This is a genomic window from Brucella tritici, assembly GCF_902825325.1.
GTDB lineage: Bacteria > Pseudomonadota > Alphaproteobacteria > Rhizobiales > Rhizobiaceae > Brucella.
In genome coordinates this window covers 1-113,705 of sequence record NZ_CADEAR010000003.1, presented here as the reverse complement: position 1 = coordinate 113,705, position 113,705 = coordinate 1, and the positions used below count along the sequence as shown (strand labels likewise).

Genomic DNA, 113,705 nt, shown 5'->3' with positions numbered 1-113,705 from the left:
TTCAAGGTCAACCAGAAGCGCGGCATTCGCTGGAATACCGCCAAAGCCTTTTTGCGGCCCGTGCTCGACCGCAACAATCTGACGGTCGAAACCGGCGCGCATGTGCGCCGCATCGAGATCGAGGAACTGCGCGCCACCGGCGTCACTTTCGACCAGAACGGCACCACCCGCACGGTAAAGGCAAAGCGCGAGGTCATTCTGGCTGCCGGTGCAGTCGGCTCGCCGCAAATCCTAGAACTGTCAGGCATCGGGCGCGGCGACGTGCTGCAGCAGGCGGGCATCCCTGTGAAGCTGGAGCGCAAGCAGCTCGGCGAAAACCTTCAGGATCACCTGCAATTGCGCTGCGCATACAAGGTCACCGGCATTCCGACCCTCAACGAAAAAGCCAACAAGCTTGTCGGCAAAGCGATGATCGGGCTGGAATATCTGCTGCGGCAATCCGGTCCCATGTCGATGGCGCCAAGCCAGCTCGGCGTTTTCACTCGTTCGGACCCGTCCTTTGAGACCGCCAATCTGCAATATCACGTGCAGCCGCTGAGCCTGGAAAAGTTCGGCGAAAACGTCCACCCGTTCCCTGCCTTCACGGCAAGCGTATGCAATCTGCGCCCCGACAGCCGCGGCTCGATCCATATCAAGTCGCCAGATCATCGCACCCAACCGGCAATCAGGCCGAATTATCTCGCCGCCGAGAGCGACCGTCGCGTTGCCGCCGACGCCATCCGCATCACGCGCCATATCGTGGCGCAGGCACCGTTGCAAAAGTTCAGCCCCGAGGAGTTCAAGCCGGGTCCCGCTTACGAAACGCAAGAGCAGTTGGAAAAGGCGGCTGGCGATATCGGCACGACGATTTTCCATCCGGTCGGCACCTGCCGCATGGGGCAGGACGCAGAAGCAATCGTCGATCCCCGCCTGCGCTTCAACGGCATTGCGGGCTTGCGCGTCGCCGATGCCTCGGTCATGCCGACCATCACTTCCGGCAACACCAACTCACCGACTCTCATGATCGCCGAGAAGGCCGCACAGATGATTATTGCTGACAACCGATAAGCAAGCGAGATGGGCGGAAATGGCAATCCGCTCACCGTCTCGTGAACGCAATTTCGGCATCATGGCTTCGGCAAATTCTGAAATAATTTTCCTTGTTTATTGCCCGACAAAAGGGAATTATCGGCAACAAGGTGGGCAGGGGGAGAAAGATCATCTCAAAAGATCGCTTTCCGGGACCGGCTCTCCAAAGTCTTTAAACAAGGAAAACAAAATGTCGTCAGTCCTTTCCCGCTACACGCTGACCCGTCGCGCCGGTCTGAAAGCCCTTCTCTTCACCGCAGCCGCACTGACTGTCGGCTTCGCGTCGGCGCCGAGCCACGCAGAAGACAAGACCATCAAGGTCGGCATCATGGGCGGCGAAGACGAAGACGTCTGGAAAGTCGTTGCCGAAGAAGGCAAGAAGCACGGCCTCAACATCGAGCGCGTGACCTTCAACGATTACAACCAGCCGAACGAAGCTCTGGAACGCAAGGAAATCGACGCCAACGCCTTCCAGCACAAGCCTTATCTGGACGAGCAGATCAAGCAGCACGGCTACAAGATCAGCGTCGCCGGCTACACCGCCGTCTGGCCGATCGGCATCTATTCGCGCAAGCACAAGAGCCTTGACGAGCTGAAGGAAGGCGCCGTCGTCGGCGTGCCGAACGATCCGTCGAACGAAGGCCGCGCGCTTCGCGTTCTGGAAGAAAAGGGCCTCATCAAGCTGAAGCCGGATGCGGGCATTCTGGCCACCCCGATCGACATTGTCGAAAATCCGAAGAAGCTTGAGATCAAGGAACTCGACGCCGGTGTTGTCGGCCGTTCCATCGATGACCTCGATGCAGCAATCGTGAACAACGACTGGGCAGCAAAGGCAGGCCTCAACAAGGAAGAGGCAATCGGCTGGGAATCGAAGGAAAACAACCCCTACAACAACTTCATCGCGGTCCGCACCGAAGATGAAAACGCTGAATGGGTGAAGAATCTCGTGGCCTCGTTCCAGAACGACGCCGTGAAGGCCGAAATCGACCGTGCCTACAAGGGCACCGGCATCCCGGCCTGGAAATAATTGCTTTTGATGCTTGAAAGACCGCGCCGGAACCGTTTCCGGCGCGGCTTTTATTGACGTACCGACAAAAATTGCCCTAAAGCATCGCCACAGCGAAAGCTGATGGCTTGAGCCAGGCATCATCCTTCCTTGAAGCCTTATCGAATACAACAAGCCGCTGCCCGCAGCGGCCTATCCAGACATAGAAGAAACGACCGTGACCATTGAAAAGCCGCCCGCCACATCAGCGCCCATCGTCGAGATGAAAGACGTGCGCCGAATGTTCGGCGATACGGCAGCTATCAACGGCGTTTCGCTTTCCGTCGCGCGCGGCGAAATTCTCGGCATCATCGGCCGCAGCGGCGCGGGCAAATCCACGCTGATCCGTTGCGTCAACGGCCTTGAAAAGCCGGATGCCGGTTTGATCCTGATCGAAGGGCGCGAAATCACCGGCCTTGGCGAAGACGCACTACGCCCCGTGCGCCGCCGCATCGGCATGGTGTTCCAGCATTTCAACCTGCTTTCGGCCAAGACCGTTGCCGAAAACATCGCCCTGCCGCTGAAAATCGCGGGAAAGCCGAAGGCCGAACGCGCCAGGCGTGTTGCGGAACTTCTCGAACTGGTCGGCCTTTCCGACAAGGCAAAGCACTATCCCGCCCAACTTTCCGGCGGCCAGAAGCAACGCGTCGGCATTGCCCGCGCCCTTGCCGCTGAACCTGCCGTGCTGCTTTCGGACGAGGCGACATCCGCGCTCGACCCGGAAACCACCCAGTCTATTCTGGCCCTGCTGAAAGACATCAACACCAAGCTCGGCCTTACCATCCTGCTCATCACGCATGAGATGGAAGTGATCCGCCGCATTGCCGATCGTGTGATCGTGCTGGACCACGGCGCCATCGCCGAGGAAGGTCCGGTCTGGAAGGTCTTCGCCAATCCGCAATCGCCCGTCACACAGAGCATGTTGCAGGTGCTGACGCCGGAACTGCCTACCATCTGGCGCGACCGGCTGGAGAAATCCGGCAACCTCGCCGTGCTGAAGGTGAAGCTGTCGGGCGCAGCCGCAAAAGGCGCGTTCTTCAACGATGTTTCCGCTGCCACCGGCGTGGCGCCGCAGCTCATCCATGGCGGCATGGATACGATTCAGGGCGAGCCGGTCGGCACGCTCTTCATCGGCCTGCCCGCAGAGGACAAGGCGAAACTCGACGCCGCAATCACCTATCTCAACACCCATGCAGACGCCACGGAGGTACTCGGCTATGTCTCAGGCGATGCTTGATCTTCTCTGGCGCTCCTTCTGGGAGACCATCATCATGACCGGTTTTTCGAGCCTGATCTCGCTCGTCGTCGGTCTGCCGCTCGCACTCATCATGATCCTGACTGAACGGGGTGGCCTCGCACAGAACCTGACGCTGAACACGATCCTCGGCGCCATCATCAACGGTTTCCGCTCGGTTCCGTTCATCATTCTGCTGGTGGCGCTCATTCCCGTCACGCGCTTCATCGTCGGCACATCCATCGGCACATGGGCGTCCATCGTGCCTTTGTCCATTGCCGCCATCCCCTACTATGCGCGCATTGCGGAAGTGTCGCTGCGTGAAGTGGATCATGGCCTCATCGAAGCCGCGCGCTCCATGGGCGCAAACCGCTGGACCATCGTGCGCGAAGTGCTCGTTCCCGAAGCCCTGCCCGGCATCGTTGCAGGCTTTACGGTCACGATCATCACACTGGTCGGCGCATCGGCAATGGCAGGCGCCATCGGTGCGGGCGGTCTCGGCGACCTTGCCATTCGCTACGGCTATCAGCGCTTCGAGACGCAGATCATGATCGCGGTCGTAATCATCCTCATCATCATGGTTTGCGGCATCCAGTGGATCGGCGACCGGCTGGTGAGCCGTCTCGACAAGCGTAACCTGCGCGCCTGAGCCAACTCTTATCGCTTCCTCTCACGGAAACCCGCTTCCAGCGTGTTTCCGTCGGGATCGAAGACTAGAGCCGCGTAATAGCCCATCTCTTCAGGGCCCTGATAGCCTGGGCTCCCACTATCCCTGCCGCCCGCCTCCAGTGCAGCTTGATGGAACGACTCGACCGCCTCGCGGCTTCCGGCTGTAAACATGAGATGCAGACGGTCGCCTGGCTTGTCCTCGCCCTCACCCGCCCCATCGTGGCCGCCATGGATCCACAGAAACGGAACCGGTGCCCGCTCTCCCCCACTGACAAAGAAGCCGGTGCCCGAACGGGCAATGACCTCCAGGCCGAGTTCTGGCATGCAGCTTTCGTAAAAAGAAAGGCTGCGATTGACGTTACGGGCTTTGAATCCGATGTGATCGAAGAGCGACATGAGATTCAATATATCGCGGCCAATTATAAAGAAAAGCGGCGCTCCCCAATTTGGAAAGCGCCGCTATCAATCTTCAATACTTGGCAATACGAGAGCGTGAATCAAAAAGGCGGTATGTGTGTGCGAAAATGGTGATTTTCGAGTACCGGAGCGGAGCGTACGTCTAAGCATAATCCCGAAAAGTTGCAGACTTTTCGGATAAGACTATGCGTCTATGAGATGTACGTGAGCACCGGAACGCAGATAAATTGCCATTTGCAGCCACACAGAACGACTTTTGGAACAGGCTCTGAGGTTATCCGCGTGTGCGGGCCAGACCATCCTTCGCAGGCTGGTATTTCGGATCGAGCTGTACGGCCCGTGAATAGGAATTCGCAGCCTTGGCCTTGTCGCCATTGTGCTCATAGACAAGCGCCTGATTGGCCCAGCTTTCCGCCACGTTCTGGTCGAGCGTGATGGCGGTGTTGAAATCGTCGAAGGCGTTGTCGTAGTCGCCAAGCGCCACATAGGAAATGCCGCGACCGTTATAAGGCTCCGGCGCCGTGGAATTGAGCGAAATTGCCTTGGAGAAATCCTCGATGGCCTGCTTGTGCTGACCCTTGGCCTGATAGATCAGGCCACGATTGTGATAGGCGCGGCCATCGGTCGTCTGCAGGGCGATAGCCTGATTGAAGTCGCTGAGCGCCTGATCGAGACGTCCGGCCTGACGGTAGACATTGCCTCGGCCGATATAGGCGGCGTCATATTGCGAATTGAGCTGGATGGCCTTGCTGTAATCCTGCACGGCCTTGGTGCTGTCGCCCATATAACGATAGACCAGCGCGCGATTGGCATAGGCCTGATAGAAATTCGGATTGAGCGCTATTGCCTGATCGAAATCGCGCAGCGCTTCCTTGTAGCGCCCGGACTTGCCATAGGCGGAACCACGCACATTGTAGCCTTCCGGATCGCGCGGATTGCTCTGGATCACGCTTGTCAGCGAACTGATGTTCTCGCTCGATCCTTGCGCCCTGTCGACAGTGCTGAGTGCCGTAGTTGTGGAGCTTTGGCAACCGGCAACGGTCAAAGCCAGAAGTGCGGCGGCAATGAGAAGGCCGTTCCGACCTGTTCCACCCAATGCTTCAATTCCCGAAACTTTCATTCCAGACGATTGCATCATCTTCAAGCGCGTGGGCAACGACTGCATTCCTTTCAGCTCGCATAGGGTGCAAGACCCTTCTGCCTCTTCTCCATCCCGTAGCCAGATCCGCTTTGGGGATTCTCGCCTCTGCCGGATTATTCTGTCTGTTACGGTACTATACTGGCCTCAACCACCAGATAAAAACAGCAAAAAGGCGGCATTTTCTTCAGCTTGGTTTACTTTTGGATAGCCCGCTTGACAGTTGGATATCCTAATTATTGTTTTTACACATATTGGCACGCGAGGAGTCCAGAAACTTTTCGTAACGCCGCATTAAAAATGGAAGCCTGAACAAATGAAAATATATGTGTTGGTCTGATTTTCGACATTTGCACGCTTCGGATGCAGGCATCGAGCAAATGTCGAATTCAGTGCACTCGCTGACCTAAAACCGCTTCGCAAGGTGCGGGAAACAATCGCAAATATCTGAGGTCAAAACATGCAAAATCCGGCGCAAGCGAAAGCCAGCACCGGAAAGCAAAAAAGGCGCTGTTCAACAGCGCCTGTTTTTAAAGTCGATCAGCGAGCGCCCGGACGGCCGCCGATAAGGCCTTCACGCTGTGCGCGCTTACGGGCCAGCTTGCGTGCACGACGAACGGCTTCTGCCTTTTCGCGAGCGCGCTTTTCGGACGGCTTTTCATAGTGGCCGCGCATCTTCATTTCGCGGAAGATACCTTCGCGCTGCATCTTTTTCTTGAGAGCGCGGAGAGCCTGATCAACATTATTATCGCGGACGAGTACCTGCACGTGTATTCCCGTATCGGTTAGAATTTCGGTTAAGCCTGAGGCCGTTAGGGGGTCTTTTAACGATTTCAGCCGGTCTGACCGGCCGATCAACGCCCAAAGGCTCCCAAGCTTCGCAACGGATACGCTGCAAATTGGTCGTGGCTATTACCAGAAAGAGCCTAGCCTGTCCACCTCAAGATGCAACTTTGCCCACCGGCTTGCGTGAATTACCGGCTTGCACACGATTTACTATAGTCCCAATCGTGCGAATAGGCTAAGCGGCACGTGTTTCCCGCATAATTCAGCCTCAATGACTGCCCATAGCATTTCGCCAGAAAACCGATCGTGCTTCCTCTCAATTTATCCGATTCTCCTGATGCCCCTCCGCAAACGACTCGTTATCCAGTTCACAGGCTATGAAGGCCTGCACCCCAAGGCCGTCCGCGTGCGCCACGCGCAGGCGCTTAAGGATTTCGACCGCCTGTGGAAAGCAAAGACCAGGCTTCCGCCTATGACGGAGGAGCCTGACGATTGCGGCACGCTGACCGCCGTCACCGTGGGCAATGGCTGGCAGACGGAAACCGAGTTCTGCCAGTTTGGCACTGCGGATATTTTCGACGATTACGCCGCGCGCTCCACACCGAAGCGGATGCTGACCGGCTTTCACGCATTCTTGAACATCCTCTTCACCGGAACGCTGTGGCGCTATCTGACGACGAGCTGGCGTTTCGTCCTGTTTTTCCTGTGGCCATTCCTGCTGTCACTGGCGATTCTGGGCATCGCTGCCCTGCTCGCCTTTGCACCGATGGCCGCAGGACTTTCGGCCTTGCATCTTCTCTGGTCGGCGCCGCTTGCAGCCATCGTCGCAACCCTGCTCGTGCGCAAGCCCGGCGATCGGTTTTTCATGTCCTATCTGCTCGACGACTGGTCTGCGGCCTATGATCGTATTCACGGACGCAACGAAAAGCTCAACCAGCGGCGCAAGGCTTTTGCAGAAAGCCTGAAGCGGAAAATCGAAGCCAGCAATGCCGATGAGGTCATCATAGTTGCGCATAGTCTCGGCACGGTTCCGGCAGTGGAAGCGCTTGCCGACTTGCAGCGCGAGCGCCCCGATCTTCTGGCAAAACAGCCGGTCTCTCTGCTTGCCATCGGCTCATGTCTGATGATGATCGCGCTTCATCCCAAGGCAAAGTCGCTGCGCGAGGACGCGCGCGTGGTGATCGAGGAAAGCCCTGTCCTGTGGTCGGAATTTCAGGTGCTGACCGACATCATTCACTTCTACGGCTCGGACCCGGTCAAGGTCCTCAAGTTGAAGACCGCCAACCCGCCGCTCATCAACCGCATCCGCTTCAAGAACGTGCACAGCGAAAGCCGTTACAAGCGTTCCAAGGGCAATTTCTTCCTGATGCATCTGCTTTATATGCGCGGGGCGGAGAAGAAGAATTTTTACGATTTCGGCATGTTCCTGCACGGCCCGTTCTTCTTCCGCGAACTGATGATCGAGCACAAAGAAAAAGTCGCCCCTCTCGATGAAGAGGGACGACTTCCAGTTGTGCATCGCGAAGCGGCTTAACCTTCCGGTGGCTCCACCACGGCAATGGTGAGCCAGGTTGCGGTCAGTGCTGGCTTCAGCGAGTTTTCGATCTCCAGCGTCACATCATAATGATTGACCACCCGGCCTGACGGGCGGATATCTGCATCCGCCAGCTTGAAGCGAGCACGCACGCGCGAACCGGTCTTGACTGGCGACAGGAAGCGCAGCTTGTCGAAGCCGTAATTGATGCCCATCGTGGCCCCCTCCAGCATCGGCAGCGCTTCATAGGCCAGCGTCGAGAGCAGCGACAGCGTCAGAAAGCCGTGCGCGATGGTGCCGCCGAAAGGCGTTTCCTTGGCAGCGCGTTCCGGATCGACATGAATGAACTGATGATCGTCGGTCGCATCCGCGAACTGGTTGATCATTTCCTGCGTGACTTCGCGCCACTCGGAACATCCGATTTCCGTACCGATTGCCTCGCGCAACTGGTCGAGCGTGATTGCGTCTTTCATTCGCTGGCTATTCCTGCTGATGTGATTTGCCTTGTGTTTAACCCATAAAACTCAAGCGGCAACCAGAATTTCCCGTGCAATATCATCCCAGTGCGAGAAAACCTGATGCGCTCCCTTGCCCGTCAATTTTTCGGCGTGCCCGGCATAAGTATGCCCGCCGCCCGTATAGCCGAACGCCGTCATGCCGGCCGCGATGGCTCCTTCGACACCGAAGGGTGAGTCCTCGATCACCACGCAGCGCGCCGGATCGACGCCCATTTTGTCGGCTGCGAACAGGAACAGGTCCGGCGCTGGCTTGCCGCGCTTGACCATGCTGGACGAATAAACCGCATCGCCGAAATAATGGCTGATACCGGTTTTTTCCAGACTGAACGCAATGCGCTCCGGCTGCGACGACGAAGCCACGCAGCGCTTTTGCGGCAGTTCGCGCAGGAAGTCGGCAATGCCCACCGTCGGCTCCAACGCTTCGGCAAACAGGACCTGAGTTTCGGGCCAGAACTGGCTTATGGCCTCATCCGGCAGGCGATGCCCGGTCATATCCTCGATCATCTTCATGATATCGGCCTGCTTCATGCCGATGCCCTTGGCGACCGTGCCTTCCGGCAGTTCCATGCCGTGATTGGCATAGACCCGCTCGAAAGCCAGACAGGAAAGCGGCTCGCTATCGACGAGAACGCCGTCGCAATCGAAGATCACGAGATCGAAAGAGGATACGCTGCTCATTTTGGCTCCAGTGGCCTGCTAAAGGGATGCCTATTTTGTCGCGCAGTTTGAAGGTGCGCGCGCGCCGGTGTTGATATAGAGACTGTTCATCTATTACGCACCTATATCAACACAAGCGTGACAAATTTATCTCGCCTGTGCGGATTTGACATTTTGCGGAGAGTTTCATGACGACAAATGTGGCACTGGTTGGACTGGCGCGCGATCTCGCAGCGCGGGCAGAAACCGGCAGGCCGATCCGCATCGGTCTGATTGGCGCTGGCGAAATGGGAACGGACATCGTCACGCAGGTGGCGCGGATGCAAGGTATCGAAGTCGGCGCACTTTCCGCCCGCAGGCTTCCCAACACATTCAAAGCCGTTCGCACCGCCTATGGCGACGAGGAGAACGCGCAGGAAGCCAACAGCGAAGCGGCAATGACCCGCGCAATCGAAGCGGGCAAGATCGCCGTCACCGGCGACAATGACCTGATCCTGTCCAATCCGCTGCTCGACGTCATAATTGACGCCACCGGTATTCCGGAAGTGGGTGCAGACACCGGCATCAAGGCCATCCGCAACGGCAAGCATCTCGTCATGATGAATGTCGAGGCGGATGTCACCATCGGCCCGTACCTCAAGGCCGAGGCCGACAAGCAGGGCGTGATCTATTCCCTTGGCGCGGGCGATGAGCCGTCGTCCTGTATGGAGCTGATCGAGTTCGTTTCAGCGCTTGGCTATGAAGTCGTTTCGGCTGGCAAGGGCAAGAACAATCCACTTAATTTCGACGCCACACCCGACGATTACAGGCAAGAAGCGGACCGCCGGAACATGAATGTCCGCCTGTTGGTGGAATTCATCGACGGCTCGAAAACCATGGTGGAGATGGCAGCCATTGCCAATGCCACCGGTCTCGTTCCCGATATTGCCGGCATGCACGGTCCCCGCGCGAGCATCGACCAGCTAAGCCAGACGCTTATCCCGCAGGCAGATGGCGGCGTTCTCAGCAAAAGCGGCGTAGTCGATTATTCCATCGGAAAAGGCGTTTCACCTGGCGTGTTCGTTGTGGCCAAGATGGACCACCCTCGCCTCAACGAACGACTGGAAGACCTGAAAATTGGCAAAGGCCCCTATTTCACCTTCCACCGCCCTTACCATCTTACTTCGCTGGAAGTGCCGCTGACAGTGGCCCGTGTCGTGCTGCACGGCAAGACCGATATGGTGCCGCTGCCAAAGCCTGTGGCGGAAGTCTGTGCGGTTGCCAAGAAGGATTTGCAGCCCGGCGATCATCTGGATGCTATCGGGCAATATTGCTACCGCTCATGGATCATGACGGCGCCGGAAGCGCGTGCTGCCAAGGCCATTCCCTGCGGCCTGCTGCAGAACGGCACAGTCATCGCGCCGATCAGGAAGGGTGAACTCATCACCTATGCCAATGCGGCACCGCAGCCCGGCTCGAAGATCGCCGAACTGCGCGCTTTGCAGGATGCCATGTTAGGGCAGTAAGGCAGTAGGGCAATATGGCAGTATGTTTAGGGGAGTAATGGAGTAAGGCGAAGACGGGCAGCATGTCCGCAAGTCAAACATACTGCCCTATGCCTTACTGCCCTATTGCCTTCCCCTAGTGGTCGAGGGCCTTCACAATACTCTCCACCATCTTCTTCGCGTCGGCGAAGAGCATCATGGTGTTGTCGCGGAAGAACAGTTCGTTTTCCACGCCTGCATAGCCGGAACCCATGCCGCGCTTGATGAACAGAACCGTGCCAGCCTTGTCGACATCGAGGATCGGCATGCCGAAGATCGGTGACTTCGGATCGGTCTTCGCAGCCGGATTGGTGACGTCATTCGCGCCGATCACGAAGGCAACATCGGCCTGCGCGAATTCCGAATTGATATCTTCCAGCTCGAATACTTCATCGTAAGGCACGTTGGCCTCGGCCAGAAGCACGTTCATATGACCCGGCATACGACCGGCAACCGGATGGATGGCGTATTTGACTTCCACGCCTTCCGCCTTGAGCTTGTCGGCCATTTCACGCAGCGCGTGCTGGGCCTGCGCCACCGCCATGCCATACCCCGGCACGATGATGACCTTGGAAGCGTTCTTCATGATGAACGCCGCATCGTCGGCAGAACCCTGCTTGACCGGGCGCTGTTCGACCTCACCAGCCGGACCGCCGGACGTATCGCCGCCAAAGCCGCCGAGAATAACCGAGATGAACGAACGGTTCATGCCCTTGCACATGATGTAGGACAGGATCGCACCGGACGAGCCGACCAGCGCGCCGGTGATGATGAGCGCCAGATTGCCGAGCGTGAAACCGATGCCTGCCGCTGCCCAGCCCGAATAGGAGTTGAGCATGGAAACGACAACCGGCATGTCCGCGCCGCCGATTGGCACGATAATCAGCACGCCAAACACCAGCGACAGAAGCACGATCAGCCAGAACACGAAATGGCTTTCGGTGTTCGTGAGCACGACGATCAGCAACACGATGGCTGCAGCCAGAGCCGCATTGATGACGTGGCGTCCCGGCAGCATGATCGGCTTGCCCGACATGCGCCCGTCAAGCTTGAGGAAGGCGATGATCGAGCCGGTGAAGGTGATGGCACCAATGGCAACGCCCAGCGACATTTCCACGAGCGCCTGACCGTGGATCTGACCCACTTCGCCAATCCCGAAGGAATGCGGCGAATAAAGCGCGGCGGCAGCCACCAGAACGGCGGCAAGACCGATCAGCGAGTGGAATGCGGCCACGAGCTGCGGCATGGCCGTCATGGCGATGCGGCGCGCGATGACTGCACCGATGCCGCCACCGATGGCGATACCGACGACGATCAGCGCCAGACCGCCGAAGCTTGGACGCGCCAGCAAAAGCGTGGTGACGATGGAGATCGCCATGCCGATCATGCCGTACATATTGCCCTGACGGCTGGTCGTCGGATGCGACAGGCCGCGCAGTGCCAGAATGAACAGCACGCCGGAGACGAGATAAAGGAAGGCTGCGAGATTAACGCTCATAATGGTTCAGCCTCACTTTTCTTTTTTCTTGTACATGGCGAGCATGCGCTGGGTGACCAGGAAGCCGCCAAAAATGTTGACGCTCGCCAGAATGAGCGCAATGAAACCGAAGCCGGTTGCCCAGCCAGAAAGCGAAAGGCCGACGGCCAGAAGCGCGCCCACCACGATCACCGATGAAATGGCGTTCGTGACGGCCATCAGCGGCGTGTGCAGTGCAGGCGTGACCGACCACACGACGTAATAGCCGACGAAAATCGACAGGATGAAGATTGCAAAGCGGAACACGAACGGATCAATCGCACCGCCCGATGCGGCATGCGCGGCAGCCGCTGCTGCATCGCCCAAGCCGCCCGCATTTTCAGCGGCCTGACGCACGGCGTCCACGGCCTGATTAAGGCCCTCAAGGGCTTTATCGAGATTTGTATCGGCCATTATGCCTCTCCTCCATCAACTGGAGACTTGGGGGAAGACGTCGTCTTCGGCGCTTTTGCAGGTGCTTTTTTCGCAGGCTTTGCAGCCGCCTTGGGTGCAACTGCCTTTGCTGCCGGTTTCTCCGCTTTCGGTTTCGGCTCAGCCTTTGGCTTTGCAGCCTTTTCAACACCCGCCGGAGCCGCTGCTGTCTCAACCTTGGCGAACGCCGGATGCAAGATCTTGCCCTGATGGGTCAGAAGCGTTGCCTTGACCAGTTCTTCTTCCGGGTCGATCTTCAGAAGCTTGGCTTCCTTGTCGACCAGCGTTTCGACGAAGGCGATCAAGTTGCGCGCATAAAGCTGCGAAGCGCTCGCCGCGATACGGCCCGACACATTGAGATGGCCGACAATCCTGACGCCGTTCACGTCAGCAATCTCGCCTGCGACAGCGCCTTCGACATTGCCGCCGCGCTCGACTGCCAGATCGACCAGCACGGAACCCGGACGCATGGAAGCGACCATTTCCTTGGAAACCAGACGCGGCGCCGGGCGGCCCGGAATGAGCGCCGTGGTGATGACGATATCCTGCTTGGCGATATGGTCGGCAACAAGTGCCGCCTGCTTGGCCTGATATTCCTTCGACATTTCCTTGGCATAACCACCGGAAGTTTCCGCTGCCTTGAACTCGTCGTCCTCGACGGCGATGAATTTCGCGCCGAGCGAGGCGACCTGCTCCTTGGCCGCAGGACGAACGTCGGTTGCCGTCACGACTGCACCAAGGCGGCGCGCCGTTGCAATGGCCTGAAGACCGGCAACGCCTGCCCCCATCACGAAAACCTTGGCGGCCGGAACCGTACCCGCCGCCGTCATCATCATCGGCATGGCGCGGTCATAGACTTCGGCCGCATCGATCACCGCCTGATAACCGGCAAGATTTGCCTGGGACGACAGCACGTCCATCACCTGCGCGCGGGTGATGCGCGGCATGAATTCCATCGTGAAAGCCGAAATTCCAGCCTTGGCAAGAGCCGCAACAGCGTCTTCATGGCCATAGGGATCAAGCATGGCGAAGAGCGCTGCGCCCGATTTATACCCTTTGAGTTCCGCATCCGTCGGACGCCGCACCTTGAGCACGACATCCGCCGTTTTGGCATCTGCCGCCGTGCCAATGCGGGCACCGGCTGCCGTAAACTCGGCATCGGGAATGCGCGATTTCTCGCCTGCGCCTTTTTCCACGACGACATCAAAACCGAGCGCGATGAATTTCTTCACCGTCTCAGCCGACGCCGCAACGCGAGTCTCGCTGGGGTCACTCTCTTTCGGGATAAATAACGTCTGGGCCAAGCTGGTTTCCCTTTCGTGGCGTTCTTCCGGGGGTTGATCCCGGTCGGGCAGAATTGCGAGCTTCAGAGAGGCTCGTTAAAATAGACTAAGATACAGACATGCATAAACCCTCGGCACGGTAACCCATGCCAAGGCATTCGATCAAATCGTGCGGGTTAAATCCCGGTTCAGCAGTTTCTGAGCTGCATCGGACCGCTACCGGATGACTTCATCCGGCAGGGAATGAATGCGCTAGAGAATGAACCAGGCAGCGACGCAGACTAGAATGAAAAGAACGGTCGCGGAGAAGAAACCACCAGCAAAAAAGCCGAACGCCATGGCAATCATAAGGGCAACGAGCGCCACCGTGGCCCATTTAACCAGGCCCGCAAAACCGGCATAAGTTTTCTCATGCTCAGCATAGTCCATCGGTGCGCCAAGTTCAGCCGGAGCCGTCGTATGATGTTCTGCCATTTTAGTTCCACCCATTCAGAATTTCCGCCCATACACCGTCATGTTAAGCGAAAATAACTGCAATCTTCAATGTGCGACCGAATAAACCCATGCATTGACAGCAAGGCTTTTCGTCGCAGCTACCCTCTCCCCGCAAAAGCGGTTCCGTAATCTTCGTAAAGCGAAACCACCCTTCTGGCTACATTTAATTGTTTAATATCCGGCGTCGTTTTTAGATTCTTATACGCCGAGGCCGGTATATTTCGCCGTCGGCAAGATTGTCAGCGGCACGGAACTGCCGCGCATGTCGCCAAACATCGCATGACGTTCATGCGGCTGCGACTTGAAAAACGGAAAGCGCACGGCCACCGCATCACGGATATTGCGGATGGGAGCAGCACCGAGCCCGACCCGGATTCCATAGCCCTCATGTTCGCGCGCATCAGCCATGACAGACGTGCCGAAAATACGTTTATAAAACGCCATATGCTCCGGCTTGACCGAGGCAAGGCATTGATCCGCCGCGAAAAACTCGGACGCCATCGCAGCAATACGCAGTGTGATATAGGGAATGGCCGGATATTCGCTCAAAAGCTCGGGATCGGCCGCAAAACGCGTCGGATCGACAAAATGCATGCCGCTATTGAGCAGCGGATCGAGAATATCCGGAAACAGCGCATAGCTCGTACCACGACGATGATCAGGTGTGATGTGATGAATGCGCAGCGTGCTGACCAGTTGCCCGTCCACATACACGCCATAGACAAAAGCATGGCTGTCGCGATCGATATCATCCACGATGGACGGCACTTCGGCTTCATGCATGACATTGCGCGTGCGGTAGGAACGATAACGCAGACGACCAATTTCCTCGAGGTCCTCCGCATGAACGATACGGCGATACTCCACCCGATCGAGAAATTGCAACAGCTGTCGCGCGAAATTGGACAATGGCGGTTTATCGCCCGTAGCAGCTGTATTCGTCATATTATCCGATTTCCGCACCCCACAAATCAGTGCGCAGAATAAGCGGCTTTAACAGCGTGTAAAGATATAACTTCGCCTATTGCCTTGTTATTGCCACGCAATCGACGCTCGTTCGCCGTAATCGGACGGGCCTTTTTACGCGCTATCTGAAGCCTAAATGGGAAATGGCCCCATAAAGGGGCCATTTCACGACTTTGCCTCAATTTGAAAACAGGCCCTCAAAGCGCATTGGCGATAGCCTGAAATGCGTGCATGGACTCATCTTTCATGTCCTGCCCGTCAACATTATAGCTGGAATGGGCAGAGGTCTTGGCAATCACCACGCCTTTGGCCGGATTGACGTAAATGAACTGCCCATAGATGCCCACGGCGCTATAGTCACCCTGCCAGTCAACCGGCGTCCACCACTGATAACCATAACCGAACGGGATCTTGCCAAGCGAATCCTTGCGACCGGGCATCAGATAGGGCGCGTCGGGCGTCACCGAATCGTGCACCCACTGCGCCGGTACAAGCTGTTCGCCTTTGAAATTGCGTCCGTCATTCAGGTACAGCAGGCCGAAGCGCGCATAATCTCTAAGCACGGCATTGAGACCAGCAGCAGCCGCAACCTCTCCGGTCGGATCGACCAGCCAATAGGCATCCGCTTCGGCGCCCAGCTTCGACCACAGCCGATCCTCGAAATATTTCTGAAGCGAAACTCCGGTTGCACCCTCCAGCACCAGGCCGAGCACCTGGGTATCCGCCGACACATAATGACTGTCGGTGCCTTGCGGACGCTCATTCTTGAGATGTGCCGTGAATTTGGAGATAGAACCTGTCAAAAGCTCAGCCGCATAACGCACGATGTCGGAATTGAGATCGCCGTAATTCTCGTTGAATCCAATGCCGGATGCCATCTGCATCACATTCTTGACCGTGACGCCCTTATAGCCACCCTCGGCCAATATAGGCGCATAACGCTCCACCGGCTGGTTGATGTCGATCAATCCGTCATTGACGGCGTTGCCCACGAGAAAGGACACAAAGGATTTCGACAGGGAAAAAGCAATCGCCTGCGTATTCTCGGTATTGCCGTGATCATATTCCTCATGAACGATGGCACCGTCTTTCAGCACGATGAAGCCGGTTGTACCGCCACGCTGAAGCCAGTCGGAAATCTTGCGCGTTTCGCCCTTATAGACAAAGGTTTCCGGAAGGGGACGCTCAGCCTTGGCAAGCTGGCTCACCTCACCCTCATGCGGAATACGCACCGAAGGATACATTTTGTATAGATTGCGGAAGTTATCAAAGATGTGTGCGGGCTTGAATACCTGCGCATATTGATAGACCGCCCAGGTCTCATGAATCTTCTTCCAGAACACGGCAGTGCCGGCACCTGCAAGAATGACAAGCCCGATCAAAGCATACAGACCATAGCGAAGAAAACGTTTCATTGCCTCCCCTTTAAATTAGTAGATTAAATTTAAGAATTTCCTTATAGTAATATAATGAAATACTTATACAGATCCCGTTGAGACAATAAGTGCACGATATCTATGCCTTAAAACATCCCAATTATTTGTCTTATATTCAAATTATGGTGAGTAACACAAGCAGCCTCAGCGACACAAAGCGCCGCAGATGAAACAGCAGCGGACCGCCACATCCCGCGGCCGTCCAAGAACCCATAAGTTTTGAGATTTTGTTCTGTAAAAACAGGGAATTAGAGAAAATTCAACGGCTTCGGCCCGTTGAACCCTGTCTCAACCCCGGAAATTCAAGCCACCGTTCGTCCGCCATCGCGCCGCGATGCGGCTTTCGCGGTCATGGCGCTGATCGCTTCGACAGGCACCGGCATACCAAGAAGATAGCCCTGAACGAGATCGGCACCCGCCGCCACGCGGATCAGCGCAAGCTGTTCTTCGGTTTCAACACCTTCGACCGTCACACCCAACCCAAGCTCGTGCGAAAGCTGGGTGACGCCGCGAAGAAGCATCAGCGACCGCCGGTCGGTGGTAATGTCGCGCACGAAGGAACGATCCACCTTCACCTTGGTCAGCGGCAAGGTGTTGAGATAGCTGAGGCTGGAATAACCGGTTCCGAAATCGTCCAGCGCAATATTGATCCCGGCATTCTTAAGCCGCTGCAGCACCATCGAGGTTTTGTTGCGGTCCGAGATAATCGCGCTTTCCGTCACTTCCACTTCAAGGCGGTGGGCCGGAAGTCCTGATTTTTGCAAGGCACTCGCAATATCGCGGGCGATATCATTGCTCTTCAGATCGATGGCCGAAAGGTTGACGGAAACGCCGATCCGGTCCCCCCATGACAGACAGTCCGCACAGGCTTGCTCCAGCATGAAACGGGTAATGTCCGTAATGATGCCCATTTCTTCCGCAAGCGGAATGAACTCGGCAGGCGGCACGAAACCAAGCTCAGGATGTTCCCACCGCGCCAGCGCTTCACATGCAACAACGCGCAGGGACTGCGCGCTGACGATGGGCTGATAGACGACCTTGATCTCCCCGTGGTCGATGGCGAGCCGCAAATCGGCTTTGAGTTTCTGGCGTCCGCGATATTGTGTGTCCATCGCATCGATGAAGATCGACCAGGGCTTGTCTTCCTTGCTTTTGGCCTCGTAGAGCGCCAGGTCCGCGCTGATATGCATGCTGCCGACATCGCATCTTCCGATGTCCTCAAGCGCGATGCCCGCGCTGATATCGATATGGACCTGATCACCGTCAAGATCGTAAACGCCGGTCACGACGGCCATGATGTGATCCATTACACCTGCAACTTCGGCCTCGTTGCGCAAGTTGAAGACGAATACCACAAACTCGTCACCGCCGAAACGCGACGCGATGAAACGTTGCGGATCGAGCGAATTAAGCCGCTCTGCAAACAGGCGCAGCAGCACGTCGCCCGTATGATGCCCCAGCGTATCGTTGACATGCTTGAAATGATTGATGTCGATGACGATGAGAGCGGCCTGGGTGCCCGTTTGCTGATGCGAACGCATGGAGCGTACCAGGGTCTCGAAATAGTTCCGGTTCGGCAGGCCGGTCAGACCGTCATAGCGCGCCATATGCTGGATACGCGCTTCCGCTTCCACACGCTGCGTCACATCCTCAAACATCAGAACGGCTCCCTCATTGAGGGTCTGGTTGCCGATACATTCAATGTAACGCTGGTTCGAAAGCTGAAAAATGTCGCGCGTGCGCTTGCCGAGCAGAAGGTCCTGCATGCGCACATGCACGTTTTTCAGGTCGTTCTGCGGGAACAGTCCCTTCTTGGCGCAATAGCGCAGAAGGACGTCGAGCTTGCGGCCATGCAGCTTTGTGTGCTCGGCGATCTGCAGCATCGCCTTGGCCTTGTTGTTGATGACTGCAATGCGCTGCTGGCTGTCGAACATCAAAAGGCCCTGCGGCATATTGTTGAGCGCCGCATCGAAACGCCCTGCCACAATGGACAAGCGCCGTTTGCCCATGACCGCAGCGAAAAGAAACTCGCGCAGGCCATTGGCCATCTGGATGTTGGACAGGAAATACGGGATCAGCAGCAGGCCGATGATGACGTGAAACGGCGTTCCGGCCAGAATGAGCCCGGCCAGAACCGGAATGAGCGTGCAGGCTGACATCAGTATGACGGCTTTCGCCGAAGCATAATTGCGGCCCACGATAGAAACTACCGAAGCAAGCAGCACAGTCAGGCTGGCAAGTTCGGCGAAGGAATCCCGCAGCACATAGCTTGAGAAGAAGCACAACATGCCAAGCGTCAGGCAGACGGCCGATGCGCCGATCAGATAGCGCGTTTCCCACCGGTCGAGATCGGCATGGGAAAGCGGCTGCTGTTTCGCCTGGTCGAACTTGTGCATGTCGAAGATGCGACCGACGGCGATGACGGCAAAGACACCGCCAAAAACCAGATAGCGCCAGTCGTCGGTTTTCACATAGATGACAACACAGGCTACAACGTGCGCGAGCAAGCCGAACCAAAGCGTCGTACGATTACCATACAGCGCTCTGAGAAAAGATAGCCGCACATCTGCAGGTATCTCAGGTTTACGGCTTTGCCACATATCGATGCATTTATCCCTTATACGGGGAGGCAATATCGCACTAATGACTTAAAAATATCTTTCGGGATATTAAACCACAAGCTGTTATGACAACCACCATAAGATGTATTCAGATATTTTTTAAGGAAAACCGCAGACGCACAACCCTCAACAGGCAACTACAACCACCAGCATACATGTTGTAATCGTCCTAATATTACAGAAATGGCTATAATAGGAGAACAGAGACAGGTTAATTTCCATGTTCTCGAGAATTAATCCATATTAGTTGAAGTGGATATTCTCCAGTCGGACCGCGACGAGATAGAGGAAAAACCCGCCGCGCCAGTCATGACCACGGAAAGTAACTGTCAGGGAACTTTCCCACTCGGTCAGAGTTGATGCCCGCCATCAACCGTAATAATCGAACCGGTCATGTAGCGGCTGGCATCGGACGCCAGCATCAGTACAACCCCGTCCAGGTCCTCCGGTTCACCGAGGCGTCGCATAGGGTTCCGCCCTTTGAAGTAGCCCCCGGCCGGACCTTGCAGCTGATCCTCATTGATTCGCGTCGGAAACCATCCCGGCGAAATCGCGTTGACGCGAATATCATGCGCGGCCCATTCGAGCGCCAGTGCCCGCGTCATCTGCGTCACGCAAGCCTTGGACATGGAATAGGCGGCAGCACCTTTCTGCGGACGTTCACCCAGAATGCTGGTGGTGTTCACGATGGAACCGCCCTCGCCGCGCTCGATCATGCGGCGCGCAGCCTCTTGCGCCACGAAGAAAGCACCGGCGACATTGACCTCGAATATATGTTCAAGCATGTCGCGCGTCGTGTCGAGCGCGCGCGCCATATGGGCGACACCGGCATTGTTGAAAAGCGTCGTTATCGGTCCGAAGCGGCCTTCCGCCTCGTCGAAAGCACGAATGATTTCATCCGGATGAGTCACATCCGCCATGATTTCCAATACTTCACCGCCCGATGGGCAAATGCTTTCACCTGCATGGGTACGCGAGATCGAGATCACGCGCGCACCGTGCCCTGCCAGTACATGGACCATTCTTAGGCCCAACCCCGAAGACCCACCCGTCACGGCAATGACCTTGCCCCTGACGGAGAAAAGCTGATCGTCAGTCATTCATCCCCTCAACTGCCAATCCCTCTTTATCACTTTCTAGAATATAGAGATCGGCATTTGAACCATCTTCGGCCGTAAAAATCGGTTCAAATCAACACAATACACAGAAGGCACGACGAAAGACCTATGGCGTGACCGCAAGACGACACCTGTTCGTGATTGCGCGCACCATTGCGGAGAAGTAAGGAACAGAGCAGATAAGAGCATAATCCGACTGGTGGATACGAACATTATGCCCAAGACTTCTCGCCCTCTCGTCGCCGTGCCGACCGATGTGAAGCCATTTGAAAACTACACCTGGCACGCAGCACCGCAGCAATATCTGGCAGCAGCGATCGACGTTGCGGAAGTAACCCCGCTTCTGGTGCCGAGCTTCGGTGACAAGATGGACCTCGATGCCATTCTGGACGCCGTTGACGGAGTTCTCGTCACGGGTTCCAAGTCGAACGTTAACCCGGCGCTCTACGGCGTCGAGCCGAGCACGGCTTTCGAACCCTATGACAATGCCCGCGATGCAACTTCGCTGCCGCTGATCCGCGCCGCTATTGAAAAGGGCGTTCCGGTATTGGCGATCTGCCGCGGTATACAGGAACTGAATGTCGCGTTGGGCGGTACGCTCGCCACCGAAATTCAGGAGCTGGAGGGCCGGATGGATCACCGTGCGCCGGAATCTGAAAGCCAGGCCGAACGTTTCGCCATCCAGCATCCGATCAAGCTCAACCCGAATTCATGCCTTGCGGAAATCCTGAAAGAAGAAAGCGTGCGCGTGAATTCCGTTCACCGTCAGGCCATCGACAAGCTCGCCCCTCAGCTTGAGGTCGAAGCCGTGGCCGAAGACGGTACGGTGGAAGCTGTCTCCGTGAAGAACGCAAAGGGATTTGTCGTCGGCGTCCAGTGGCACCCGGAATATTGGGTCCATTCCGATGCCCCTTCCCGCAAGATATTCGAGGCGTTTGGGGATGCGGTGCGCAGGCATCATTTAGGGCAGTAGGGCAGTAGGGCAGTAGGGCAGTAGGGCAGAAAAGGCTATGATCGTTGCAGTCATCTGCAATCACAACATATTCCCCTACTCCCTTGCTCCCCTATTCCCTTAACATACTGCCTTATTGTCCTATTGCCTTACTGCCTTAACATGAACCGTCTCCGGCACTGGCGTCAGCGCCGAACCGGTATCGAACCATGAAATGAGATTATCGATCACCAGATCTGCCATCGCCTGACGGGTTTTTTGCGATGCGGAGGCGATATGCGGCAGCAAAACCGTGTTGGGTGCATCGAGCAGGCCTTGCGGCACTGACGGTTCGTTGGCAAACACGTCCAGACCTGCAGCAGCAATAGTGCCATTGTTCAGCGCTGCGATCAGCGCATCCTCATCGACCAGCGAACCGCGCCCGACATTGATCAGCACACCGTCCGGACCCAGCGCTTGCAGCACTTCGGCATTGACTGCATTGGCGGTTTCCGCACCGCCGGGCGCGACGAGAATAAGCGTGTCCACCGCCTTGGCCAGCTCGAGCAGGCTCGGGTAATAGTCGTAAGCGACGCCTTCAGCCTTGCGGCGGTTGTGATAGGAAACCGGCAGTCCGAAAGCTTCAACACGATGGGCAACCGCCTTGCCGATACGACCAAGGCCGAAAATGCCGACCTTGCGCCCGCGCAAGGACAGCTTCGACAGCGGGTAGCGGCCTTCCTTGACCCAATTGCCTGCACGCAGGAATTCCTGCGACTTCGACAATTCCCGCACGGTATCGATCAGAAGCCCAAGCGCCGTATCCGCGACCTCATCGGTCAGTACATCAGGCGTATTGGTGACCATCACGTTACGAGTGGCGGCATGTTTCGCATCCACCGCATCATAACCGACGCCGAAATTGCCTATGATTTTCAGATTAGGCAACGCATCGATCAGCGCCGCATCGACAGTCGACATGCTGGCAATGCCCTGCACGTCGCCCGCCCAGGCCGCATCAACCAATGCCGCGTCGCCGCGCGGGATGCGGCGCACCGAAAACTCACCGGACAGACGCTCGACGGCATATTCGTTGAAGTTTCCGAGCACCAGAACGGTTGTGTCGCGTTTGGTCATGACAATATTCCTCTGGATTCCTTTGGGCAGCATATCGCAGTTCGTGAGGGACCGGTGACCGGCCAACCCAAGGGCTGTAACCGGACCGGAGCGGGGAAAATCAGCCGTGTTTCGGCTTGGATGTCGATTGCCGGATATGCAGTTCCGGCTTGATGAGTTCCTGCATCGAAGAAACCTCGACGCCATTCAACTGGTCGAGCAGCGCGCGAGCGGCACGGCGTCCTACTTCACGCTGGCCGTTCCAGACGGTCGTGAGCGCTGGCGTTGCGATCGCTGCTTCCTCGAGATCGTCATAGCCGGTCACGGAAATGTCCTCGCCCGGCACGAGCCCGGCGCGGGCAATGCCGTTCATCAGGCCGATGGCCGTCAGGTCGTTCCAGCAGACCGCAGCCGTCGGCTTGTCCTTCAATGCCAGAAACTGCGGCGCAACTTCAAAGCCGCCCTGCTTCGTGCGCGGCCCGGCAATACGCCAGTCGGGACGAACCTCAAGACCGGCCTTGTCCATGGCCTGCACATAGCCGCGATAACGGTCACGGCCTGTCGAGGTCTGGTCCGTGCCGCCGATCATGGCGATGCGCGTATGGCCGAGCGAAATCAGATGATTGGTTGCAAGGCCGATGCCATAGGCGTCGTCCCCCCGGAAAACCGGCGCATGAACGCCCTCGACGCTACGCGCAATCAGCACGACCGGCAGGCCGTTATCTTCCGCAAGCTGGATATCTTCCGGCGGCGTGCCGATAGCGGGCGACATGATGACCCCGTCCGCGCCGAGCTGCAGAAGCGTATCCATGAAGGTGCGCTGCTTTTCGAGCTGGTCGTAATGGTTGGACAGGATGAAGGTCTGCCGCGACCGGTCCAGTTCCGTTTCGATGGATTTGAGAATTTCCGCGAAGAACGGGTTCATGATGTCATGCACCACGACGCCGACAATGCCGGAGCGTGAGGTGCGCAGGCTCGCAGCGCGACGGTTATAGATATAACCGATGGCGCGGGCATGCTCCTTGATCTTCTCGCGGGTCTGGTCTGCAACGAGGGGACTATCGCGCAAAGCGAGCGAAACTGTGGCTGTCGAAACACCAAGCGCGTCAGCGATGGTCGATAGCTTTATTTTCTGGGCCAAGTCGCCTCCCCAAAATGGTCCGTGCCGCAGTCGGAGACGCGGCCGCAACCTGATAAGGTGAGACGCGACCGTTCGTCCTGCGAACGGTTATGCCATTGCAAACCCTGAATTGGAAGCATTTTCGATAGCATGCATCTTGAAAAGTGTTTCACGCTTTCCCGCCAAGATGCGCGTCAAAACAAATAGTTAGAGCTTGATAAACGGCAGGCTTATTCCACGTCGTCCTCTTCAGGCACTTCCGTTTCAGGCTCGTCGGGAATGCGCGTCACACCGCGAAGCGCAAGATTGCTCTCCATCCGGCTCAACATCTTGAGGAAGGTCTTGCGGTCTTTCTTGTCGAGACCCTTCAGCATGTCCTTTTCGGTCTTGCGAATGGATTTCTCGATTGCCTTGATGGTCTCTAGACCCGTCTGCGTGAGATAGACATGCGACTGGCGCTGATCGGTTTCCGAGGCGCGTTTTGCCACGAAACCCTGGCTCTGCAGGCGCGCAATGGTTTTGGTGATGGTGGGCGGACGCACACCCAGCCGCTGTGCAAGAACACCCGGCGTCAGCCCGTCTTCGGCAGCCAGTTGCAACATGACCGCATCCTGCCCCGCATAGAGCCCCTGTTCCAGAAGCCGCGTGGCCAGCACCGTCCGCGACAATCTTGCCACGGATTGCAGCCGGTAAAGTACAACTGCCTTATTGTCCTTGCTCATCGCCACCTCGCCCTTGCTTTTGACTTAGAGTGCATCCCCGAAAAGTGTGAAACAGTTTTCGGACGAGATGCGCTGTTCAAAATAAACTATTTCCTGTCGCCTGATCGATAGTCCCATTCATCCATATATCGTAAAATATTGTCCGACTTATGAAACAACAAGGCCCGGTTGCTGTCATGGCTAACGAGCGTTAGGGTCTCAGGCTCAAAGAAAAGAATAAAGCGAGGAAAACATGACCGATCTGCGCGATCAAAACAGCGACATGATTGTCGTTCTGCCCCTTGGCGCTCACGAACAGCATGGGCCTCACCTGCCATTTGAAACGGATACGATTATCGCCGAAGGCATTGTCGCGCGCGTCAGCGATGCGCTGCCTGCCGAGCTGAATGTCAATTTTCTGCCCGCCCAGCCGGTCGGCTATTCCATCGAGCACATGGATACGGAAGGAACGCAGAGCCTCGCCTTCGCCGAGGCCGTGAACCAGTGGATCGGCATTGGCGAGAACCTTCATGCGGGCGGCATTCGCAAACTGGTCATGCTGAACGCGCATGGCGGAAATTCGCCGCTGATGACGATTGTAGCAACGGAACTGCGCACACGGCTCGACATGCTGGCGGTTGCCACGAGCTGGACCCGTTTCGGCCTGCCGGAAGGCCTGATTACGCGAGAGGAAAAAGCGCTCGATATTCACGGCGGCTTCATCGAGACATCGGTGATGCTGGCGCTGCGCCCCGATCTGGTGGACATGTCGAAGGCACGTAATTTCTCCAACGCCCAGTCACGCTACGCTGAGGAATTCAAGTTCCTGCGCGCCTATGGCCCTCATGCCTTCGGCTGGAAGATGCACGATCTCAACCCGGAAGGGGTTGCAGGCAACGCTGCTGCCGCGACGGCTGAAGCTGGTGAAAAACTGATCGCCAACGCGGTTGCCGGTTTCGTTGACTTGCTGCGCGATGTGGACAGGTTTGATCTTGCATTTGCTGACCGCGTCACTTGAAAAAACTCTCGTCATTCAAATAAATTGGCCATTTCTCCGTCATGCACACTACCCACCAATTTTTTCCACCAGAGCTAAAACGCCTGCTGCTGCGCGTCGGCGAGAAACTGAAAGCCGGCAAGAGTATCCGTAGCGAGATGAAATTTTTCCTGCCTATGCTGGCGGAGCTACCCCCAGCATTCGCAATTGATGGCAGCAACTACATTCGCGACACAGCGTCATTATATTTCAGCAAGCAATCGATCACACTCTCTAGAATTCTGAAATATCCCATATCGGCATTCATCCCTGATTATGATTGGCTAAGCGACGCGGACGAAGCAAAGTACCTTTTCCTGTTTCACTCGAATGGATATCAACGCGCCGCTGCCCTGAATAGAATTGACGATGCTATTCCAAATTCGTTTCTGTTTGCCGCGATCATCTGGCGTCTGAATGATTGGGTCCCAGCGGTCCGCATGGCAGCTGTCGAGTGCGCCAAACGCGTATTTCCCAAAACATCAAGCGAGGTTATTGCTACCGCTTACCTTTCCCTTGTCAGCAGAGTTTGGAGTTGGGGTCGCTGGAGGAAGAGCGATTACGGGATATTTGTGGAGGCAATCTCCAGGCCGGAGGTTGCCGCACAGGTGGCAGACAGCTTCGCCCGAAGATTGACAGGGGCGCTCTCGCGAGAGCTGAGTTTTTCTCTCAGAAACGATAGTCTTGATGAATTTCTGGAATACTTGGCCTTCGAGGCAAAACAACCTGCCGTGCGAGCTTATGCGCTTCGTACCCTGACTAAGGGCTACGCAGAATGGCACCTCGGATATGATTACGAATGGATCGATAAATCGATGGGGGAACGCAAGCGGATAAAGACATTTCAACAACGTCCACTAACCGTACAAACAGACAAAAACAGAATCATCAGACGCGGCTTGTCCGATCCCTCGCCTCATGTCCGGAAGGTAGCCCTGGATGCGATCATTCGTAATCCTGAGCAAATTGCCAATGCCGCCAGGCTTGCCGAAGAGCATCTTTCAGAGCGTTCTCCAGCAATCCGTGAACGCGCAGAATTCATTGTCCGTAAATTCCCGAAACATTCCATGGACGCAAAATCGAAGCCTCCTACGGATGACCTCTTAGATCCCGAACTGAACCGACTCTGCTTGGATATTGATGCGATTGTCGCACTGCTGCGTTCGCACCATTTGCGTGGATGGGCAGAAGAACTCGAAAAAGCTGCACAGGAGGTTAGGAACTCCGACTTCCATGGCATTGTGCGTGCCTTGAATTGCTACGGAGGGATGGGAACATTGAACGATATAATTCTAGCCGAACCTGATGATAACTTGTTCAGAAGCCTTCGTGACAGCATTTTCCAACAGGCATATGCAATCAAGCAGAGCGAAGACCAGATCGCCCCCAATCCATCGCCTGACCTGATGGGGATGTGATTGAACGAATGTAATATTATAGCATTGCATATGGCATTCACGCTGCCCTTCCCTTATATGAATTGTCCTATCCGGGGTTTCGGTGCTGTGCCGCTTTGCGCTGGCCGCGCACTGGTCACCTCGGGCCACGTTTTCAAAAGGCCACAACTTCAAGAGGCATAACCATGAGCCAGGCTGAAGCCCAAACCGAAGCTCCGTCTGCAACCGAGACGACCACTGAAGCTGGCCGCATTCCCGTGACCGTTCTGACCGGTTATCTGGGTTCGGGTAAGACCACTCTTCTCAACCGTATCCTGACCGAAAATCACGGCAAGCGTTATGCTGTCATCGTCAACGAGTTCGGCGAGATTGGTATCGACAACGACCTGATCGTCGAGTCGGACGAAGAAATCTACGAAATGAACAATGGCTGCATCTGCTGCACCGTACGTGGCGACCTGATCCGCGTGGTGGAAGGCCTGATGCGCCGTCCGGGTCGTTTCGACGCCATCGTCGTGGAAACCACCGGCCTTGCCGATCCGGTTCCGGTTGCGCAGACCTTCTTCATGGATGACGACGTGCGCGCCAAGACCGGCCTTGATGCCGTTGTCGCCCTCGTGGATGCCAAGCACCTGCCGCTGCGCCTGAAGGACAGCCGCGAGGCGGAAGACCAGATCGCCTTTGCCGATGTAGTGCTCATCAACAAGACCGACCTCGTGACGCCGCAGGAACTGGCGGCCATCGAGGCCACCGTGCGCGTCATCAACCCGCATGCCATCATCCATCGCACCGAGCGCGCTTCCATCCCGCTCGACCGCGTACTGGATCGCGGCGCATTCGACCTGAAGCGTGTTCTGGACAACGATCCGCACTTCCTCGACCATGACCATCCCGATCACGTATGCGGACCGGATTGCGACCACAATCATGACCATCATGGTCACGACCATGGACACCATCATCATGCGCATGATCACGATCATCATGACCACCATCACGACCATGACCATGTGTGCGGTCCCGACTGCGATCATGACCATCACCATGATCACGCCTCGCCGATCCATGATGTGACGGTGAAGTCGGTGTCGCTCAGGGCTGGTGAAATCGACCCGGCGAAATTCTTCCCGTGGATTCAGAACATCACCCAGACGCAGGGACCGAACATTCTGCGCCTCAAGGGCATCATCGCTTTCAAGGACGATCCGGATCGCTATGTGGTGCAGGGCGTGCACATGATTATCGAGGGCGACCACCAGCGCGCCTGGAAGGAAGACGAAAAGCGTGAAAGCCGCCTCGTCTTCATCGGACGCGAGCTTGACCCCGCTGCCCTGAAGGCCGGTTTCGAAAACAGTCAGGCCCGATAAAGTGCTTCCGGTTCCAATCGAACCGGGAAACCGCTTTGCTGCCTATTTCTATGCATTTCCGGCAAAACCGCTTCTGCTGGAAATGCTCTCATCAATGAACAATACCGGAAGCCGATGCCTACAGTAGCTCCGCTCGACCTTGAAGGTCATTGTCTTTATGCGCGCTTTATCAGCGGCATTCCCTTCTTCGCAATGGCCGATGGCTCGATCCATCAGCTCAACAACGGAACCAAGACCTCGGCAGTCCATGACGGCCTGTTGAGCGCGACCGTTTCCGTTGACGGAAAGTCGCTCATCACTGGCGGCGAAGACGGTCGCGTGTGCCGTACCGACGCCGATGGGACGGTAACCGAACTTGCGAAGATACCGCGCAAATGGATGACCGCCGTGGCAGCAGGCCCCGGCGGAACTGTCGGCTTTGCGTCTGGGCGCACTGCCTGGGTGCGCACATCCGACGGCAAGGTGCAGGAATTTGCGCAGGAACGCAGCGTTGAAGGCATAGCCTTTGCGCCAAAGGGCCAGCGGCTGGCAATTGCCCGCTATAATGGCGCAACCCTGATCTGGACCGGAACGGCGGCAAAACCCGTTGAACTGGAATGGAAGGGCGCACATATCGGCGTGATCTTCTCGCCGGACGGCCGATTCCTCATCACCTCGATGCAGGAAAATGCCCTGCATGGCTGGCGCCTCGAAGATACGAAGCACATGCGCATGACCGGCTATCCGGCGAAGGTGAAGGATTGGTCGTGGAGCGCCAAGGCCAAGTGGCTTGCCACTTCAGGCGCCCCGGCAGCAATCGTCTGGCCTTTTGCGGGCAAGGACGGCCCGATGGGCAAGGCTCCTCTGGAACTCGGCCTTCGTGGCGACAGCATGGTGACATCGGTTGCCTGCCATCCGGTCGAAGATATTGCGGCCATCGGCTATAATGACGGCATGATCCTGGTCGCGCGTTTCGCCGACAGCAAGGAAGTTCTGTTGCGCCGCCCCGGCAAGGGCGCAATCACCAGCATGGGCTGGGATGAACAGGGCCACCGCCTCGTCTTCGGCTCGGAGGCCGGGGATTGCGGTGTGGTTTCGATAGCGGATTAGAGCGCATCCCGAAAAGTGTGAAACGGTTTTCGGAAAGGTGCGCGTAAAAACAAATGATTAGAGCGCCGATCTGATTGAATCAGATCGAAACGCGCTCTAAACCCTGAACAGAAACCGCAGCCGCGGAGGGGAAACAGTCCAATGGATTGATTCCCCGTTTCATCCACACAAGTGGACTGCTTGCAGATACTCAGACCTGATCGTTTCGTTTGGCGCGAGCCACGCCGAAAAGACCAGAGATCACCAGCGCCACGCCGACGCCCATCACCCCATAACCCAAAGCATTCGACGCAAGGTCGGTCTGATTGGCGGAGGCAATGGCTGCGGCAGCTTCCGATGCGCCAGAGCCACCGGCCTTCGCATCCATCATCGCGACCATTCCCGGCTCGTTGCATTTCGGCAGCAACGACGATTTGGCATCGGCATTGTCACCATAAATATTCTGGATGATTTGTTCGCAGCGCTGTTGATCGGCACTGGAAACAGACGAGCCGCTTGCCTGATAATAAAATCCGCCTGCCACGAGAGCTGCGCCGATGACGGCCATCAGGACAGAAGAACCTTTAGAACTTCTTCGAATCATACGATTTCCTTATTTAAATCTAGAATAGCCAATAGATCACACCGGCACCGGACCAACAATCGCAATCAATCTGCAGCGGTTTTATCCTGTTCATACAGGAGGAAGAGAATTTCAGTATGCTTTCACGTCGTTCTATTGTTCTCGGCGGAGTATCGGCGGTCTTTTCGACCACCCTGCTCGTTGAAAAGACTTTCGCAACCGCCCCTGCGGCTGAGGTCGAACCATGGGCGCAAAAGCTGATTGCAGCGGCGGAAAGCCAGGTGGGGACGACAGTTCGCTATGACCCCGCCTATACGCAGTTGAAATATCCCGGCGGGGACGTTCCTCTCGATCGAGGCGTCTGTACGGATGTCATCATCCGCGCCTATCGACAGGCCTTGAACGCAGACCTGCAGGCCCTGGTCCATAACGATATGCGGAAAGCTTTCACGCAATATCCGAGAAACTGGGGCCTGAAGCGCCCCGACCCGAATATTGACCACCGTCGCGTGCCGAACCTTGCCGTGTTTTTCAACAGGACCAATGCGGCTTTACCGGTTACAAAAGCCGCACAGGATTATCGTCCGGGCGACCTCGTCGCACAGATGCTTCCGGGAAACCTGCCGCATATAGCCATCGTTACACAGCGCTATAATGCCGAGGGCACACGTCCTTTGGTTGTTCACAATATTGGTGCAGGAACCCGGATTGAAGACCGGCTGTTTGAGTTCCCCATTACCGGCCACTTTCGCTATCGCCCGAATGCATGAAGCAAAGCCCGATCAGGCAGACTGACCGGGCTTCATCCAGGTTGACGCTAGAGTATTACTGACCGCGTCGTGCAACCGCAGGCGCACCGTCCGGTCCGAGCGATGCCACCCATTGGCTGATGGCGGCTATATCCTTTTCACCCAGCATATGATCCGCATCGATTGTGCGGGCATCCACGCGGGCGCCACCGGAGCGCAGAAGTGCGGAAAGCGCTGGGGCAAACGGTGAGTAAAGCTTGTCTTCCTCACCCGTAATGGTCAGAACGCGCGCCTTGCTCAGATTGGCGACAGGGGCATTGTCCAGAACCGGCATCGAACGCATCAGAACCGCGCGCTTCACCAGATCGGGATGCAGCATCATGGTCGCCGCCAGAAGATTGGCGCCGTTCGAATAGCCCACGAAAGTTGCATGGGTAAGGTCGAGGTCCTTGTCATCGGCCAGACGGGTCAGGAAGGTCACGAAGGCATTGGCTTCGAGCTTCACGTCCTTCTGGTCGAACTTGACCGGCGAGATGCGCTTGTACCAGCGCGTGCCGCCGTCCTGCATCACGCGACCGCGAATGCCGAGCAGCGTGGCGCGCGGCCATATCTTGGAAGCCAGCGGCACAAGGCTGGTTTCATTGCCGCCCGAACCGTGCAGCAGGATTACCAGTTCATTCGAAGCATTTTCCGGCTTGTAGAAGCGGTGGATAAACTGCTTGCTGCGCGAAAAATTCTGCTCCGGGGTTGTTTCCGTATCCATCTTCTTCTCGCGCATTGTAACGCCTTCACCGAGCTTGGGAGCGCCCTGCTCTTCTTTCATCGATGCGGCAATAGCGTTCAGAGCCTTGCCCTGACCGTTCGTCGAAACAGGCTGTCCTTCGGCCAAAGCCGAGCCAGCCGTCACCGTGAGTGCAGCTGCCGCCAAAGCGGCAATAAACATCTTCTTTACCATGATCTCAACATAGCCAATGAGACGTTAACGAAGGTTTGAAGGCAGCTCTTCCCGGGTGCGTCCCCACCCCTGCCGGCGATAATCACATGACCCGACACATCTGTCCGAAATTGCTTCAGGCTCTTTCGGGATGCGCTAATGTAATGCCGTTAACAGCAGAGTTTTAGCGAGAATATGGCAGAATGCACGAAAAGTTACATCGTGTTACAATTCTGTTACGCTCTCACGCGGCTTCAACAATGCGTGAACAACGGCTCGGTCCCAAATTATCCATGCTTTTGACGCCTTTACGTGGGATCGTATCAGCAACTTGAGGGTCAATTGTTTTGGAAGTGGGAATGACCATGAGCAGCTTCAAACCGGGACGTTTTTCATCCGCCCGTCTCACTTACGATGCGGTGACGCCCAAAAGCCTCTACCTGAACCGCCGCTCTTTCATGGTCGGCGCCGGTGCTCTGGCTGCTGCCGGTGTCGCATCATCGGCTTTTGCCGAACCGCTCAAGGCAAAGGCTTCCGCCTACAAGGTCGATGAAAAGCTGACGCCTCAGGATGCTGTCACGACCTATAATAATTTCTACGAGTTCGGCACGGACAAGAGCGACCCTTCCGCCAATTCCGGCAACTACAAACCGCTGCCGTGGAAGCTCACCGTCGATGGTCTCGTGAAACAGCCGAAGGAATTCGACATTCAGGACCTGATTGCAAAGATGCCGCTTGAAGAGCGCATCTATCGGATGCGCTGCGTCGAGGCATGGTCGATGGTCATTCCGTGGATCGGATTTCCGCTCGCAAGCCTTCTGTCGCAGGTGGAGCCGCTTGGTTCCGCCAAATATATCGCCTTTACCGGCGTCGTGCGACCGGAAGAAATGCCGGGCCAGACCGGACTCTTTCAGGTTCTCGACTGGCCCTATATCGAGGGCCTGCGTCTCGATGAGGCCAATCATCCGCTGACCATCCTTTCGGTCGGCCTTTACGGCGAGACATTGCCCAATGCGAACGGCGCGCCGATCCGGCTCGTGGTGCCCTGGAAATACGGCTTCAAGGGGATCAAGGCGATCACGAAGATCAGTTTTGTCGAAAAGCAGCCGCCAACCTCGTGGCAACAGCAGGCGGCCAACGAATACGGCTTCTACGCCAATGTAAATCCGGAGGTCGATCACCCGCGCTGGAGCCAGGCAACCGAACGGCGTATCGGCGAAGGCGGCTTTTTGGGTTCGGGCCGCCGCCCCACATTGCCGTTCAACGGTTATGGCGAGGAAGTTGCATCACTTTATGCGGGCATGGACCTGAAGGTGAATTACTGACATGGCAGCGACGACCCAGACAGGTAAAAAGAAGACAGTTCGTCCCGGCGAATGGAAAATCTGGCTGCTCTATGCGGTCGGTTTCGTCCCGGCTGTCTGGACGTTCTATCTGGGTGCAAGCGGTAATCTTGGCGCCGACCCTGTCAAGACTTTCGAACACACGCTCGGCCTTTGGGCTCTGCGCTTTCTGATTCTGACCCTCATGGTAACGCCGATCCGCGACCTGACCGGCATGGCTTTTCTGCGCTACCGTCGGGCGCTCGGCCTGCTCGCCTTTTATTATGCGCTGATGCACTTCGCCACTTATATGGTGCTGGATCAGGGCCTGAACATTTCCGCCATCGTCACCGATATCGTGCGGCGGCCTTTCATCACCATCGGCATGATCAGTCTGGTCCTGCTGGTGCCGCTGGCGCTCACCTCCAACAATTGGTCGATCCGCAAACTCGGCCGCCGCTGGAACAGCCTGCACAAGCTGGTCTATGTCGCCATCGCAGGGGGCGCCATCCATTTCATCATGTCGGTGAAAAGCTGGCCCGCCGAACCGGTCATCTATGCCGGGATCGTCAGCGCGCTGCTTTTATGGCGTCTGGTGCGTCCGCACGCCCGCAACCGCAAGCCTGTCTCCCGCCCGCGCGGCGAAGCAATGGCGGTAAAGAAATAAGTGCTGACATGCCAATAACTTTCTACAGTTTTTAGTGTAGAAATTTAAATCCCCTATTCTAAGGGATACCCCATGACATGACGATGCAAATCATGTCAGTATCGCCGCGATTTCCGCACACAGAATAATTCCTGGCCGCGGCAACCGACGAATACGGAATGCATATGTCATCTCTCCTGAAATCGGCTCCCGTCCGCATCGCAGGCAAATTCGTCTTCATTTTATTCACCCTTATCTTTGCGATATGGGCCAGCTTTGCCATGTGGTTTCAGTTACCCTTCGGCGATGCCATGCGCGGATCGATTATTGCCGTCTGGCTTCTGATCGCTCTCGGGGTGATTGCAGGCGAAAGACATTACAGCTGTTGGCGCAGGCGGCTGGTCTTCTGCCTTCTGGCACTGGTGATGCTGGGCGCATGGTCCACGGTCCGCCCCTCCCTCAACCGTATCTGGGCACCCGACGTTGCCCGCACGGTAACGGGACAGATCAATGGCGACATCGTCACCCTTTCCAATGTCCGTGATTTCATCTGGCGGACAACGGAAGATTTTACGCCCAACTGGAAAGAGGAAACCTACGATCTCAGCAAGATCACGTCGGTAGACGTCTTTCTTTCCTACTGGTCGAGCCCGGCAATTGCCCATACTCTCCTGTCATTCGGTTTCGAGGATGGTCGTCATGTGGTCTTTTCCGGCGAAATTCGCCGCGAACACCATGAGATTTATTCGCCCATCGCTGGTTTCTTCCGCAAATACGAGCTGGCGATGATTGCCGCCGAAGAACAGGACATCATTTATCTGCGCACCAATGTCCGTAAGGAAAACGTCTATCGCTATCGCGTGAAGCTGCCGCCGGTGGGGGCGCGCGAACTCTTCCTGTCCTATGTCGAGCTTGGCAATGAACTGGCTGAACAACCGAAATTCTATAATACGCTGACGGCGAACTGCACCACGATCATCTTCCACATGGCACGGGTGCTGGACCCGACCTTCCCGTTCGATTACCGCATTCTTCTGTCGGGCTACCTGCCCGGCTATCTGCACGATCATGGCTGGATCGAAAATGGCGGCACGATGGAGGAAGTACGCAAACGCGCGTCTATTGACGCAAGGGCGCTTTCAGGCGGACGCGACGGCTTTTCGCAACGTATCCGCGAATAACAAATCCGCCGAAGCGACTGCTCCGGCGGATTTTCAGGTCAATCAAAAACAGCTCAAACAGCAGCGGTGATGATGACTTCAACCTTGTAGTCAGGCGTTGCCAGCGCTGCTTCGCCGGTGGCGCGGGCAGGCGTGTGAGCCGGATCGACCCATGCATCCCAGACTGCGTTCATTTCGCCAAAGTCCTTCATATCGGCAAGCCAGATGATGGCCTGAAGGATCTTGGTCTTGTCGGAACCCACTTCCTTGAGAAGGCGGTCCACCTCGGCCAGAACGGCCTTGGTCTGTTCGGTGACGCTAGCGCCCGGATTTCCCACCTGACCGGCAAGATAGACGGTGTTGCCGTGAATTACGGCCTGGCTCATGCGCGGGCCGACTCCGATGCGACGGATGCTCATGGTGAACTCCTCTCAATAATGCTCTTCTGCGGAACGAGTCCCGCATGTGAAAATGTTGCGCATCCTTATTAAAGCCCTAGTTTGCTTTGGCAATGCCGATGCCAGCCCGATTTGCTCAATTTCAGCAAAAAGAGCATTTCCAGCAAAAGTGCGAAGCGGTTTTGCGTGAGGATAATGCGAGGAAACAAATACTTGGAGCGGTCTCAACGACTCAACTTCAACTGGAACCGCTCCAAAGAGGAGAACAGCAATGTCGGAACCGCTCGCCGAGATATATCGCGACTATATTGCATGTCTGAACCGGCAGGACTGGAACGATCTCGGGCTTTATGTGCACGAGGCGGCAACGCATAACGACCGACCTTTGGGACTTCGCGGCTACCGCACAATGCTGGAACAGGATTTCGAAGCCATCCCGGACCTGCATTTCAACATTGAGCTGCTTGTCAGCGAACCACCCTATATTGCCAGTCGGCTCCAGTTCGATTGCACGCCGAAGGCACTATTGTTCGGTCTTCCGGTCAATGGCAAACGGGTCCGGTTTGCAGAGAATGTTTTCTATGAATTCGAGAATACGCTGATAAGGAAAGTCTGGTCAGTCATCGACAAGGCAGCGATTGAAGCGCAACTGTGATATAGCGCCCGTTACCATTGACTCTTTGTCCCCCTCCCCCTATAAGCCGCGTCACGTTCGCCCGCGCGGTTTACGGATGGTTTTGTGCTGTCCGTCGCAAGGGACAAGAACCAGCTCCTGTTCAATAGAACATGATCCCGAAAAGTGAATAACGGTTTCGGACAAGATCGTGTTCAACGGAAAAACAGAATTAAGAAGGGCCGCACACCGCGGTATTAAATAAATGAAGCGCACTTACCAGCCATCCAAGATCGTCCGCAAGCGTCGCCACGGCTTCCGTGCACGCATGGCAACCACCGGCGGCCGCAAGGTTCTCGCCGCTCGCCGCTCGCGCGGCCGTAAGCGGCTTTCCGCTTAATTTGTTCCCGCGCGATTTGGGTCTAGGGCCAAGCGCGGTGAATAAAGACATGAACAAGCCGAAACAAATACTCCGCCTTCGCAAGAGAGCGGAGTTTTTGGCTTTGAGGAATGGTGAAAAGCGACGTGGTCCACTGTTTCTTCTCGAAGTCCGCGAGCGGACCGAAGAAGAATCGAAAACCGCCAAAATCGGCGAAAAACCCCGTGCAGGTTTCACCGTAACGAAGAAAAACGGCAACGCCGTGATAAGAAACCGCATCCGCCGCAGGCTGCGAGAAGCGGTTCGTTGTCACGCAGGGCGTGACATGGCGCCTTCGACCGACTATGTGATCGTAGCGCGCGAGCAAGCCCTCACTGCGCCCTTTTCGCGACTGACCGAAGAACTCTCCCGCCGCATCAAGGCGAAGGGTGAACGGCGGGGCGATGGGAAACGCCGAACGGAAAGACCGGAATCAGGACCCGTCAATGGAAAATAATCGTAATTTCTTCATCACCATTGCCCTGTCCATCCTCGTGCTAACGCTGTGGCAAGTGTTTTATCTGGGTCCGAAAACGGAAGCCCAGCGGGAGCAGGCACGCATTGAGGAGCAGCAGCAGCAGAAACAACAGGCGACGCAACAGCAGGCTCAAAGTGGCGACACGCCGCAGATGCCCGCCACCTCCGGGAACATTCCCGGCCACGGCGATGTTGCAGCCGCAGGCGGCGCGCTGACCCGCGAAGCAGCCATTGCCCAGACGCAGCGCGTCGAAATCGACACGCCTTCGCTGCGCGGTTCGATCAACCTGACCGGCGCGCGCCTCGATGATCTCTTCCTCAAGAACTATCACGAGACCGTCGACGACAATTCTCCGAATATCGAACTGCTCGCGCCTTCCGCGCTGAAGCAGGGCTATTTCGTAGAACTCGGCTTTACAGGCAACGACACGACCGGCCCGGTTCCGGGACCGAACACGGTCTGGACCGTGGAGGGCAACAACAAGTTGACCCAGGCCACGCCGGTTACGCTGACCTATACCAACGAGAAGAACATCACGTTCAAGCGCGTCATCTCGGTTGACGACGCCTATATGTTCGCCGTTGAAGACACGATCACCAACAATACCGGCGCACCAATCTCGCTGGCCTCCTATGGCCGCGTGACCCGCTTCAACCAGCCGGAACATGCAAGCGCGACCTATGTGCTTCATGAAGGCCTGATCGGCGTCATGGGTCAGGACGGCCTGCAGGAAATCAAGTATTCCAAGGTCGAAGACGACAAGGACATCTCGTTCAAGGACGTGATGGGCGGCTGGCTCGGCATCACCGACAAATATTGGGCCGCAACGCTCGTACCGCCGCAGGACGAAAAGTTCACCGGTCGCTTCTCGCACTTCACCAATGATCGCCCGCGCTATCAGACCGACTTCCTCGGCGCGCCGATGACAATCGCGCCCGGTCAGGCACAGACGCTGAAGAACCACGTCTTCGCCGGTGCGAAGGTGGTCACACAGATCCAGGCTTACGAACAGCAGCTGGGCATCAAGCAGTTCGAGCTCCTGATCGACTGGGGCTGGTTCTACTTCATCACCAAGCCGATGTTCTATCTCATCGACTGGATCTACAAGTTCTCAGGCAATTTCGGCGTCGCCATTCTGGTCGTCACCGTTCTCCTCAAGGGCCTGTTCTTCCCGCTTGCCAACAAGTCGTACAAGTCGATGGCACGCATGAAGCTGGTGCAGCCGAAGCTGACTGAAATCCGCGAGAAATATGCGGATGACAAGATGAAGCAGCAGCAGGAAATGATGCAGCTCTACAAGCAGGAAAAAATCAATCCTCTTGCGGGTTGCTGGCCGGTGCTGGTGCAGATTCCGGTGTTCTTCGCGCTCTACAAGGTGCTCTACGTCACCATCGAAATGCGTCATGCGCCGTTCTTCGGCTGGATTCAGGACCTTGCAGCGCCCGATCCGACCTCGCTCTTCAACCTGTTCGGCCTCCTGCCTTTCGGCGTGCCGCACTTCCTGATGATCGGCGTCTGGCCACTCCTGATGGGCATCACCATGTTCCTGCAGATGCGCATGAACCCGACGCCTCCGGATCCGACGCAGGCAGCCATCTTCACCTGGATGCCAGTGATCTTCACCTTCATGCTGGCTTCGTTCCCGGCTGGCCTCGTGATCTACTGGGCATGGAACAACCTGCTTTCCATCACACAGCAGGGCATCATCATGAAGCGCCAGGGCGTGAAGATCGAGCTCTTCGACAATCTCAAGAGCCTCTTCAAGCGAAAGCCGAAAGAAGCAAAGAAATAGACTTGAAAGAACCCCGCTTCGGCGGGGTTTTTTGTGCCCTCATGTTGACAATGCGGCCCATAACATTGATGCGTGTACGCAAGAGAACACACCGACCGGGACAGAACCATTGAGCGAGCAGGATAAGAAGCAGGCGGCAATCAGGGCCGCTCAGGCAGCGGCGGATGCAGTCAGGGAAGCCCAGGCGGCACTCGCCGAGGAAGGACGCCTGCTCTTCAAGAAATCATGGATATTCATCCGCGGCGTGCCGTCGATGAATTTCCTGCCGCCCGAAGGACCCGTGGAGATCGCCTTTGCAGGCCGCTCCAATGTCGGCAAGTCTTCGCTCATCAATGCGCTCGTCAACAAGAAGGGTCTTGCACGTACGTCCAACACACCGGGCCGCACGCAGGAACTGAACTATTTCGTGCCGGACGGCTATTCCGGCGAAAACGGCGACCTGCCGCCGCTGGCCCTCGTGGACATGCCCGGCTACGGTTTTGCGGAAGCGCCGAAAGCGCAGGTCGATGCCTGGACGCGCCTGGTGTTCGATTATCTGCGTGGACGCACCACGCTGAAACGTGTCTATGTGCTGATCGATTCCCGCCACGGCATCAAGAAGAACGACGCGGAAGTGCTCGACCTTCTCGACAAGGCTGCAGTCTCCTACCAGATCGTGCTGACCAAGATCGACAAGATCAAGCCCGCAGGCGTACCGCGCCTGATAGAAGAAACGCACAAGCTTACTTACAAGCGCGCCGCCTGCTTCCCCGGTATCATCGCGACATCGTCGGAAAAAGGCGAAGGTTTCGACGAGCTGCGTGCAGCAATTGCGCTGCTGCTGAAAGAATACTGATAATCAGCTCGGGCAGCTTTCCGGTTGCCCATCCAAACCTTCGTTCAATCGTTCGAAACGGGCACTCACATGCCCGTCACCGCGCCGGATGTGCAGCACATAGATGCTGTCGAAATCATCGCTGCGCCATTTCGGCACCGCAGCTTTATCTCCGCCATTGTCCATGAGCAGATTTCTGGCCAGCTTGAAAAGCTGCTTGTGCTCCCAGCCGACCAGTATCGTCGCATTGCCGTATTGCGGCTGCTCAAGCGCCGACTGCAGCTTGCCGATCTCGTCATAGCCGAAGCGCGTATCGACCGGCATTCCAAAACGGATGGCAGTCGGCTCCACCGTCGCCAGCGGGCGGTTATAGGCATAGGAAATGCCGCTATCCGTCTTCTCCTTCGCGGGATCAGGCGCGAAAATGGCATCGGGCTTGCCGAAATCCCGTGCGAGGACGGCGGGCAATTTCAAAGAGCGATTAAGCCCACGACAACTAAGCTGTCCCATGCCACCTTCGGGCTTTTCTCCATGGCGGATGAGGATGATCGTTTCGGTCGTTGGTGCCGGTGCAGCATAGGACGCAGTTGCGCCAAGTACGGTGGCAAGAACGGTGAGGAATATTTTGCGCATGATGCGATCTCTGAAAATCATTCCGGTTCAAAAACCTGCATAGACCGCAGACCAGCTTTTTGTTGGGCATGTTTCGGGCTGCAAATTCAAATAATCGCGAACGGACAAGCGAAAATAAGCATCTGCGGATTCCAATTGCGATAAATCCGGTCTAGAAGAACCTGCCTCTTTTTGCCCTGTCGCCTGCCATGGAGCCCGCGATGACGACACTTGAAAATCCCGAAATGCAAGCGCAACTCCTGTCCGCGGCCCTGCCCTATATGCAGCGCTACGAGAACAAGCATGTCGTCGTGAAATATGGCGGTCACGCCATGGGCAATCCGGAATTGGGCAAGGCCTTCGCGCGTGACATCGCGCTTTTGAAGCAGTCCGGCATCAATCCGATTGTCGTTCATGGCGGCGGCCCGCAGATTCAGGCCATGCTGACGAAGCTCGGCATCGAATCCCGCTTCGAAGGCGGCTTGCGCGTCACCGACGAAAAGACCGTCGAAGTGGTGGAAATGGTTCTGGCCGGTTCCATCAACAAGGAAATCGTCGCTCTAATCAATGCCGAAGGCGAATGGGCTATCGGCCTGTGCGGCAAGGACGGCAACATGGTCTTTGCGCAGAAGGCGCACAAGACCGTCATCGACCCCGATTCCAATATCGAGAAAGTGCTTGATCTGGGCTTTGTCGGCGAGCCGGCGGAAGTCGACCGCACCCTGCTCGACCTTCTGGCGCGTTCCGAAATGATCCCGGTCATCGCACCGGTCGCTCCGGGCCGTGACGGCCATACCTACAACATCAATGCCGACACTTTTGCAGGCGCTATCGCAGGCGCGCTGGCCGCAACCCGTCTTCTGTTCCTGACCGACGTTCCCGGCGTTCTGGACAAGGACAAGAAGCTGATCAAGGAACTCTCCGTTGCCGATGCGCAGGCGCTCATCAAGGACGGCACGATTTCCGGCGGCATGATCCCCAAGGTGGAAACCTGCATCGAAGCAATCCGCCGCGGCGTCGAAGGCGTTGTCATTCTGAATGGCAAGACCCCGCATTCCGTGCTGCTGGAGCTTTTCACCGAGCATGGTGCTGGCACGCTTATCGTGCCGTAATAAGAAGAAGCACGCTTATCGTGCCGTAAAGCGCATCCCGAAAAGTGTGAAACGGTTTTCGGGCAAGATGCGCTTGTCATGCTATAAGGGATAGACCATGACCGATATTCCGGACAGAGCTGCTTTCGCCCATGTCACCGACTGGGTGTTCGACCTCGACAACACGCTTTACCCGCACGCCGCCAATCTGTTCTCGCAGATCGACGTGAAGATGACGACCTATGTCGAGACTTTGCTGAAGCTGCCGCGCGACGAAGCGCGCAAGATTCAGAAGCAGTTCTATCTGGAATATGGCACCACGCTGAAAGGCCTGATGGAGTGCCATCAGATCGATCCGGACGACTTTCTGAGACAAGTCCATGATATCGACTATACGTGGCTGACGCCCGATCCGGCGCTCGGACAGGCGATCAAGGCGCTGCCGGGCCGTCGCTTCATCTTCACCAATGGTGATCGCAGTCATGCCGAACGTGCCGCCAGCCAGCTTGGAATCCTCGATGATTTCGACGATATTTTCGACATTGTCGCGGCAGGCCTGACACCGAAGCCGGAACGGGCCACCTATGACCGCTTCCTCGGCGCTTTTGGCATCGATGCGGGCAAGGCAGTCATGTTCGAGGATCTGGCGCGCAATCTGGTCGTTCCCAAAACACTCGGCATGAAAACCGTGTTGGTCGTGCCGAACAATTTTGAGCCTACATTTTCCGAGATATGGGAAAGCGATCCCGAATTCACCGATCAGGTGGACTATGTGACCGATAACCTGACCCAGTTTCTGGAAACCATAATTGCAGACCGATAGGCAATTCACCGGCCTTGAAAAACGCATCGACAAGGCCGCCCACCGCCTTCTCGACAATCTGCCCCGTCACCGGATCAGCGATGCGCTGATCGAGTTTCTGGTCTTCGGGCTGAAACAGGCATGGGCCTGCCTTTTCGGGGGCGCCATGCTGGCGCTCATCATGCTGACCCGCTGGTTCTGGCCGGATGGCGGTGCAGGATTCATCACGCGCTACGATTTTCTGTTCCTGTCCGCGCTTGCCATCCAGCTTGCCATGCTGCTTTTCAAGCTGGAGGCATGGGAGGAAGCCAAGGTCATCCTCATCTTCCATGTGGTCGGCACAGCGATGGAAGTGTTCAAGACCCATGCCGGTTCATGGGTCTACCCGGAGGAGAATTTCTTTCGCATCGGTGGCGTGCCGCTGTTTTCCGGCTTCATGTATGCGGCTGTCGGCTCCTACATGGCGCGCATCAACCGCATCTTTGACATAAGGCTGAACCATTATCCGCCGCTCTGGATGACCGTCATTCTGGCCGCCGCAATCTATATCAACTTTTTCGCCCACCACTTCATCTGGGATATGCGCTGGCTGCTGTTCGCCGCGACCTTCGCCCTTTTCTGGCGCACCAGCATGCACTACCGCGTCTTCCGCTTCCGGCACAAAATGCCGCTGCTGATCGCCTTCCTGCTGACCTCGCTCTTCATCTGGATTGCCGAGAACATCGGCACATGGTCCAGGGCCTGGCTTTATCCGAACCAGCGCAACGGCTGGGAGCTGGTATCAATGAGCAAGCTCGGCTCGTGGTATCTCCTGATGATTATCTCGGTCGTGCTGGTGACGCTCGTTCACCGCCCTCGGCCTTATCAAGCAGAAGAAAAGCCGCAAAAAGAAACGCCCGACCATTTGGCCGGGCGCATCGAACAGAAAATCCGGGGCGATCAGAGCTTATAAAAATCCTTGATCTGTTCCCAGGCTTCGTCGGCAGTTTCGACAAAGTTGAGGAGCTCGATGTCGGCGGGCGAAATCGTGCCCTGCTCGGCCAGAAACTCGATATTGATCGCCTTGGTCCAGAATTCCTTGCCGAACAGGATCAGCGGCACGCGCTCCATACGGTTGGTCTGGATCAGCGTCATCGCCTCGAAAAGCTCGTCCATCGTTCCAAAGCCGCCAGGGAACACGCAGATCGCCTTGGCGCGCATCAGGAAGTGCATCTTGCGGATCGCAAAATAATGGAAGTTGAAGCAAAGGTCCGGCGTGACATAGGCGTTGGGCGCCTGTTCATGCGGCAGCACAATGTTGAGCCCGATCGTCGGCGCACCGACATCGGCGGCTCCGCGATTACCCGCTTCCATGACGCCGGGGCCGCCGCCCGTCACCACGATGAATTCGCGATAGTAGGTCGTCGCCGAATATTCCGAGCATAGCCGCGCGAATTTGCGCGCTTCCTCGTAATAATGCGCATTGGCTTCAAGATTTTTCTTCTGAACCTCGTTCTTGGCTGCCCATGCCTCGCCGCCGGGCTCAGGAATGCGCGCACCGCCAAACATGACGACAGTGGACTTGATGCCCCGGTCGGCCAGAATCATTTCAGGTTTCAGAAGCTCAAGCTGCAGCCGGATCGGCCGCAGGTCGCGCCGCGTCAGGAAATCATCGTCCGTGAAAGCAAGGCGATAGGCAGAGGCTTCGGTCTGTGGCGTCTGCGGTACGGTGCGCGCCTGCTTGACCGCTTCCTCTGAATTCGGAAATGGCGTCCAGCCAGACTTCTCCATCGGGTTCATGCTCTCACCTGCTCCTTCATTATCGCCATTCAACGCATAACAGCATCCATTCTGGCGCTAAATGCTTAATCTGTCTCAAACGTGGCACTGCAATCGGATCACGAACGACATTGACCCTCATGGCGCCTTCGCTTAATCAATTTCCCAGCAACGGGCCGGATTTGTCCGCGCCTGCCATCTGCCGCCCCTTCATGGAGATCGCACCCTATGACCAAGCCAGACCTCGCCTCCCTTGAGAAGACAATCGACAAGGCTTTTGACGAGCGCGACGGTATCAACACGGCAACGCGCGGCGAAGTGCGCGAAGCCGTCGAACAATCGCTCATTCTTCTCGACCGCGGTGAAGCCCGTGTCGCAGAAAAACAGGCGGACGGCAACTGGCATGTCAACCAATGGCTGAAGAAAGCGGTCCTGCTCTCCTTCCGCCTCAACCCGATGGAAGTCATCAAGGGCGGTCCCGGCCAGTCATCCTGGTGGGACAAGGTGCCGTCAAAATTCGACGGCTGGACGGCCAATGAATTCGAAAAGGCTGGTTTCCGCGCAGTACCGAACTGCGTCGTGCGCCACTCGGCCTATATCGCGCCCAACGCGATCCTGATGCCGTCCTTCGTCAATCTCGGCGCCTATGTCGATGAAGGCACCATGGTAGACACCTGGGCCACCGTCGGCTCCTGCGCGCAGATCGGCAAGAACGTTCATCTTTCGGGCGGCGTCGGCATTGGCGGCGTTCTGGAGCCGATGCAGGTCGGTCCAACCATCATCGAAGACAATTGTTTCATCGGCGCCCGCTCGGAAGTCGTTGAAGGCTGCATCGTGCGCGAAGGCTCGGTTCTTGGTATGGGTGTTTTCATCGGCAAGTCGACCAAGATCGTGGATCGCGCAACCGGCGAAGTCTTCTATGGCGAAGTGCCGCCCTATTCGGTCGTCGTTGCAGGCACCATGCCGGGCAAGAACGTTCCCGGCGAAAACTGGGGTCCGAGCCTCTATTGCGCCGTCATCGTCAAGCGCGTCGATGAAAAGACCCGCTCCAAGACGTCGATCAACGAACTGCTGCGCGACTGAATACAAAGCAAGCGCGCATAAAACAAAAGGCGACGCTGTTGGCGTCGCCTTTTTTATAACTGGTCGCCCCTTCGGATGGCACAATGCCTCTGATCCGGGCAGTCCGGGGAGACATTGACGCCATCCTCCGGGGAGATTCCTTGGCAGCCCTTCGGATGCCCTGCGCGTCTCATGCGTGAGGGGAGTAACGCACGTGGCGATGCAGGGCGACCGACGGCTCAGCCATTAGAACCAATTAGTTCTGGTAGCTGGACGGGGAAGCGTCGCCGAAGCGATGAGCCGAACCGTCCTGATAGACGGGGGCCGACTGATGAATGGCAGCCGGAGCCGTATAATCGATGTTGCTGCGGGTCGAAGCGACCGGAGTTTCGCCAGGAAGAACGAAAGCCTTGTCCTGAGCAGCCATTGCAGGCGGCTGACCAACAAACGGGTTTTCAGCATAGGCAGCACCGGCGCTAAGAGCGACAGCAAGAGCGGCGAGAGCGAACTTCTTCATTTCTTTATTCCTTTTCTCCATAGCGTCCCCGGCATCAGCTTTTCGTGGCTGGGACTCAAGATCGTGTCCTGAGCGCAAAGGGGACATTCGGTTAACTGAGCCTTCGTGGCCCGCCCTAAGGTGTCAGGCACATCTGGGAGGAAATGCCCCGACACCATCGGGAATACATGCAATGCGGGTATTTCATTCATGCCCGGTCCAGATGAACCGGAGAGGCCAAAAGTCCGAACGGACTTTTAGTTCTGGTAAGAGGAAGGCGATGCATCACCGAAGCGGTGAGCCGAACCATCCTGATAAACCGTTGCCTTGTTGATCGAAGCAGGAGCCGTGTAGTCGAGCTTCTGGCTCTGGGTCGCAACCGGGGTACGGTCATTTGCATAAAGATCGGCAGGTTCGCCAACATGCGGGTTTTCTGCAAAAGCGGCACCGGCGGTAAGAGCAAGAGCAGCGGCAGCAAGAACAATCTTCTTCATTTTCCTATCTCCTTGGAAAGTGGAGCGGCGTTTGTTCGTCGTTCCGATGCACCTCAAATGGGTGACAGTGGGTAAAAGTTCCAGTCACGAAATTGTTTTGTTGATCACACATTCGTGCAGGATTTTTTTGGAAGAACGATAATGATAATTTATAAAAACTAACAATAACAATGAGTTAATTGATATACCAGCAATCACACGACTGTTACAGCCCTACATTTGTTCAAAAAGCGCGAACAGTCTGTCCAAATATATTGTCCAATCACAGTGAACAATGAGGCCATTTTCCGCAAAATCGACGTTGAAGAAGCGAAGCGGGCTTCGTCGAAATGACACCCTGATTTGCCTCTGACATCGTTTAGCCAGTCAATTCAGCCCTTACTAAACAAAAAAGCCGCATCGAAATGCGGCTTGGTAAGGCTTGATAGATCGAATGAACCGGCATTCAACTGAACGCCACCACCCGATCAGTTGTTTGCAACAGCAACCGAACGCCCGGCGATGGAAACCCATTGCCCGGAATTTCCAGGCGACTGCATCTTGATATAGCGATAGGAGGTCTTCTCGACCGGCAACACTTCATCGCGCAGATTGTCGAGAATAAAGTCACCGTGATCGGTACGCACGGTCAATATGATATGCGGCTCGCTGCCCTGTACCAGAGTGATGAGAAGTTGCGACGGGCTGATGCCCCGCGCCATCAGTTGGGCGCGTTTCATCAGCACATAGTCTTCGCAATCGCCCTTGCCGTTGACTGGAATAGTCCAGTAATCGCGCTTGCCATAATTATCCTGATCGGAAACCGGCTTGACGCGATGATTGACGGAACTGCTGACCGATTGCAGCAACTTCATGCGCTGCGGGGTCATGTTCATCGGCGGCAACACGCGATGCGCGCCGCAATCGCGCTTGTTGCGATCACAGTAATCCTTGTGTCCGTAAGGAATGCTTGTAAGCCCGCCAGCTTCACTCCATTGCGCGGCCGTGGCCGGTATCGTTGTCGCCCCGAAGAGCACCATCATGCCTGCTATCGCAGAAGTGATAAAACGCATGCGCAATTTCCCATTTAAAAAGAGTCCCCGTCGACCGGCCCTTTGCGGGTCTCGTTATCAACTTATTTTTAACTAACGATGACAAGGGGGGGTCGGTCAAGGAAATTTCGTTCCCAAATTGAAACCGACTGAGAAAAACAAGTGAAAGGCGAAACGGTACCCTCTCGCGCGCAACCGCCGGATTGCCGTTTCTATCTGTTTGTTTCACGCGCATCCGTTCCGAAAGCTGCTTCGCACTTTTCGGGATGCGGTTTGTTTTCACGCGCGTCCGTTCCGAAAGCTGCTTCGCACTTTTCGGGATGCGGTTTGTTTTCACGCGCATCTTGTTCCGAAAGCTGCTTCGCACTTTTCGGGATGCGGTTTGTTTTCACGCGCATCTTGTTCCGAAAACCGCTTCGCACTTTTCGGGATGCGCGATAATCTCGCCGTCAGACGATTCCCTTTTTCAAAAAGTCCTGATCTCATGAGCTTAGCCGTCAATCCCGCCGATAACCTTGCTGCCCTCATTCGCTGCGCATCCGTAACACCTGCTGAAGGTGGCGCGCTGACGGCGCTGGAAGCGATGTTGAAGCCGATGGGTTTTTCGGTAGAGCGGCCCATCTTCCGTGATGAAGGCACGCCGGATATTGAAAATCTCTATGCGCGCAAGTCGGGCAATGGCCCGCATCTGATGTTCGCGGGACATACCGATGTCGTACCACCCGGCAATGAAGATGACTGGAAACATCCGCCCTTCTCCGCCGCCATCGAGGACGGCGTGATGTACGGTCGCGGTGCGGTGGACATGAAGGGCGGCGTTGCCTGTTTCGTGGCCGCAGTCGCCCGTCATATCGAAAAGCACGGCAGCATCAAGGGCAGCGTTTCCCTCCTCATCACCGGCGACGAGGAAGGCCCGGCCATCAATGGCACGGTCAAGCTTCTCGACTGGGCGAAACAGCGCGGTGAAAGCTGGGATGCGTCCATCGTCGGAGAGCCGAGCAACCCGAACGCACTTGGCGATGCGATCAAGATCGGACGCCGCGGCTCGCTGTCCGGCACGATCACCGTTCATGGCGTGCAGGGACACGCCGCCTATCCGCATCTTGCCGAAAACCCGGTGCGCGGCATCACCACGCTCGTCGATAGCCTGCTCTACCCGGCTTTCGACGAGGGCACGGACAATTTTCAGGCCAGCAATCTGGAAGTGACGAGCATCGACGTCGGCAACAAGGCCACCAATGTCATTGCAAACAAGGCGACGGCCTCGTTCAACATCCGCTTCAACGACACCTGGACTGCAGAGACCTTGCAGGCTGAAATCATCGCGCGTCTCGAAAAGGCCGCCCGAGACAATCGCCTGCGTCCCGGTCGCGAAACGCCGATCAACTATGAACTCACCTGGCGCGAGCATCCGAGCCATGTGTTCCTGACCCGCGACGAGAAACTGATCGGCACGCTGACGGATTCGGTCGAGGCGGTAACCGGCAGGCGTCCGGAACTATCGACATCGGGCGGCACATCCGATGCCCGTTTCATCAAGGATTACTGTCCAGTGGTCGAATTCGGCCTTGTCGGGCAGACCATGCATATGGTTGACGAACGCGTGGCTCTTGCCGACCTCGAAGGCCTGACACAGATTTATGAACGCTTCATCGCCGATTTCTTTGGGTAGAGCATAATCCGGAAAGTTGCATAACTTTTCGCCCGGATTACGCGAAAAATTGGGAATCTCATGCCAAGCCTGGACGATATTTTCAGATATTTCTGGGGCGTCTGGAGAATGATGCTCGGGCGCAAGGAAGGACTGGGCTATCTCGACATTTCCGCCGAGGGGTTCTGGACGTCCTTCTTTGCGATAGCGATTGCGCTGCCCCCCATGTTCGCGAACTGGGTGTCCTATGCGGCGGACCTCACGGCTGGCCGTGACGAAGCAGGCTTGCGCTTCGCCATCGTCACGCGTGCCGCAGTCGTGGAAATAGCAGCCTGGATCATTCCGCTTGTCATCATTGGCCTTCTCGCCAAGCGGATCGGCATCGCCAAGCGTTATGCGGCTTTCGTGATTGCGACCAACTGGGGCAGCGCCCTGATTTCATGGATCTTCGCACCGATCACGTTGCTGCAATTGTTCTTTCCCGGACAACTCGATGTCGCAACATTGTTCGCCATCATCATGTTCGGCATATCCATCGTGCTGGGCTACCGGCTGACATTCGTTGCGCTGCAACGTCCGCATGCCTATACGGCACCATTCTTTGCCTGCACCGTTTTCGGTTCGCTCTTCCTGACTGTCCTGCTGCAGAATTTGCTCGGGATCGGCTTCGATCCGCACGCCTATTAAAACGAAAAGTGTTATATCGGCATGGGATGACTGAGGGTGCCAGCGATCTCGGTCATGACCGCACGGAGAGCCGGAACCGTCTTCATGTCGGAATGAACGACCATCCACACCTCACGCAGAAGTGGAGCATGGTCTGGTAGTGCTGGCATCAGATGCTCCTGCGTCTCAGCCATGAAATCAGGCAACATGGCAATGCCTGCATTCTCGCTTACAAGAGCGAGCTGCATCTCCAATGTATTGGCCCGCAAGGCAATCGGTCGGGCACCAGCCAAGGCAAGTAAGTAAGCCTGCTGCGGAGCGTCCTCCAGACTTTCATCATAGGCGATGAACTGCCATTTATCAGGCGCAGTTTGCGCCAGATATTGTCGGCTCGCATAAGGGCGAAAAGCTTCCTCGCCAAGCCTGCGAATGGTGAGGTCACCGGTTGTCGGACGTGTCAGGCGAATAGCTATATCCGCTTCCCGACGATTCAGCGAACTGAAGCGGGCCTCCCCCATCACACACATATGGATACCCGGATATTGCGCCGATACCGCAGCAAGCGGCCTGGCTAGTCTCGCAACCGCGTAGGAGGGCGGCGCTGTGAGTGTAACAGTGGCGCTTATGCCAGTATCCCGGACTGCGCCGAAACGGCTGATAGCTTGCGCTTCGTCTTGCATTTTTCGGGCAATTGCAGCGATCCGCTCGCCGTCTTCCGTCAGCAGAAAACGCCGCCCCCGGCGATCAACCAGTTTCAAACTGGTTTCGGTTTCCAAGGCAGCCACACGTCGCGCAATCGTCGCATGTTCTACATTCAGCAATCGCGCCGCACCTGACAGAGTACCGGTATCGGCCAAAGCCACAAAATAACGTACGCTTTCCCAATTCACCATTGTGAAATTTTTCCCATATGCTGCGATCAAAACAGCAATTTTTTCCCGTTTCTCTATCCTCGATACTGCCCCGGATTGCAACGGAGGCTGACTGATGGACTACGAGATCATTCTGAACGCGACCGGTGAAGCAGGGCTGCTTCAGACAGTCCAACACACACCCCGAAGCCCCGGTGCAGGCGAGATACGCATTCGCCACGAGGCAATCGGCGTGAATTTTGTCGACATATACCATCGGACCGGCCTCTATCCGCTGCCGTTCTTTCCGGCTGTGCTCGGTGTCGAAGGTGCAGGCGTTGTGGAAGCAGTCGGATCAGATGTAACCGACCTCAAACCGGGTGACAGAGTGGCTTATGCAGGCTTGCCAGTGGGGGCATATGCCTCAACCCGGCTTCTACCGGCCCAAAGAGCACTGCTACTGCCCGGCACAATTTCGTCGCAGTCGGCGGCAGCGACCATGCTGCGCGGTCTTACGACCCACATGCTCCTGACCAATACATTTCCCGTTGGCCCGGATACAATCATGCTGGTGCATGCAGCCGCAGGCGGACTGGGCACTTTGCTGACCCGCTGGGGCAAGGCTCTTGGAGCAACAGTGATCGGAACCGTCAGCTCGGAAGACAAGGCCGAAATGGCGCGCAAAAATGGTGCCGATCATGTGCTCGTTGGACGCGATTGCGATTTCGTCACAGCCACCCGGCGTCTCACGGACGAACAGGGCGTTCACGTCGCCTATGACGGGATCGGCGGTGAAACTCTGGCCAAAACGGCACAATGCGTGCGCCCGTTTGGAACTCTGGCGAGCATTGGTCAGGCCGGTGGAAAAATCTCCCAGACCGTCATTGATGCACTCGGCAATCAAGCAGATCTTTCTTTCGTCCGGCCAAGCGTGATCGCTTACATCAACGATCTGGATAACTACCGAAACTCCGCTTCCAAGCTTTTCGACATCATGGAAAAGGGACTGACTGGAACGATTGGGGCAACCTATCCGCTGAGCGAGGCAGCACAGGCCCATCGTGCGCTGGAAACGGGAAAATCATCCGGAAGTTTGCTCTTGATTCCCTAGAGCGCGCTTCGGGTCTCAGTACGGAAAGGCGTAGTCCACACCAATCAGATAAAGCCCATAGGGCGGGGCAACCTGCCCGCAGGCCTTGCGATCTTTGGCTTCCAAAGCCGCTTGCAGATCATCCGCCGTCCAGCGGCCAACACCCACTTCCATCAGGCTGCCTGCGAAGGACCTGACCTGATTGTGCAGGAAGGACCGCGCCGAAACGCGCATTTCCACGTAATCGCCGTTGCGGATGACATCGAGCCGGTCGAGCGTCTTGATTGGGCTCTTGGCCTGGCATTGCGTGGCGCGGAACGTGGTGAAGTCGTGCTCTCCCAGAAGCCGCTTTGCTGCTTCGTGCATCGCTTCAGCATCAAGTCGCTTCTGCACCCACCATGCGCGCTGATAATCAATCGCCAGAGGCGCACGACGATTATGGATGCGGTAGAGATAATGCCGTGCACGTGCGGAAAAACGCGCGTCGAACGTGTCCGTCGTCTTCTCGACATTCAGGATACTGATGCGCTCATCCGCCATGACCAGATGCGCATTGACCGCATCGCGCACCTTGCCTGCATCCCAATCCTTGGTGAGATCGACATGGACAACTTGTGCTGTCGCATGAACGCCTGCATCGGTGCGGCCCGCAGCGCTTAACGTCAGGTCTTCGCCGCAGAATTTCTTGAATGCCAGTTCAATGGCATTCTGCACCGCATGGCCGTTTTCCTGCCGCTGCCAGCCGACATAGGGCGTGCCGTCATATTCGACAGTGAGCTTGTAGCGCGGCACCGCCTACAGAACCTTCGTGACCTGTGCACCACGCAGAAACTCCTGCGCAGGCAATGGCTTGCCGCCGGAACGCTGCAGCGTGACGAGCCTCACGGCACCTTCACCGCAGGCAACCGTCAGGCGATCATCCAGCACCGTGCCCGGCTCGCCCTTACCCTCACCCAGCGTTGAGCGCTGAAGCTTCACGCGCTCGACAGCGCCGTTGATTTCCATTTCGCACCAGGCACCTGGAAAGGGCGACAGACCACGAATGGTGTTGTGTACCTCTTGCGCCGACTTCGACCAGTCGATACGCGCCTCGGCCTTGTCGATCTTGGCGGCATAGGTGACGCCTTCTTCCGCCTGCGGCTGCAAGGCAAGGCTTTCACGCTCCAGCGCACCCAGCGCGCGGATCATCAGGTCGGCGCCGATCATACTCAGACGATCATGCAGTTCGCCCGCAGTCATGTCAGGCGTGATTGCAACCTTTTCCGCCATGGCAACAGGACCGGTATCAAGCCCGGCATCCATTTTCATGATCATCATGCCGGTTTCCGCATCGCCCGCCATGATGGCGCGCTGGATCGGCGCGGCCCCGCGCCAGCGCGGCAAAAGCGAGGCATGACCATTATAGCAGCCGAGCCGTGGCGCATCGAGAATGGCCTTGGGCAACAAAAGCCCATAGGCCACGACGATGGCGACATCGGCTTCAAGACTTGCAAAGACTTCCTGCTCTTCCGCGCCCTTGAGGCTTTTCGGCGTGAACACCGGAATGCCAAACTGCTCGGCTTTTTCATGCACTGGCGACTTGGTCAGCTCCAGCCCGCGACGGCCAGCCGGGCGCGGAGGCTGCGTATAGACGGCAACAACCTCATAACCGTGACCGATAATGGCGGTGAGGATCGGCACGGAAAATTCCGGCGTCCCCATGAAAACGACACGCATTAAAGCACTTTCCCCGGCGCGCGCTGGCTGGCGAGCTTCTTGAACTTCTTGATGACCATATCGCGCTTCAACTTGGAAATATGATCGATGAAAAGCACACCGTTCAGATGGTCGATCTCATGCTGCAGGCAGGTGGCCATCAGCCCGTCGGCTTCCATCGAATGCGGCTTGCCGTCAGCATCGAAGTAATTGACCTTGATAGCGGCTGGCCGTTCGACCTCGGCATAATAATCCGGGATCGAAAGGCAGCCTTCCTCATAGGTGCTGGCTTCATCCGTCACGCCGATGATCTCGGGATTGATGAAGACATGCGGCGCTTTCGGTTCACCTTCCTTGGCAAGGTCGATGACGAGCATACGGATCGGCTCGCCCACCTGAATGGCGGCAAGACCAATGCCCGGCGCATCATACATGGTGTCGAACATGTCGCCGGCGAATTTGCGCAGCTGGTCGTCAAAGCGCTCCACAGGCTTGGAAACCTGGCGCAGGACGGGATCGGGAAGGATGACAAGCGGTTTTACTGACATGCGCTTTCACGTAATGGCTCACGCGGGAATCGTCAATTACACTTTGCAAAATGTTCCCGTTTTGATCTCATCAAGGCGACACGAATCAGCTAAGCTGCCTTCATGGAAAACCAGAATCTCTTGAATGAGCCGCTTCTGCAGCTCGGCGCCACGTCGTTCACGCTCGGGAATATCCTGCTGGCGGGCATCGTCGTGCTGGTGCTGTGCCTTGCCCTTTTTCTAATCGCGGCAACACGCTCTGCCCGGCTTCGCGCAGTCGCGGAAGCGCAGGCCGAAGACCGTGCCCGCGATGCCGAATATCGCATGGCGGAAATCCTCAAAGCGCAAGCCGAGATGCAGGGCCGAATGCAGACCATGGCGGAAGTGTTCGGTTCGCGACAGGCGGAACTCAACCAGTCGATCCGCGAACGGCTCGACGGCATGACGCATCGCATCGGCCAGACCATGACCGAACAGACCCGTTCGACGCATGAAAACCTCGCCAAATTGCAGGAGCGTCTCGCCGTCATCGACACGGCGCAGAACAATATCCAGTCGCTCGCCGGACAGGTGGTGCAGTTACAGGCGATCCTCGCCAACAAGCAGACGCGTGGCGCTTTCGGCCAGTCGCGCATGGAAGCGATCATTGCCGACGGTCTGCCGCAGGGCGCCTACGAGTTTCAGGCAACGCTTTCCAACAGCACCCGTCCGGATTGCCTTGTACGGATGCCGAACAATGCGCCCTCTTTGGTGATCGACGCCAAATTCCCGCTCGAAGCCTGGAATTCGATGCGCGAAACGGAACAGCCGGAGGCGCGCAAGGCAGCAGTCGCCCAGTTCCGCCGCGACATGGAAGTGCATATCAAGGATGTCTCAGACAAATATCTGATCCCCGGCGAAACGCAGGATACAGCTTTTCTGTTCGTGCCATCGGAGTCGATCTTTGCCGATATTCACGAGCATTTCGAGGCGCTGATCCAGCGTGCGCACCGGGCACGGGTGGTCATCGTCTCACCCTCGCTGCTGATGCTGTCCATTCAGGTTATTCAGGCGATCCTGAAAGATGCCCGCATGCGCGAGCAGGCGCATGTGATTCAGGGCGAAGTGATCCGGCTGATGGAAGATGTCGGCCGCCTCGATGAGCGCGTGCGCAAGCTGCAGACCCACTTCGTGCAGGCCAACAAGGATATTGACGATATTCTCGTATCTTCCAGCAAGGTCACCAAGCGCGGCGCGAAGATCGAGGCGCTGGAATTCGGCCCCACGCCCGCCGAGGAAGCATCCCGCCCGCAATCACGACAGGCGGAAAGCGCCCCCACCCAAATGCGCTTGCGCGTGGTGGATGAGGATTGACCATGCTTCCCCTTCCCTCGTCCTTCGATCCTTCGATCCTTCGATCCTTCGAGACGGTGCTTCGCACCTCCTCAGGATGAGGGAAGCGCGCAGGCCCTATCAAGTATTGACTGGCCGGTCCGAATGACCCAGATCGCGCTCCGGCCAGACCAGATCGCGCACGCGCTGTTTGAGAACCTTGGCTTCAGGAAAACCGCCATCGCGCTTGCGTTCCCAGATGAGTTCCTCGCTGCCGTCCGGCATATGAACGCGGATTTCAAAGACCCCGCCGGTGCCTGGACGCAACGCCACTTCGCCTAAATCCTGCCCGAAAGTCTGCAACAGTTCCTGCGCCATCCACGCAGCACGCAGCAGCCAGTTGCATTGGGTGCAGTAGGTGATGGAGATTCCAACCGCACCTTCGATGCTCAACTCCTACCACCTGCACGTTCGAAAGCGCTTATCAGTTGTGCTGCCAACATACCGGACAAAAGTTTTTCCATTTCCGAAACATCAATTCGCCCCTCAGCATATGCAGCGTCAGCCGCATCCAAGGCTTTAAAATAAGGAGTCCTATTTTCCACAATTTGGTCTGGAATAGCCGGAAAACCTGGAAGAATTGCATCCAGTTTAATGCATAATATTAGATAGGAAAGCGTTCTGGAAGTACGACCATTTCCATCAGAAAAAGGATGTATCCAATTTAAACGCCACATTACATATGCAGCTAAATGAATTGGTGTGGCCGTTTCCCAATTGGCATTCACATATTCGCACAGGTCTTCAACTAGCTCCGCCACCAGATGCGCTGCAACTGGTTGATGATTACTACCGTGAATCTCGACGCCAGATGGCCGAAAATTTCCAGCATATCCGCTTAGTTCTATCAGTGCTTCACGTTGCAGACTCAAGATCAAAGATACGCGAAGCTTGAACTGCTTACGTTCGATTGCCTGAGCCACGGCTTGCATTGCAATGTCAAACTGACGAAGACCATTTCTGGCTTCCGTTTCTGCTTTTTTCTGAGGATCCGTTATGATCTCTGCTTCCAAAGCCACACTGTGACGCTGGCTTTCTGCTCCCCCACTCATAGCAAAAAGCTCCCCAACTTATCTCGCTATTGATTTTAACTTTTCCGCTTGATCATCAATCATAGCTCTAGTGATTAAATCATTCTCAAATTTAGTATTACCATAAGCAAAGCTACGCCTTTGCTGCTCTTTTTCTTGCGCAGATTGCTTTATAGCTTTAGCAGCTTCTATAAGAGTTTTTAGTTCATCTGTCATGACCAACCCCCTGATGCTTCAACAAACTGTATTAGCCAAATCACTTGTCAATAGTTGATCGAATTCGGCAGAAAATCTAGCATCAAATGTAAAATTATCCTACCGCTTCAATACGGCAACACAAAGACGATCAATCATCGCCCATCTTGAGCGCCTGAATAAAGGCCTCCTGCGGGATTTCGACCTTGCCGAACTGGCGCATGCGCTTCTTGCCTTCCTTCTGCTTTTCCAGAAGTTTGCGCTTGCGCGTCACGTCGCCGCCATAGCACTTGGCCGTCACGTCCTTGCGCAATGCCGAGATCGTCTCGCGCGCCACGATGCGGCCGCCGATTGCCGCCTGGATCGGGATCTTGAACATATGCTGCGGGATCAGCTCTTTCAGCTTTTCGCACAGCGCACGGCCGCGCTTTTCAGCCGCCGAACGGTGGACGAGCATCGACAATGCATCGACCGGCTCTTCGTTGACAAGGATCGACATCTTCACCAGATCGCCCTCGCGGTAATCCGAAAGGTTGTAGTCAAACGAGGCATAGCCCTTCGAGATCGACTTCAGGCGGTCGTAGAAATCGAACACCACTTCGTTGAGCGGCAGATCATAGGTGATCATGGCGCGTGGGCCAACATAGGTCAGATCGATCTGGATGCCGCGGCGCTCCTGGCAAAGCTTCATGATCGCACCGAGATAGTCATCCGGCGTCATAATGGTTGCCTTGATCCAAGGCTCTTCAATCGCATTGATCTTCACGATATCCGGCATATCGGCCGGGTTGTGAAGCTCTTTCTGCGTTCCGTCCTGCATGTTTAGGCGATAGACGACCGAAGGCGCGGTCGTGATAAGGTCGAGATTGAACTCGCGCTCGAGACGTTCCTGAATGATTTCCAGATGCAGAAGACCGAGGAAACCACAACGGAAGCCGAAGCCGAGTGCGGCAGACGTTTCCATTTCGAACGAGAACGACGCATCGTTGAGGCGCAGCTTGCCCATGGCGGCGCGCAGATCTTCAAAATCCGCCGCATCGACCGGGAACAGGCCGCAGAACACGACCGGCTGCGCGGGCTTAAAGCCAGGCAGCATCTTTTCGGTCGGGCGGCGATCTTCGGTAATCGTATCGCCGACGCGGGTGTCGGCCACTTCCTTGATCGAGGCCGTGATGAAGCCAAGCTCGCCGGGGCCGAGTTCGTCCACCTGAACCATCTTCGGCGTGAACACGCCGGTGCGTTCCACCGGATATTTCGCGCCCGTGCCCATCATGCGGATGGTCTGGCCCTTTTTCAGGACGCCATCGATGATGCGCACCAGAACGATAACGCCAAGATAGGAATCATACCAGCTATCGACCAGCATGGCCTTGAGCGGCGCATTGCGGTCGCCTTCCTTCGGCGCGGGCAACTGGGTGACGATGGCTTCGAGCACATCTTCGATGCCGATGCCGGTCTTGGCGGAGATATGCACGGCCTGCGCCGCATCGATGCCGATGACTTCCTCGATCTGCTGCTTGACGCGCTCTGGCTCGGCAGCAGGCAGGTCGATCTTGTTCAACACGACCACGATTTCATGGTTGTTGTCGATGGCCTGATAGACATTGGCCAGCGTCTGCGCTTCCACGCCTTGGGAAGCGTCCACCACGAGAAGCGAACCTTCGCACGCAGCCAGCGAACGCGAGACTTCATAGGCGAAGTCGACGTGGCCGGGCGTGTCGATCAGGTTCAGCACATAATCTTCGCCGTTCTTCGCTTTGTAGGAAAGACGGACTGTCTGCGCCTTGATGGTGATGCCGCGCTCGCGCTCGATATCCATCGAGTCGAGAACCTGATCCTTCATCTCGCGCGTGTCCAGCCCGCCGGTCAACTGAATGAGGCGGTCGGCCAGCGTCGATTTGCCGTGGTCGATATGGGCGACGATCGAAAAATTGCGAATATGGTCAAGTGGTGTGCTCATGCGCGCGATTTAACAGCAAGCCGCCAAATTTCAAAGGAGTATTCGCGCCAAAAGGCGGGAAAACCGGCAGCTTTCGCAATCGTGACAACAAGTCCCCTTTGCCTTGTGGCAAAAAGGCGATAAATCACCGCTCGAATAGCGTGCTTTCATGCAGGAGTTTAGGATGAAGACCGAACCGAACGAAGTCCACAACAGGCCGAAACTCGTCACCGTTTTCGGCGGCTCCGGCTTTGTCGGGCGCGCGGTCGTGGCGGCTCTCACCAAGCGAGGCTACCGTGTGCGCGTTGCCGTTCGCAAGCCGGAAGTTGCCTATTACATGGCTCCGCTCGGCAATGTCGGCCAGATTCAGATGGTGCAGGCCAATGTGCGCCATCGTGGCTCCGTCGAGCACATCGTCAAGGGCTCCGACCATGTCGTGAACCTCGTCGGCATTCTTGCCGAAAGCGGACGTCAGCGTTTCAACACTGTTCAGGTGCTGGGCGCGAAGAACATCGCCGAAGCCGCCAAGGCCGCAGGAATTCGCATGACGCATGTGTCCTCGTTGGCCGCCGACGTCAATTCGCCATCGGATTATGCACGCACCAAGGGCGAAGGCGAAAACGCCGTTCTTTCCGTTCTGCCGGAAAGCGTCATCCTGCGCCCCTCGATCATTTTTGGCCCGGAAGACCGCTTCTTCAACCGCTTCGCCAACATGGCGCGCTTCTCGCCGTTCCTGCCAGCTATCGGCGGCGGCGAAACGAAGCTCCAGCCGGTCTATGTCGGTGACGTGGCGGAAGCCGTCGCCCGCGCCGTCGATGGCAAGCTGATGCCGGGCGGTGTCTACGAACTCGGTGGCCCGGATGTGCAGCCGTTCAAAAACTGGATGAAGGACATGCTCAAGGTCATCGGGCGCAAGCGCATGATCGTCTCCATGCCGTGGTGGGTTGCTCGCCTCCAGGCATCGATCCTCGGCCTGCTGCCGAACCCGATGCTCACCAATGATCAGGTGACGCTGTTGAAATTCGACAATGTCGTTTCCGAAAAGGCCATCAAGGAAGGCCGCACGCTGGAAGGCATGGGCATCACGCCGGAAGGTGTTGACGCCGTGCTGCCATCCTATCTCTGGCGCTACCGCGTGGCTGGCCAATACACCAAGACCGGCTTCGCATGAGACATTCCATTCAACGGAAATGAACAAGGGGCCGAAAGGCCCCTTTTCTTTTGCCTGGCTTTTATGCGCCAAGCTTTGTCGAAATTTGACGACGTTCACCCCCATACGAGGAGTGCTGCCAACCCCACTGATCCGACGATCAGACGCCACCAACCGAACAGCTTGAAGCCGTGGCGGGACACGTAATCGAGCAGATAGCGCACAACGAAAACGCCCGAGATGAAGGCCATCACGAAGCCGACGCCAATCAGCGCGCCATCGTTGAGCGACAGGATATTGCGGCTCTTGTAGAGGTCATAGGCAAATGCGCCCGCCATGGTCGGCATGGCGAGAAAGAACGAGAACTCCGCAGCCGAGCGTTTGTCGGCACCGAGCAGCAGCGAGCCGACAATCGTGGAGCCGGAACGCGATACACCGGGTATCATGGCCAGGCACTGGATGAAGCCGATCGCAAGGCACATGGGCAGCGGATAATCCATGACGTCATGATAGCGCGGACGCAGATTGAGCTGATCCACCCAGAGCAGGATGAAACCGCCGATGATCAGCATGATGCAGACCAGCATCGGCGTTTCAAACAGCACGCTCTTGATAAAGCCGTGTGCCAGCGCACCGATAACAGCTGCGGGCAGGAAGGCGACCAGAATGCCGAAGACAAAGCGACGCGTGCGGGCATCGCGAGGAAAATCAGTCAGGATTTTCAAAAGTTTTGCCGAATAGACAGTCAGAATGGCCAGAATGGCACCCAGCTGGATCAACACCTCAAAGGTCTTTCCTGTGGATTCAAAGCCAAGAAAATGACCAATCAGCAGCAAATGCCCGGTGGAGGAAACCGGGATAAATTCGGTCAAGCCTTCAACAAGACCGAGAAACGCGGCTTCCAGCAGATTAAAAACATCCATGAAGTCAGCACCTTAGAATAGTGGGCACGATGATGGTATCTGAACCGGCTCGCATTAGCGGTTATGGCGACTAAAACGGGCACTTGCAGCGATTGCTTGTCTCACGCAGACATAGCCCTTATAGACTTTATATTCCGTTGAGGCGGCGTCGAATCGCTCGGTAGCAGGAATAGCCTGCTGCATGCGCAAACGCCAGCCGCCGTGCTATCTCCGGACGTTCAATTCAAGCTTCAGTCGAGAGTATCGCGTCGATCATGCTTACGCTTTTTCATCATCCCATGTCTTCGGGTTCGCGCTATGTGCGGCTCATCCTTGGCGAATATGGCGTTGAAGCGGAATTGATCGAGGAACGACCGTGGTCGCGTCGCAAGGAATTTCTGGCATTGAATCCGGCGGGCACCCTGCCTGTTCTTCTGGCTGAAAACGACCTCCCGGTCGTCGGCGCGACGGTGATTGCCGAATATCTGGACGAAACGCGCGGCGCCCTGAAACGCAGCCGCCGACTTCTGCCGGAAAGTCCGATGGAGCGCGCCGAAGTGCGCCGCCTCGTTGACTGGTTCCTGCTGAAATTTGAAAATGAAGTGACGCGCCACATCGCCCGCGAACGTGTGTTCAAGCTGCAAATGGCTGCCGAAATGGGCGGTAGCGCGCCGGATTCAACCGCTATCCGTGCCGCCCGCACCAATATCCGCCAGCACATGAAATATATCGACTGGCTGGCCGCGACGCGCGACTGGCTTGGCGGCGCGCATCCAAGCTATGCCGACATGGCTGCGGCAGCATGCATTTCCGTGCTAGACTATCTGGGCGAAATCGAATGGGGCGAAACCAAAGCGGCGCGTGACTGGTATGCACGCATGAAATCGCGCCCGGCTTTCCGCCCATTGCTTTCTGACCGCGTGCGCGGGCTTGCCCCGGTGGCCCATTATGGCGACCTCGACTTCTAATTCGAAGACAGACAAGCTGAAGCGCTTCCTGATCGAAGAGGCGAAGGCGGTCGGTTTCGATGCCGTCGCCTTCACCACGCCGGATGCAATTCCGCAAGCGCCTGAACGGTTGCGCCAATATATTGCCGATGGCCACCATGCCGATATGGAATGGATGGAGGAAACCGAGGCGCGCCGTAGCGATCCAAGCGTGCTGTGGCCGGAAGTCCGTTCCATCATGATGCTGGCGATGAATTACGGGCCGGATGCCAATCCGCTTGCCATTCTGGAAAAACGAGATCGCGCGGCCATCTCGGTCTATGCGCAGAACCGCGACTATCATGATATCATCAAGGGCAAGCTGAAGCATGTGGCAAGCCGTTTCGCCGCGCGTGCCGGGCAGGACGTCAAAGTCTTCGTCGATACAGCGCCCGTCATGGAAAAGCCGCTGGCTGAGGCCGCCGGTCTTGGCTGGCAGGGCAAGCACACCAATCTGGTGAGCCGCGAGCTTGGTTCGTGGCTGTTCCTCGGCTCGATCTTCACCACGGCGGAGATCCCGCCCGACAAGCCTGAACGCGACCATTGCGGCTCCTGCCGCGCCTGTCTCGACGCCTGCCCGACCAAGGCCTTCCCCTCGCCCTATCGCATCGACGCAAGGCGCTGCATTTCCTATCTCACCATCGAGAACAAGGGGCCGATCCCGCACGAATTCCGGAAAGTCATGGGCAACCGCATCTATGGCTGCGACGACTGCCTTTCCGTCTGCCCGTGGAACAAGTTTGCGCAAGCGACCAGCGAAATGAAGTTGAAAGCCCGCGAGGACCTGAAAGCGCCGCGTCTGGCCGATCTGCTGATACTGGATGACCCCGCGTTCCGCACTTTGTTTTCCGGCTCCCCGGTGAAGCGTATCGGGCGCGACCGCTTTATTCGTAATGTGCTGATCGCTACCGGTAATTCCGGTGATGCGGCTCTTCTGCCAGATGTCGAACGATTGCTGGAAGACGAAGCGCCTGTCGTGCGCGGTGCAGCTATATGGGCCTTGAAGCAATTGGCCAATCCTGACCGTGTGGCTGAAATGCAGAAACGTCTGGCCTCATCGGAAGAGGATGCTACGGTGCAGGCGGAATGGAATACGGAGGCAATCTGATATGCGCATATTTCTGTTCGGAGCCGGTTATTCTGCCCAGGCCTTTGCTCAAAGGATGACCAGTGAGGCGGAACGCATCGACGGGACCACGCGGCACGAGCAGAAATTCCCGCTCCTTGAACAGGCAGGCATAAAGCCGATGCTCTTTGACGGTGAGACACCTTCGCCCGACCTTCTGGACCGGCTTGCCCAATCGACCCATGTGGTTGTTTCAATCTCTCCCGGCGAAAGCGGCGATCCGGCAGTCGCCGTTGTAGAAGAAGCGCTTCGCCGTCCCGACAACACCATTCGCTGGATCGGCTATCTGTCGACGGTTGGCGTCTATGGCGACCGTCAGGGCGAGTGGGTGGACGAGACGGCACCCTGCAAGCCAGCATCCCGTCGCAGTCTGGAACGCGTCAAAGCCGAAGAGGCATGGGGACAATTGAGCGAACGGCATGGAACGCCGCTCGCGGTCCTGCGCCTCTCAGGTATCTATGGACCGGGCCGCAACGCCTTCATTAATCTGGAACGCGGTACTGCACGGTGTATCATCAAAGACAATCAGGTTTTCAACCGCATCCATGTCGATGACATTGCCGGTAGCCTGCGCTTTCTGGCGGGAACCAACACGGGCGGCATCTTCAATATCACCGACAATGAACCAAGCCCGCCGCAGGATGTCGTCACCTTTGCAGCCGAACTGATGGGCGCGACGCCACCACCGGAAGTCCCCTTCGCTGAAGCCGACATGACGCCGATGGCGCGTTCCTTCTATGGCGAGAACAAGCGTGTCTCCAACCAGTATATCAGGGATCTTGGCTACGAATTCGTCTATCCCGACTACAAGACGGCCTTCTCGGCCATGTGGCGCGACGATAGCTGGCGCTGAAGTCGCGCCAGTGCTAAAAGCAGGCCTGCAATCGAACCGGGACAACACAGAATGAGCAGCACCGAACTCGCAACCAGATAAGCCGCAACAGCCTTTCCGACCTGTTGCGGCATCTGCCCCGGACCAATTTCCCTTAAAGCGCATCCCGAAAAGCGTGTGACGGTTTTCGGATGAGACGCGCGTTTTAAAGAAGGCAGATCGCCGCCCGAATTCTTTCTCGAGCGGATGCTTCGTCATGCCTTTTGATAACAAACAAACTCCACGCTGGAGTTATTCCCTGCCATTTGCGCTCGCGTTGATGGCTCCCTTCGACATTCTCGCCTCGCTGGCCATGGACATCTATCTGCCGGTCGTACCGTCCATGCCCGCCATCCTGCAAACGACACCCGCCATGGTGCAACTGACGCTCAGCCTCTACATGGTGATGCTGGGTGTCGGTCAACTGCTGTTCGGCCCGTTGTCGGACCGTTTCGGACGCAGGCCCATCCTGCTTGGCGGTGGATTGGTTTTCGCCCTCTCGTCTTTCGCTCTGGCGATCACCAACGATGCCACAGTTTTCGTGTTGCTTCGTTTCGTACAGGCAATGGGCGCCTCGGCGGCACTTGTCGCCACTTTCGCAACGGTCCGCGACGTCTATGCGACTCGTCCCGAAGGCGCGACGATCTACGGGCTTTTCAGCGCCATGCTTTCCTTCGTCCCTGCGCTTGGGCCGATTGCAGGCGCCCTGATTGCAAAAGGTTTCGGATGGCGGACAATCTTCGCATTGCTGGGCGTTTTCAGTCTCGTCGCAACATCGCGCGCCTGGCGCCACTGGCACGAAACGCGTCCGGCCAACAATGCACCAAGCGCTGGCAGTCTGGGCCGGATCATGGAGGACTTCCGCTTCTGGACCTATACGCTCGGCTTTGCGACGGCGATGGGCACGTTTTTCGTGTTCTTTTCCACGGCACCACGCATTCTGATCGAACGCGGCGGTTTCGGCGAAGCCGGCTTCAGCCTTGCCTTCGCAAGTGTTGCCGTCGTCATGATCGCCGCCACGCGCATCCTGCCACGCCATACGCAGAAATGGGGTGCCCGTAAAAGCGTAGCCCTTGGCATGGCCGTGCTCCTTGCCAGCGCGCTCCTGCTTCTGGCGGGTGAGAAACTGATGCAACCATCATTCACAAGCCTCATCGTCCCGATGTGGCTTGCCGCTGTCGGGATTGTTTTCACCGCATCGATGACAGCAAATGGCGCGCTTGCAGCCTTTGATGATAGTGCAGGTATGGCGGTCGCAGTCTACTTCTGCATTCAAAGCCTGATCGTCAGTCTCGCAGGAACCGCACTGGTCATTTTCCTGCCGGGCGACACTGCCTGGCCATTGATCACCTTCTGCACATTCATGCCGTTTCTGGTTCTGGCCATGCTTGTGAGGCTACGAAAGAGCTGAGGGAAATGGCGGTCGGCAGCGCAAACGGTCGACCGCCATTGAAGCCCTGCCAATCACACAGCATAATGCCCGCAATCCGGTTGCTTGATTCGCAACCGAAGCCCCGGCAAAACTGGAATTGCCCCATGATTGCAAACAGATTGAAGAAGATCGTTCTCGCAGCCTCGCTGGCCGCAATGATCGCGCCCGACTTCGTGCCAATGGCCATGGCGGAGGACATGCCCGCCAAACAGGCCTTCGGTGGCGAAGCGCTTCCCGTGCTGGCACAGCAGCCGCAATCCATCGGCTTTTATGCCAAGGGATGCCTCGCCGGTGCCGTGGCGCTGCCGACGGACGGACCGAACTGGCAGGTCATGCGCCTTTCGCGCAACCGACGCTGGGGCCATCCGCGCATGATCGGCCTTCTGGAAAAACTGTCCCGCGACGCGGCAAAGGACGGCTGGCCCGGTCTGCTCGTCGGTGACATCTCGCAGCCGCGCGGCGGTCCGATGCTGACCGGCCATGCCTCGCATCAGGTCGGCCTCGATGCTGACATCTGGCTGACGCCGATGCCGAAAAAGCGGTTTAGCGACGCCGAACGCGAAAGCGTTTCCGCCGTCTCGATGCTGAAGCCGGATTCGCTTTATGTGGACCCGAAGAAGTGGACCCCTGCCCGCACGGCCCTCATCAGACATGCCGCAAGCTATCCGGAAGTCGAGCGCATCTTCGTGCATCCGGGCATCAAGAAGCAGCTTTGCGACACGGTGACGGGTGATCGAAGCTGGCTCGGCAAGGTTCGCCCCTATTGGGGTCACTTCTACCATTTCCATGTGCGCCTGACCTGCCAGCCCGGCTCGCCCCAATGCAAGCCGCAACCGAAAGTGGCTGCTGGCGACGGTTGTGACAAGTCGCTTGCCTGGTGGTTCACCGACGAGCCATGGAAGCCTGCAAAGCCTTCAAAGGAACCGCCGAAAAAGCCGCGCCCGGTGATGGTGTCCGATCTGCCGAAGGCCTGTGCCGCGGTCCTCAACGGTCCTGCGCCGAATTCGGTCGCTGATGTTACCTATGGAGTGCAATAAAGGCTTTTAGCGCTTTTCACGTTGTCGGCACTTCGCTATAGGTTTAAAACGATTTAAAACGCCGGAGCGGTTCCTGTTTTTACAGTGTCGCTGGAACTGCTCCAGCTTGTTTCACCACATTTTCCTACGCAAAATCGTTTCACACTTTTGCTGGAAATGTTCTAATGACAAGGTTATCAACTCGTAAGGTTGCTCATTCATGACGGAACGCCTGCGCATCGCATTGATTGCCCACGACCAGAAGAAGGATGACATGGTCTCCTTCGCAAAAGCGCATGAGCAGGCTTTGGCCCGCTATGACATCGTGGCGACGGGCACGACCGGCGGCCTCATTCTGGATGCCTGCCCTTCACTCAGCATTCAGCGTGTGAAAAGCGGGCCGCTGGGCGGAGACCAGCAGATCGGCGCGATGATCGCGGAAGGCACGGTGGAAGTACTCATCTTCTTCATCGACCCGCTGTCCCCGCTTCCGCACGATGTCGATGTGAAGGCGCTGACACGCCTCGGCAGCGTCTATGATATTCCAATGGCGCTCAATCGCGCGACAGCGGAAAAGCTGATCAAGGCGCTTGATTAATCCTGCACAAGACAGGCTCGCCCGCAGAAGACCACTGCGGGGGAAGACATAACTAGGGAGAGGACATGCCGGCGGCTACAGCATGTCTCCCAAAAGTGGGAACCGGTTTTGGACAAAGACATGCATGAAAACAAAGAGATAGAGCGGACCGAACAGAGTTTTCGGTTTCCGGTACTCGTCGGCGATATCGGCGGTACCAATGCCCGCTTTGCTATCCTGGTGGATTCCAATGCCGAGCCGAAGGAGTTTCCCGTTCTCCAGACGGCGGATTATGTAACCATCGACGAGGCGATACAGAGCGCCATTCTCGATCACACCTCGATCCAGCCACGTTCCGCCATTCTTGCTGTGGCTGGTCCGGTCGACGGTGACGAGATCGACCTCACCAATTGCGACTGGGTCGTGCGCCCAAAGAAGATGATCGCCGACCTCGGGTTCGAGGACGTGACTGTGCTCAACGATTTCGAGGCGCAGGCGCTCGCCGTCGTGTCTCTCGGCAGCGATCATCTGGAACAGATCGGTGGCAGGCCGGAAGAAGTGATCGCCACCCGCGTCGTGCTTGGGCCGGGCACAGGCCTTGGCGTGGCCGGTCTTGTGCGCACGCGCCATGCATGGGTGCCGGTGCCGGGCGAAGGCGGCCATATCGATATCGGCCCGCGCACGACACGCGACTATCAGGTCTTCCCGCATATCGAACGTATCGAAGGCCGCGTCGCAGGCGAGCAGATCCTGTGCGGACGCGGCCTGCGTAATCTCTATCTCGCCATATGCGCCGCCGACAAGGTGACACCAACGCTCGAGACACCCGCCGACATCACATCAGCCGGGCTCGATGGCAGCAATGTACAGGCAGAGGAAACCCTGCATCTGTTCGTCACCTATCTCGGACGCCTTGCGGGCGATCTGGCGCTGATCTTCATGGCGCATGGTGGCGTCTATCTTTCGGGCGGCATTCCGCAGCGCATCCTTTCCGCACTCAAGGCAGGCGCTTTCCGTGAAGCCTTCGAAGACAAGGCCCCGCACAAGGCCATCATGCGCGACATTCCTGTCCGCGTAATCACGCACCAGCTTGCAGCCCTCACCGGGCTTTCGACCTTTGCGCAGGCCCCTGCCCGTTTCGAAGTCTCGACCGAAGGACGCCGCTGGTGCATTGGAGCATGATTCCGAAAAGTGGGAACCGGTTTTCGGGTAAAATCATGCTCAAACAAAAATTTAGAGCGGGATGATGGTTCAGCTTAAAAACATCCCGCTCTGACCGGCAAAGCTTGAGGATGGTCAAGCCGCACAGATAACGTTATAGAAACGCTGCACTGAAATTGCCGATGGCTTTTTCAGTGCAGCGTTTTCATATGGGCGCCATATGGGAAGTCGTATTTTTCAACGATAGCCGCCGGGCCTGCCGGAGGGCTAAGAGACAAAAAGCGCTTTTGCACGTGAGTCTATTCAAGAAGAAAAACAAGAAGATCGATACGGGCGAAGCCACCCGCGTAATCCGGCGCATGATGTCGGAAAACATCCGCGAATATAAGAAGAATTACATTATCGCCATCCTCGCATCGCTCATCGTCGGCGGATCGAATGGCGCGCTGGCCTATCTGATGAAGCCGATGATCGACAAGATCTTCTACGAGCAGAATCTCGGTCTGGTCTGGGTCATTTGCGGCACATTGCTGGTCATTTTCATCTTGCGCGGCTTTTCCGGCTACATACAGGCTGTCGAACTTGCCAAGATCGGCAACAATCTGGTCGCGCGCTATCAGAAGCGCATTTTCGACCATCTGATGAAGCTCGGTCTCGATTTCTACAACGATACGCGTTCAGGTCATCTGGCAGCGCAGATCAACCAGAATGTTTCTGGGATTCGCGACCTTCTCAACATGACGATTTCGTCGATCGCACGCGATCTCATTTCGCTTATCGGTCTCGTCGGCACGATGTTCTATATGGACCCTATACTGTCCGTTGCGATTTTCCTGATCGGCCCGCCGCTCATTCTGGCCGTTGCCTATATTTCGCGCCGCATTCGCTCCGTCACCCGCGATCTCGTGCATCTCAACTCCCATTTGCTGGGTGCGATGCAGGAATCGATTCAGGGCATTGCCATCGTCAAGGCCTTTACGATGGAAGATCAGCTGCGCGCCAAGATCGGCAAGCTCATCGACCAGTCTGAGGGCCGCAGCAACAAGATCGCCAAGGTCTCCGAGCGCACGACGCCCATTTCAGAAATGCTGGCGGGTTTTGCTGTGGCGGGCGTGCTGGCCTATAGCGGCTATCGTGCAATTCTCGAGCAACAGCCCCCCGGCGCAACCTTCGCCTTCATCACTGCAATGCTGCTCGCCTACGATCCGGCTCGCCGCCTCGCCCGCCTTCAGGTCGGGCTGGAAAAAGCGCTCGTCAATGCACGCATGATCTATGAGGTGCTGGATATAGAGCCGCGCCAGCGCGATCTTCCAAGCGCCGTGGAACTGAAGGCGGGTCCCGGTGAAATCCGCTTCGAGGATATTTACTTCTCCTATAACGAGACCGCTCCGGTCCTGCATGGCGTCAGCTTTGTCGCCAAAGCGGGCGAAACCACCGCCGTGGTTGGCGCTTCGGGCGCGGGCAAGTCGACGCTCATCAATCTCGTCCAGCGCTTCTACGATCTCGACAGCGGCAAGATTCTGTTCGACGGACAGGATATTGCGCAGGTCAAGAAGCGCTCGCTGCGCCATGGCATCGCCTATGTTTCGCAACAGCCCTATCTGTTCGAAGGCACCATTGCCGACAATATCCGCTATGGCCGCCCGGATGCGACGGACGAGGAAATCATTGAGGCGGCCAAGCTCGCCCATGCGCATGAGTTTATCCTGCAGCAGCCACAGGGCTACGATACACCGGTCGGCGAAAATGGTGTGACGCTGTCCGGCGGCCAGCGACAGCGCGTTTCCATCGCCCGCGCCATCGTGCGCAATGCGCCGGTTCTCCTGCTCGACGAGGCGACTTCCGCGCTCGACAACGAATCGGAAAAACGGGTCCAGCAGGCGCTGGAAGGCATCATGCAAAACCGCACCACAATCGTGATTGCGCATCGCCTTTCCACGGTGGTCAATGCGGACCGCATCGTGGTGATGGAAGCCGGTCGCGTGGTGGAGGAAGGTCGTCACGACGATCTGATAGCCATCCAGAATGGCGTCTATGCGCGCTTCTATCAATTGCAGAGCGGCAATGGCGATATCATCACCGAAACGACGGCAAAAGAATTGCGGACAGGAGAACCCCGATGAGCGGAGAAACGCAGAACAGCGAAATGGGTCTTGTCGTCGTCGGTGCTGGCGGGCGTATGGGACAGACCTTGATCCGTACAATCCAGACCATTGAAGGTGCGAAACTGGTCGGCGCCATCGAACGCTCCAGCTCTCACCTTCTGGGCAGGGATGCAGGCGAAGTCACCGGCATAGGCCCACTGGGCGTGACAATCACAGACGATCCGCTGCCGGTCTTCGCCAAGGCGCAGGGCGTCCTCGATTTCACAAGCCCTACGGCAAGCGTGGAATTTGCAGGGCTTGCCGCGCAGGCGCGCATCGTGCACGTCATCGGCACGACGGGCTGCTCGACGGAAGATGACGAGAAAATCCGCGCCGCCGCCCGGCACGCAACCATCGTCAAATCCGGCAATATGAGCCTCGGCGTCAATCTTCTGTCCGTTCTTGTGCAGAAGGCGGCGCAAGCACTCGATCCAGCAGATTTCGACATCGAAATTCTCGAAATGCACCACAAGCACAAGGTCGATGCACCGTCCGGCACCGCGCTGCTTCTCGGAGAAGCGGCAGCCAGGGGACGCGATATCGCGCTGACGGAAAACAGTGTTCGCGTGCGCGACGGCTATACCGGCCCACGCGAAACCGGTTCCATCGGCTTTGCAACATTGCGCGGCGGTTCGGTCATCGGCGAACATTCGATCATCCTGGCCGGCCCCGGTGAACGCGTCGTTCTCTCGCATCATGCCGAGGACCGTTCGATCTTCGCGCGCGGCGCCATCAAGGCCGCACTCTGGGCCTATGGCAAAAAGCCCGGCCTCTATTCCATGCTCGACGTTCTCGGGCTGAATGACTGATTATCTTTATTAACGGAGCGTTGCATATGTCTCGTACTCTCGTCCTGGTCCGCCATGGTCAAAGCGAATGGAACCTCAAGAATCTTTTCACCGGATGGCGCGATCCGGGCCTGACCGAACAGGGCCATGCCGAAGCCAAGGCCGCTGGCCAGCGCCTGAAAGCTGCCGGTCTGAAGTTCGACATCGCCTATACGTCTGCACTGTCGCGTGCGCAGGTGACCTGCCAGCACATTCTTGATGAACTCGGCCAGTCCGATCTCCAGACGATCCGTGATCAGGCCCTGAATGAACGCGACTATGGCGATCTGTCCGGCCTCAACAAGGATGATGCCCGCATCAAATGGGGTGAAGAACAGGTCCATATCTGGCGCCGCTCCTATGACGTCCCGCCTCCGGGTGGCGAGAGCCTGAAGGACACCGGCGCGCGCGTGTGGCCCTATTATCTGCACACGGTGCAGCCGCACGTGCTGCGCGGCGAGACGGTTCTGGTTGCCGCACACGGTAATTCACTCCGCGCACTCATCATGGCGCTCGACGGCCTGACGCCGGAACAGATTCTCAAGCAGGAACTCAACACCGGTGTTCCGGTCGTTTACCGGCTTAACGCCGATTCGACTGTCGCTTCGAAGGAAATTCTCGAAGCCTGATAGCTGTCTGGCTGTGAATTTATCGGGCGCGTCAGCGCGCCCGTCCCTCTTTTCAACGCGAAAAAAGCATTGGCTGAAAAAAAGCTGGCTGAATGTCGAAAACGCGATTGACAGAGGCAGGTCGACCCCTTAGATGGGTCCTCGTCGCCCAGATGGCGGAATTGGTAGACGCACCAGCTTCAGGTGCTGGCGCTCGCAAGGGCGTGGAGGTTCGAGTCCTCTTCTGGGCACCATTTCCAAGTCTTCGGACCACTACCAAGGTTCAGAAGCATTCCAAAAAGCCCGCGCAAGCGGGCTTTTTTGCTTTCTGGCGGATTGTTCCGGCTGAACCGCCGTCCGAACTGATTTCCCCTTTCCGAGGCTCCCCGCTTTTCCTGCCCCTGTTGCAACGGGTCGTCGTTCCGCGCATTCTTGTCATACGCAAATCGGAGGCGAGATGAGCCATGCAACAACCGGATTATGATCGGGACTTTGGCGAAATCATCCGCTGGCTGAAACAGGAAGGCCTGATTCTGCAAACAGACCTCGAAGGCAATACGGAGCTTTCCACCCGCGCCGAGCGCATAGACCGCAAAAGGCGCAAGGCGGCAGAAATACCTCCTGACAGCCCGCGACTATCCTGATCCGCTCCCAGCCTGTAAGCTGGAGCATGTCTCCCGAAAGTGGGAACCGGTTTCGGGATAAAGATATGCGTGAAAATAGATAGAGTGGTTCCAGCGGCTCTGTTTTTACCAGAACCGCTCTACGCCCCGCGTGGCGGGCTTTCTGGGAGGAAAATCATGCGACGGATCATTGTTGGAACGTTTCTGAGCCTCGACGGTGTAATGCAGGCGCCGGGTGGACCGGAAGAGGATCAAACAGGCCAATTCGAATATGGCGGCTGGACAGTACCCTATTGGGACGATGTGATTGCCGGAGCCATGGGCGAAAGCTTTTCCAAGCCGTTCGACCTGCTTTTGGGCAGGCGCACCTATGATATTTTTGCTGCCCATTGGCCGCATCAGGTAACAGACCCAAACGACCCCGGTTTTGTACCTGGTGAAGGCGAGATTGCCAGAATGTTCAACGAAGTGACGAAATATGTCGCGACGCACAGGCCGGAAAGCCTGAACTGGCAGAACAGTGAACTGCTGGGCGACGATATCATCGCCTCATTGAGAGCCATCAAGGCCACCGAAGGCCCTGACCTGTCAGTCTCGGGCAGCAGCGAACTGGTTCATCAGTTGCTTGCCAGCGATCTCGTCGACGAATTGCGGCTGTTGATCTATCCGGTCGTCCTTGGCAGGGGTAAGCGACTGTTCGACGGGCAATCCATGCCATCGGCATTCAAGCTAGTCAGTTCCACCACATCGCCCAGCGGCGTCATCATTGCCAATTATCAGCGTTCAGACGAACTCAAGACTGGTTCTTTCGCGATGGACCACCCTTCGGAAGAAGAAATCGAGCGACGCAAGAACCTTTCCTGATTTCAGCCAGGCTTCCGAACCACTGGAGCAGAGTGCCCGGCTTCTCCGGCAAGGCTTTGTCAACAACCCGATGAATTGTGCCTATTGCGCTGATATCGCAATTGGCGGCACAATCCCGCGTCCTTAATTCATTTGCTTACAATTATAATAACGGGGAGCCAATATGCGCCGAAGAGGCTTGCTGGAGTTTGAAGGGAACAGAACGCTTTACGGCCTGTTTCTGTTCTGCGCGGTCTGCGCCATTGCAGGCAGTCTCATGAGCTATAGTGGCGAGGATTCCGCATGGCGCTGGCTGCATTATCTGACCAAGCCGACGGCGACCTTGCTGCTGCTCGCCGCCGTGCTTTGCGCCGGGCGACCCAAATCGAAATCCTATGGTTTCGCGGTCGCCTTTGGCCTGGCTTTTGCCGCACTCGGCGACTTGTTTCTGATGCTGCCCGGCGATTATTTCATGGCGGGCCTGATCTGCTTTCTCATCACCCATTGTGCCTATATCTATGCGCTTTGCCGCAAAACACGCTTTGCAGCGCACAAGGGCGTATTCATCCTTTTTACCATCGCAGCCCTCGCTATCATAACGGGCCTCTGGTCATCGCTGCCGACGCCCCTGAAAATCCCTGTCATCATCTATGCCGCTGCACTTGGCATCATGGCGGCACAGGCGATGAGCCGCGCGCTCGGCACCGAACCGAAAACGCCGCAGCGCTATGCCGCCTGGCTTGCTGCGGTGGGCGGCCTCTTCTTCATGGCAAGCGACACGCTACTCGCCTATGGACGGTTCAGCCTCGACATTCCGCTGAACGGCCTCTGGGTGCTTGCAACTTATTATGCCGCGCAATTCCTCTTTGCCCGCTCGACCGAGGATTTTGCCAATGGCGACTGAAGAACAGGCATTGCAGCGCTCATTCGAACGCCTGCGTCACGCGTGGCTCGAAGATCGGCCTGCCTATGAACAGCGTCTGGACGACCTGAAGCGTCTGCGTGAAAGGCTCGAAGCGAGACTGGATGAAATGGCGAAAGCCATCAGCACAGATTTCGGCAATCGGTCGCTGCACGAAACATTGCTCGGTGAGGCCAGCGTCGTTTTTGCCGAAATCGACGACGCCCTACACAATCTCAAACGCTGGATGAAACCGAAACGCCGCAAGGCGGGCTGGAAAATGTGGCCTGCCAAAGCCGAAATTCGCTATGTTCCGCTGGGCGTGGTGGGGATCATCGCACCGTGGAACTATCCGGTCAATCTGGCGCTGGCGCCGCTTGTCGCGGCAATCGCAGCCGGAAACCACGTTTTCCTGAAACCATCCGAACACACACCGCGCACCGCCGAATTCCTGCAGAGCCTGCTTGCCGATGTTTTTCCAGATGATCGTGTTGCCGTGGCACTTGGCGACGCATCGCTTTCCGCACAATTTGCGTCGCTGCCATTCGACCATCTCTTTTTCACCGGCTCCACCGCCGTCGGGCGCAAGATCATGGCAGCCGCTGCGCCGAACCTGACGCCGGTAACGCTGGAGCTTGGCGGCAAGTCGCCCGCCATTGTCAGCGAAAATGCCAACCTCAAGCGTGCCGCCCACGCAATCGCCACAGGAAAATTCTTCAATGCAGGGCAAACCTGTATCGCGCCGGACTATGTTCTGATCCATCACAGCAAGCGCGACGAATTCGTGAACCTTCTGCGTGCGGAAATGCAGATGCGTTACGGCAGCGCATCAGCGGAAAAAGACCGCACGACAATCATCAACGATGCTCAGGAAGCGCGACTGTCGAAACTGCTGGCCGATGCCGCAAACGGGAGCGAGGCCGTCATCGATCTTCCGGTGGGCTCTAATCAGCCGCGATCAATGGCGCCCGCACTCGTGCTGGAACCTGCCACAGACAGCGCGATCATGCAGGAGGAGATTTTCGGCCCGCTTCTGCCAATCGTCAGCTATCACCTGCTCGACGATGCGATCGATTTTGTTCTGAAACTTGATCGTCCGCTGGCCCTTTACTGTTTCAGCGACAATACGGCAGAGATTGAAATGATGCTCAGCAGCATCGTGGCTGGCGGTGTCTGCGTCAACGACACGCTCTACCATTTCGCCTGCACTAACCTGCCATTCGGCGGCGTGGGTGCAAGTGGCATGGGCCAATATCATGGCCACGACGGTTTTCTAACCTTTTCCAAGGCCATGCCGGTCCTGACCAAATACGTCCCGGCTCCGAGTGATATCATCAAGCCGCCCTATACCGGCCTCACCGACCGGTTGATCCGTTTCATTGCGAGATGAGTCAGGGAACTGCACGGAAAGAGATCGCGTTTAGCTCCAGAGGTCGCCCAATTGTGTAGGGAATAGCTATTCAAACAGATGTACAATTTGACTATATAGAGATGGATGCCAGTTTATCGCACAGGCAGATGTCATAGTCTTTCGGAACCGAATACCTGACAGGTGACAAACGGGTGCTGAAAAAGAAAGAACCAAACCGGATATCGAAATCCATCCTGACTGCCATCCGGAACAGGCCGGGTTACAGGCCGCTCAACGCCAATATTACCGGCGGTGATATCGTCATTGCATCCTACAATGTTCACAAATGCATTGGCATCGACAAACAATTCAATCCGCAGCGAACGGCCGAGGTCATCAGTGAAATCGATGCGGATGTGATCGCGTTGCAGGAAGCCGACAGGCGTTTCGGCGAGCGTTCCGGCCTGCTCGATCTGGGTCTGCTTGAACGCCGCCATGGGCTCGTCCCAATTCCCATCACCGCAACAATGCCAAAGGGGCATGGCTGGCATGGCAACGTGCTTCTGTTCCGCGAAGGCGTGGTGCGCAATGTGCAGCAGCTCAAGCTTCCTGGCATCGAGCCGCGCGGCGCTCTGGTCGCGGACCTGCAGTTTCCGGCAGGACCTCTCCGGGTGATTGCCGCGCATCTTGGTCTCTTGAAACGTTCCCGCGAACAGCAGGCCGAAAGCATTCTCACCGCCTTACAGGAGGCCGACACACTGCCGACCCTGCTGATCGGCGACCTTAATGAATGGCGCATCGGCAAACGCTCGTCGCTTGCAGCCCTGATGCCGACATTCAACCATGTCGCCACGGCAGTCCCGAGTTTCCCGTCACGTTTCCCGGTTTTTGCGCTGGATCGCGTGTTAGGTGCCCCGCACAATCTGGTTACATCGGTTGAAGTCCACAATACGCCGCTTGCGCGTCTGGCATCCGATCATCTGCCCATCAAGGCGCATCTCGATCTCAAATCGGCAACGAACCTTCTGGAAGAATACAGCCCGGAAATATTCACGAGCCGGACGGGGTAATGCTTATAGATAGGGCGAACCCAGCCAGATTATCCGGTCCAGAAGCCGTTCCAGAAATGGCCGGTTCTTGAGGCGCGCAAGATTGACCTCGCGGCTCTCCTCTATCACCTTGCCGATGCGCTCTTCCACCTGACGGGCCACATCGCGGTCGAGGATTTCCAGATCGACCTCGAAATTCAGCCGCAGCGAGCGTGGATCGATGTTGGACGACCCGACATAGGACCATGCGCCGTCGATGGTCATCAGCTTCGAATGATTGAAAGCCCCACCCGCCCGCCAGATGCGGCAGCCATCCTTCAACAACTGGTCAAACTGCGCGCGCATGGCGCGATCCACCAGCTTCAGATTGTTGACGCCCGGCACGACGATATCGACTGACACGCCGCGCCGCGCCGCTGTCACCAGCGCACTGATCAATTCGCGATCCGGCAGAAGATAAGGCGTCATGATGAGAATATGCTGCTCGGCAATCGAGAAGGCCCCCATCATCATGCGCTGGTTGGTTTCCACATTCTTGTCGGGGCCTGACCCGACGACACGCACCAGCGTTCCTGTCCCCGGCGGGTTTTCCGGCGGCGCTATCTTCCAGGCTTCACCCGTCAGAAGCTCGCCGGTCGCAAAGCGCCAGTCTTCGGATGCGATGTGAAAGAGATCGGCAATCGCCGGACCTTTCAACTTGAAATGCGTATCGAAGGCAACTGCGTCGCCCGCTATCGCGCGTACGAAACCCGCACGAATATTCATACCGCCGGTAAAGGCTGTTTTGCCGTCGACGATGAGGATTTTGCGGTGAGTGCGCAAGTTCGCATAAGGCAGGCGCAGCCCGATGATGATATTGCCGTTGAACACATCGACGGCAACACCCTTGTCCTTCAAAAGCTTCACGATGCTCGGAAAGGAATAGCGTGCACCGACCGCATCGACCAGCACACGCACTTCCACGCCACGCCTGACCGCGTCACCCAGAGCATCGGCAAATTTTTCGCCAATGGCATCCCGATCAAAGATATAGGTTTCCAGCATGATGCTGCGCTGGGCATTGCCTATCGCATCGAGCATTGCGGCATAAGCTTCGTCGCCCGTTTCCAGCATTTCGATGCTGTTGCCACTGGTGAAGTCATACAGGCTGACGGCATCACCCAATATCTTCATCGCACCGAACTGGCGTCCGAAGGCAGCTCGCACCAGATCGTTTGTCGTATCGAAATGCGACAGGTGATAGAGCGCGATCTTGCCCATATTGGCACGCTGGTGGGTAAGCGTCGAACGGCGGATGCGGTTCACGCCCGCGATAGCATAGACCACCGCCCCCACGATAGGCGACAGCACGATCACGCCGACCCAACCAATGGCGGTGCGCACCTCCTCCTTTGTCATGGTCGCATGAATGGCGGCAATCGCTCCGAGAACGATCGACAGGACGAACAGGATATGCGGCCAGTAGTGGGAAACGAGATCGAGCATCACATGAACTTTAAACGAAAAACAACTGCAATAGCAAAGAGATATAATGCGAAGCAGACTAAACGAACAGTGGGCCCAATAACGATCCGGTGTGCTCTGCGCATGAACACAGCAGGTGCGGATTCGTCAGGCCGTGGCGAAAAGAGTGATTAGCGAGCACCGGAGCGGAGCGTACTTGAAGGTACGTGAGCACTGGAGCGCAGAAAATTGCTCTTTGCAGCCCGGCATCACGAAGAATGCACCTGTTGTGATAAGCTGGTCAAATTCTAGAGATGCCTTATATTGTTCACGAGGCATGACAATTTGAGGGACGTCTCATGGCAACAGCTCACAATGATTTCGACCGCCCGACCTTTCCGAAGGAACTTTCCAGCAAGTGGGGGTGGTTCGTCGCCCTTGGGGTCGCACTGCTAATCCTCGGAGGCATTGCCTTCGGTAATCTCGTTCTGGCCACTGTGGTCTCGGTCTACTATGTCGGCCTGATGATGCTGATCGGCGGCGTCATCGAGATCATCCACTCCTTCGGCGTCAAAACCTGGGGCAGCTTCTTCTTCTGGCTCCTGAGCGGCCTGCTTTATACGGCAGCCGGCATTGTCGCCTTCATCAATCCGGTGCTGGCAGCCGGTGTACTGACCTTCCTTCTCGCGGCAGCGCTAATCGGTTCCGGTGCCTTCCGCATCTGGCTCGGCTTCAAGTCGAAACCATCCGCCGGTTGGGGCTGGATCGTCGCAGGCGGCGTCATCACCCTGCTGCTCGGTCTCATCATCGCCATCAAATGGCCAGTCAACAGCCTGTTCATTCTTGGCCTCTTCCTGGCGATCGACTTGATCTTCCAGGGCTGGTCCTTCATCGCTTTCGGACTTGGCATCAAGAGCCGATAATCATAACGCATCACTGGCAAAGCGGCGCTCACTGCGCCGCTTTTTCATTTCGAAGCCAGACTTGTAACGCAGCGCTTGTTGAGATTCAGGCCAAGTCCTGCTAGATGCTCCCCAACATCTTCGCGGCGCGCTTTCACGCGCAGCCCAACGTTTCGCCATCACGAGTTTCTTCATGCCCGCTGACCATCCCGTTTCCAAGCGCCGCACATTCGCGATCATCGCGCATCCGGACGCCGGCAAGACCACGCTGACCGAAAAGCTGCTACTGTTTGGCGGCGCCATCCAGCTCGCCGGTGAGGTGAAGGCCAAGAAGGATCGCATCCAGACCCGCTCAGACTGGATGAACATCGAGCGCGACCGCGGCATCTCGGTCGTCACGTCGGTGATGACCTTCGAATACAAGGATTGCATCTTCAACCTGCTCGACACGCCGGGCCACGAAGACTTCGCCGACGACACCTACCGCACGCTGACCGCGGTGGACTCAGCCGTCATGGTCATCGACGCCGCAAAGGGTATCGAGCCACGGACGCTCAAGCTGTTCGAAGTCTGCCGCATGCGCGACATTCCGATCGTCACCTTCGTCAACAAGATGGACCGCGAAGCGCGTGACCCGCTCGAGATCCTCGACGAGATCGAAGAAAAGCTGGCGCTCGACACGGCTCCCATCACCTGGCCTATCGGCTCAGGCAAGAGCTTTGCAGGCACATTCGACCTGCATAAAAATACGATGCGCCGCCAGGACAGTGAAGAGCAGCCAACCAAGGTCAGCGGTCCTGAAGAAGCTGCAGCACTGCTGCCTGAAAACGAACGCGAAGCCTGGCTGGAAAGCGTGGAACTGGCACGCGGCGTCTGCCGTCCGTTCGATCTCGCCTCTTTCCGCGAAGGCCATATGACCCCGGTTTATTTCGGTTCGGCGCTGAAGAATTATGGCGTGCGCGACCTGATTGAAGCCTTCTGCGATTTCGGCCCCTCCCCGCGTGACCAGCAGGCCGATACGCGAATGGTCGGTTCAACCGAAGACAAGATGACTGGCTTCGTGTTCAAGATTCAGGCCAATATGGACCCGAACCACCGCGACCGCATCGCATTCCTGCGCGTTTGTTCCGGCAAGCTGTCGCGCGGCATGAAGGCAAAACTGGTGCGCACCGGCAAACCGATGAGCCTGTCCGCGCCGCAATTCTTCTTTGCCCGTTCGCGCCAGATTGCCGACGAAGCCTTTGCGGGCGATGTGGTCGGAATTCCAAACCATGGCACGCTGCGCATCGGCGACACATTGACCGAGGGTGAAGATATCCTGTTCCGCGGCGTGCCGAACTTCGCGCCGGAAATTCTGCGCCGCGTGCGTCTTGACGATGCAATGAAGGCCAAGAAGCTGCGCGAAGCGCTGCAACAGATGGCCGAAGAAGGCGTCGTGCAGCTGTTTGTGCCCGATGATGGTTCTCCGGCGATTGTCGGTGTCGTTGGCGCGCTCCAGATCGACGTTCTGACCGAGCGTCTGAAAGTGGAATATTCGCTGCCGGTCGGCTTTGAAATGTCGCGCTTCTCGGTCTGCCGGTGGATTACTGCGGACGATCCGGTCGAACTCGACCGTTTCATCGCCTCACATCGCGCCGACATCGCTCACGACCTCGATCACGATCCGGTCTTCCTGGCGCAGAACGGCTTTTCGCTCAATTACGAAGCCGAACGCTGGAAAAATATCCGTTTTGCCACCGTCAAGGACTATCAGGTCCGCGACAAGGTGTGATGCGGGGCTAACCCATAAGGCTGGCGGCAATCTTCGCTGCCAGCTTTTTAGCCACTTGTTCCTTGCTCATTTCCGGCCATTCCTCAATGCCGGTCCGGCTTAGAATGCGGACATGATTACGGTCGCCACCCATGACGCTGCTGCCATCCGGAGCATGCGAAACATCGTTAGCGACGATCCAGTCCGCACCTTTCTTTTCAAGCTTGCGCAGCGCGTTTTCAGCCACGTCCTGCGTTTCCGCTGCAAAGCCCACCACAAGACCGGGGCGCTTGTCGCTATGGCCGACACCAGCCAGAATGTCCGGGTTCTCAACCATGGCAAGCGTCGGAGCGCTTTCACCCGGCTTCTTCTTGATCTTCTGTCCGGCTTCATTGGCCGTGCGCCAATCGGCAACCGCCGCGACCATCACCGCCGCATCGGCGGGGAGATGTCGCTCGACAGCCCCCTGCATTTCACGTGCCGTCTCGACATGAATGACGTCGACGCCTTCGGGGTCCGGGATCGTGACCGGACCAGACACCAGATGCACCGTAGCGCCAAGTCGCGCCAGCGCTGCCGCAATAGCATGGCCCTGCTTGCCCGACGAACGATTGGCTATATAGCGAACCGGATCAATCGGCTCGTGCGTGGGGCCGGACGTCATGACAATGGTTTTGCCCGCAAGCGGCTTTGCCTGCGGCGCGAGCAGGGTCTCGATGGCCGCGACAATCGCCAGCGGCTCGCTCATGCGTCCCGTTCCCGCCTCGCCGCTTTCCGCCATCTCGCCCTTCTCCGGGCCGATGAAACGAACGCCGTCTTTTTCAAGCGTCAGGCGGTTGCGTCTGGTCGCGGGATTTTCCCACATGGCCGGGTTCATGGCAGGCGCAATAAGCACTGGAACTTTGCGGGCCAACAACACCGCGCTCGCAAGATCATCGGCAAGCCCATTGGCCATCTTCGCCATCAGGTCAGCAGTCGCGGGCGCGACGACGATCAGGTCCGCATCGCGCGCCAGCCTTATATGCCCGACATCCTGCTCATCCTCGCGCGAAAACAGATCGGTGAAAACATGATCGGCGGAAACCGCACCGATGGTCAGTGGTGTCACGAATTGCTGCGCTGCCGCCGTCATCAATGGGCGAACCTGTGCACCGCGCTCACGCAAGCGGCGGATGAGGTCGGGCGTCTTATAAGCGGCGATGCCACCACCGATGATAAGAAGAATGCGTTTTCCGGCCAGTGAAACCACTGCACCGGGAGACACTGCAACAGCCTGTGGAGCTATATCCTGCCCGGCCAGCAGAATGCGCGCTTCCTCTTCCATGGAGCGCCCGTTCTGTGCTGCCCTTATACGCAGCCGTTCCTTGGCGTCATCGTCGAGATTCCGGATAGTAATGCTGGCCATTTGATTGCACCTGCTTGTTACAAGTGCAATCATTGAAATCACTTTAGAAGGTAGATGTCACCCTAAAAGTGACTTAGAGCCAAAGATATAGCTTGATCGCTATCGCTGCGAGCGAGATCGCAATCACCACTTGCGCGATGCGACCCCAGCGCGAATACTTGGCTTCGGCGCGACCGATAGCCTCCGCTGTCGCCTCGTCAAAACGCAAGCCCTTGGCGGCCATGTCGTCCAGCGCAACGGAAACACGCTCGACACGTGCGATAAGTTCCGGCGTCTTTCGCGTGAAATGCAGCAGCGAATAAGCGCTATCCTTCGCGTCGAGAAGCATGCCTTGCGGCCCGAGATTCTTGGCGATCCAGTCGCCGACGACTGGCTCCGCTGCTTTCCACATATTGAAATGCGGATCGAGCGTACGCGATACCCCTTCCACGACGACCATTGTTTTCTGGAGCATCAAAAGTTCCGGCCGGGTTTCCATATCGAAAAGCTCGGTCACTTCGAACAGCAGCGTCAGAAGCTTGGCCATGGAAATAGTTTCGGCAGGCTGGCCGTGGATTGGTTCGCCAATGGCGCGAATGGCTTGCGCAAAGCTCGCCACATCATGCGTGTGCGGCACATAACCTGCCTCGAAATGCACTTCCGCCACGCGCATGTAGTCGCGGGTAATGAAGCCGTAGAGAATTTCTGCAAGGAAGCGCCGCTGCTGCTTATTGAGCCGCCCGGTGATACCGAAATCAACCGCAACAATCAGCCCCTGATGATCGACGAACAGGTTTCCCGGATGCATGTCGGCATGGAAAAAGCCGTCGCGCAGCGTATGGCGCAGGAAGGATTGGATCAGCGTTTCCGCAAGCTTCTTGAGATCGAAACCCGCGGCTTCAAGCGCCGAAACATCGGACATCTTGATGCCGTCGATCCATTCGAGCGTCAGCACATCGCGACCTGTACGTTCCCAATCGACATTAGGAACGCGGAAGCCCGTATCGCCCTTGATGTTCTCGGCGATCTCGGAAAGTGCCGCCGCTTCCAGACGGAGATCCATCTCGATACGCGTAGTCTGCTGCAGTGTCTCGACAACCTGCACCGGGCGCAGGCGGCGCGTGAAGGGAACGTGACGCTCCTGCATGCGCGCAACCATATAGAAGCCTTCAAGGTCGCGGGCAAAGCGGTGGCGAACGCCCGGACGAATGACCTTGACCGCCACTTTCTGGCGCGACCCGTCCTTCATGATTTCGGCTGGATGAACCTGCGCCATCGACGCTGCCGCTATCGGTGCATCGAAATGCAGGTAAAGATCATCGATCTTGCGGCCAAGCGACCCTTCGATAGCGGAAACCGCGTCGGCCTGCGGGAAGAAGTCGAGCCTGTCCTGCAAAAGTTCGAGATCGGCAGCAACATCGCGACCGACAATATCAGGCCGCGTCGCCAGAAACTGGCCGAGCTTCACATAGGACGGACCCAGCTTGTTCATGGCTCGCGACATGCGCTCGGAACGCTGCATGTGGCGTGCGCGCGGACGCGCCAGAATGCCTGCAATCTTGTGCCCGAACGCCGGGAGGCCGGAAAGCCCTTCCACCGGCAAGGCGCTGATAACGCCTTCGCGCGTCAATATCCATCCGGCCCGCATCAACCGGAAAGCGGCGGATAGATTGCTCATGCCTCGATGCCCCGTTCCTGACCCCAATTCATCACAGGCACAATCAAAGCTTCCAGCCGGAATGCAGCGCGGCAATGCCGCCAGTGAAATTGCGATAGCTCACGCGCTCGAAACCAGCCTTCTCGATCATCGCGGCAAAATCCTGCTGCTTGGGGAATTTGCGGATCGATTCAACCAGATAGCTGTAGGAATCGGCATCGCCTGTAATCATCTTGCCGATGCGCGGAATAGCGTGGAACGACCACTGGTCGTAGACCTTGTCGAGAACCGGGAGTTCAACTTCTGAAAATTCGAGGCAGAGGAAACGACCGCCCGGCTTCAGCACGCGATAGGCTTCGGACAGCGCCTTGTCGATATGGGGAACATTGCGAATGCCGAACGAAATCGTGTAAGCATCGAAGCTTGCATCTTCAAATGGCAACTCTTCGGCACTGGCTTCAACAAATTCGAGATTGTCGGCAAGGCCCTTCTTGATCGCCCGTTCACGCCCCACGCCAAGCATCGAGCCATTGATATCGAGAATGGTGACATGGGCCTGACGACCTGAGGCCTCGACAATACGGAAAGCAATATCGCCGGTGCCGCCTGCAACGTCGAGGGAGGTCCAGCCGGGGCGCTTCGACGGTGCCAGCCATGCAATCATCGCATCTTTCCAGACGCGGTGCATACCCGCCGACATGAGATCGTTCATCACGTCGTACTTGCTGGCGACCTTATGGAAAACGTCGTTGACCAGCCCCTGCTTTTCGCTTTCGTCCACCGCCTTGAAGCCGAATGAATGCTCCATGCCACCTTGTGCGCCCACGCGGTCCGCATTGCCGTTCTGCTGGCTCATAGCTCATCCTGCTTTTGAATATTAAGACGAAAACGATTTCCGTAATGCATATAAAGCTTGTGCTGGACGATACAAGCAGAGACCGCCCCCCACTACCCCTTTTGTGAAGGGACCTTGCGAACCGTCTTGCGTTGACGCCGAAAAATGGCCAAAGAGACATAAAACTGTGCGTGCGCGCTCGCCACGCGTTTTCTCCGGCGCAAACTGCCGCTAAAGTCAAAAAGATAACAAGAAAAGTGGAAAGATCATGGGCGTTACAGTCGTCAGCCATCCGCTTGTCCAGCACAAGCTCACCATCATGCGCAAGAAGGAAACGTCCACAGCCAGCTTTCGGCGGCTGCTGAAGGAAATATCGCTGTTGCTCTGCTATGAAGTGACGCGCGATCTCGAACTGACCACCATGCCGATCGAAACCCCGTTGATGCCAATGGATGCGCCGGTGCTCGAAGGCAAGAAGCTTGTCTTCGCCTCGATCCTGCGTGCAGGCAATGGCCTTCTGGAAGGCATGCTCGATCTGGTGCCCGCCGCGCGCGTCGCCCATATCGGCCTTTATCGCGATCATGACACGCTGCAGCCGGTCGAATATTACTTCAAGGCCCCCGAAGATATCGTCAACCGCCTCATCATCGTGGTCGACCCGATGCTGGCCACCGGGCATTCGGCAATTGCAGCCATCGACAAGCTGAAGGAACGCGGCGCTACCAATATCCGCTTCCTCTGCCTGCTGGCGGCTCCGGAAGGCATCAAGCGCTTTACCGAAGCCCATCCGGATGTCGACGTGTTCACGGCTTCCATCGACGAACGCCTCGACGAAAAGGGCTATATCGTTCCTGGTCTCGGCGATGCCGGCGACCGTATGTACGGTACGAAGTAAGCACCAGCGCGCATCCCGAAAAGTGTGAAGCGGTTTTCGGGCCAGATGCGCGCTAAAATAAACAACGCAGAGCGGCCCGCACCTGCTATCATCTCGCGAAACGCGGGGGCAGCATGGCGCGGGTTTTTACGATCCTTCTGATATTTGCGGGACTGGCCATTGCCTTCCCGCTTCTGTTTGAAAAATTCGGGCAACAGCCGGAACCCGGTTCAAGCACGTCAGCGAAAGCTTCAACTGCTCCGTCGCACCCCCCCACCGCCTATAGCGGACGCCGCACGCAGATCGCGCCGGACAGTCGCGGCCATTTCATCACAGGCATAAAAGTCGCCGGGCAATCCTTTCGTGCAATGGTGGATACGGGGGCGAGCGTGGTTGCGATCAACGCAAACGCCGCACGGCGCATCGGCCTGTCGCTCAAACCCGATGATTTCAAATATCGTGTCTCGACCGCCAATGGCGAGACTGTCGCTGCGTCCGCCATACTGCCAAGCATCGAAATCGGGCGCGTTCGGGTGGAGAATGTGGAGGCCATGGTTCTTCGTGACGACGCCCTGTCCGATACGCTCCTCGGCATGAGCTTTCTGAAGCGTCTGCGTCATTATGAAGTTTCAAACGGCGTACTCGTGCTGACGCAATGATGTGATACCGTACTTCCGATATGGATCGAAAGCGGTTAAACCCCGCCGACCACCGACGCCCAAATACCAATGGAAGCCAGCCATGACACCGGACCAGCGCCTGACCGAGCTCGAAATTCGTGTAGCCGAACAGGAAAAGACAATCGACGAGTTGTCATCCGTTCTGGCCGAACAATGGAAAACCATTGACCAGCTTTCCAAAAAGCTCGGCGCATTGACCGACCGCTTTCTGGAACTGGAAGAACAGACCGCGCCGGACGTCCCGGTCACCAAACCGCCGCACTGGTAACACCATGCTTCAGATCGTCTCCCTTGCCGACCGCCCCGACCTTATACCGGTCTGCGCCGCATGGAACCATGCGGAATGGGGCGAGTTTACCGGCTCGTCCCTCGCACAAACCGCCGAGGCATTTAGCGATATTTCCCGTGAAGACGACGGACAGGTGGCGCGAGTCGCGCTCTGGAACGGGCAACCCGCCGGCCTTGCCCTTCTGATCCACAGCGATCTGGAAACACATCCGCATCTGAAGCCTTGGGTGGCAAGTGTTTTCGTCGCGCCTGACTGTCGCGGCAAAGGCATTGCCAAAGGTCTTGTCGGCGCTATCGAGGACGCTGCGCAGGAGCTCGGCTATGCGGAAGCCTATCTTTACACCGACAAGCCCGACCTATACCGGCAGATCGGCTGGAGCGATTTCGAGCATCTGAAAGGCGACTATGCCGGGATGCTGATCCTGAAAAAGAAAATCGCGCGGTAAAGACCGCGCGATCTTTATTGCATGTCTCCCAAAAGTGGGAACCGGTTTTGGGATAAAGACATGTATGAAAACATAGGCTTAAAGCGTATCGTAGAATTACGATAAAATGCGACACGCTTCAAATTACAGCCCGCTTATTGTGCCAGCGGGATCGGACAGCTCACGCCAGTGCCGCGCAATCCGCAATAACCGTTCGGGTTTTTCGCCAGATATTGCTGGTGGTAGTCTTCAGCATAATAGAGCTCCGGCGCATCCTCGATCTCAGTCGTAATTGGACCGAGACCGCGAGCGGCAAGCGCCTGCGAATAGGCTTCCCGGCTCTTTTCCGCCACTTCACGATCAGCCTTGTCGAAAGTATAGATGACCGAACGATAGGTCGTGCCAATATCGTTGCCCTGCCGCATGCCCTGCGTCGGATCGTGCTCTTCCCAGAAAAGGGTCAGCAGTTCATCAAGACTCACGACCTTCGGGTCATAGACGACCAGCACAACTTCCGCATGACCGGTGAGGCCCGTGCAGGTTTCCTCATAGGTCGGGTTGGGCGTAACCCCGCCCGCATAACCGACAGCCGTTACATATACGCCTGGCACCTGCCAGAACAGACGCTCGGCGCCCCAGAAACAGCCCATCCCGAACAGAACCTTCTTGTAGCCTTCCGGCCACGGTCCTTTCAACGGGCGACCATTGACGAAGTGGGTCGCGGATGTCGGAATCGGTTGTGCCCGTCCCGGCAAAGCCTCATCCGTCGAAGGCATCTGCGTCTTCTTGCGATAGCTGTCCAAGAAACTCATGGTATCCACCTCCTAATTATCGAGCGGTGAAGCGTCCCAGAGGGCGCTCCCGACGATGACCGATTGCATAGAATAAAAGGGCGAGAATGCCGAAAAGAAGCCAGCCCGGCTGCTCAAGCAAAGGGATGCAGACGGCATTCCAGGCTCCTGCCCCTATATAGTGTGTCACGAAGGTTTCTGCATCGACCAATGTTTCGGGCGCGTTACGCGACCACATGGACAAAAGCGGCTTTGCAATGAACTGCGACGCGCCGACGGACCGCGCGCCGTCAAGAACCGCGAAAATCACCGCGAAAGCCAGAAAAACAACCGCAAAACTACGCAATACAAATCGGATCACGATTCTCTGCCCCGGATTTCCTACCCTGATTTCGGTGTCGGTTTTGAGTCCGATCACCCGAAGATTTGTCTTTTTGATGTTGCTAAAGCATAGCACACAGAACCCGTCAGGCTCAAAGCCAGGCTGGCACACAATTGCTCGATCTAAATAAAGCGCAATATTTTCAGATAGTTATGTCGCAAATATCGTTCTTTGCACAGGTTCGTCGATTTACACGCAAAAACTTGCAAATAGCTGTTGAACATATGCATTTTCTGGCTATATTCGCGCCGCACCCGCTAGTTGGCGATTAACCAGCGCCTGTTTCGAAAAGCGGTGTCACGTTTGCAGTCAGTTTCACCGTGAGACACGGTTCCCCGACAGCAAGGCAGACGGAGAGGTGGCCGAGTGGTTGAAGGCGCACGCCTGGAACGCGTGTATACGGGAAACCGTATCGAGGGTTCGAATCCCTCTCTCTCCGCCAGAACACTTCCTTTCAATTTATATACAATAGCAATACATAATATACTTATGTAACAAATCATCGTTTTCTCCTCCATCTTTGCTTAATAAAGATGGATTTACAAAAATTTGCTATCTATATATTACGATAGAATTTAAACGCGATCGTATTGAAAAAATGAATAAAACAATTGAAACGTCGTCACTACTGGCCGCACTCTTTATCGTGTTCATATTTTGGGGCGATGTTTGGCTTATCAAAATTACTTTACCCTTGAGCATGCTCTTAGTACCACTAATTTTATTGAAAAGATCGCGATTTATATTACCGATTCCTGAAGCGGCGATCCCACTTCTATGCCTAGGGACAATTATAGCAATACAATGTATAATCTATCGCAATAATCCTGCGTTCAAATTCAAATCTGATTTAGCCACTTGGCTACCGCTAACATACGCAGGCATAACCATACTTGCATTGCAAAACATCAAGATGGCAAGAATATTGCTGCTTCGTGCACTTACTGTCGGTGGATTACTTACTTCAATCATAATGCTGGCGATGATAATTTTCGCGCCAAGTAATATGTTTCTTTTTCCGGGACAGGATGCAGCGCAAGTGGAAGAGACATATGCGAAAACCTTGGCGAATGACCACATGACACCAATTGTTACTAAACCACTTCAGAAAAAACCCACGCCATCAGAGCCAACATCATCATCCAATATTACAACACCCACCACCGTTGAAACTCCAATCACAGTGCCCGCAATCAATGCTCATCAACCCGCGCCTCCCGCGGGAAGAGAATTCGTACTCATAAATAACACTGAAAAGATATTTTATGATCTTAAGAAGAAATCAAAGAATTTCCTAGAAATTCCAATTACATTGCGGTATTTACCACTTTTATATTTGCAGCTACACTTTTTTCCGGATCGACATTTATTTCCGTAATGTTTGCTGCAATAACATTTATTACGCTATCTCGTTTTTCGATCATTTTTATTTCATTTATTACATTTGTTTATTTTTTTCGGTCAAATTTAAACGCTATAAAAGCAATGGCTATGATAGGCATCGTTTTCTGCGTTGCTGTTCTCGCTATTTTCTTGTGGGGAAGCCTGCCCATACCCGGCACAGCTTCCATAACATCGCGAATAGAATACTGGCGGAGTGGTATCGGCGCTCTTTCTTTACATCCGATTATTGGCTCTCCACGTTCTGTCTTTTTAGTCGATCTTGGTAAAAGCATTACTTGGAGCCCTCATAGTTCTGTATTATGGATCGCCGTTAATTTTGGAATTATTGGAGTTGTCACATACTTTGCATACGTGTGGATTGTGCTGAAAGAAATTGGAAAAGCCGCTCGTCACTCAAATCTGTGGACCGGAGTTCTTATCGGACTTATGGCGTTACTGGCATGGAGCACCGTTGAAATAATAGTCCTAACACCTGCTTTTGAAATACTATTTGCAACGATGTACATTTTAGCAAGATCCGCAAGAGTATCTTCCGAGAACGAAAATTTTTCATTCAACGAAGCACAGAAATATTGAGGGCGACCCTCCAGATATTTTCTTGCTAGAGCATAACACGACCTGAGTTAAACGAGGATCGATAAGATTATGCTTGAAATAGGAGAAGATGGAACACGATCTTATCCATCCGTCGATGATCGGGAGAGCTGTCAACCATCAATTACACGGATGTTGCCCCACCTGAACGGAACCTGAAAGGGCATGGGGGCTGCCAATCGATTATAAACGGACGCGTAACTGACCAGTTACTGCATCCACACCTCTGGCAACAAAAAAGCCGGAGGTTTGTGCCTCCGGCTGTTGTTTTTAGTTCAGGCCTTCTTCCTTGAACGCCTTTTGCACGTTCGGGCGAGCCAGCACACCTTCACGCAGCTTCAACGCCTTGGGATAGGCGCTCAAATCGAGCTTAAGACCGACGCCCCAACCGATGATGACAGACGCATAGGCATCTGCCTGCGTAAAATCATCGCCAAGCCAGTAGGCGTTCTTGTCCGATAGCATGGCTTCGAACTGACCCATGCGACGATTGATGTTAGCGATGACGCCAGCCTTCGCTTCCTCGCTCAAATTGGGCGCGAACAAGCCACCAAACGCCGAATGTAGATCCGAGCAGAAGCCGAGCGCTTCCTGCAGGCGAGCGCGTTCCATGGTGCCATAGGCGGGCTTGAACGCCGCAACGTCGGAATGATCGCCGATATATTGGAGGATTGCCGCATTCTGCGTGATGACAGTGCCGGGCTTTACTTCCAGCGCCGGAACCGCACCCCGCGGATTGACCGCGAAATAGTCGCCACCGTCAGCCGTCTTCTTGGCTTTGAGGTCCACGGCCTCCAGCTCATAAGGCAGGCCCGTTTCGCTCAGAATGATATGGGGTGCGAGCGAACAAGCACCAACCTTGTAATAAAGCTTCATAGAAATCTCCCATCGGTTTCGATGAGAGATTTCTATCAATTTTGGTGTGCCTCGCAAGGAATTGGGATCACAATTCTTTGTGTAACCCCATTATTCGAAAGATCGTCTCACGACGCGCGGTTTGTCAGAAAAGCGATGCGATCCGCGCGGGCTTCGAAGACTGCATTCGCGTGACGACAACCATCTTGTTGAACTCGCCGCGCTTGAATGCACGCAGGAAGCGCGGATAGTCCTTGAATACCACGCAGCCGTTGGAATCGCCGCGGCGTCCCAGCATGAAAGTATGCGCCAGAAGACCATCGCGATTATAGCGGTTGTTGCCGTCGACAGGCGTGAGGCGGATCGCCTCCACGCCGTGGAACAGCGCCTCGCGCATGCGCAGATCATAGGTGTGAGGCGGCGTGGGTCCCCGGTTCTTCTGGTTTACGTAGCGCGGATTGTCGCGCATCGGGCCGAGACCCGAATGGGCTTCAAGGCGCTCGCCACTCGGGAGGTACACAGTGGCTGCGGAGATGTCATAGATAGCAACCTTGCTACGTGCGGACTGATTGAAAAGCGGACTGAACAGACCAGGGCGCGGTTCTTCGGTTGCACCGCTTTCCGGCGCATAGGCAAGCTCGGTCTTGTCATGCATGCGGGAACGGCGCAGCGAAGGCTTGGCGCCCGGCAGCGGCACATCATCGGGCAGGAATGCGTCTTGGGTGGCTTCGTCCTCTGCGGCCATATCCGTCTTCTGATCCGGAGCGAGCTGCGGAACGGGAACGGCGTTGCCGGTGGGAAGGTGTGCCTGCTTCTCAGCGGCATCCATTTCTTCGGCTTGCGAAAGCGGCTCAATCTGTTTGAATGCAGCCGTTGCGTCCGACGCAGAAGGCACTGGCGCATAGGCGACCACAGTCGCGCCAGCCTCCGCAGCAGGTTGCTCTGGCTGAACATTCGCCACAACGGGCTCTTCGCGACGGACGCGATCAGCGCGCAATTCGATAAGAGAAGCCGTATCGACGGGCTTGTCCTCGATTACGGAATCTGGACCGATATCGGCGATGATCGGTTCACCGCTCGTGTTTTTGGTTCGGCGCCAATCGAGGTTGGAATAGGCGGTATCCGTCGTATAGGCATTGATGAAACCCTGCCTGATGCGGCGCGATGGCGCGATATTGTGATCGACGACGGCAAGCGCCTGCGGCGCGGTCATGGAAACGCGGCGCATGATCGGTGCAACAGGTGCAAAGGCCGGCACAACCGTTTCCAGCGTACCGAGCGCGGTCATCATCCAGCTTCCGGCGACCAGTCCCGTTGCGGCAAACACCGCAACGCGCGTAAAACCCTTGAAACCGAATGGAATTCTAATGCCTTTGCTGCGCGGGGCCGCGCAGCCATACACTTCTGTTACACACGCCATGATACAAAATCCGAGTGGAAAACAACTTTCACGGCACCGCCTTGCATGTCAGTTCGGCAAAAAGACGAACAAGATATGGCAAGGCGGTGACTGGAAGGTCGCCTCCAGCATCGCTAATTATGGTAACCAAATCCTTTACAGGGTGAATAATTCCGGTTCGCAATTCGTTGGAGCCAGCTTAGGCCGTCAGCAGATAAGCGCTCTGTTTGGCACTTGGAAACTCCAGCCCCTCTACCGCCACACGATTGCGCCCACGATGCTTGACCCGCATGAGAGCAAGATCGGCACGGGCCGCCGTTTCCCATAGTGTTTCACCACCGCGCACCATAGCGACACCAAAACTGCACGTCATCTGGCGATCCGCTGGCAACATGGAAAAACTGTGTCGGGCTACACGCCCGCAAAGCCTGCTGCCCAATCGCTCGCACGTCTCGGCATCCCCCTGGACCAGAAGAACGAACTCCTCGCCGCCGACACGGCCAACAATTGTTGTATTTGCTGCGGCCATTTGCAGGATGCGGGCAAACTCTACCAGAACCTGATCACCGGTCGCATGGCCCAGGTCGTCATTGATCGACTTGAAGTGGTCTATATCCGCGATGATGACCCCATAATCACCGCGCTGGGCCTCGGTCAAACGCAGATGCGCATGACGCTCAAGTCCGCGACGATTGAAAACACCGGTCAGGGGATCGGAGTCACGCTCCGCCTGCAATTCCTTCACCACATCGGAGGTCGTCACCACCAGAAGAACGAGACCGGCAAAGACACCGGCAAAGGCACCGAATATCATGATGCCCTGCCAATAGCGCGAATGTATCAGCTCGGACGGTCGCGAAACTTCGGGGGAAAGCCCCAGTGCCATTCCAGTCTGCACATAAAAATGCACCGTCAACAACACCAAGGCGCCGAACAGCACGCGCTCGATCCAGCTTCGGCGTGCGAGATCACGTGCCTGAATGCAAAGAACAGCTACCAGGCTGCCCAGGGTCAGCTGGACCGCAGGCGCAATCCGCGAATAGCTCGTATCATTCGCAATGAAACAAATCATGGCACCGAGAAGGCCAAGCCCGATGAGGCCAGACGCCAAGCGGGAATAGCGCCCGCCCATGCGTATCATCACGCCTTCGCAGAGCAGCCAGCCACCCATAAAATGGAACGCGGTGGCAATCGGCGAGGTTAGGGTGAGGCTGTTTGAGATCAGCGATATGGGAACCAGAAGCCCGAAAGCAAAGCTGGCAAAGCTCAGGCCGAAAAGCAAAAGATGCCTGCGCTTCGTGTCGAGCATCCAGATGCCCAACATCGTCGCAGCAAACAGCAATACTACCAGCGGCGGCACAAACTTCACGAACAGGCCCTAAATCGGTTGAAAATGAGAATGCAAAAACGCTATTTCAAATTGAACCTGATGTGCAATTACAAACCAGGATCAAAGTCAAGTTGTCAGCTTGCAATATTGATGAGCACTAAATCCTAAAGTAGCAATACAGAGAATAAGCGATTGCTAAAAATAAATTGAAAACAACATCATTCGACGAAAATCCTTTTTCACGCAGATTTGACCTTTAAATTTATCCCCAGAAGCTTTTCGGCGATCATACGGCCGATCGGAATCGAAGATGTCGCCGCCGGTGACGGTGCGTTACAAACATGCAGCATTCTCTCCGTTTCCTTGAAGAGAAAATCATGCACCAATGTGCCGTCATCAAGAACGGCTTGCGCCCGTATTCCGGCTCCGGGCGCACCAAGATCGGCAAGCTCCAGCGTCGGACAATATTTGCGGCACTCCTTCAGATAGCGCGCGCGAGATGCAGAATTGCTGAACTCGGATAATGCCGAACGCCAGTTCTTCATCGCCATCTTCCAAAAGCCAGGAAATGTCGACATATCCGCGACATCAGCTGCACGGAAACTGCCTTTGTCGTAGCCTTCGCGCGAAAAACCCAGAACGGCATTCGGACCGACCGTGACACCGCCGTCAATCGTTCGCGTCAGGTGGATGCCGAGAAATGGCAGGTCGGGATCGGGGATCGGATAAATCAGGTGCTTGACGATGTTCGCCTTCGATTGCGGCAGGGTATAGTATTCACCGCGAAACGGCACGATGCGATGGCTTATATCCAGTCCGGCAAGCCGCGCAATGCGGTCTGACTGCAGGCCAGCACAGGCAACAAGCTTGGAAGCGTGTACGGTCTCGCCATTCACCGCTACCGTTACGCCTTTGCCATCCTCCCGGATTGCCGTGACGGGCGCATTAAGCCGCACAACACCGCCGCGCTCGATGATTTCCGCAGCCATCGCCCGCGATACTTTCGCATAATCGACAATGCCTGTCGCCGGAACGAGGAGCGCCCCCATCCCAGCGACCGCTGGCTCAACCTCGCGTAGCGCCTGCCGATCCACATGCTGGAAGGTGATGTCATTCTGGATTGCGCGACTGGCGAGCGCCTCCATGCGTTCGACTTCCTGCGGAGAGGTTGCCACCAGAAGCTTGCCGCATGTTTCAAAAGCAATGGAATATTGCCTGCAAAAGGCTTTCGTGGCCTCGGCACCTGCCCGGCACAATTGCGCCTTCAATGAACCCGGTTGGTAATAGATACCGGCATGGATGACGCCGCTATTGTGTCCGGTCTGATGGCGCGCGAAATCGCTTTCCTTCTCCAGCAGGATGATCCTGGCGCCCGGCTCCGCTTCCTGCATGGCTTTTGCTGTCGCCAGTCCGACAATGCCGCCGCCGATGACGCAATAATCATAATCCGCCACGAAATCCCCTCCTCATGCCCTTTCCCGGCGCAAGCGCCCTGCCTTGCTACCACTCGACAGGATCATTACCTGTTACTTATACGAATGCGGCCTTGGTTACAGCACCGCAAAATGGCATTCTTTGTCAAACCCGTTCCCCCATGCGGAGAAGCTCCATGCGCCATCAGTTCGACCTTTTTGCTCTTTCCCCAGCGGAAGGAGAGGAACGGGCAGAACTGCGCTCTGCCCGCACCAAACCCGGCAAGACGACCGGCATCGATGAAGCGGAGATGGTGAAGCGACTGAAGGACAGCGGGCGTTACCGCATCTTGCAGCGGCTCGATCCACCACCGACAATACCGGATGCCGACCGGATCGCCTTTCCGCGACTGGGCGTCGTCGTCGACACGGAAACAACCGGCCTCAATCCCGCGCAGGAAGAAATCATCGAGATCGGTGCGGTTGCCTTCCGCTATGCGGACGACGGTTCCATCGGCGATGTCTGCGCCACATTCGGCGCGCTACAACAACCCTCCAAGCCGATCCCCGCCGACATTACCCGCATCACCGGCATTACCGACGAGATGGTGAAAGGCCAGACGATCCCGCGGGAAAAGCTGGACGCACTCATCGCCGAAGCCGATATTATCATTGCGCACAATGCAGGTTTCGACCGCCCGTTTCTCGAGCGTTTCTCAATCGCTTTCGCCAACAAGCCTTGGGCCTGTTCAGTCAAGGAGATCGACTGGACCGCACGTGGTTTTGAAGGCACCAAGCTTGGCTACCTGATCGGCCAGAGCGGCTATTTCCACAACGGACACCGGGCCGAAGATGACTGTCAGGCCCTGCTCGCGGTGCTGAAGGAGCAGTCGGCCGAAACCACGCCCTTTGCCGAATTGCTGAAGGCAAGTCAGCGCGCGCGGATGCGCATCTATGCTGAAAACAGCCCGTTCGAAATGAAGGATCACCTGAAGGCACGCGGCTATCGCTGGTCGGATGGCACTGACGGACGCCCGAAATCATGGTGGACGGAAATCGGCGAAGAGGAGCTCGAAGCCGAACTCGAATATCTTCGCACCGAGATTTATGGATGGCGCGATGCCGATCCGCTGATCCAGAAGCTCACCGCCATGGACCGTTACAAGGAACGTACGCCGCTTCGCCCGAAGAAATAACAGCTCCCACATCCCGAGCGCCCGCCCCATCTCCCCCATCCTGAGGAGGTGACCCTGAGCTTGTCGAAGGTCACCGTCTCGAAGGGTGAGGAGAAGGTGGGACAAAACTCTAACCTTACCGCTCGCACCCCTCGCCCTTCGAGACGGCGCTTCGCGCCTCCTCAGGATGAGGGATGCGTTTGGCGATCAGGCGAGAACCGGCCATGGCTTCTGCGCTGGCCGCATATCTTCATAAGCTTTGGCGAGGCGCAACACACCCAGATCATCGAAACGCTGGCCGAAAATCTGCAAGCCGATCGGCAGGCCCGTCGACGTATAACCGCAATTGATCGAGATCGCAGGCTGTTCCGACATGTTCATCGCCACGGTGAAAGCAATATGCTCGAACGGACGCTGCGGATCATTGATCGGAGACGCCCATTCCGCCGGATAGGTCGGCATTGGAGCAGTCGGCGAAATGATGAAGTCGAAATCCTTCGATGCGGCGAGCGCCGCATTGCGCATCGCGTCCATCTGCGCGAAGCCGAGATAAACTTCCTCGCCGGAAAGTCCTTCCGCCGTCTCGGTCCATTGATAGATGTAAGGCAGAATCTTCGCACGGTTTTCCGGCGTCATCTTCTTGATGTCCGACCATGAACGCGCACGCCAGAAGCGATCCAGACCGTCGATCATGGTACGGTTCACGAACGGCGCCACCGGCTCGATAATCGCGCCTGCATCAGCAAAAAGCTTGGCTGCGGCTTCTACGGCAGCGCGGGTTTCATCCCCCGTCGGCTCGCCGAAACCGGCATCAAGCCATAGACCGATCTTCAGGCCCTTGACGTCGATATCGAGGTTCATCCAGTCGATATCCTGCGGGGGCAGGCTCATGCCGTCGCGGCGATCCGGTCTCGACAGAACCGACATATAAAGCGCGCTATCGGCAACCGTGCGGGTCATCGGCCCGGCAACGCGACCAAGGAATGGCGGATCAATCGGAATGCGCCCGAAGGACGGTTTTAGGCCGACAAGACCGCACCAGCCGGCAGGCAGGCGAATGGAGCCGCCAATGTCGGTGCCAATGTGCAACGGGCCATAACCGGCCGCACCGGCGCTGCCAGCACCGGCACTTGAACCGCCCGGATTGGTGTTGAGGTCCCACGGGTTGCGCGCAAGCTTATGAAAGCTCGACAGGCCCGACGACAACATGCCGAGATCGGGCATGGTCGTCTTGGCGAGCAGCACGCCGCCAGCCTCGCGGGTGCGCGCCGCTGGCGGTGCATCAGCGGCGGCAGGCTTCAGCGGCAGCGCCGCGCAGCCAAGCGGAACAGCTGTCCCTTCGGTCGCGATATTCTCCTTGATCGTCAGCGGCACACCATCGATGGGACCGGCGGGCTCACCCTTCGCCCAGCGTGCTTCCGAAGCCTCGGCTGCCGCCCGTGCCGCATCTGGATCATAAGCCCAAAGCGCATTCAGCTTCGGCTCATAGGCTTCGATGCGCGTGATGACAGCTTCCGTGACCTCGACCGGCGAAAGCGACTTCGCCTGATAGGCGGACACGAGTTCGACGGCTGACAAATCGGCTAGATTCGACATTGGATATTTCCTCAAATCACTCAGGCAATTTCAGTGTGGAACTTGGACGTCGCGCGCGCTTGCGGCGACCGGAGAAAGGCTTTGGTACGGCGTCGACCAGCGCGCGCGTATACTCATGCTGTGGATTGTCGAAGACCTCATTCGTCGGCCCCTGCTCGACAATATTGCCGCGATAGATCACCGCAACGCGGTCGGTGATGGCGCGCACAACGCCGAGGTCGTGGCTGATGAAGAGATAGGAGAGACCGAACTTCTCCTGCAAATCCATCATCAGGTTCAACACCTGCGCCTGAATGGAAACGTCCAGCGCCGAGACCGGCTCGTCGGCGACGATCAGCGCCGGTTTGGTGATTAGCGCGCGCGCAATGGCAATGCGCTGGCGCTGGCCACCGGAAAACTCATGCGGATATTTTTCCGCAGAGGCTTTGGGCAAGCCAACCGCTTCCAGCACTTGCGCCACGCGGTCGTCGCGGTCTTTGGAACTGTTATCGCTTTCCAGCGACACAATCGGCTCGGAAATGATGCGCTTGACCGTATGGCGCGGATCGAGCGAACCGTAAGGGTCCTGAAAGATCGCCTGAAAACCCTTGCGTGCCTCGCGCAGACCCGAACGATCCAGCGCATAGATATCCTGTCCGTTGATGAGAATCTGTCCCGATTGTGGACGTTCCAGCCCCATGACGGCGCGCGCCAGCGTGGATTTGCCTGAACCGCTCTCGCCGACAATGCCAAGACTTTGACCTGCTTCGATCTCGACATTCACACCATGCAGAACGCGCAAAGCACTCGGCTTGGAAAAAAAGGATGCACGCGGAAGCTGATATTCGCGCACGACATCACGCACCTGCAAAATCATCTTGCTCATAACACCACCTCACCGTCTCGCGGGTGAATACAGGCGGCGCGATGCGCAACGCCGTCATTGTCGGCGATGAAATCCAGCCCCGGTATCGCCCTTCGGCAATCGTCCTGCACGAAGGCGCAGCGGTCGGCAAAGGTGCAATAAGGCGGGCGCGCCAGCGGATCGGGCACGACACCAGGAATGGCAGCAAGGCGCTGGCGTCCCGTGCCGTGGCTGCGCACCAGCGCTGCACCGTGCGGCGAAGCCTGGAACAGCCCGCGGGCATAAGGATGCGCCATACGATTAAACACCGCTTCCGTGCGTCCGGTCTCGACGATGCGACCAGCATACATGACCGCGATGCGATCAGTCATTTCTGACACCACGCCGAGGTCATGGGTGATGAGCATCAGAGCTGTGCCGGTTTCGTCGATCAACTCATCCATGAGATCGAGAATCTGCGCCTGAACGGTGACATCGAGCGCGGTTGTCGGCTCATCGGCGATCAACAAATCAGGTTCGCAGGCAATCGCCATGGCGATCATCACGCGCTGGCGTTGCCCGCCGGAAAGCTGGTGCGGGTAGAGATCGAGATTGAAACGCGGTGTAGGCAGCCCCACGCGATCCAGCAACTCACGTGCCTTGCGTTCGGCATCGACACGGCTTTCGCCCAAATGCAGACGACGACCTTCGGCAATCTGCGCACCGATAGTCTTGACCGGATTGAGCGCGGTCATCGGTTCCTGGAAGATCATCGCCATGCGCCGTCCGCGCATCCTGCACAGTTCGGCTTCCGGCTTGCTTGCCAGATCTTCACCGTCGAAACGCAGCGTACCGCGCACGCGCATCCGGTCAGGCAGCAACCCCATGGCGGCAAGGGCGGTAATCGACTTGCCACTGCCGGACTCACCCACCACTCCGAGGCGTTCACCGCGATTGAGCGTCAGCGTAATATCGGACACGATATCCGCAACCTTGAGACCGATAGGCAATTCAACGGACATATTGTCCATTTCGAGCAGGGGTGTCGTCATCTCTGCCTCCTGACGCGCGGATCAAGCACATCGCGCAATCCGTCGCCCAACATATTGAGGCCGAGCACGGCCAGCGTAATGGCGAGGCCAGGGAAAATGGCGAGCCATGGCGCGTCATAGATGAAGGTCTGTGCATCGTTGAGCATCTTGCCCCAGCTCGGCATCGGCGGCTGGGTGCCAAGCCCGACATAGGAAAGGCCCGCCTCGGCAACGATGGCGAGCGCGAACTGGATCGTCGCCTGCACGATCAGCACATGGTTGATGTTGGGCAGCACATGCAGAAGCGTGATCGACACATCGCCACGCCCAGCACAACGGGCTGCCTGCACATACTCCCGCTTCCACAAGCCCAGCGATGCGCCACGCGTCACACGCGCAAAGACCGGGATATTGAAGATGCCGATGGCGATCATCGCATTCACCGCGCCGGGGCCGAAAACCGCCGTGATGATTACCGCCGTCAAAAGTGCAGGAAAGGCGAAAGCCAGATCGGTCATGCGCATAACAAAGCCGTCCACCATGCCGCCGCGCGCAGCCGCGAAAGCGCCAAGCGGAATGCCGATCCCGGCACCAACCAGTACAGCGATAATTGACACCGCGATGGAGTTGCGCGCGCCGACCATAATCATGGAAAACACGTCCCGCCCGAAATTATCCGTACCGAACAGATGGCTGAAACTCGGCCCCTGCAGCTTGTCACGGAAGTTCATGGCGGTTGGCGAATAAGGCGTCCAGACATAGGAGATGACGGCCATCGCAACCAGAATGATCGTGATGAGAGAGCCGACCGTCAGGCTGCGGCTGCTCAACATCGTTCTGAACACGCCTGGTTTCGGGAGAACCTGCGTTTCGCTCATCGGCTGCCTCCCGTCGAAAGGCGCGGATCGATGAAGCCATACACAAGATCGACAATGAAATTGACGGCAATCACGGAAGCGGCAAGCAGCGTCACCAGTGACTGCACAGTGACGAGATCGCGTTGCGCGATGGCCTGAAACACCAGCCTTCCAACGCCGGGCAGATTGAAGACATTTTCGATGATGATGGTTCCCGCCAGCAGAAAGGAGAATTGCAGGCCGATGATGGTGACAACCGGGATCAGTGCATTAGGCACCGCATGACGCCAGAGCGCGGCTTTGCGTGTCAGGCCCTTGGCGCGCGCGGTCCGTACGAAGTCCTCACCCAGCGTTTCGATGACGGCGGATCGGGTTACACGGGCCAGAATGGCGGCAAGCGGCAGCGCAAGCGCCAGTGCTGGCAGGAACAGCGAACGGATGCCATTCCAGAAACCACCTTCCCAGCCCGCGAAACCCGAAGCCGGGAACCAGCCGAGCTGCAAGGCGAAGAGCAGGATCAAAAGCAGACCGAGCCAGAAATTCGGGATGGCGACACCGACCTGTGCCACACCCATGGAGAGCACATCGCCTGTCTTGCCGCGCTTGGAAGCGGCGTAGACACCGACCGGAATGGCGACCGCGACCGACAGCACCATGGACAGAAGCGCCAGCGGCAGCGTGACCATGATGCGTGGTCCGAGCAATTCGCTGATCGGCACGGAGTATGTGTAGCTCGTGCCGAAATCGCCTTTCAGAAAGCCGCCAATCCACGAAAGATAGCGCCACCAGAGCGGCTGATCGAGGCCGAGCTGCTTGTGAAGTGCTGCCAGCGTTTCAGGCTGCGCATTGATGCCGAGGATAACTGCTGCGGGATCACCCGGCAGCACCTGCATCAGCAGAAAGACGATGACGGAAGCCGCAAGCGTCGTCAGCAAGAGCGAGACCAATCGCCCGGATATGTAAGCCAGCAAAGCGACCTCCTTGAAAAGACGGATATCCGCTTTCCACATTCCAACTCGCCGCACGCCCTCCCCTTATCTTTATGGGGTGCACGGCCATTCGTGTTGTTTCCCGCCCCTTTGCCTGCGCGCCGGGGCGGAGTTCTTTTTATTCAGCCCAATAGGCTTGCGTCAGATCATCAGCCGGGATCGGCATGTTCTTCCACAGACCCTTGACGTTCTTGTTCCACACACCGATTTTCGGCAGCGCATAGAGGAAGATGTTCGGCTCGTCAGCAGCAAGTTTTTCCTGCAGCTTCTTTACGAGTTCGAGCTGTTCCTCGTCGCTTCCGGCCTCGGCATAGGCCTTGTAGAGCGCCTTATATTCCGGGTTGTTGTAGTTGAAGTAGTATTTGTCGCGGGCATAGATATCGAGATCGCGCGCTTCGGTATGAGCGATGATCGTCGCATCGAAATCCGACCGCTTGAACACCTGGTCCAGCCACTGCGCAAACTCGATCGGTACGAGATTGGCCTGAATGCCGACCTCGGCCAGCATGGCTGCAATGATCTCGCCGCCGCGGCGCGCATAGGCCGGTGGCGGAAGCGTGATGGTGATCGACGTGCCCGCCGGAACGCCAGCTTCTTCCAGAAGCTGCTTGGCCTTGGCCGGATCATACGGATAGGTTTCCGACAGATCGATATAGCCCGGATCAACCGGCGCATAATGCGAGCCGATTGGCGTACCGAAACCGGAATAAACGCCTTCGATCAGCGCTTTGCTGTCGATGGCATGGGCCAGCGCCTGACGCACCTTCAGATTATCGAAAGGCGCCTTGGCATTGTTGAGCGACAGCAGAACCTTGCCTGCCGTATCGCCCACTTCGACCTGAAGCTTGTCGTCGCTCTTGAAGCGGCTGATCAGCTCCGGCGCCTGGAACATCGGGAACACGTCGATGTCACCGGCAAGGATCGCAGCGGCAGCAGCCGACGGATCGCTGACGAAGCGGAACGTAACAGCGGAGAGCTTTGCAGGCTCGCCCCAGTAATCCGCGTTACGCTCCAGCTCAACGCGATCGCCCTGCACCCAGCGCTTGAACTTGAACGGCCCCGTGCCAACCGGCTTGGTCTTGTTGTCTCCAGCCGAATTCGGCGCGACCATGACCGCATCGCCCCAGCCCATATTGAACAGAAAGTTCGAGGTTGGGCGCTTCAGCGTGACAACGGCGGTTGCGGGATCAGGACACTCTGTGCTCGCAATCGGTTCAAACAGCCCCTTTTGCGCATTGGTGGAATCCGGAGCGACGGCGCGTTCATAGGAGAACTTCACGACCGAGCAGTCAAACGGCGTGCCGTCATGAAACTTCACGCCTTCACGCAGCTTGAACGTATAGGTCTTCTTGTCGTCGGAAACGGTCCAGCTTTCGGCCAGAAGCGGCTTCACCGTGCCGTCCTCAACAATGCGCACCAGACCTTCATAAAGGTTGGCATAGGTAACCTGCCGGATACCGGCGGCGGCATTGGCAGTCGGGTCCAGACCCGGCGGCTCCAGCACTTCGCCGACCACCAGCGTATCTTTTGCGAATGCACCGTTGATCGATGCCAGCATCGCGGCTGTTATCAGCCCGGCTTTCAGCAGTTTACCCATTGTTCCTCTTTGGCTCCCCTTGCCTCTTTTTTAAATCGAGCGCCCGCCATCCACGTCGAGCGCAACCCCGGTAATCATAGAGGCAGCAGGCGAGCAAAGGAAAGCCGCAGCTTCAGCCAGATCGTCGGGTTTCAACAGGCGGCCCATCGGGATGGAATCGCGGAACTTCTTGCGGATTTCCTCGGTGTCCTCGCCCATGAATGTGGTGAGAAGCGGCGTTTCACCTGCAACAGGGTTCAGCGCCACGACGCGGATTTTCGCAGGCGCCAGCTCGATAGCCAGCGCTTTGGTCACGGAAACGACCCAGCCCTTGGTAGCATTGTACCAGGCGAGATTCGGACGCGGGCGACCAGCACCGGTCGAAGCGACGTTCAAAATAACGCCTTCGCCATTACCCTTGAAATGCGGAATTAGCTTGCGCGTCATGAGATAAACACCGCGTACATTGACGCCGAGAATGCGGTCGAACTCGTCCGGCTCAACCAGTTCGGCATTTTGCGGCTTGTGGCCGATCCCGGCATTGTTGATCAGAATATCGACCTTGCCGAATTTCGACAGAGCAGCTTCCACCGCTGCATCGACATCGGCTTCGTTGGAAATATCGGCAGCCACAGCCAGCGCCGCATCGCCGATTTCGCCTGCGACGCGCTCAGCGCCTGCCTTGTCGCGGTCTACGATGACGACCTTCGCGCCGCCGTCAGCAAATCGCTTCGCCATGCCTTCGCCAAACCCCGAACCTGCTCCCGTGATGAGCGCGACCTTACCTTCAAGCGACACTGCTATTCTCCCAAATGCTATTTCTAACCGTGCCAGACCGAGATGGTCTTCAGCGAGGCAAACCCGTAGAGCGCCTCAAAACCCTTCTCGCGACCATGGCCGGATTTCTTCACGCCACCGAACGGCAGCTCGATGCCGCCACCGGCACCGTAATTGTTGATGAAGACTTGACCGGAATGAATGGCATGCGCCAAGCGGAACTGACGCCCCCCATCATTGGTCCAGATGCCGCAGACGAGGCCATAGGACGTGCCATTGGCAATCGCGATGGCTTCTTCTTCGGTATCGAAAGGAAGAATGACCTGCACCGGGCCGAAGATTTCTTCCTGCGCCAGACGATGATTGGCAGGCACGTCGCGGATCAGGGTCGGCAGGACATAGGCCCCGCCTTCCGGCGCTTCTTCCGCCAAAACGCCTTGCGCAGCAATTGCCAGACCGCTCTCTTTCGCAAGATCCAGATAGCCGTCAACAATCGCCTTCTGGCGCTGCGACACCACTGGGCCAACAGACAGATCGGCACTGGCCGGACCAACCTTCAATGCGCGATAGCGCTCACTCATACGCGCCACAACATCTTCATAAATGCTGCGCTCGACCAGAATACGTGATGCCGCCGAACAGGTCTGACCGGCATTCTGAATTCCCGCATTGACCAGAAACGGCAAAGCGCGGTCGAGATCGGCATCGGCGAAAACGATCTGCGGCGATTTTCCGCCAAGCTCCAGCGTCACCGGAACGGTGTTCTTGGCTGCTGCGGCCTGCACAGCCTCGCCCGTGCGCACCGAACCCGTAAACGAGATGTGATTGACGTCTGGATGTTCGGAGAGCGCCGCTCCCGCTTCTGCACCAAGCCCGGTCACGACATTGAGCGCACCCTTCGGCAGACCGGCCTTTTCGGCAATTTTTGCAAATTCCAAAATGGTCAGGCAGGCTTCCTCAGCAGGTTTGACCACGGCTGCATTGCCCATGGCAAGCGCTGCGCCAAGGCTCCGGCCCAGAATCTGCATCGGATAGTTCCACGGAATGATATGGCCCGTGACACCATGCGGTTCATAGATCGACAGGACCGTAAAGCCGTTCTGATAGGGCAGCGTATCGCCATGGACCTTGTCGGCGGAAGCGCCATAGAATTCGAGATAGCGCGCCAGCGCCACCACATCCGCGCGGGCCTGTGTGACCGGCTTGCCGACATCTTTCGATTCCAGATCGGTTAGAAGGTCGATGTTCTTCAACACTTCTTCCGAAATGCGGTGCAGCACGCGACCGCGCTCGGTCGCGGTCAGCTTGCCCCAGTCGCCGGAAAGCGCCTTGCGGGCTGCTGCTACAGCCTGATCGATATCGGCCTTGGTGCCGCGCGCAATCAGCGCCAGATCGCTGCCATCGGACGGATTCTTGACGGTGATATGCTCGCCGCCAGCCGCATCCTGCCACTGACCCGCGATAAAATTGCCGTAACGGAGCAAGCCCGCTCCTCCCGTCTGGTTCTCATGCTTCATCTTCATTCTCCCGAAGAGGCTGTTCCGCCTCCAATCTTGCAGTGGTGGCGCGGATATGCGCCCGCGCCAGCCGCTCAGCCTGCTCGCCATCGCGCGCGGCAATGGCCTCAACAATCGCGCCATGTTCGCGGATTGCATCGCGTGCACGATCTACCGATAGCGAAAAGGAAGGCGCGAAAACCTGCGATGTCATGCGCAACAGCGGCACGAAGGCAATCAGCGAGGCGTTGCCCGCCGTGTTCATCACCGCCATATGAAAATCGACATTAGACTGGGTATAGGCTTTGGCATCCCACGGATCGACGACCGTGCCCTGACCTGCAACATGGGCACGCAATCTGGCGATATCCGCATCGCTCGCCCGCTCGGCGGCAAACCGCGCGGCCACACCGTCTAGCACTTCGCGCACTGCATAGGCATCGATCAGGCGCGTGAGATCGGCGGATGCGACACGCACCCCCCTGCCCGGCAGGTGAATGACCAGCCCGTCACGCTCCAGAACGCGCAAGGCTTCACGCAGGGGCGTGCGGCTGATGCCAAACTCTGCTGCTATATGTTCCTGCCGAAGTATCGCGCCTGGCGCATAGTCACCAGCATAGATTCGCTCGCGAAGTGCCTCTGCCACTTCGTCCAGCAAACGGGTCTGACTGCGCCATTCAAAAGCCGCCAATAGAAAAGCCTCCCAACTTTTCTGGACACAATATCCTGGATACAAAATCAGTCAATCTGAAAACGAACGTGCTTTTCAGAAATTAAAAAGAGAATGAAAGACCGGAAATTGCGTGAACAGCGCTCAAAACGATACAAAGCGTCGTGTCGAGAATATGCATCTGGGGCGTTTATCGGTGTTCTTTCGGAAGAGCCCTCACCCGCCGACGGTTTCCGCTAGCATCTCGGCAAGCTGACGGATTTGGTCGGGGCCATTGTCCATATGCCGGATGACAATTTCCATCGGCTCGACGGACGGCAATCCTGCAGCGACAGGCACCACCTGATGACCGGGAAGTGCTACACGCGTCGGCAGCAGGCTGACACCCAGCCCCTCAGCGACCGCACTTTGAATACTCGCCAGACTGGAACTGGTGAAAACCACGTGCCAGCGCCTGCCTACACGATCGAGAGCCTCCATCATGTCGCTGCGATAAAGCCCGTTTGGCGGGAACACGACAAGCGGCAGCGGATCGACATGGGAAACGGGAAAATCGGCGCTATCGAGCCAGGACAGCGGTTCTGGCCAGTGCATGGTCCCCATCGTTTCGCCGCGCTTCTGTTTCACCATGACAAGGTCGAACTCACCGGTCTCGAAACCTTTCTGCAGGTCTCGGCTGAGGCCGCTGGTCACCTCGAGTTTCGTGTTCGGATGTGTGCGCATGAAGCGCGCCAGCGCAGGCGTAACCAGCCGTGAGGCGAAATCTTCCGGCAGGCCGAGACGAAACACGGCAGCAAGCGCCGTACCAGTCATCGCGGCCGCGGCCTCGTCATGCAGGTGCAGGATACGGCGCGCATAGCCCAGCAGCTTTTCGCCTGCATCCGTCGGGCGCACATCATGCCGGGCACGTTCCAGAAGCGCCTGTCCGGCAGCTTCCTCCAGCCGTATGATCTTCTGACTTATAGTCGATTGGGTCGAGTGCAACTGCAAGGCCGCAGCCGTAAAACTGCGGCTGTCGACGACAGCTATGAAGGCCCGCAACAGATCGAGATTGAAAGAAGTATTCATAAATCCACTGGTTGTCAGTTCAACATTTAATTTCCGAATATGCCACCCTGCTTGTATGAACACAACAAGCAGGAGAACCAGCCGATGCGTCAAACAATATTCAGCTTGAGTGCCTTGGCATTGATTGCAGGAACGATAGTTATGACCGAACCGACATTGCAGGGCCACAACGCCGCAGCCCATGCCCAGGCCGAAACGTCTCTTCTTCAGGCCGCAGCGGCTGGCGATCTGGCTGCGGTCACCGCAGCCATCAAGGCAGGAACAGACCTCGAAGCGCGGGGCAAGAATGGCGAGACGGCACTTCTTGCCGCAACCCATGCCAACCACGTCGATGTCGCCCGTGCACTCATTGATGCAGGCGCCGACGTCAATGCCAAGGATGCCAACAAGGACAGCCCCTATCTTTATGCGGGCGCACGCGGACACCTCGAAATCCTCAAGATGACGCTTGCGCACGGTGCTGACCTGAAGAGCACCAATCGCTATGGCGGAACGGCACTCATTCCCGCCTCCGAACGCGGACATGTCGAAACAGTGCGCACGCTGATCGAGGCTGGCGTCAAAGTCGATCACGTCAACAATCTTGGCTGGACGGCGCTTCTCGAAGCCATCATGCTCGGTGATGGCGGCCAGCGCCATGTCGATATCGTAAAGCTTCTCATCGATGCCGGGGCCGACGTCAATCTGGCAGATAATGACGGCGTCACGCCGCTTCAGCATGCCCGCAGCCGTGGCTATGCGCCGATGGTGGCCCTGCTGGAAAAGGCGGGTGCGAAATGAGCCGCGACAGCACATTTCTCGATCAGGCTATCAAGCTCGCCTTCGACAATGTCGAGCAAGGCGGACGCCCGTTCGGTGCCGTGGTCGTCAAGGGTGGCAAGGTCATCGCTACAGGCGTCAATCGCATGCAGGCCGATTGCGATCCCACTGCCCATGCCGAATTGCTGGCGCTGCGCGCAGCGGGCAAGACGCTGCAATCGCCGCGTCTCGATGGCTGTGAAGTCTATGCCAGCGGCCAACCCTGCCCCATGTGTTTTGCCGCAATGCGCATGGCAGGTGTTGAAAAAATCCGCTTCGCCTATTCCAATGAACAGGCCGAACCATTCGGCCTTTCGACCGCGAAAATCGCAGCTGAACTCGCCAAGCCTCTCAACGCGCAGACCGGAATCAGCTTCGAGCATTCCCCGCCGGAAAAAGATCCTGAACTCTACGAGGTCTGGAGCATCAAGAACAAGGCAGGCGCCTGAAATATGCAGACCACCACCCATCCGGCAACCGGTAGCAAGCAAGCTGCAAACGTTGCCCTCATCGCGCTCGTCGTCCTGATCGGCCTCAACCTGCGTCCGTTCCTGACCGCGCCGGGACCGGTACTTTCGAATATCGCAGCCGATACCGGAATGGGCTTTGGTGCGCTTTCCCTGCTCACCTTCCTGCCAATGATGCTGATGGGGCTTGGCGCTTTCGCGGCTCCGCGCATCCAGTCGCGGTTCGGCACCCGGCGCAGCATGTTCGCAGCACTTGCCATTCTTGCAGCAGGCTCCCTCCTGCGCGGCTTTGTGCCGGACGGCGTTTCGCTGGTTCTGACCGCCGTACTGTGCGGCGCAGGTGTTGCAATGATTCAGGCCTTGATGCCGGGCCTTATCAAGGCCAATTTCCCGTCAAGCATCGCCACTGTGACCGGGCTCTATTCTGCCATGATCATGGGCGGCGGCGCTCTCGGCGCGCGGCTGACGCCATGGCTTGCGGGCAGCCAGCATAACTGGCGCTTCGCCCTTGCCGTCCTTGCAATCCCCGCTGTTCTCGCCTTGCTGACGGCTATACCCATCCTCCGTGAAACGTCATCGCCGGGCAAAAAATCCGGAATAACCGGGCACCTGCTGCGACGACCTCGTACCTGGGTGCTGATGGCTGCTTTCGGTCTCGTCAATGCGGGCTATTCGTCTATGGTCGCCTGGCTTGCTCCCTATTACCAGTCGTTGGGTCTTCCGGCCTCCGCCACCGGTAATCTCGTCGCGGCGATGGCAGTTGCCCAAGCTCTTGCAGCCTTCGGACTGCCGCTCGTTGCCCGCCACAGCACCGACCGCCGCCCATGGCTGCTGCTGACATTGGCCATGCAGGCTATTGGCTTCGCAGGCCTTGCCTTTGTGCCGCAGCTTTCGCCCTTCTTCTGGTCCGCGATCTGCGGCGCGGGTCTCGGCGGCAGCTTCGCCCTTGCGATGATTACATCGCTCGACCACCTGCCCAGACCGGAAGAAGCCGGCGCTCTCGCGGCCATGATGCAGGGCGGTGGCTTTCTGATCGCAGCTCTCGGCCCGGTCGCGACCGCTTTTCTACATAGCTTGACCGGTTCGTTCGCGTCGGGCTGGATCATGCATCTCATTCTGGTCGCAAGCATCTGTCCGCTCTATATGAGCTTCAATCCGCGCAAATATGCGCATGTCATGAAACTACCGGTTCAGGCGGAAAGTGGCACACAATAGCGTTACCCGACCAGTTTTTGGCCTGAAAACAGTTTTCGTCCGGCAATTTTCGGCTAGATAGCTTGCTGACCTTCCCAATACGGTTAAGGTTGCAGCAATATTGTCGTTTAGAGCGCGTTTCGATCTGGCTGAATCAGATCGGCGCTCCAACTGTTTTTTTGACGCGCATCGTATCCGAGAACCGTTTCATACTTTTCGGGATGCGCTCCATTTGCGGCACCTGGAGTGGTTCCAGCTATCATGGAATCGTCAGGACCGCACGGGTTCCGAGTACGGTATAAAATGAAGCACGAAACCGCGATTCATCAAGGCACGTCCGTCGCTCCGGACGGTTTGCCCAAGCCGAGAATTTATTGGGCATGGGCAACCCTGATGGTCGGCCTTACACTGGCCGTGATCGATGGCACCATCGCAAATGTCGCCCTCCCGACCATTGCCGCCGATTTTTCGGCTGGTCCTGCAGCCTCGATCTGGATCGTCAACGGCTATCAGCTTGCAATTGTGGTCACCCTGCTTCCATTAGCGGCACTTGGCGAAATCTATGGCTACCGGCGCGTCTATCTCGGCGGCGTGGCATTATTCACCGTCGCTTCCGTCGCCTGCGTTTTCTCGCGCTCACTGGAAGCGCTCACTTTCGCCCGCATCATACAGGGGCTGGGTGCAGCGGGCCTGATGAGCGTCAACACCGCCCTTCTGCGCTATACGGTGCCGCAAGCAAAATTCGGCACGGCCATCGGCCTCAATGCACTCTTCGTCGCCGTTTCGTCGACCATCGGGCCGACGCTTGCGGGCGTCATGCTGTCGTCCCTCAGTTGGCCCTGGCTCTTCGTCATCAATATCCCACTCGGCGTTGCTGCCGTCGTGATGGGCCTCAAAAGCCTGCCCGAGAATGACCGCTCTGCGCGCAAGTTCGATGTGATCAGCGCCATTCTGTCAGCACTCACCTTTGGCCTTCTGATCACAACCATCGACAGTGCAGGCAACGAAATCGGTTCTTCGGTCGTACTTTTGCAGGCAGTAGGCTGTGTAGCCGCAGCTGTTCTCCTCACACGGCGATCGCTGCGCATGGCCGATCCGCTGCTGCCGCTCGACCTCTTGCGCATTCCCGTTTTCACGCTTTCCATCTGCACTTCGATCATGTCGTTTCTGGCGCAGATGATGGCGTTCATTTCGCTGCCGTTCCTCTTTCAGATCGTCTTCGGCTTTAGGCCGATCGAAGTCGGTTTCCTGATGATGCCCTGGCCCATTGCGCTTGCCATCGTCGCACCGCTTTCGGGCAAGCTGTCCGACAAGCACTCGCCGGCGATTCTGGGCCTGCTTGGCCTCATCACATTCGCTATCGGCCTTGCTCTGGTCGGCATGCTGCCGGAACATCCGTCAATCTCGGATATATGCTGGCGCATGGCAATTTGCGGAATTGGTTTCGGCCTCTTTCAGGCACCGAACAATCGCATGATGATTACCTCGACACCGCGCTCACGCAGCGGGGCCGCAAGCGGCATGCTGGGCACGGCCCGCCTTCTCGGCCAATCGCTGGGTGCGGCTTTCGTCGCCTTTCTGCTGTCGCAATGGGGCGTGGAAGGAACGCCCTATATTCTTTTCTTTGCATCCGGCTTCGCGCTGTTTGCCTCGCTGATCAGCGTCACGCGCCTTGGCCGCTGACTTCATCCACAGCTTTGGAGAGAGCCGGAAAATATCTTGCACAAAGAAGCAAATTTCCCTGTTGCAATCTCCGAAGCGTTGGTCCATATAGCGCCTGCCTGACGGAAACGAACGGTTTCCGGAATGACTGGCGCGAGCGGGTGTAGCTCAGGGGTAGAGCACAACCTTGCCAAGGTTGGGGTCGAGGGTTCGAATCCCTTCGCCCGCTCCAGTTTTTCTTCAAATCAGATTTTACGAAGGCTGCCGACAGGCGGCCTTTCGTGTTTCAGGGCACTGTTTCTAGATGTGGATCATGGCTAGAGCAGCTTGAACGGCAGGCCCGAAACAAGCGCTTTTATATAGCGCTTCTTCTGAAAATAGCCGTTGAGTGAGATACGCGGAATCGCTGCGGCTGGCATCGCGCCCGTTTGCTGCAGCACACCGGGCTGGGTAGTCACACCCACATCGAAACCGGCTGCGGATACCGCCCCGATCTCACGTTCGCCAACTGCCGCCTTCCATCCATATGGATAGGCAAAGGATCGCGGCCTGTAACCGGCATAGCGTTGCACCGATTCGGTCGAATCAGCGATTTCCTTTACCAGCCGCTTGTCGTCGACACGGCGCAGATTAACGTGGGTGACGGTGTGCGCTCCAAGATGCACAAGCGGATCAAGCGCAAGGCTGCGCAACTCCGATGGGTTCATCACCGATTCATCAACAAGGGAAATTGCGTCGATCCCGACCGTCTGTGCTGCTGCATCTATGCGGGCGACTGCCTCGTCTTCATCGAAACACTGCATGAACTGAACGAGCCGGGCAAAGGCCGCTGATTTCTGGTTCGGGCTTTCAGAGCGGACCTCCAAAATACCGCCGCCAAAGTCGAACTGGAAACTGTTGGCCTCCGTCACCAGAGCCGCAATAGTCCGCCACCACATGGACCGCTTGCGTTCCACGAAGCCGGTTGTGATGAAAATCGTGTAGGGAATGCTGTATCGGGCAAACACCGGCGCCGCGAATTCAGCATTGTTCCGATAACCGTCATCAAGCGTGAAAGCGACATATTTCCGGGTATCGGCTTGCTCGGAAAGTAACCTCGGCAAGTCATGCAATTGCACGGGCAAAAGGCCCGCTTCCAATGCCGCTTCTATCGCCATTTCAAGCGTGTGCGGCGTAATTGAAAGAATGGCGTTCGGGTCCGACTGATCGGTCGCATCTTCCGGTTTGACGTGATGCATCGTGAAGACGACGCCGCGCCCACCGGCAGAAGGGAAAAGCGCCGACGCGCCGGAAAAGGCGATAGCCTCCAGCCCTGCACGGATCAGCGGATATTTCAAACTGCCCTTTATCGACCGCAGCGACATCTTCTCGAATATACTTCCCCCGAAGGCCAGACCTGGCAGTCGATAACGCGCCAGCCGTGAACCCCACTCGCCTATAGCAATTTCATCTCCCCGCGTGAATTGCTTTCGCCGCATCTTATTCCTAGAGCGCATTTCGATCTGATTGAATCAGGTCGGCGCTCTGAATATTTGTTTTAAAGCGCATCATATCCGAAAACCATTTCACACTTTTCGGGATGCGCTCTAGCAAAAGGGCCGCACGCAAAGCGTACGACCCTTTATCAATTTGTTAGTCAGATTGAATAGTTCAAAGCGAAGTCGAGCTCTTCCACCAGTCGGTTCCGCCATCATGCGCATATTGGTCAATTTCAGCCAGTTCCTCAGCGCTGAATTCCAGTCCCTTCAGAGCTCCCAAAGAGTTTTCAAGCTGTGCGACCGAACTTGCCCCGATGAGCGAAGAGGTGACGCGCGGATCACGCAGCGTCCAGGCAATCGCCATCTGGGCCAAAGTCTGTCCGCGACGCTCCGCAATGGCGCTCAATGCGCGGATGCGACCCAATAGCTCTTCGTTCTCAGCGCTGGCTTTCAGGGAGCCACCCTGATTCGCCCGCGCTCCCTCCGGAATGCCCTTCAGATAACGTGATGTCAGCAAACCCTGAGCCAGTGGCGAGAAGACGATGCAGCCGGTGCCCAGTTCATCCAGCGTATCGAGAAGCCCGTTCTCAATCCAGCGATTGAACATATTGTAATTCGGCTGGTGAATGAAAAGCGGCACGCGCTCTTCCTTCAGGATCGCCGCCGCCTTCAGCGTCAGTTCCGGAGAATAGCTCGAAATACCGACATAAAGCGCCTTGCCCTGGCGATGCAGATGCGCAAGCGCTCCCATCGTCTCTTCCAGAGGCGTCGTGGCATCGACACGGTGCGAATAGAAGATGTCGACATAATCGAGCCCCATCCGCTTCAGCGACTGATCGAGACTGGCGATCAGATATTTACGGCTGCCGCCAATTCCGCCATAAGGCCCCGGCCACATATCCCAACCGGCTTTCGACGAAATAATCATCTCATCGCGATAGGGCCGAAAATCACTGGCCATGATGCGACCGAAATTTTCTTCGGCAGACCCGGCAGGCGGCCCATAATTATTCGCCAGATCGAAGTGGGTTACGCCCAGGTCGAAGGCGCGACGGAGAATCGCGCGACCGTTTTCATAGACATCCCGGCCACCGAAATTGTGCCAAAGGCCAAGCGATATGGCTGGCAAATCGATGCCGCTCCGGCCGGTACGGCGATAGATCATATCTGACTGGTAACGATCAGCCGCTGCAGAATAATGCATGACACATCTCCATGAGTGAAATGGTTTGACCACGCATGGAAGGCAGCGCCAATCCCATGCATAACAGGTGTGGCGCATATTTGATCCCGATGGGAAGCTGGTGCAACGCTAATCTATTGACCGCAACTCAACGAAAGAATGACAGATACTCAACAAAACCGTCAGGGCGATGCGACCTCCTCTGCGACGACCAATTTCGTAAGACCCTGATCCTCCCGGATAATATCGATCAACCGCCGCAAACCGGATGGCACCTGTCGTCTGCTTGGATAATACATGGTCAGAGGCGGACCTTCCGAAGCCCAATCAGGCAACACGGCTTTTAACGCCCCCGTATCCAGGTAATTTTGGACCAATGGCTCCAGACAATAGGCAAAACCGATACCGCCAAGAGCGGCCTCGACTGCCTGCTCGGTCTCATTGGCACAAATCGGGCTCTTCACATCGACCCGGCGCAAGGAAGCTCCGTTTCCGAGCTCCCACGCGTAGCGGGAATTGTCCCCGAGCCTCGTCTCTATGCACGGCAAATGGAGCAGATCATCCGGCGTTTCGGGGCGCCCTACCCTCGATATCAGAGCAGGAGAACCGACCACGATCCATTGCAAGGGACCGGTCAACGCAACACCAATCATATCTTGCGGCACCCGGTCGCCATAACGAATCCCTGCGTCGAAGCCCTCGGCGACGATATCGACCATCTGGTCATCTATAGTCATATCGAGATGCATATCGGGATAGGTTTGCGTATAACGTGGCAGGATAGGTGCAATAATCAGCCGAGCAGCATCACGTAACGCGTTGAGCCTTATGCGCCCCGACGGAAAGTCGCGCTGGCTGGTCAGCCTCTCGACGGCCTCCCCTATCGCCCTTAGACCTATTTCGAGTTGAGCTGCGAATGCAGCGCCTGCATCGGTCGGCGTGAGCGAGCGGCTAGTGCGATTGAGCAGCCGCACACCGAGCTCGGCTTCGAGTTTTCGCAAGCGATGGCTTATGGCGGATGTTGTGACGCCGAGTTCGTTAGCGGCCTGTTTGATGCTCTGGCGCCGCATGATGGTGACGAATATGTTGAGATCAGCCAGTATCGAGCGGTCGAGGTTCACCATTGTCTTCCTTCGATGAGCACAGTGTCTGATAGCTCAAACGGGCTGGTTTGTCGCTATTCTGGGTGGTTGGAAGTTTTTGGGTGGTTAGAGCGCGTTTCGATCTGATTGGATCAGATCGGCGCTCTAAGCTTTTCTTTCCAAAGCATAATCTTATCGATCCTCGTTTCACTCCGGTCGGATTATGCTCTAAACGCCAAAACCCCGCAGCCTAGGCTACGGGGTTTTGTTAATTTGGTTGCGGGGGCAGGATTTGAACCTGCGGCCTTCAGGTTATGAGCCTGACGAGCTACCGGGCTGCTCCACCCCGC

113 protein-coding genes, 3 tRNA genes and 1 pseudogene (1 of these 117 running past the window's edge) are annotated in these 113,705 nt (G+C 56.8%); 60 read left to right on the top strand and 57 right to left on the bottom strand.

Features of this window, described 5'->3' with window-relative positions:
• From HWX93_RS05035 to HWX93_RS05020, 4 genes are all read left to right on the top strand, one after another.
• A protein-coding gene (locus HWX93_RS05035; protein ID WP_176036710.1) for a GMC family oxidoreductase crosses the window boundary here: on the top strand, positions 1–1,047 show its 3' portion. It extends 552 nt beyond the left edge of the window; the window shows 1,047 of its 1,599 coding nt (coding positions 553–1,599); the start codon falls outside the window, past its left edge; it ends in the stop codon at positions 1,045–1,047.
• Between the two features lie 211 nt (positions 1,048–1,258).
• Complete coding sequence (locus HWX93_RS05030; RefSeq protein ID WP_109987349.1) at positions 1,259–2,095, top strand: MetQ/NlpA family ABC transporter substrate-binding protein; 837 nt, start codon at positions 1,259–1,261, stop codon at positions 2,093–2,095.
• Between the two features lie 196 nt (positions 2,096–2,291).
• On the top strand, positions 2,292–3,350 hold the full coding sequence (locus HWX93_RS05025; protein WP_176036709.1) for a methionine ABC transporter ATP-binding protein: 1,059 nt from the start codon (positions 2,292–2,294) through the stop codon (positions 3,348–3,350).
• The gene (locus HWX93_RS05020; RefSeq protein WP_140021557.1) at positions 3,331–3,996 is read left to right on the top strand and encodes a methionine ABC transporter permease; all 666 of its coding nucleotides are present in this window, start codon (positions 3,331–3,333) and stop codon (positions 3,994–3,996) included. Before HWX93_RS05025 ends, HWX93_RS05020 begins: the two co-directional genes overlap by 20 nt.
• 8 nt (positions 3,997–4,004) lie before the next feature.
• Here HWX93_RS05020 and HWX93_RS05015 read toward each other — a convergent pair whose 3' ends face one another.
• From HWX93_RS05015 to rpsU, 3 genes are all read right to left on the bottom strand, one after another.
• Complete coding sequence (locus HWX93_RS05015) at positions 4,005–4,412, bottom strand: VOC family protein (RefSeq protein ID WP_176036708.1); 408 nt, start codon at positions 4,410–4,412, stop codon at positions 4,005–4,007.
• Between the two features lie 295 nt (positions 4,413–4,707).
• Positions 4,708–5,598, bottom strand: coding sequence for a tetratricopeptide repeat protein (locus HWX93_RS05010; RefSeq protein ID WP_176036707.1), 891 nt, complete (start codon positions 5,596–5,598; stop codon positions 4,708–4,710).
• Positions 5,599–6,111: 513 nt separating this feature from the next.
• The gene (gene rpsU / locus HWX93_RS05005; RefSeq protein WP_010659458.1) at positions 6,112–6,339 is read right to left on the bottom strand and encodes a 30S ribosomal protein S21; all 228 of its coding nucleotides are present in this window, start codon (positions 6,337–6,339) and stop codon (positions 6,112–6,114) included.
• 355 nt (positions 6,340–6,694) lie between these two features.
• Here rpsU and HWX93_RS05000 point away from each other — a divergent pair, with 355 nt between their 5' ends.
• A complete protein-coding gene (locus HWX93_RS05000; RefSeq protein ID WP_176036706.1) occupies positions 6,695–7,891 on the top strand; it encodes an alpha/beta hydrolase in 1,197 nt (398 codons plus the stop codon).
• Here the strand turns inward: HWX93_RS05000 and HWX93_RS04995 are convergent.
• Both HWX93_RS04995 and HWX93_RS04990 read right to left on the bottom strand, forming a co-directional pair.
• Entirely contained in the window at positions 7,888–8,364 is a 477-nt protein-coding gene (locus HWX93_RS04995; RefSeq protein ID WP_006471187.1) for a MaoC family dehydratase, read from the bottom strand. The two genes, HWX93_RS05000 and HWX93_RS04995, sit on opposite strands and share 4 nt — an antisense overlap.
• Positions 8,365–8,415: 51 nt before the next feature.
• Positions 8,416–9,087, bottom strand: a complete 672-nt coding sequence (locus HWX93_RS04990; RefSeq protein ID WP_176036705.1) for an HAD family hydrolase — start codon at positions 9,085–9,087, stop codon at positions 8,416–8,418.
• Positions 9,088–9,254: 167 nt separating this feature from the next.
• Between HWX93_RS04990 and HWX93_RS04985 the strand changes: the two genes are divergently transcribed.
• The gene (locus HWX93_RS04985) at positions 9,255–10,571 is read left to right on the top strand and encodes a 1-deoxy-D-ribulose 5-phosphate reductoisomerase (RefSeq protein ID WP_176036704.1); all 1,317 of its coding nucleotides are present in this window, start codon (positions 9,255–9,257) and stop codon (positions 10,569–10,571) included.
• A gap of 115 nt (positions 10,572–10,686) precedes the next feature.
• Here the strand turns inward: HWX93_RS04985 and HWX93_RS04980 are convergent, their stop codons facing one another.
• The 8 genes from HWX93_RS04980 to HWX93_RS04945 form a co-directional block, all read right to left on the bottom strand.
• Complete coding sequence (locus HWX93_RS04980) at positions 10,687–12,087, bottom strand: NAD(P)(+) transhydrogenase (Re/Si-specific) subunit beta (protein ID WP_061345783.1); 1,401 nt, start codon at positions 12,085–12,087, stop codon at positions 10,687–10,689.
• A gap of 12 nt (positions 12,088–12,099) precedes the next feature.
• Positions 12,100–12,519, bottom strand: coding sequence for a proton-translocating transhydrogenase family protein (locus tag HWX93_RS04975; protein WP_104754309.1), 420 nt, complete (start codon positions 12,517–12,519; stop codon positions 12,100–12,102).
• Positions 12,519–13,841, bottom strand: coding sequence for a Re/Si-specific NAD(P)(+) transhydrogenase subunit alpha (locus tag HWX93_RS04970; RefSeq protein ID WP_109987358.1), 1,323 nt, complete (start codon positions 13,839–13,841; stop codon positions 12,519–12,521). Before HWX93_RS04970 ends, HWX93_RS04975 begins: the two co-directional genes overlap by 1 nt.
• A gap of 231 nt (positions 13,842–14,072) precedes the next feature.
• Positions 14,073–14,294 (bottom strand): aa3-type cytochrome c oxidase subunit IV, encoded by a 222-nt coding sequence (locus tag HWX93_RS04965; RefSeq protein ID WP_061345780.1) that lies wholly within the window; start codon positions 14,292–14,294, stop codon positions 14,073–14,075.
• A 219-nt stretch (positions 14,295–14,513) separates the two neighbouring features.
• Positions 14,514–15,260, bottom strand: coding sequence for an N-acyl amino acid synthase FeeM domain-containing protein (locus HWX93_RS04960; RefSeq protein WP_176036703.1), 747 nt, complete (start codon positions 15,258–15,260; stop codon positions 14,514–14,516).
• A 218-nt stretch (positions 15,261–15,478) separates the two neighbouring features.
• Entirely contained in the window at positions 15,479–16,696 is a 1,218-nt protein-coding gene (locus HWX93_RS04955; protein ID WP_176036702.1) for a serine hydrolase domain-containing protein, read from the bottom strand.
• A 323-nt stretch (positions 16,697–17,019) separates the two neighbouring features.
• Positions 17,020–19,317, bottom strand: coding sequence for a putative bifunctional diguanylate cyclase/phosphodiesterase (locus HWX93_RS04950; protein ID WP_176036701.1), 2,298 nt, complete (start codon positions 19,315–19,317; stop codon positions 17,020–17,022).
• A 371-nt stretch (positions 19,318–19,688) separates the two neighbouring features.
• The gene (locus tag HWX93_RS04945; RefSeq protein ID WP_109988708.1) at positions 19,689–20,438 is read right to left on the bottom strand and encodes an SDR family NAD(P)-dependent oxidoreductase; all 750 of its coding nucleotides are present in this window, start codon (positions 20,436–20,438) and stop codon (positions 19,689–19,691) included.
• Between the two features lie 232 nt (positions 20,439–20,670).
• On the opposite strand from HWX93_RS04945, the gene HWX93_RS04940 reads away from it, so the two are divergent.
• On the top strand, positions 20,671–21,429 hold the full coding sequence (locus HWX93_RS04940) for a gamma-glutamyl-gamma-aminobutyrate hydrolase family protein (protein ID WP_176036700.1): 759 nt from the start codon (positions 20,671–20,673) through the stop codon (positions 21,427–21,429).
• A 120-nt stretch (positions 21,430–21,549) separates the two neighbouring features.
• Here the strand turns inward: HWX93_RS04940 and HWX93_RS04935 are convergent, their stop codons facing one another.
• From HWX93_RS04935 to HWX93_RS04925, 3 genes are all read right to left on the bottom strand, one after another.
• Positions 21,550–22,524, bottom strand: a complete 975-nt coding sequence (locus HWX93_RS04935; RefSeq protein WP_176036699.1) for a 2-hydroxyacid dehydrogenase — start codon at positions 22,522–22,524, stop codon at positions 21,550–21,552.
• 100 nt (positions 22,525–22,624) lie between these two features.
• Positions 22,625–23,644, bottom strand: a complete 1,020-nt coding sequence (locus HWX93_RS04930) for a LacI family DNA-binding transcriptional regulator (RefSeq protein ID WP_061345620.1) — start codon at positions 23,642–23,644, stop codon at positions 22,625–22,627.
• 209 nt (positions 23,645–23,853) lie between these two features.
• Positions 23,854–24,345: a MarR family winged helix-turn-helix transcriptional regulator gene (locus HWX93_RS04925; RefSeq protein ID WP_176036698.1), complete on the bottom strand. Its 492-nt coding sequence runs from the start codon at positions 24,343–24,345 to the stop codon at positions 23,854–23,856.
• A 232-nt stretch (positions 24,346–24,577) separates the two neighbouring features.
• Between HWX93_RS04925 and HWX93_RS04920 the strand changes: the two genes are divergently transcribed.
• The 4 genes from HWX93_RS04920 (at position 24,578) to HWX93_RS04905 (ending at position 29,213) form a co-directional block, all read left to right on the top strand.
• Positions 24,578–25,342: a creatininase family protein gene (locus tag HWX93_RS04920; protein WP_176036697.1), complete on the top strand. Its 765-nt coding sequence runs from the start codon at positions 24,578–24,580 to the stop codon at positions 25,340–25,342.
• A 41-nt stretch (positions 25,343–25,383) separates the two neighbouring features.
• Positions 25,384–26,778 carry a DUF6966 domain-containing protein gene (locus tag HWX93_RS04915; protein WP_176036696.1) on the top strand — a complete coding sequence of 465 codons (1,395 nt, stop codon included), beginning with the start codon at positions 25,384–25,386 and terminating at the stop codon, positions 26,776–26,778.
• Between the two features lie 164 nt (positions 26,779–26,942).
• Complete coding sequence (locus HWX93_RS04910; RefSeq protein WP_176036695.1) at positions 26,943–28,124, top strand: CobW family GTP-binding protein; 1,182 nt, start codon at positions 26,943–26,945, stop codon at positions 28,122–28,124.
• Positions 28,125–28,238: 114 nt separating this feature from the next.
• Positions 28,239–29,213, top strand: a complete 975-nt coding sequence (locus tag HWX93_RS04905; RefSeq protein ID WP_176036694.1) for a WD40 repeat domain-containing protein — start codon at positions 28,239–28,241, stop codon at positions 29,211–29,213.
• A 190-nt stretch (positions 29,214–29,403) separates the two neighbouring features.
• Here the strand turns inward: HWX93_RS04905 and HWX93_RS04900 are convergent, their stop codons facing one another.
• On the bottom strand, positions 29,404–29,796 hold the full coding sequence (locus tag HWX93_RS04900; RefSeq protein WP_176036693.1) for a hypothetical protein: 393 nt from the start codon (positions 29,794–29,796) through the stop codon (positions 29,404–29,406).
• Between the two features lie 116 nt (positions 29,797–29,912).
• On the opposite strand from HWX93_RS04900, the gene HWX93_RS04895 reads away from it, so the two are divergent.
• Complete coding sequence (locus tag HWX93_RS04895) at positions 29,913–30,545, top strand: DUF1287 domain-containing protein (protein ID WP_176036692.1); 633 nt, start codon at positions 29,913–29,915, stop codon at positions 30,543–30,545.
• A gap of 55 nt (positions 30,546–30,600) precedes the next feature.
• On the opposite strand, the gene HWX93_RS04890 is transcribed toward HWX93_RS04895, so the two are convergent.
• Positions 30,601–31,479 carry an alpha/beta hydrolase gene (locus HWX93_RS04890; RefSeq protein WP_109988698.1) on the bottom strand — a complete coding sequence of 293 codons (879 nt, stop codon included), beginning with the start codon at positions 31,477–31,479 and terminating at the stop codon, positions 30,601–30,603.
• A gap of 344 nt (positions 31,480–31,823) precedes the next feature.
• Between HWX93_RS04890 and msrP the strand changes: the two genes are divergently transcribed.
• The 3 genes from msrP to HWX93_RS04875 all read left to right on the top strand — a co-directional run bounded on the left by msrP (position 31,824) and on the right by HWX93_RS04875 (position 34,607).
• Complete coding sequence (gene msrP / locus HWX93_RS04885; protein ID WP_176036691.1) at positions 31,824–32,783, top strand: protein-methionine-sulfoxide reductase catalytic subunit MsrP; 960 nt, start codon at positions 31,824–31,826, stop codon at positions 32,781–32,783.
• Position 32,784: 1 nt separating this feature from the next.
• Positions 32,785–33,447 carry a protein-methionine-sulfoxide reductase heme-binding subunit MsrQ gene (msrQ, locus tag HWX93_RS04880; protein WP_176036690.1) on the top strand — a complete coding sequence of 221 codons (663 nt, stop codon included), beginning with the start codon at positions 32,785–32,787 and terminating at the stop codon, positions 33,445–33,447.
• 164 nt (positions 33,448–33,611) lie between these two features.
• A complete protein-coding gene (locus HWX93_RS04875; RefSeq protein ID WP_176036689.1) occupies positions 33,612–34,607 on the top strand; it encodes a DUF4105 domain-containing protein in 996 nt (331 codons plus the stop codon).
• Between the two features lie 53 nt (positions 34,608–34,660).
• Here HWX93_RS04875 and HWX93_RS04870 read toward each other — a convergent pair whose 3' ends face one another.
• The gene (locus HWX93_RS04870) at positions 34,661–35,005 is read right to left on the bottom strand and encodes a RidA family protein (RefSeq protein ID WP_071632572.1); all 345 of its coding nucleotides are present in this window, start codon (positions 35,003–35,005) and stop codon (positions 34,661–34,663) included.
• A gap of 250 nt (positions 35,006–35,255) precedes the next feature.
• Between HWX93_RS04870 and HWX93_RS04865 the strand changes: the two genes are divergently transcribed.
• From HWX93_RS04865 to yihA, 5 genes are all read left to right on the top strand, one after another.
• The gene (locus HWX93_RS04865) at positions 35,256–35,639 is read left to right on the top strand and encodes an ester cyclase (protein ID WP_176036688.1); all 384 of its coding nucleotides are present in this window, start codon (positions 35,256–35,258) and stop codon (positions 35,637–35,639) included.
• A gap of 223 nt (positions 35,640–35,862) precedes the next feature.
• Positions 35,863–35,997 (top strand): 50S ribosomal protein L34, encoded by a 135-nt coding sequence (rpmH, locus tag HWX93_RS04860; protein ID WP_006467565.1) that lies wholly within the window; start codon positions 35,863–35,865, stop codon positions 35,995–35,997.
• Positions 35,998–36,046: 49 nt separating this feature from the next.
• On the top strand, positions 36,047–36,472 hold the full coding sequence (gene rnpA / locus HWX93_RS04855; protein ID WP_061345608.1) for a ribonuclease P protein component: 426 nt from the start codon (positions 36,047–36,049) through the stop codon (positions 36,470–36,472).
• Positions 36,462–38,285, top strand: a complete 1,824-nt coding sequence (yidC, locus tag HWX93_RS04850; protein WP_176036687.1) for a membrane protein insertase YidC — start codon at positions 36,462–36,464, stop codon at positions 38,283–38,285. Before rnpA ends, yidC begins: the two co-directional genes overlap by 11 nt.
• A 64-nt stretch (positions 38,286–38,349) precedes the next feature.
• Positions 38,350–39,120: a ribosome biogenesis GTP-binding protein YihA/YsxC gene (yihA, locus tag HWX93_RS04845; RefSeq protein ID WP_419190731.1), complete on the top strand. Its 771-nt coding sequence runs from the start codon at positions 38,350–38,352 to the stop codon at positions 39,118–39,120.
• A gap of 3 nt (positions 39,121–39,123) precedes the next feature.
• Here the strand turns inward: yihA and HWX93_RS04840 are convergent, their stop codons facing one another.
• Positions 39,124–39,732, bottom strand: a complete 609-nt coding sequence (locus HWX93_RS04840; protein ID WP_235969068.1) for a hypothetical protein — start codon at positions 39,730–39,732, stop codon at positions 39,124–39,126.
• A gap of 200 nt (positions 39,733–39,932) precedes the next feature.
• Here HWX93_RS04840 and argB point away from each other — a divergent pair, with 200 nt between their 5' ends.
• The 3 genes from argB (at position 39,933) to HWX93_RS04825 (ending at position 42,556) form a co-directional block, all read left to right on the top strand.
• A complete protein-coding gene (argB, locus tag HWX93_RS04835) occupies positions 39,933–40,823 on the top strand; it encodes an acetylglutamate kinase (protein ID WP_176036684.1) in 891 nt (296 codons plus the stop codon).
• Between the two features lie 97 nt (positions 40,824–40,920).
• Positions 40,921–41,625: a pyrimidine 5'-nucleotidase gene (locus tag HWX93_RS04830; protein WP_176036683.1), complete on the top strand. Its 705-nt coding sequence runs from the start codon at positions 40,921–40,923 to the stop codon at positions 41,623–41,625.
• Positions 41,612–42,556 (top strand): DUF817 domain-containing protein, encoded by a 945-nt coding sequence (locus HWX93_RS04825; RefSeq protein WP_176036682.1) that lies wholly within the window; start codon positions 41,612–41,614, stop codon positions 42,554–42,556. The genes HWX93_RS04830 and HWX93_RS04825 overlap by 14 nt, the downstream gene beginning before the upstream one ends.
• Here the strand turns inward: HWX93_RS04825 and HWX93_RS04820 are convergent.
• On the bottom strand, positions 42,544–43,383 hold the full coding sequence (locus HWX93_RS04820) for an LOG family protein (protein WP_109988690.1): 840 nt from the start codon (positions 43,381–43,383) through the stop codon (positions 42,544–42,546). The two genes, HWX93_RS04825 and HWX93_RS04820, sit on opposite strands and share 13 nt — an antisense overlap.
• 207 nt (positions 43,384–43,590) lie before the next feature.
• On the opposite strand from HWX93_RS04820, the gene dapD reads away from it, so the two are divergent.
• Positions 43,591–44,445: a 2,3,4,5-tetrahydropyridine-2,6-dicarboxylate N-succinyltransferase gene (dapD, locus tag HWX93_RS04815; protein ID WP_176036681.1), complete on the top strand. Its 855-nt coding sequence runs from the start codon at positions 43,591–43,593 to the stop codon at positions 44,443–44,445.
• A gap of 235 nt (positions 44,446–44,680) precedes the next feature.
• On the opposite strand, the gene HWX93_RS04810 is transcribed toward dapD, so the two are convergent.
• From HWX93_RS04810 to HWX93_RS04800, 3 genes are all read right to left on the bottom strand, one after another.
• On the bottom strand, positions 44,681–44,941 hold the full coding sequence (locus HWX93_RS04810; protein ID WP_109988688.1) for a hypothetical protein: 261 nt from the start codon (positions 44,939–44,941) through the stop codon (positions 44,681–44,683).
• 236 nt (positions 44,942–45,177) lie between these two features.
• Positions 45,178–45,414, bottom strand: a complete 237-nt coding sequence (locus HWX93_RS04805; RefSeq protein WP_010659420.1) for a hypothetical protein — start codon at positions 45,412–45,414, stop codon at positions 45,178–45,180.
• A 467-nt stretch (positions 45,415–45,881) separates the two neighbouring features.
• On the bottom strand, positions 45,882–46,433 hold the full coding sequence (locus tag HWX93_RS04800) for a transglutaminase-like cysteine peptidase (protein ID WP_176036922.1): 552 nt from the start codon (positions 46,431–46,433) through the stop codon (positions 45,882–45,884).
• Between the two features lie 496 nt (positions 46,434–46,929).
• On the opposite strand from HWX93_RS04800, the gene dapE reads away from it, so the two are divergent.
• The gene (gene dapE, locus HWX93_RS04795) at positions 46,930–48,117 is read left to right on the top strand and encodes a succinyl-diaminopimelate desuccinylase (protein WP_109988687.1); all 1,188 of its coding nucleotides are present in this window, start codon (positions 46,930–46,932) and stop codon (positions 48,115–48,117) included.
• A gap of 60 nt (positions 48,118–48,177) precedes the next feature.
• Entirely contained in the window at positions 48,178–48,783 is a 606-nt protein-coding gene (locus HWX93_RS04790) for a hypothetical protein (RefSeq protein ID WP_176036680.1), read from the top strand.
• A gap of 11 nt (positions 48,784–48,794) precedes the next feature.
• Here the strand turns inward: HWX93_RS04790 and HWX93_RS04785 are convergent, their stop codons facing one another.
• On the bottom strand, positions 48,795–49,655 hold the full coding sequence (locus HWX93_RS04785; protein ID WP_176036679.1) for a LysR family transcriptional regulator: 861 nt from the start codon (positions 49,653–49,655) through the stop codon (positions 48,795–48,797).
• Positions 49,656–49,749: 94 nt separating this feature from the next.
• Between HWX93_RS04785 and HWX93_RS04780 the strand changes: the two genes are divergently transcribed.
• Positions 49,750–50,724 carry a quinone oxidoreductase family protein gene (locus HWX93_RS04780; RefSeq protein ID WP_176036678.1) on the top strand — a complete coding sequence of 325 codons (975 nt, stop codon included), beginning with the start codon at positions 49,750–49,752 and terminating at the stop codon, positions 50,722–50,724.
• Between the two features lie 15 nt (positions 50,725–50,739).
• Here the strand turns inward: HWX93_RS04780 and truA are convergent, their stop codons facing one another.
• Genes truA through def form a run of 3 tightly spaced genes read right to left on the bottom strand, consistent with a single transcriptional unit; the run spans position 50,740 to position 52,946 of the window.
• Positions 50,740–51,495 (bottom strand): tRNA pseudouridine(38-40) synthase TruA, encoded by a 756-nt coding sequence (gene truA, locus HWX93_RS04775; RefSeq protein WP_176036677.1) that lies wholly within the window; start codon positions 51,493–51,495, stop codon positions 50,740–50,742.
• A gap of 3 nt (positions 51,496–51,498) precedes the next feature.
• Positions 51,499–52,419, bottom strand: a complete 921-nt coding sequence (gene fmt / locus HWX93_RS04770; RefSeq protein ID WP_176036676.1) for a methionyl-tRNA formyltransferase — start codon at positions 52,417–52,419, stop codon at positions 51,499–51,501.
• Complete coding sequence (def, locus tag HWX93_RS04765; protein ID WP_061345593.1) at positions 52,419–52,946, bottom strand: peptide deformylase; 528 nt, start codon at positions 52,944–52,946, stop codon at positions 52,419–52,421. The genes fmt and def overlap by 1 nt, the downstream gene beginning before the upstream one ends.
• A 102-nt stretch (positions 52,947–53,048) precedes the next feature.
• Between def and HWX93_RS04760 the strand changes: the two genes are divergently transcribed.
• Positions 53,049–54,278 carry a DNA recombination protein RmuC gene (locus tag HWX93_RS04760; RefSeq protein ID WP_176036675.1) on the top strand — a complete coding sequence of 410 codons (1,230 nt, stop codon included), beginning with the start codon at positions 53,049–53,051 and terminating at the stop codon, positions 54,276–54,278.
• A gap of 99 nt (positions 54,279–54,377) precedes the next feature.
• On the opposite strand, the gene HWX93_RS04755 is transcribed toward HWX93_RS04760, so the two are convergent.
• The 4 genes from HWX93_RS04755 to lepA form a co-directional block, all read right to left on the bottom strand.
• Positions 54,378–54,683: a SelT/SelW/SelH family protein gene (locus HWX93_RS04755; protein ID WP_176036921.1), complete on the bottom strand. Its 306-nt coding sequence runs from the start codon at positions 54,681–54,683 to the stop codon at positions 54,378–54,380.
• 2 nt (positions 54,684–54,685) lie between these two features.
• Positions 54,686–55,348, bottom strand: a complete 663-nt coding sequence (locus HWX93_RS04750; RefSeq protein ID WP_176036674.1) for a Fic family protein — start codon at positions 55,346–55,348, stop codon at positions 54,686–54,688.
• Positions 55,349–55,366: 18 nt separating this feature from the next.
• Entirely contained in the window at positions 55,367–55,543 is a 177-nt protein-coding gene (locus tag HWX93_RS04745) for a hypothetical protein (protein ID WP_176036673.1), read from the bottom strand.
• A 130-nt stretch (positions 55,544–55,673) separates the two neighbouring features.
• Complete coding sequence (gene lepA, locus HWX93_RS04740) at positions 55,674–57,482, bottom strand: translation elongation factor 4 (protein ID WP_176036672.1); 1,809 nt, start codon at positions 57,480–57,482, stop codon at positions 55,674–55,676.
• A 163-nt stretch (positions 57,483–57,645) separates the two neighbouring features.
• On the opposite strand from lepA, the gene HWX93_RS04735 reads away from it, so the two are divergent.
• Positions 57,646–58,632, top strand: coding sequence for a complex I NDUFA9 subunit family protein (locus HWX93_RS04735; protein ID WP_109988677.1), 987 nt, complete (start codon positions 57,646–57,648; stop codon positions 58,630–58,632).
• Positions 58,633–58,727: 95 nt separating this feature from the next.
• Here the strand turns inward: HWX93_RS04735 and HWX93_RS04730 are convergent, their stop codons facing one another.
• Positions 58,728–59,534: an undecaprenyl-diphosphate phosphatase gene (locus tag HWX93_RS04730; protein WP_176036671.1), complete on the bottom strand. Its 807-nt coding sequence runs from the start codon at positions 59,532–59,534 to the stop codon at positions 58,728–58,730.
• 254 nt (positions 59,535–59,788) lie between these two features.
• Between HWX93_RS04730 and HWX93_RS04725 the strand changes: the two genes are divergently transcribed.
• The 16 genes from HWX93_RS04725 to HWX93_RS04650 all read left to right on the top strand — a co-directional run bounded on the left by HWX93_RS04725 (position 59,789) and on the right by HWX93_RS04650 (position 75,049).
• A complete protein-coding gene (locus tag HWX93_RS04725) occupies positions 59,789–60,481 on the top strand; it encodes a glutathione S-transferase family protein (protein WP_010659404.1) in 693 nt (230 codons plus the stop codon).
• Positions 60,462–61,607 (top strand): tRNA epoxyqueuosine(34) reductase QueG, encoded by a 1,146-nt coding sequence (gene queG, locus HWX93_RS04720; RefSeq protein WP_176036670.1) that lies wholly within the window; start codon positions 60,462–60,464, stop codon positions 61,605–61,607. Before HWX93_RS04725 ends, queG begins: the two co-directional genes overlap by 20 nt.
• Before the next feature lies 1 nt (position 61,608).
• Positions 61,609–62,478, top strand: a complete 870-nt coding sequence (locus HWX93_RS04715; RefSeq protein WP_176036669.1) for an SDR family oxidoreductase — start codon at positions 61,609–61,611, stop codon at positions 62,476–62,478.
• A 235-nt stretch (positions 62,479–62,713) separates the two neighbouring features.
• Positions 62,714–63,907 (top strand): CmlA/FloR family chloramphenicol efflux MFS transporter, encoded by a 1,194-nt coding sequence (cml, locus tag HWX93_RS04710; protein WP_176036668.1) that lies wholly within the window; start codon positions 62,714–62,716, stop codon positions 63,905–63,907.
• 125 nt (positions 63,908–64,032) lie between these two features.
• A complete protein-coding gene (mepA, locus tag HWX93_RS04705) occupies positions 64,033–64,965 on the top strand; it encodes a penicillin-insensitive murein endopeptidase (protein WP_109988672.1) in 933 nt (310 codons plus the stop codon).
• 199 nt (positions 64,966–65,164) lie between these two features.
• The gene (locus HWX93_RS04700) at positions 65,165–65,542 is read left to right on the top strand and encodes a methylglyoxal synthase (protein ID WP_109988671.1); all 378 of its coding nucleotides are present in this window, start codon (positions 65,165–65,167) and stop codon (positions 65,540–65,542) included.
• Between the two features lie 120 nt (positions 65,543–65,662).
• Positions 65,663–66,703, top strand: a complete 1,041-nt coding sequence (locus tag HWX93_RS04695) for a glucokinase (protein WP_176036667.1) — start codon at positions 65,663–65,665, stop codon at positions 66,701–66,703.
• A 272-nt stretch (positions 66,704–66,975) separates the two neighbouring features.
• Positions 66,976–68,805, top strand: a complete 1,830-nt coding sequence (locus tag HWX93_RS04690) for an ABC transporter ATP-binding protein (protein WP_176036666.1) — start codon at positions 66,976–66,978, stop codon at positions 68,803–68,805.
• A complete protein-coding gene (gene dapB, locus HWX93_RS04685; protein WP_176036665.1) occupies positions 68,802–69,635 on the top strand; it encodes a 4-hydroxy-tetrahydrodipicolinate reductase in 834 nt (277 codons plus the stop codon). Before HWX93_RS04690 ends, dapB begins: the two co-directional genes overlap by 4 nt.
• Positions 69,636–69,661: 26 nt before the next feature.
• Complete coding sequence (locus HWX93_RS04680; protein ID WP_109988668.1) at positions 69,662–70,282, top strand: 2,3-bisphosphoglycerate-dependent phosphoglycerate mutase; 621 nt, start codon at positions 69,662–69,664, stop codon at positions 70,280–70,282.
• Between the two features lie 146 nt (positions 70,283–70,428).
• Positions 70,429–70,515, top strand: a tRNA-Leu gene (locus tag HWX93_RS04675).
• A gap of 210 nt (positions 70,516–70,725) precedes the next feature.
• Positions 70,726–70,905, top strand: a complete 180-nt coding sequence (locus tag HWX93_RS04670; RefSeq protein ID WP_109988666.1) for a hypothetical protein — start codon at positions 70,726–70,728, stop codon at positions 70,903–70,905.
• Positions 70,906–71,061: 156 nt separating this feature from the next.
• Positions 71,062–71,748, top strand: coding sequence for a dihydrofolate reductase family protein (locus HWX93_RS04665; protein WP_176036664.1), 687 nt, complete (start codon positions 71,062–71,064; stop codon positions 71,746–71,748).
• A gap of 163 nt (positions 71,749–71,911) precedes the next feature.
• Positions 71,912–72,631: a lysoplasmalogenase gene (locus HWX93_RS04660; protein WP_176036663.1), complete on the top strand. Its 720-nt coding sequence runs from the start codon at positions 71,912–71,914 to the stop codon at positions 72,629–72,631.
• Positions 72,621–74,018, top strand: a complete 1,398-nt coding sequence (locus HWX93_RS04655; RefSeq protein WP_176036662.1) for a coniferyl aldehyde dehydrogenase — start codon at positions 72,621–72,623, stop codon at positions 74,016–74,018. Before HWX93_RS04660 ends, HWX93_RS04655 begins: the two co-directional genes overlap by 11 nt.
• A gap of 173 nt (positions 74,019–74,191) precedes the next feature.
• Positions 74,192–75,049 carry an endonuclease/exonuclease/phosphatase family protein gene (locus HWX93_RS04650; RefSeq protein ID WP_176036661.1) on the top strand — a complete coding sequence of 286 codons (858 nt, stop codon included), beginning with the start codon at positions 74,192–74,194 and terminating at the stop codon, positions 75,047–75,049.
• Positions 75,050–75,052: 3 nt separating this feature from the next.
• Here the strand turns inward: HWX93_RS04650 and cls are convergent, their stop codons facing one another.
• The gene (cls, locus tag HWX93_RS04645; protein ID WP_109988661.1) at positions 75,053–76,513 is read right to left on the bottom strand and encodes a cardiolipin synthase; all 1,461 of its coding nucleotides are present in this window, start codon (positions 76,511–76,513) and stop codon (positions 75,053–75,055) included.
• Between the two features lie 317 nt (positions 76,514–76,830).
• Here cls and HWX93_RS04640 point away from each other — a divergent pair, with 317 nt between their 5' ends.
• Both HWX93_RS04640 and HWX93_RS04635 read left to right on the top strand, forming a co-directional pair.
• Complete coding sequence (locus HWX93_RS04640; protein ID WP_176036660.1) at positions 76,831–77,394, top strand: HdeD family acid-resistance protein; 564 nt, start codon at positions 76,831–76,833, stop codon at positions 77,392–77,394.
• A gap of 172 nt (positions 77,395–77,566) precedes the next feature.
• Entirely contained in the window at positions 77,567–79,144 is a 1,578-nt protein-coding gene (locus HWX93_RS04635; RefSeq protein ID WP_176036659.1) for a peptide chain release factor 3, read from the top strand.
• Positions 79,145–79,151: 7 nt separating this feature from the next.
• On the opposite strand, the gene coaBC is transcribed toward HWX93_RS04635, so the two are convergent.
• The 3 genes from coaBC to ubiE form a co-directional block, all read right to left on the bottom strand.
• Entirely contained in the window at positions 79,152–80,528 is a 1,377-nt protein-coding gene (coaBC, locus tag HWX93_RS04630; protein WP_419190683.1) for a bifunctional phosphopantothenoylcysteine decarboxylase/phosphopantothenate--cysteine ligase CoaBC, read from the bottom strand.
• A 73-nt stretch (positions 80,529–80,601) separates the two neighbouring features.
• Positions 80,602–82,185, bottom strand: a complete 1,584-nt coding sequence (gene ubiB / locus HWX93_RS04625) for a 2-polyprenylphenol 6-hydroxylase (protein WP_176036658.1) — start codon at positions 82,183–82,185, stop codon at positions 80,602–80,604.
• Positions 82,186–82,228: 43 nt separating this feature from the next.
• Positions 82,229–83,020: a bifunctional demethylmenaquinone methyltransferase/2-methoxy-6-polyprenyl-1,4-benzoquinol methylase UbiE gene (gene ubiE, locus HWX93_RS04620; protein WP_010659383.1), complete on the bottom strand. Its 792-nt coding sequence runs from the start codon at positions 83,018–83,020 to the stop codon at positions 82,229–82,231.
• A gap of 247 nt (positions 83,021–83,267) precedes the next feature.
• Between ubiE and upp the strand changes: the two genes are divergently transcribed.
• From upp to HWX93_RS04600, 4 genes are all read left to right on the top strand, one after another.
• The gene (upp, locus tag HWX93_RS04615) at positions 83,268–83,894 is read left to right on the top strand and encodes a uracil phosphoribosyltransferase (protein ID WP_006467614.1); all 627 of its coding nucleotides are present in this window, start codon (positions 83,268–83,270) and stop codon (positions 83,892–83,894) included.
• 113 nt (positions 83,895–84,007) lie between these two features.
• Complete coding sequence (locus HWX93_RS04610) at positions 84,008–84,532, top strand: retropepsin-like aspartic protease family protein (RefSeq protein ID WP_176036657.1); 525 nt, start codon at positions 84,008–84,010, stop codon at positions 84,530–84,532.
• A gap of 82 nt (positions 84,533–84,614) precedes the next feature.
• Positions 84,615–84,821, top strand: a complete 207-nt coding sequence (locus tag HWX93_RS04605) for a SlyX family protein (RefSeq protein ID WP_021587137.1) — start codon at positions 84,615–84,617, stop codon at positions 84,819–84,821.
• 4 nt (positions 84,822–84,825) lie between these two features.
• Entirely contained in the window at positions 84,826–85,287 is a 462-nt protein-coding gene (locus HWX93_RS04600; RefSeq protein ID WP_176036656.1) for a GNAT family N-acetyltransferase, read from the top strand.
• Positions 85,288–85,421: 134 nt separating this feature from the next.
• Here the strand turns inward: HWX93_RS04600 and msrA are convergent, their stop codons facing one another.
• Positions 85,422–86,078 (bottom strand): peptide-methionine (S)-S-oxide reductase MsrA, encoded by a 657-nt coding sequence (gene msrA / locus HWX93_RS04595; RefSeq protein ID WP_176036655.1) that lies wholly within the window; start codon positions 86,076–86,078, stop codon positions 85,422–85,424.
• A 16-nt stretch (positions 86,079–86,094) separates the two neighbouring features.
• A complete protein-coding gene (locus tag HWX93_RS04590; protein WP_176036654.1) occupies positions 86,095–86,418 on the bottom strand; it encodes a hypothetical protein in 324 nt (107 codons plus the stop codon).
• Between the two features lie 373 nt (positions 86,419–86,791).
• Here HWX93_RS04590 and HWX93_RS04585 point away from each other — a divergent pair.
• From HWX93_RS04585 to HWX93_RS04575, 3 genes are all read left to right on the top strand, one after another.
• Positions 86,792–86,881 (top strand) — tRNA-Ser (locus HWX93_RS04585).
• A 156-nt stretch (positions 86,882–87,037) separates the two neighbouring features.
• Entirely contained in the window at positions 87,038–87,817 is a 780-nt protein-coding gene (locus HWX93_RS04580; protein ID WP_176036653.1) for a hypothetical protein, read from the top strand.
• A 113-nt stretch (positions 87,818–87,930) separates the two neighbouring features.
• Entirely contained in the window at positions 87,931–88,419 is a 489-nt protein-coding gene (locus HWX93_RS04575) for a hypothetical protein (protein WP_176036652.1), read from the top strand.
• Positions 88,420–88,707: 288 nt separating this feature from the next.
• Here the strand turns inward: HWX93_RS04575 and gst are convergent, their stop codons facing one another.
• The 4 genes from gst to lhgO all read right to left on the bottom strand — a co-directional run bounded on the left by gst (position 88,708) and on the right by lhgO (position 93,475).
• Complete coding sequence (gene gst, locus HWX93_RS04570; RefSeq protein ID WP_109988644.1) at positions 88,708–89,313, bottom strand: glutathione transferase; 606 nt, start codon at positions 89,311–89,313, stop codon at positions 88,708–88,710.
• Positions 89,314–89,437: 124 nt separating this feature from the next.
• On the bottom strand, positions 89,438–90,712 hold the full coding sequence (locus HWX93_RS04565; RefSeq protein WP_109988643.1) for a DUF2778 domain-containing protein: 1,275 nt from the start codon (positions 90,710–90,712) through the stop codon (positions 89,438–89,440).
• Between the two features lie 178 nt (positions 90,713–90,890).
• Positions 90,891–92,060 (bottom strand): sensor domain-containing diguanylate cyclase, encoded by a 1,170-nt coding sequence (locus HWX93_RS04560; protein WP_109988642.1) that lies wholly within the window; start codon positions 92,058–92,060, stop codon positions 90,891–90,893.
• A gap of 200 nt (positions 92,061–92,260) precedes the next feature.
• Positions 92,261–93,475 carry an L-2-hydroxyglutarate oxidase gene (lhgO, locus tag HWX93_RS04555; protein WP_176036651.1) on the bottom strand — a complete coding sequence of 405 codons (1,215 nt, stop codon included), beginning with the start codon at positions 93,473–93,475 and terminating at the stop codon, positions 92,261–92,263.
• Positions 93,476–93,630: 155 nt separating this feature from the next.
• Here lhgO and HWX93_RS04550 point away from each other — a divergent pair, with 155 nt between their 5' ends.
• Positions 93,631–94,629 (top strand): 3'-5' exonuclease, encoded by a 999-nt coding sequence (locus HWX93_RS04550; RefSeq protein WP_176036650.1) that lies wholly within the window; start codon positions 93,631–93,633, stop codon positions 94,627–94,629.
• Between the two features lie 186 nt (positions 94,630–94,815).
• Here the strand turns inward: HWX93_RS04550 and HWX93_RS04545 are convergent, their stop codons facing one another.
• The 10 genes from HWX93_RS04545 to HWX93_RS04500 all read right to left on the bottom strand — a co-directional run bounded on the left by HWX93_RS04545 (position 94,816) and on the right by HWX93_RS04500 (position 105,491).
• Positions 94,816–96,204 (bottom strand): amidase, encoded by a 1,389-nt coding sequence (locus HWX93_RS04545; protein ID WP_176036649.1) that lies wholly within the window; start codon positions 96,202–96,204, stop codon positions 94,816–94,818.
• A gap of 16 nt (positions 96,205–96,220) precedes the next feature.
• A complete protein-coding gene (locus tag HWX93_RS04540; protein ID WP_176036648.1) occupies positions 96,221–97,069 on the bottom strand; it encodes an ATP-binding cassette domain-containing protein in 849 nt (282 codons plus the stop codon).
• Entirely contained in the window at positions 97,066–98,079 is a 1,014-nt protein-coding gene (locus HWX93_RS04535; RefSeq protein WP_176036647.1) for an ABC transporter ATP-binding protein, read from the bottom strand. The genes HWX93_RS04540 and HWX93_RS04535 overlap by 4 nt, the downstream gene beginning before the upstream one ends.
• Positions 98,076–98,936 (bottom strand): ABC transporter permease, encoded by an 861-nt coding sequence (locus tag HWX93_RS04530; RefSeq protein WP_176036646.1) that lies wholly within the window; start codon positions 98,934–98,936, stop codon positions 98,076–98,078. Before HWX93_RS04530 ends, HWX93_RS04535 begins: the two co-directional genes overlap by 4 nt.
• On the bottom strand, positions 98,933–99,886 hold the full coding sequence (locus HWX93_RS04525) for an ABC transporter permease (RefSeq protein ID WP_176036919.1): 954 nt from the start codon (positions 99,884–99,886) through the stop codon (positions 98,933–98,935). Before HWX93_RS04525 ends, HWX93_RS04530 begins: the two co-directional genes overlap by 4 nt.
• A gap of 136 nt (positions 99,887–100,022) precedes the next feature.
• Positions 100,023–101,501, bottom strand: coding sequence for an ABC transporter substrate-binding protein (locus tag HWX93_RS04520; RefSeq protein WP_176036645.1), 1,479 nt, complete (start codon positions 101,499–101,501; stop codon positions 100,023–100,025).
• Positions 101,502–101,531: 30 nt separating this feature from the next.
• Positions 101,532–102,278: a glucose 1-dehydrogenase gene (locus tag HWX93_RS04515; RefSeq protein WP_176036644.1), complete on the bottom strand. Its 747-nt coding sequence runs from the start codon at positions 102,276–102,278 to the stop codon at positions 101,532–101,534.
• Positions 102,279–102,301: 23 nt separating this feature from the next.
• The gene (locus HWX93_RS04510) at positions 102,302–103,774 is read right to left on the bottom strand and encodes an aldehyde dehydrogenase family protein (RefSeq protein ID WP_176036643.1); all 1,473 of its coding nucleotides are present in this window, start codon (positions 103,772–103,774) and stop codon (positions 102,302–102,304) included.
• Entirely contained in the window at positions 103,764–104,444 is a 681-nt protein-coding gene (locus tag HWX93_RS04505) for a GntR family transcriptional regulator (protein WP_176036642.1), read from the bottom strand. Before HWX93_RS04505 ends, HWX93_RS04510 begins: the two co-directional genes overlap by 11 nt.
• A gap of 195 nt (positions 104,445–104,639) precedes the next feature.
• The gene (locus HWX93_RS04500) at positions 104,640–105,491 is read right to left on the bottom strand and encodes a LysR family transcriptional regulator (RefSeq protein ID WP_176036641.1); all 852 of its coding nucleotides are present in this window, start codon (positions 105,489–105,491) and stop codon (positions 104,640–104,642) included.
• Positions 105,492–105,632: 141 nt separating this feature from the next.
• Between HWX93_RS04500 and HWX93_RS04495 the strand changes: the two genes are divergently transcribed.
• The 5 genes from HWX93_RS04495 to HWX93_RS04475 all read left to right on the top strand — a co-directional run bounded on the left by HWX93_RS04495 (position 105,633) and on the right by HWX93_RS04475 (position 109,844).
• The gene (locus HWX93_RS04495; RefSeq protein ID WP_235969067.1) at positions 105,633–106,271 is read left to right on the top strand and encodes an ankyrin repeat domain-containing protein; all 639 of its coding nucleotides are present in this window, start codon (positions 105,633–105,635) and stop codon (positions 106,269–106,271) included.
• Complete coding sequence (locus HWX93_RS04490; protein ID WP_176036639.1) at positions 106,268–106,738, top strand: nucleoside deaminase; 471 nt, start codon at positions 106,268–106,270, stop codon at positions 106,736–106,738. The genes HWX93_RS04495 and HWX93_RS04490 overlap by 4 nt, the downstream gene beginning before the upstream one ends.
• A 3-nt stretch (positions 106,739–106,741) precedes the next feature.
• Positions 106,742–107,971, top strand: coding sequence for a cyanate transporter (locus tag HWX93_RS04485; protein ID WP_176036638.1), 1,230 nt, complete (start codon positions 106,742–106,744; stop codon positions 107,969–107,971).
• A 282-nt stretch (positions 107,972–108,253) separates the two neighbouring features.
• Positions 108,254–109,633, top strand: coding sequence for an MFS transporter (locus HWX93_RS04480; RefSeq protein ID WP_176036637.1), 1,380 nt, complete (start codon positions 108,254–108,256; stop codon positions 109,631–109,633).
• A gap of 136 nt (positions 109,634–109,769) precedes the next feature.
• Positions 109,770–109,844 (top strand) — tRNA-Gly (locus tag HWX93_RS04475).
• An 85-nt stretch (positions 109,845–109,929) separates the two neighbouring features.
• On the opposite strand, the gene HWX93_RS04470 is transcribed toward HWX93_RS04475, so the two are convergent.
• The 4 genes and pseudogenes from HWX93_RS04470 to HWX93_RS04455 all read right to left on the bottom strand — a co-directional run.
• Positions 109,930–110,976, bottom strand: a complete 1,047-nt coding sequence (locus HWX93_RS04470; protein ID WP_176036918.1) for a polysaccharide deacetylase family protein — start codon at positions 110,974–110,976, stop codon at positions 109,930–109,932.
• A gap of 286 nt (positions 110,977–111,262) precedes the next feature.
• Positions 111,263–112,294, bottom strand: a complete 1,032-nt coding sequence (gene mgrA, locus HWX93_RS04465; protein ID WP_176036636.1) for an L-glyceraldehyde 3-phosphate reductase — start codon at positions 112,292–112,294, stop codon at positions 111,263–111,265.
• Positions 112,295–112,455: 161 nt separating this feature from the next.
• Positions 112,456–113,397 (bottom strand): LysR family transcriptional regulator, encoded by a 942-nt coding sequence (locus HWX93_RS04460; protein ID WP_176036635.1) that lies wholly within the window; start codon positions 113,395–113,397, stop codon positions 112,456–112,458.
• Positions 113,398–113,482: 85 nt separating this feature from the next.
• Positions 113,483–113,566, bottom strand: a pseudogene (locus HWX93_RS04455) (invasion associated locus B family protein); the annotation flags it as partial.
• Between the last annotated feature and the right edge of the window lie 139 nt (positions 113,567–113,705).

What these genes read in the sequence shown, in the direction of transcription:
- HWX93_RS05030 (WP_109987349.1), top strand. Translation starts at nt 1,259, where the DNA reads ATGTCGTCAGTCCTTTCCCGCTACACGCTGACCCGTCGCGCCGGTCTG.
- HWX93_RS05020 (WP_140021557.1), top strand. Translation starts at nt 3,331, where the DNA reads ATGTCTCAGGCGATGCTTGATCTTCTCTGGCGCTCCTTCTGGGAGACC.
- HWX93_RS05015 (WP_176036708.1), bottom strand. Translation starts at nt 4,412, where the DNA reads ATGTCGCTCTTCGATCACATCGGATTCAAAGCCCGTAACGTCAATCGC.
- HWX93_RS05010 (WP_176036707.1), bottom strand. Translation starts at nt 5,598, where the DNA reads ATGCAGTCGTTGCCCACGCGCTTGAAGATGATGCAATCGTCTGGAATG.
- HWX93_RS05000 (WP_176036706.1), top strand. Translation starts at nt 6,695, where the DNA reads ATGCCCCTCCGCAAACGACTCGTTATCCAGTTCACAGGCTATGAAGGC.
- HWX93_RS04995 (WP_006471187.1), bottom strand. Translation starts at nt 8,364, where the DNA reads ATGAAAGACGCAATCACGCTCGACCAGTTGCGCGAGGCAATCGGTACG.
- HWX93_RS04990 (WP_176036705.1), bottom strand. Translation starts at nt 9,087, where the DNA reads ATGAGCAGCGTATCCTCTTTCGATCTCGTGATCTTCGATTGCGACGGC.
- HWX93_RS04985 (WP_176036704.1), top strand. Translation starts at nt 9,255, where the DNA reads ATGACGACAAATGTGGCACTGGTTGGACTGGCGCGCGATCTCGCAGCG.
- HWX93_RS04980 (WP_061345783.1), bottom strand. Translation starts at nt 12,087, where the DNA reads ATGAGCGTTAATCTCGCAGCCTTCCTTTATCTCGTCTCCGGCGTGCTG.
- HWX93_RS04975 (WP_104754309.1), bottom strand. Translation starts at nt 12,519, where the DNA reads ATGGCCGATACAAATCTCGATAAAGCCCTTGAGGGCCTTAATCAGGCC.
- HWX93_RS04965 (WP_061345780.1), bottom strand. Translation starts at nt 14,294, where the DNA reads ATGGCAGAACATCATACGACGGCTCCGGCTGAACTTGGCGCACCGATG.
- HWX93_RS04960 (WP_176036703.1), bottom strand. Translation starts at nt 15,260, where the DNA reads ATGACGAATACAGCTGCTACGGGCGATAAACCGCCATTGTCCAATTTC.
- HWX93_RS04955 (WP_176036702.1), bottom strand. Translation starts at nt 16,696, where the DNA reads ATGAAACGTTTTCTTCGCTATGGTCTGTATGCTTTGATCGGGCTTGTC.
- HWX93_RS04950 (WP_176036701.1), bottom strand. Translation starts at nt 19,317, where the DNA reads ATGTGGCAAAGCCGTAAACCTGAGATACCTGCAGATGTGCGGCTATCT.
- HWX93_RS04945 (WP_109988708.1), bottom strand. Translation starts at nt 20,438, where the DNA reads ATGACTGACGATCAGCTTTTCTCCGTCAGGGGCAAGGTCATTGCCGTG.
- HWX93_RS04940 (WP_176036700.1), top strand. Translation starts at nt 20,671, where the DNA reads ATGCCCAAGACTTCTCGCCCTCTCGTCGCCGTGCCGACCGATGTGAAG.
- HWX93_RS04935 (WP_176036699.1), bottom strand. Translation starts at nt 22,524, where the DNA reads ATGACCAAACGCGACACAACCGTTCTGGTGCTCGGAAACTTCAACGAA.
- HWX93_RS04925 (WP_176036698.1), bottom strand. Translation starts at nt 24,345, where the DNA reads ATGAGCAAGGACAATAAGGCAGTTGTACTTTACCGGCTGCAATCCGTG.
- HWX93_RS04920 (WP_176036697.1), top strand. Translation starts at nt 24,578, where the DNA reads ATGACCGATCTGCGCGATCAAAACAGCGACATGATTGTCGTTCTGCCC.
- HWX93_RS04915 (WP_176036696.1), top strand. Translation starts at nt 25,384, where the DNA reads ATGCACACTACCCACCAATTTTTTCCACCAGAGCTAAAACGCCTGCTG.
- HWX93_RS04910 (WP_176036695.1), top strand. Translation starts at nt 26,943, where the DNA reads ATGAGCCAGGCTGAAGCCCAAACCGAAGCTCCGTCTGCAACCGAGACG.
- HWX93_RS04905 (WP_176036694.1), top strand. Translation starts at nt 28,239, where the DNA reads ATGCCTACAGTAGCTCCGCTCGACCTTGAAGGTCATTGTCTTTATGCG.
- HWX93_RS04900 (WP_176036693.1), bottom strand. Translation starts at nt 29,796, where the DNA reads ATGATTCGAAGAAGTTCTAAAGGTTCTTCTGTCCTGATGGCCGTCATC.
- HWX93_RS04895 (WP_176036692.1), top strand. Translation starts at nt 29,913, where the DNA reads ATGCTTTCACGTCGTTCTATTGTTCTCGGCGGAGTATCGGCGGTCTTT.
- HWX93_RS04890 (WP_109988698.1), bottom strand. Translation starts at nt 31,479, where the DNA reads ATGGTAAAGAAGATGTTTATTGCCGCTTTGGCGGCAGCTGCACTCACG.
- msrP (WP_176036691.1), top strand. Translation starts at nt 31,824, where the DNA reads ATGAGCAGCTTCAAACCGGGACGTTTTTCATCCGCCCGTCTCACTTAC.
- msrQ (WP_176036690.1), top strand. Translation starts at nt 32,785, where the DNA reads ATGGCAGCGACGACCCAGACAGGTAAAAAGAAGACAGTTCGTCCCGGC.
- HWX93_RS04875 (WP_176036689.1), top strand. Translation starts at nt 33,612, where the DNA reads ATGTCATCTCTCCTGAAATCGGCTCCCGTCCGCATCGCAGGCAAATTC.
- HWX93_RS04870 (WP_071632572.1), bottom strand. Translation starts at nt 35,005, where the DNA reads ATGAGCATCCGTCGCATCGGAGTCGGCCCGCGCATGAGCCAGGCCGTA.
- HWX93_RS04865 (WP_176036688.1), top strand. Translation starts at nt 35,256, where the DNA reads ATGTCGGAACCGCTCGCCGAGATATATCGCGACTATATTGCATGTCTG.
- rpmH (WP_006467565.1), top strand. Translation starts at nt 35,863, where the DNA reads ATGAAGCGCACTTACCAGCCATCCAAGATCGTCCGCAAGCGTCGCCAC.
- rnpA (WP_061345608.1), top strand. Translation starts at nt 36,047, where the DNA reads ATGAACAAGCCGAAACAAATACTCCGCCTTCGCAAGAGAGCGGAGTTT.
- yidC (WP_176036687.1), top strand. Translation starts at nt 36,462, where the DNA reads ATGGAAAATAATCGTAATTTCTTCATCACCATTGCCCTGTCCATCCTC.
- HWX93_RS04840 (WP_235969068.1), bottom strand. Translation starts at nt 39,732, where the DNA reads ATGCGCAAAATATTCCTCACCGTTCTTGCCACCGTACTTGGCGCAACT.
- argB (WP_176036684.1), top strand. Translation starts at nt 39,933, where the DNA reads ATGACGACACTTGAAAATCCCGAAATGCAAGCGCAACTCCTGTCCGCG.
- HWX93_RS04830 (WP_176036683.1), top strand. Translation starts at nt 40,921, where the DNA reads ATGACCGATATTCCGGACAGAGCTGCTTTCGCCCATGTCACCGACTGG.
- HWX93_RS04820 (WP_109988690.1), bottom strand. Translation starts at nt 43,383, where the DNA reads ATGAACCCGATGGAGAAGTCTGGCTGGACGCCATTTCCGAATTCAGAG.
- dapD (WP_176036681.1), top strand. Translation starts at nt 43,591, where the DNA reads ATGACCAAGCCAGACCTCGCCTCCCTTGAGAAGACAATCGACAAGGCT.
- HWX93_RS04810 (WP_109988688.1), bottom strand. Translation starts at nt 44,941, where the DNA reads ATGAAGAAGTTCGCTCTCGCCGCTCTTGCTGTCGCTCTTAGCGCCGGT.
- HWX93_RS04805 (WP_010659420.1), bottom strand. Translation starts at nt 45,414, where the DNA reads ATGAAGAAGATTGTTCTTGCTGCCGCTGCTCTTGCTCTTACCGCCGGT.
- HWX93_RS04800 (WP_176036922.1), bottom strand. Translation starts at nt 46,433, where the DNA reads ATGGTGCTCTTCGGGGCGACAACGATACCGGCCACGGCCGCGCAATGG.
- dapE (WP_109988687.1), top strand. Translation starts at nt 46,930, where the DNA reads ATGAGCTTAGCCGTCAATCCCGCCGATAACCTTGCTGCCCTCATTCGC.
- HWX93_RS04790 (WP_176036680.1), top strand. Translation starts at nt 48,178, where the DNA reads ATGCCAAGCCTGGACGATATTTTCAGATATTTCTGGGGCGTCTGGAGA.
- HWX93_RS04785 (WP_176036679.1), bottom strand. Translation starts at nt 49,655, where the DNA reads ATGGTGAATTGGGAAAGCGTACGTTATTTTGTGGCTTTGGCCGATACC.
- HWX93_RS04780 (WP_176036678.1), top strand. Translation starts at nt 49,750, where the DNA reads ATGGACTACGAGATCATTCTGAACGCGACCGGTGAAGCAGGGCTGCTT.
- fmt (WP_176036676.1), bottom strand. Translation starts at nt 52,419, where the DNA reads ATGCGTGTCGTTTTCATGGGGACGCCGGAATTTTCCGTGCCGATCCTC.
- def (WP_061345593.1), bottom strand. Translation starts at nt 52,946, where the DNA reads ATGTCAGTAAAACCGCTTGTCATCCTTCCCGATCCCGTCCTGCGCCAG.
- HWX93_RS04760 (WP_176036675.1), top strand. Translation starts at nt 53,049, where the DNA reads ATGGAAAACCAGAATCTCTTGAATGAGCCGCTTCTGCAGCTCGGCGCC.
- HWX93_RS04750 (WP_176036674.1), bottom strand. Translation starts at nt 55,348, where the DNA reads ATGAGTGGGGGAGCAGAAAGCCAGCGTCACAGTGTGGCTTTGGAAGCA.
- HWX93_RS04745 (WP_176036673.1), bottom strand. Translation starts at nt 55,543, where the DNA reads ATGACAGATGAACTAAAAACTCTTATAGAAGCTGCTAAAGCTATAAAG.
- lepA (WP_176036672.1), bottom strand. Translation starts at nt 57,482, where the DNA reads ATGAGCACACCACTTGACCATATTCGCAATTTTTCGATCGTCGCCCAT.
- HWX93_RS04735 (WP_109988677.1), top strand. Translation starts at nt 57,646, where the DNA reads ATGAAGACCGAACCGAACGAAGTCCACAACAGGCCGAAACTCGTCACC.
- HWX93_RS04730 (WP_176036671.1), bottom strand. Translation starts at nt 59,534, where the DNA reads ATGGATGTTTTTAATCTGCTGGAAGCCGCGTTTCTCGGTCTTGTTGAA.
- HWX93_RS04725 (WP_010659404.1), top strand. Translation starts at nt 59,789, where the DNA reads ATGCTTACGCTTTTTCATCATCCCATGTCTTCGGGTTCGCGCTATGTG.
- queG (WP_176036670.1), top strand. Translation starts at nt 60,462, where the DNA reads ATGGCGACCTCGACTTCTAATTCGAAGACAGACAAGCTGAAGCGCTTC.
- HWX93_RS04715 (WP_176036669.1), top strand. Translation starts at nt 61,609, where the DNA reads ATGCGCATATTTCTGTTCGGAGCCGGTTATTCTGCCCAGGCCTTTGCT.
- cml (WP_176036668.1), top strand. Translation starts at nt 62,714, where the DNA reads ATGCCTTTTGATAACAAACAAACTCCACGCTGGAGTTATTCCCTGCCA.
- mepA (WP_109988672.1), top strand. Translation starts at nt 64,033, where the DNA reads ATGATTGCAAACAGATTGAAGAAGATCGTTCTCGCAGCCTCGCTGGCC.
- HWX93_RS04700 (WP_109988671.1), top strand. Translation starts at nt 65,165, where the DNA reads ATGACGGAACGCCTGCGCATCGCATTGATTGCCCACGACCAGAAGAAG.
- HWX93_RS04695 (WP_176036667.1), top strand. Translation starts at nt 65,663, where the DNA reads ATGCATGAAAACAAAGAGATAGAGCGGACCGAACAGAGTTTTCGGTTT.
- dapB (WP_176036665.1), top strand. Translation starts at nt 68,802, where the DNA reads ATGAGCGGAGAAACGCAGAACAGCGAAATGGGTCTTGTCGTCGTCGGT.
- HWX93_RS04680 (WP_109988668.1), top strand. Translation starts at nt 69,662, where the DNA reads ATGTCTCGTACTCTCGTCCTGGTCCGCCATGGTCAAAGCGAATGGAAC.
- HWX93_RS04670 (WP_109988666.1), top strand. Translation starts at nt 70,726, where the DNA reads ATGCAACAACCGGATTATGATCGGGACTTTGGCGAAATCATCCGCTGG.
- HWX93_RS04665 (WP_176036664.1), top strand. Translation starts at nt 71,062, where the DNA reads ATGCGACGGATCATTGTTGGAACGTTTCTGAGCCTCGACGGTGTAATG.
- HWX93_RS04660 (WP_176036663.1), top strand. Translation starts at nt 71,912, where the DNA reads ATGCGCCGAAGAGGCTTGCTGGAGTTTGAAGGGAACAGAACGCTTTAC.
- HWX93_RS04655 (WP_176036662.1), top strand. Translation starts at nt 72,621, where the DNA reads ATGGCGACTGAAGAACAGGCATTGCAGCGCTCATTCGAACGCCTGCGT.
- cls (WP_109988661.1), bottom strand. Translation starts at nt 76,513, where the DNA reads ATGCTCGATCTCGTTTCCCACTACTGGCCGCATATCCTGTTCGTCCTG.
- HWX93_RS04640 (WP_176036660.1), top strand. Translation starts at nt 76,831, where the DNA reads ATGGCAACAGCTCACAATGATTTCGACCGCCCGACCTTTCCGAAGGAA.
- HWX93_RS04635 (WP_176036659.1), top strand. Translation starts at nt 77,567, where the DNA reads ATGCCCGCTGACCATCCCGTTTCCAAGCGCCGCACATTCGCGATCATC.
- coaBC (WP_419190683.1), bottom strand. Translation starts at nt 80,528, where the DNA reads ATGGCCAGCATTACTATCCGGAATCTCGACGATGACGCCAAGGAACGG.
- ubiB (WP_176036658.1), bottom strand. Translation starts at nt 82,185, where the DNA reads ATGAGCAATCTATCCGCCGCTTTCCGGTTGATGCGGGCCGGATGGATA.
- ubiE (WP_010659383.1), bottom strand. Translation starts at nt 83,020, where the DNA reads ATGAGCCAGCAGAACGGCAATGCGGACCGCGTGGGCGCACAAGGTGGC.
- upp (WP_006467614.1), top strand. Translation starts at nt 83,268, where the DNA reads ATGGGCGTTACAGTCGTCAGCCATCCGCTTGTCCAGCACAAGCTCACC.
- HWX93_RS04610 (WP_176036657.1), top strand. Translation starts at nt 84,008, where the DNA reads ATGGCGCGGGTTTTTACGATCCTTCTGATATTTGCGGGACTGGCCATT.
- HWX93_RS04605 (WP_021587137.1), top strand. Translation starts at nt 84,615, where the DNA reads ATGACACCGGACCAGCGCCTGACCGAGCTCGAAATTCGTGTAGCCGAA.
- HWX93_RS04600 (WP_176036656.1), top strand. Translation starts at nt 84,826, where the DNA reads ATGCTTCAGATCGTCTCCCTTGCCGACCGCCCCGACCTTATACCGGTC.
- msrA (WP_176036655.1), bottom strand. Translation starts at nt 86,078, where the DNA reads ATGAGTTTCTTGGACAGCTATCGCAAGAAGACGCAGATGCCTTCGACG.
- HWX93_RS04580 (WP_176036653.1), top strand. Translation starts at nt 87,038, where the DNA reads ATGAATAAAACAATTGAAACGTCGTCACTACTGGCCGCACTCTTTATC.
- HWX93_RS04575 (WP_176036652.1), top strand. Translation starts at nt 87,931, where the DNA reads ATGATAGGCATCGTTTTCTGCGTTGCTGTTCTCGCTATTTTCTTGTGG.
- gst (WP_109988644.1), bottom strand. Translation starts at nt 89,313, where the DNA reads ATGAAGCTTTATTACAAGGTTGGTGCTTGTTCGCTCGCACCCCATATC.
- HWX93_RS04565 (WP_109988643.1), bottom strand. Translation starts at nt 90,712, where the DNA reads ATGGCGTGTGTAACAGAAGTGTATGGCTGCGCGGCCCCGCGCAGCAAA.
- HWX93_RS04550 (WP_176036650.1), top strand. Translation starts at nt 93,631, where the DNA reads ATGCGCCATCAGTTCGACCTTTTTGCTCTTTCCCCAGCGGAAGGAGAG.
- HWX93_RS04545 (WP_176036649.1), bottom strand. Translation starts at nt 96,204, where the DNA reads ATGTCGAATCTAGCCGATTTGTCAGCCGTCGAACTCGTGTCCGCCTAT.
- HWX93_RS04540 (WP_176036648.1), bottom strand. Translation starts at nt 97,069, where the DNA reads ATGAGCAAGATGATTTTGCAGGTGCGTGATGTCGTGCGCGAATATCAG.
- HWX93_RS04535 (WP_176036647.1), bottom strand. Translation starts at nt 98,079, where the DNA reads ATGACGACACCCCTGCTCGAAATGGACAATATGTCCGTTGAATTGCCT.
- HWX93_RS04530 (WP_176036646.1), bottom strand. Translation starts at nt 98,936, where the DNA reads ATGAGCGAAACGCAGGTTCTCCCGAAACCAGGCGTGTTCAGAACGATG.
- HWX93_RS04520 (WP_176036645.1), bottom strand. Translation starts at nt 101,501, where the DNA reads ATGGGTAAACTGCTGAAAGCCGGGCTGATAACAGCCGCGATGCTGGCA.
- HWX93_RS04510 (WP_176036643.1), bottom strand. Translation starts at nt 103,774, where the DNA reads ATGAAGCATGAGAACCAGACGGGAGGAGCGGGCTTGCTCCGTTACGGC.
- HWX93_RS04500 (WP_176036641.1), bottom strand. Translation starts at nt 105,491, where the DNA reads ATGAATACTTCTTTCAATCTCGATCTGTTGCGGGCCTTCATAGCTGTC.
- HWX93_RS04495 (WP_235969067.1), top strand. Translation starts at nt 105,633, where the DNA reads ATGACCGAACCGACATTGCAGGGCCACAACGCCGCAGCCCATGCCCAG.
- HWX93_RS04490 (WP_176036639.1), top strand. Translation starts at nt 106,268, where the DNA reads ATGAGCCGCGACAGCACATTTCTCGATCAGGCTATCAAGCTCGCCTTC.
- HWX93_RS04485 (WP_176036638.1), top strand. Translation starts at nt 106,742, where the DNA reads ATGCAGACCACCACCCATCCGGCAACCGGTAGCAAGCAAGCTGCAAAC.
- HWX93_RS04480 (WP_176036637.1), top strand. Translation starts at nt 108,254, where the DNA reads ATGAAGCACGAAACCGCGATTCATCAAGGCACGTCCGTCGCTCCGGAC.
- HWX93_RS04470 (WP_176036918.1), bottom strand. Translation starts at nt 110,976, where the DNA reads ATGTCGCTGCGGTCGATAAAGGGCAGTTTGAAATATCCGCTGATCCGT.
- mgrA (WP_176036636.1), bottom strand. Translation starts at nt 112,294, where the DNA reads ATGCATTATTCTGCAGCGGCTGATCGTTACCAGTCAGATATGATCTAT.
- HWX93_RS04460 (WP_176036635.1), bottom strand. Translation starts at nt 113,397, where the DNA reads ATGGTGAACCTCGACCGCTCGATACTGGCTGATCTCAACATATTCGTC.